This is a genomic window from Allobosea vaviloviae, from assembly GCF_001298265.1.
GTDB lineage: Bacteria > Pseudomonadota > Alphaproteobacteria > Rhizobiales > Beijerinckiaceae > Allobosea > Allobosea vaviloviae_B.
On the sequence record NZ_LGSZ01000078.1, the window covers coordinates 1 to 109,087 of the forward strand.

115 protein-coding genes, 1 tRNA gene and 1 pseudogene (1 of these 117 cut by a window edge) are annotated in these 109,087 nt (G+C 66.7%); 62 read left to right on the plus strand and 55 right to left on the minus strand.

Annotated elements, in window-relative coordinates; all coding sequences use genetic code 11:
* Window positions 1-195 precede the first annotated feature (195 nt).
* Window positions 196-1,446: an NAD(P)/FAD-dependent oxidoreductase gene (locus AE618_RS24000; protein WP_054211601.1), complete on the minus strand. Its 1,251-nt coding sequence runs from the start codon at window positions 1,444-1,446 to the stop codon at window positions 196-198.
* Window positions 1,447-1,705: 259 nt separating this feature from the next.
* On the opposite strand from AE618_RS24000, the gene AE618_RS24005 reads away from it, so the two are divergent.
* The 8 genes from AE618_RS24005 (at window position 1,706) to AE618_RS24035 (ending at window position 7,436) form a co-directional block, all read left to right on the plus strand.
* Entirely contained in the window at window positions 1,706-2,698 is a 993-nt protein-coding gene (locus AE618_RS24005; protein WP_054211602.1) for a hypothetical protein, read from the plus strand.
* Between the two features lie 47 nt (window positions 2,699-2,745).
* Complete coding sequence (locus AE618_RS24010; RefSeq protein WP_248311006.1) at window positions 2,746-3,423, plus strand: glutathione S-transferase family protein; 678 nt, start codon at window positions 2,746-2,748, stop codon at window positions 3,421-3,423.
* Window positions 3,424-3,504: 81 nt separating this feature from the next.
* Entirely contained in the window at window positions 3,505-4,188 is a 684-nt protein-coding gene (rpe, locus tag AE618_RS24015) for a ribulose-phosphate 3-epimerase (protein WP_054211603.1), read from the plus strand.
* Between the two features lie 153 nt (window positions 4,189-4,341).
* Complete coding sequence (gene purB, locus AE618_RS24020) at window positions 4,342-5,649, plus strand: adenylosuccinate lyase (protein ID WP_054211604.1); 1,308 nt, start codon at window positions 4,342-4,344, stop codon at window positions 5,647-5,649.
* A gap of 6 nt (window positions 5,650-5,655) precedes the next feature.
* A complete protein-coding gene (locus AE618_RS28245; RefSeq protein ID WP_210166471.1) occupies window positions 5,656-6,135 on the plus strand; it encodes a hypothetical protein in 480 nt (159 codons plus the stop codon).
* Between the two features lie 31 nt (window positions 6,136-6,166).
* The gene (locus tag AE618_RS24025; RefSeq protein ID WP_054211605.1) at window positions 6,167-6,445 is read left to right on the plus strand and encodes a type II toxin-antitoxin system Phd/YefM family antitoxin; all 279 of its coding nucleotides are present in this window, start codon (window positions 6,167-6,169) and stop codon (window positions 6,443-6,445) included.
* Window positions 6,446-6,453: 8 nt separating this feature from the next.
* On the plus strand, window positions 6,454-6,849 hold the full coding sequence (locus AE618_RS24030) for a type II toxin-antitoxin system VapC family toxin (protein WP_197280873.1): 396 nt from the start codon (window positions 6,454-6,456) through the stop codon (window positions 6,847-6,849).
* Between the two features lie 5 nt (window positions 6,850-6,854).
* Window positions 6,855-7,436, plus strand: coding sequence for an RBBP9/YdeN family alpha/beta hydrolase (locus tag AE618_RS24035; protein WP_054211607.1), 582 nt, complete (start codon window positions 6,855-6,857; stop codon window positions 7,434-7,436).
* A gap of 229 nt (window positions 7,437-7,665) precedes the next feature.
* Here the strand turns inward: AE618_RS24035 and AE618_RS24040 are convergent, their stop codons facing one another.
* The 10 genes and pseudogenes from AE618_RS24040 to AE618_RS24085 all read right to left on the minus strand — a co-directional run bounded on the left by AE618_RS24040 (window position 7,666) and on the right by AE618_RS24085 (window position 16,469).
* A complete protein-coding gene (locus AE618_RS24040; RefSeq protein WP_054211608.1) occupies window positions 7,666-8,781 on the minus strand; it encodes a branched-chain amino acid ABC transporter substrate-binding protein in 1,116 nt (371 codons plus the stop codon).
* 131 nt (window positions 8,782-8,912) lie between these two features.
* Window positions 8,913-9,287, minus strand: coding sequence for a DUF6867 family protein (locus tag AE618_RS24045; protein WP_054211609.1), 375 nt, complete (start codon window positions 9,285-9,287; stop codon window positions 8,913-8,915).
* 1 nt (window position 9,288) lies between these two features.
* Window positions 9,289-10,044 (minus strand): ABC transporter ATP-binding protein, encoded by a 756-nt coding sequence (locus AE618_RS24050; RefSeq protein WP_156330475.1) that lies wholly within the window; start codon window positions 10,042-10,044, stop codon window positions 9,289-9,291.
* A 56-nt stretch (window positions 10,045-10,100) separates the two neighbouring features.
* Window positions 10,101-10,910, minus strand: a pseudogene (locus AE618_RS24055) (ABC transporter ATP-binding protein); the annotation flags it as partial.
* A complete protein-coding gene (gene livM / locus AE618_RS24060; protein WP_054211742.1) occupies window positions 10,910-12,280 on the minus strand; it encodes a high-affinity branched-chain amino acid ABC transporter permease LivM in 1,371 nt (456 codons plus the stop codon). The gene livM and the pseudogene AE618_RS24055, both read right to left, overlap by 1 nt.
* Window positions 12,281-12,312: 32 nt before the next feature.
* Window positions 12,313-13,230, minus strand: coding sequence for a branched-chain amino acid ABC transporter permease (locus AE618_RS24065; protein ID WP_054211611.1), 918 nt, complete (start codon window positions 13,228-13,230; stop codon window positions 12,313-12,315).
* A gap of 265 nt (window positions 13,231-13,495) precedes the next feature.
* Window positions 13,496-13,849: a cupin domain-containing protein gene (locus tag AE618_RS24070; RefSeq protein ID WP_054211612.1), complete on the minus strand. Its 354-nt coding sequence runs from the start codon at window positions 13,847-13,849 to the stop codon at window positions 13,496-13,498.
* Between the two features lie 11 nt (window positions 13,850-13,860).
* On the minus strand, window positions 13,861-14,871 hold the full coding sequence (locus AE618_RS24075; RefSeq protein WP_054211613.1) for a 4-hydroxyproline epimerase: 1,011 nt from the start codon (window positions 14,869-14,871) through the stop codon (window positions 13,861-13,863).
* Between the two features lie 30 nt (window positions 14,872-14,901).
* Complete coding sequence (locus AE618_RS24080) at window positions 14,902-16,134, minus strand: NAD(P)/FAD-dependent oxidoreductase (RefSeq protein WP_054211614.1); 1,233 nt, start codon at window positions 16,132-16,134, stop codon at window positions 14,902-14,904.
* Window positions 16,131-16,469: a cupin domain-containing protein gene (locus AE618_RS24085; protein WP_054211615.1), complete on the minus strand. Its 339-nt coding sequence runs from the start codon at window positions 16,467-16,469 to the stop codon at window positions 16,131-16,133. The genes AE618_RS24080 and AE618_RS24085 overlap by 4 nt, the downstream gene beginning before the upstream one ends.
* Window positions 16,470-16,731: 262 nt before the next feature.
* Between AE618_RS24085 and AE618_RS24090 the strand changes: the two genes are divergently transcribed.
* On the plus strand, window positions 16,732-17,436 hold the full coding sequence (locus tag AE618_RS24090; RefSeq protein WP_054211616.1) for a GntR family transcriptional regulator: 705 nt from the start codon (window positions 16,732-16,734) through the stop codon (window positions 17,434-17,436).
* Window positions 17,437-17,611: 175 nt separating this feature from the next.
* Window positions 17,612-18,151 carry a flavin reductase gene (locus AE618_RS24095; protein ID WP_054211743.1) on the plus strand — a complete coding sequence of 180 codons (540 nt, stop codon included), beginning with the start codon at window positions 17,612-17,614 and terminating at the stop codon, window positions 18,149-18,151.
* A gap of 10 nt (window positions 18,152-18,161) precedes the next feature.
* Here the strand turns inward: AE618_RS24095 and pcaC are convergent, their stop codons facing one another.
* Genes pcaC through pcaB form a run of 5 tightly spaced genes read right to left on the minus strand, consistent with a single transcriptional unit; the run spans window position 18,162 to window position 22,463 of the window.
* Window positions 18,162-18,557 carry a 4-carboxymuconolactone decarboxylase gene (pcaC, locus tag AE618_RS24100; protein WP_054211617.1) on the minus strand — a complete coding sequence of 132 codons (396 nt, stop codon included), beginning with the start codon at window positions 18,555-18,557 and terminating at the stop codon, window positions 18,162-18,164.
* 10 nt (window positions 18,558-18,567) lie between these two features.
* Window positions 18,568-19,347 carry a 3-oxoadipate enol-lactonase gene (pcaD, locus tag AE618_RS24105; protein ID WP_156330470.1) on the minus strand — a complete coding sequence of 260 codons (780 nt, stop codon included), beginning with the start codon at window positions 19,345-19,347 and terminating at the stop codon, window positions 18,568-18,570.
* Between the two features lie 48 nt (window positions 19,348-19,395).
* The gene (locus tag AE618_RS24110) at window positions 19,396-19,824 is read right to left on the minus strand and encodes an aconitase X swivel domain-containing protein (RefSeq protein WP_054211619.1); all 429 of its coding nucleotides are present in this window, start codon (window positions 19,822-19,824) and stop codon (window positions 19,396-19,398) included.
* On the minus strand, window positions 19,815-21,074 hold the full coding sequence (locus AE618_RS24115) for an aconitase X (protein WP_082365540.1): 1,260 nt from the start codon (window positions 21,072-21,074) through the stop codon (window positions 19,815-19,817). The genes AE618_RS24110 and AE618_RS24115 overlap by 10 nt, the downstream gene beginning before the upstream one ends.
* Before the next feature lie 3 nt (window positions 21,075-21,077).
* On the minus strand, window positions 21,078-22,463 hold the full coding sequence (gene pcaB, locus AE618_RS24120) for a 3-carboxy-cis,cis-muconate cycloisomerase (RefSeq protein ID WP_054211620.1): 1,386 nt from the start codon (window positions 22,461-22,463) through the stop codon (window positions 21,078-21,080).
* Between the two features lie 170 nt (window positions 22,464-22,633).
* On the opposite strand from pcaB, the gene AE618_RS24125 reads away from it, so the two are divergent.
* Window positions 22,634-23,086, plus strand: coding sequence for a CoxG family protein (locus tag AE618_RS24125; protein WP_054211621.1), 453 nt, complete (start codon window positions 22,634-22,636; stop codon window positions 23,084-23,086).
* Window positions 23,087-23,090: 4 nt separating this feature from the next.
* On the opposite strand, the gene AE618_RS24130 is transcribed toward AE618_RS24125, so the two are convergent.
* The gene (locus AE618_RS24130; RefSeq protein WP_082365541.1) at window positions 23,091-24,449 is read right to left on the minus strand and encodes a methyl-accepting chemotaxis protein; all 1,359 of its coding nucleotides are present in this window, start codon (window positions 24,447-24,449) and stop codon (window positions 23,091-23,093) included.
* Window positions 24,450-24,758: 309 nt separating this feature from the next.
* Here AE618_RS24130 and AE618_RS24135 point away from each other — a divergent pair, with 309 nt between their 5' ends.
* The 4 genes from AE618_RS24135 to AE618_RS24150 all read left to right on the plus strand — a co-directional run bounded on the left by AE618_RS24135 (window position 24,759) and on the right by AE618_RS24150 (window position 29,686).
* The gene (locus tag AE618_RS24135) at window positions 24,759-25,271 is read left to right on the plus strand and encodes a (2Fe-2S)-binding protein (protein WP_054211623.1); all 513 of its coding nucleotides are present in this window, start codon (window positions 24,759-24,761) and stop codon (window positions 25,269-25,271) included.
* A gap of 84 nt (window positions 25,272-25,355) precedes the next feature.
* Window positions 25,356-27,719 carry a xanthine dehydrogenase family protein molybdopterin-binding subunit gene (locus AE618_RS24140; RefSeq protein ID WP_054211624.1) on the plus strand — a complete coding sequence of 788 codons (2,364 nt, stop codon included), beginning with the start codon at window positions 25,356-25,358 and terminating at the stop codon, window positions 27,717-27,719.
* Between the two features lie 128 nt (window positions 27,720-27,847).
* Complete coding sequence (locus AE618_RS24145) at window positions 27,848-28,651, plus strand: FAD binding domain-containing protein (RefSeq protein WP_054211625.1); 804 nt, start codon at window positions 27,848-27,850, stop codon at window positions 28,649-28,651.
* Window positions 28,652-28,771: 120 nt separating this feature from the next.
* Window positions 28,772-29,686: an AAA family ATPase gene (locus tag AE618_RS24150; protein ID WP_054211626.1), complete on the plus strand. Its 915-nt coding sequence runs from the start codon at window positions 28,772-28,774 to the stop codon at window positions 29,684-29,686.
* A 7-nt stretch (window positions 29,687-29,693) separates the two neighbouring features.
* Here the strand turns inward: AE618_RS24150 and AE618_RS24155 are convergent, their stop codons facing one another.
* Window positions 29,694-29,903 carry a hypothetical protein gene (locus AE618_RS24155; protein ID WP_054211627.1) on the minus strand — a complete coding sequence of 70 codons (210 nt, stop codon included), beginning with the start codon at window positions 29,901-29,903 and terminating at the stop codon, window positions 29,694-29,696.
* Window positions 29,881-30,171 carry a BrnT family toxin gene (locus AE618_RS24160; protein WP_054211628.1) on the minus strand — a complete coding sequence of 97 codons (291 nt, stop codon included), beginning with the start codon at window positions 30,169-30,171 and terminating at the stop codon, window positions 29,881-29,883. Before AE618_RS24160 ends, AE618_RS24155 begins: the two co-directional genes overlap by 23 nt.
* Before the next feature lie 71 nt (window positions 30,172-30,242).
* Between AE618_RS24160 and AE618_RS24165 the strand changes: the two genes are divergently transcribed.
* Together AE618_RS24165 and AE618_RS24170 are read left to right on the plus strand one after the other, a co-directional pair.
* On the plus strand, window positions 30,243-30,620 hold the full coding sequence (locus tag AE618_RS24165) for a nuclear transport factor 2 family protein (RefSeq protein ID WP_054211629.1): 378 nt from the start codon (window positions 30,243-30,245) through the stop codon (window positions 30,618-30,620).
* A 166-nt stretch (window positions 30,621-30,786) separates the two neighbouring features.
* A complete protein-coding gene (locus AE618_RS24170) occupies window positions 30,787-31,986 on the plus strand; it encodes a vWA domain-containing protein (RefSeq protein WP_054211630.1) in 1,200 nt (399 codons plus the stop codon).
* On the opposite strand, the gene AE618_RS24175 is transcribed toward AE618_RS24170, so the two are convergent.
* Window positions 31,983-32,651 carry an alpha/beta fold hydrolase gene (locus AE618_RS24175; protein ID WP_054211631.1) on the minus strand — a complete coding sequence of 223 codons (669 nt, stop codon included), beginning with the start codon at window positions 32,649-32,651 and terminating at the stop codon, window positions 31,983-31,985. The two genes, AE618_RS24170 and AE618_RS24175, sit on opposite strands and share 4 nt — an antisense overlap.
* Window positions 32,652-32,848: 197 nt before the next feature.
* On the opposite strand from AE618_RS24175, the gene AE618_RS24180 reads away from it, so the two are divergent.
* The 4 genes from AE618_RS24180 to AE618_RS24195 are packed head-to-tail and all read left to right on the plus strand — an operon-like array spanning window position 32,849 to window position 36,119.
* Complete coding sequence (locus AE618_RS24180; RefSeq protein WP_054211632.1) at window positions 32,849-33,172, plus strand: XdhC family protein; 324 nt, start codon at window positions 32,849-32,851, stop codon at window positions 33,170-33,172.
* Entirely contained in the window at window positions 33,172-33,801 is a 630-nt protein-coding gene (locus AE618_RS24185) for a LysE family translocator (protein ID WP_054211633.1), read from the plus strand. Before AE618_RS24180 ends, AE618_RS24185 begins: the two co-directional genes overlap by 1 nt.
* Window positions 33,802-33,805: 4 nt before the next feature.
* Window positions 33,806-34,498 (plus strand): XdhC family protein, encoded by a 693-nt coding sequence (locus AE618_RS24190; protein WP_054211634.1) that lies wholly within the window; start codon window positions 33,806-33,808, stop codon window positions 34,496-34,498.
* Between the two features lie 10 nt (window positions 34,499-34,508).
* Entirely contained in the window at window positions 34,509-36,119 is a 1,611-nt protein-coding gene (locus AE618_RS24195; RefSeq protein WP_054211635.1) for an NTP transferase domain-containing protein, read from the plus strand.
* Here the strand turns inward: AE618_RS24195 and AE618_RS27595 are convergent.
* Window positions 36,108-36,272 (minus strand): DUF2256 domain-containing protein, encoded by a 165-nt coding sequence (locus AE618_RS27595; RefSeq protein WP_082365542.1) that lies wholly within the window; start codon window positions 36,270-36,272, stop codon window positions 36,108-36,110. The genes AE618_RS24195 and AE618_RS27595 overlap by 12 nt on opposite strands.
* Window positions 36,273-36,348: 76 nt before the next feature.
* Between AE618_RS27595 and AE618_RS24200 the strand changes: the two genes are divergently transcribed.
* Entirely contained in the window at window positions 36,349-37,083 is a 735-nt protein-coding gene (locus AE618_RS24200; protein ID WP_054211636.1) for an SDR family NAD(P)-dependent oxidoreductase, read from the plus strand.
* Between the two features lie 30 nt (window positions 37,084-37,113).
* Here AE618_RS24200 and bcsS read toward each other — a convergent pair whose 3' ends face one another.
* Window positions 37,114-37,815: a cellulose biosynthesis protein BcsS gene (bcsS, locus tag AE618_RS24205; protein ID WP_054211637.1), complete on the minus strand. Its 702-nt coding sequence runs from the start codon at window positions 37,813-37,815 to the stop codon at window positions 37,114-37,116.
* A 216-nt stretch (window positions 37,816-38,031) separates the two neighbouring features.
* Between bcsS and AE618_RS24210 the strand changes: the two genes are divergently transcribed.
* Both AE618_RS24210 and AE618_RS24215 read left to right on the plus strand, forming a co-directional pair.
* Window positions 38,032-38,301, plus strand: a complete 270-nt coding sequence (locus AE618_RS24210; protein WP_054211638.1) for an usg protein — start codon at window positions 38,032-38,034, stop codon at window positions 38,299-38,301.
* Window positions 38,302-38,482: 181 nt separating this feature from the next.
* Window positions 38,483-39,049 carry an exopolysaccharide biosynthesis protein gene (locus AE618_RS24215; protein ID WP_054211639.1) on the plus strand — a complete coding sequence of 189 codons (567 nt, stop codon included), beginning with the start codon at window positions 38,483-38,485 and terminating at the stop codon, window positions 39,047-39,049.
* 31 nt (window positions 39,050-39,080) lie between these two features.
* On the opposite strand, the gene AE618_RS24220 is transcribed toward AE618_RS24215, so the two are convergent.
* From AE618_RS24220 to AE618_RS24245, 6 genes are all read right to left on the minus strand, one after another.
* The gene (locus AE618_RS24220; protein ID WP_197280876.1) at window positions 39,081-41,327 is read right to left on the minus strand and encodes a putative bifunctional diguanylate cyclase/phosphodiesterase; all 2,247 of its coding nucleotides are present in this window, start codon (window positions 41,325-41,327) and stop codon (window positions 39,081-39,083) included.
* A gap of 111 nt (window positions 41,328-41,438) precedes the next feature.
* Complete coding sequence (locus AE618_RS24225; protein WP_054211641.1) at window positions 41,439-42,188, minus strand: peptidase; 750 nt, start codon at window positions 42,186-42,188, stop codon at window positions 41,439-41,441.
* Window positions 42,189-42,303: 115 nt separating this feature from the next.
* Window positions 42,304-43,146, minus strand: a complete 843-nt coding sequence (locus tag AE618_RS24230; protein ID WP_054211642.1) for a transglutaminase family protein — start codon at window positions 43,144-43,146, stop codon at window positions 42,304-42,306.
* An 83-nt stretch (window positions 43,147-43,229) separates the two neighbouring features.
* On the minus strand, window positions 43,230-44,171 hold the full coding sequence (locus AE618_RS24235; protein ID WP_054211745.1) for an alpha-E domain-containing protein: 942 nt from the start codon (window positions 44,169-44,171) through the stop codon (window positions 43,230-43,232).
* 73 nt (window positions 44,172-44,244) lie between these two features.
* The gene (locus AE618_RS24240; RefSeq protein WP_248311007.1) at window positions 44,245-45,660 is read right to left on the minus strand and encodes a circularly permuted type 2 ATP-grasp protein; all 1,416 of its coding nucleotides are present in this window, start codon (window positions 45,658-45,660) and stop codon (window positions 44,245-44,247) included.
* 158 nt (window positions 45,661-45,818) lie between these two features.
* On the minus strand, window positions 45,819-47,018 hold the full coding sequence (locus tag AE618_RS24245) for a pyridoxal-phosphate-dependent aminotransferase family protein (RefSeq protein WP_054211644.1): 1,200 nt from the start codon (window positions 47,016-47,018) through the stop codon (window positions 45,819-45,821).
* A gap of 154 nt (window positions 47,019-47,172) precedes the next feature.
* Here AE618_RS24245 and AE618_RS24250 point away from each other — a divergent pair, with 154 nt between their 5' ends.
* From AE618_RS24250 to AE618_RS24270, 5 genes are all read left to right on the plus strand, one after another.
* A complete protein-coding gene (locus AE618_RS24250) occupies window positions 47,173-47,901 on the plus strand; it encodes a GntR family transcriptional regulator (protein ID WP_082365558.1) in 729 nt (242 codons plus the stop codon).
* 220 nt (window positions 47,902-48,121) lie between these two features.
* Complete coding sequence (locus tag AE618_RS24255; RefSeq protein ID WP_054211645.1) at window positions 48,122-49,105, plus strand: Bug family tripartite tricarboxylate transporter substrate binding protein; 984 nt, start codon at window positions 48,122-48,124, stop codon at window positions 49,103-49,105.
* Between the two features lie 161 nt (window positions 49,106-49,266).
* Window positions 49,267-49,767, plus strand: a complete 501-nt coding sequence (locus AE618_RS24260) for a tripartite tricarboxylate transporter TctB family protein (RefSeq protein ID WP_054211646.1) — start codon at window positions 49,267-49,269, stop codon at window positions 49,765-49,767.
* A gap of 9 nt (window positions 49,768-49,776) precedes the next feature.
* On the plus strand, window positions 49,777-51,303 hold the full coding sequence (locus AE618_RS24265) for a tripartite tricarboxylate transporter permease (RefSeq protein ID WP_054211647.1): 1,527 nt from the start codon (window positions 49,777-49,779) through the stop codon (window positions 51,301-51,303).
* Between the two features lie 4 nt (window positions 51,304-51,307).
* On the plus strand, window positions 51,308-54,274 hold the full coding sequence (locus AE618_RS24270) for an FAD-binding and (Fe-S)-binding domain-containing protein (RefSeq protein WP_054211648.1): 2,967 nt from the start codon (window positions 51,308-51,310) through the stop codon (window positions 54,272-54,274).
* Window positions 54,275-54,308: 34 nt separating this feature from the next.
* Here AE618_RS24270 and radC read toward each other — a convergent pair whose 3' ends face one another.
* Complete coding sequence (gene radC / locus AE618_RS24275) at window positions 54,309-55,058, minus strand: RadC family protein (protein ID WP_054211649.1); 750 nt, start codon at window positions 55,056-55,058, stop codon at window positions 54,309-54,311.
* Window positions 55,055-55,879 (minus strand): type I methionyl aminopeptidase, encoded by an 825-nt coding sequence (gene map, locus AE618_RS24280; protein WP_054211650.1) that lies wholly within the window; start codon window positions 55,877-55,879, stop codon window positions 55,055-55,057. Before map ends, radC begins: the two co-directional genes overlap by 4 nt.
* A 180-nt stretch (window positions 55,880-56,059) precedes the next feature.
* Between map and AE618_RS24285 the strand changes: the two genes are divergently transcribed.
* The 4 genes from AE618_RS24285 (at window position 56,060) to AE618_RS24300 (ending at window position 59,018) form a co-directional block, all read left to right on the plus strand.
* Complete coding sequence (locus AE618_RS24285) at window positions 56,060-56,908, plus strand: FkbM family methyltransferase (RefSeq protein ID WP_054211651.1); 849 nt, start codon at window positions 56,060-56,062, stop codon at window positions 56,906-56,908.
* Between the two features lie 136 nt (window positions 56,909-57,044).
* The gene (locus tag AE618_RS24290) at window positions 57,045-57,809 is read left to right on the plus strand and encodes a competence/damage-inducible protein A (protein WP_054211747.1); all 765 of its coding nucleotides are present in this window, start codon (window positions 57,045-57,047) and stop codon (window positions 57,807-57,809) included.
* 158 nt (window positions 57,810-57,967) lie between these two features.
* Window positions 57,968-58,477, plus strand: coding sequence for a xanthine phosphoribosyltransferase (gene gpt, locus AE618_RS24295; RefSeq protein WP_054211652.1), 510 nt, complete (start codon window positions 57,968-57,970; stop codon window positions 58,475-58,477).
* Between the two features lie 49 nt (window positions 58,478-58,526).
* Window positions 58,527-59,018, plus strand: a complete 492-nt coding sequence (locus AE618_RS24300) for a methyltransferase family protein (RefSeq protein WP_082365544.1) — start codon at window positions 58,527-58,529, stop codon at window positions 59,016-59,018.
* Window positions 59,019-59,030: 12 nt separating this feature from the next.
* Here AE618_RS24300 and AE618_RS24305 read toward each other — a convergent pair whose 3' ends face one another.
* Together AE618_RS24305 and AE618_RS24310 are read right to left on the minus strand one after the other, a co-directional pair.
* The gene (locus AE618_RS24305) at window positions 59,031-59,978 is read right to left on the minus strand and encodes a DMT family transporter (RefSeq protein WP_054211653.1); all 948 of its coding nucleotides are present in this window, start codon (window positions 59,976-59,978) and stop codon (window positions 59,031-59,033) included.
* Window positions 59,979-60,161: 183 nt separating this feature from the next.
* The gene (locus AE618_RS24310) at window positions 60,162-61,364 is read right to left on the minus strand and encodes a Zn-dependent hydrolase (RefSeq protein ID WP_054211654.1); all 1,203 of its coding nucleotides are present in this window, start codon (window positions 61,362-61,364) and stop codon (window positions 60,162-60,164) included.
* Window positions 61,365-61,568: 204 nt separating this feature from the next.
* Between AE618_RS24310 and AE618_RS24315 the strand changes: the two genes are divergently transcribed.
* Window positions 61,569-64,400, plus strand: a complete 2,832-nt coding sequence (locus tag AE618_RS24315) for a phosphoenolpyruvate carboxylase (protein WP_054211655.1) — start codon at window positions 61,569-61,571, stop codon at window positions 64,398-64,400.
* A gap of 42 nt (window positions 64,401-64,442) precedes the next feature.
* Here the strand turns inward: AE618_RS24315 and AE618_RS24320 are convergent, their stop codons facing one another.
* Window positions 64,443-65,621 carry an MFS transporter gene (locus AE618_RS24320; RefSeq protein ID WP_054211749.1) on the minus strand — a complete coding sequence of 393 codons (1,179 nt, stop codon included), beginning with the start codon at window positions 65,619-65,621 and terminating at the stop codon, window positions 64,443-64,445.
* Between the two features lie 202 nt (window positions 65,622-65,823).
* Between AE618_RS24320 and AE618_RS24325 the strand changes: the two genes are divergently transcribed.
* The 3 genes from AE618_RS24325 (at window position 65,824) to AE618_RS24335 (ending at window position 68,443) form a co-directional block, all read left to right on the plus strand.
* Window positions 65,824-67,404, plus strand: a complete 1,581-nt coding sequence (locus tag AE618_RS24325) for an AMP-binding protein (protein WP_054211656.1) — start codon at window positions 65,824-65,826, stop codon at window positions 67,402-67,404.
* 28 nt (window positions 67,405-67,432) lie between these two features.
* A complete protein-coding gene (locus AE618_RS24330; RefSeq protein WP_054211657.1) occupies window positions 67,433-68,089 on the plus strand; it encodes a DUF1190 domain-containing protein in 657 nt (218 codons plus the stop codon).
* A gap of 267 nt (window positions 68,090-68,356) precedes the next feature.
* Window positions 68,357-68,443 (plus strand) — tRNA-Leu (locus AE618_RS24335).
* A gap of 14 nt (window positions 68,444-68,457) precedes the next feature.
* Here AE618_RS24335 and AE618_RS24340 read toward each other — a convergent pair.
* On the minus strand, window positions 68,458-69,111 hold the full coding sequence (locus AE618_RS24340) for a DUF938 domain-containing protein (protein ID WP_054211658.1): 654 nt from the start codon (window positions 69,109-69,111) through the stop codon (window positions 68,458-68,460).
* Window positions 69,112-69,263: 152 nt separating this feature from the next.
* Here AE618_RS24340 and AE618_RS24345 point away from each other — a divergent pair, with 152 nt between their 5' ends.
* The 3 genes from AE618_RS24345 to chrA all read left to right on the plus strand — a co-directional run bounded on the left by AE618_RS24345 (window position 69,264) and on the right by chrA (window position 72,877).
* Entirely contained in the window at window positions 69,264-70,526 is a 1,263-nt protein-coding gene (locus AE618_RS24345; RefSeq protein ID WP_054211750.1) for a hemolysin family protein, read from the plus strand.
* Between the two features lie 127 nt (window positions 70,527-70,653).
* A complete protein-coding gene (locus AE618_RS24350; RefSeq protein WP_054211659.1) occupies window positions 70,654-71,472 on the plus strand; it encodes a chromate resistance protein ChrB domain-containing protein in 819 nt (272 codons plus the stop codon).
* Window positions 71,473-71,482: 10 nt separating this feature from the next.
* Window positions 71,483-72,877 carry a chromate efflux transporter gene (chrA, locus tag AE618_RS24355; protein WP_054211660.1) on the plus strand — a complete coding sequence of 465 codons (1,395 nt, stop codon included), beginning with the start codon at window positions 71,483-71,485 and terminating at the stop codon, window positions 72,875-72,877.
* A 9-nt stretch (window positions 72,878-72,886) separates the two neighbouring features.
* Here the strand turns inward: chrA and AE618_RS24360 are convergent, their stop codons facing one another.
* From AE618_RS24360 to AE618_RS24375, 4 genes are all read right to left on the minus strand, one after another.
* Window positions 72,887-73,204 carry a hypothetical protein gene (locus AE618_RS24360; protein WP_054211661.1) on the minus strand — a complete coding sequence of 106 codons (318 nt, stop codon included), beginning with the start codon at window positions 73,202-73,204 and terminating at the stop codon, window positions 72,887-72,889.
* A gap of 83 nt (window positions 73,205-73,287) precedes the next feature.
* Window positions 73,288-74,466 carry an FAD-dependent monooxygenase gene (locus AE618_RS24365; protein WP_248311008.1) on the minus strand — a complete coding sequence of 393 codons (1,179 nt, stop codon included), beginning with the start codon at window positions 74,464-74,466 and terminating at the stop codon, window positions 73,288-73,290.
* A 112-nt stretch (window positions 74,467-74,578) separates the two neighbouring features.
* Window positions 74,579-74,830 (minus strand): zinc-finger domain-containing protein, encoded by a 252-nt coding sequence (locus AE618_RS24370; protein ID WP_054211663.1) that lies wholly within the window; start codon window positions 74,828-74,830, stop codon window positions 74,579-74,581.
* A gap of 84 nt (window positions 74,831-74,914) precedes the next feature.
* The gene (locus AE618_RS24375; protein ID WP_197280877.1) at window positions 74,915-75,919 is read right to left on the minus strand and encodes a DUF1624 domain-containing protein; all 1,005 of its coding nucleotides are present in this window, start codon (window positions 75,917-75,919) and stop codon (window positions 74,915-74,917) included.
* Window positions 75,920-76,016: 97 nt separating this feature from the next.
* Here AE618_RS24375 and AE618_RS24380 point away from each other — a divergent pair, with 97 nt between their 5' ends.
* Both AE618_RS24380 and cysE read left to right on the plus strand, forming a co-directional pair.
* Window positions 76,017-76,784, plus strand: coding sequence for an alpha/beta fold hydrolase (locus tag AE618_RS24380; RefSeq protein ID WP_054211665.1), 768 nt, complete (start codon window positions 76,017-76,019; stop codon window positions 76,782-76,784).
* 189 nt (window positions 76,785-76,973) lie between these two features.
* Window positions 76,974-77,822, plus strand: a complete 849-nt coding sequence (cysE, locus tag AE618_RS24385; protein ID WP_054211666.1) for a serine O-acetyltransferase — start codon at window positions 76,974-76,976, stop codon at window positions 77,820-77,822.
* Window positions 77,823-77,830: 8 nt separating this feature from the next.
* Here cysE and AE618_RS24390 read toward each other — a convergent pair whose 3' ends face one another.
* Window positions 77,831-78,715: a LysR family transcriptional regulator gene (locus AE618_RS24390; protein ID WP_054211667.1), complete on the minus strand. Its 885-nt coding sequence runs from the start codon at window positions 78,713-78,715 to the stop codon at window positions 77,831-77,833.
* 128 nt (window positions 78,716-78,843) lie between these two features.
* Here AE618_RS24390 and glyA point away from each other — a divergent pair, with 128 nt between their 5' ends.
* The 4 genes from glyA to AE618_RS24410 all read left to right on the plus strand — a co-directional run bounded on the left by glyA (window position 78,844) and on the right by AE618_RS24410 (window position 82,923).
* A complete protein-coding gene (gene glyA / locus AE618_RS24395; protein WP_054211668.1) occupies window positions 78,844-80,166 on the plus strand; it encodes a serine hydroxymethyltransferase in 1,323 nt (440 codons plus the stop codon).
* A 100-nt stretch (window positions 80,167-80,266) separates the two neighbouring features.
* Entirely contained in the window at window positions 80,267-81,016 is a 750-nt protein-coding gene (locus tag AE618_RS24400) for an ABC transporter ATP-binding protein (RefSeq protein ID WP_054211669.1), read from the plus strand.
* 1 nt (window position 81,017) lies between these two features.
* Entirely contained in the window at window positions 81,018-82,550 is a 1,533-nt protein-coding gene (locus AE618_RS24405; protein WP_156330472.1) for a hypothetical protein, read from the plus strand.
* Between the two features lie 160 nt (window positions 82,551-82,710).
* Window positions 82,711-82,923, plus strand: a complete 213-nt coding sequence (locus AE618_RS24410; protein WP_054141925.1) for a DUF3126 family protein — start codon at window positions 82,711-82,713, stop codon at window positions 82,921-82,923.
* 168 nt (window positions 82,924-83,091) lie between these two features.
* On the opposite strand, the gene AE618_RS24415 is transcribed toward AE618_RS24410, so the two are convergent.
* Entirely contained in the window at window positions 83,092-83,874 is a 783-nt protein-coding gene (locus AE618_RS24415; protein WP_054211671.1) for a hypothetical protein, read from the minus strand.
* A gap of 181 nt (window positions 83,875-84,055) precedes the next feature.
* On the opposite strand from AE618_RS24415, the gene AE618_RS24420 reads away from it, so the two are divergent.
* Both AE618_RS24420 and AE618_RS24425 read left to right on the plus strand, forming a co-directional pair.
* On the plus strand, window positions 84,056-84,382 hold the full coding sequence (locus AE618_RS24420; protein WP_054211672.1) for a DUF6949 family protein: 327 nt from the start codon (window positions 84,056-84,058) through the stop codon (window positions 84,380-84,382).
* 59 nt (window positions 84,383-84,441) lie between these two features.
* Entirely contained in the window at window positions 84,442-84,972 is a 531-nt protein-coding gene (locus tag AE618_RS24425; RefSeq protein ID WP_054211673.1) for a gamma carbonic anhydrase family protein, read from the plus strand.
* 177 nt (window positions 84,973-85,149) lie between these two features.
* Here AE618_RS24425 and AE618_RS24430 read toward each other — a convergent pair whose 3' ends face one another.
* From AE618_RS24430 to AE618_RS28630, 4 genes are all read right to left on the minus strand, one after another.
* Window positions 85,150-85,785: a transglutaminase-like cysteine peptidase gene (locus AE618_RS24430; protein ID WP_054211674.1), complete on the minus strand. Its 636-nt coding sequence runs from the start codon at window positions 85,783-85,785 to the stop codon at window positions 85,150-85,152.
* Between the two features lie 260 nt (window positions 85,786-86,045).
* The gene (locus tag AE618_RS24435; RefSeq protein WP_054211675.1) at window positions 86,046-86,726 is read right to left on the minus strand and encodes an HAD-IA family hydrolase; all 681 of its coding nucleotides are present in this window, start codon (window positions 86,724-86,726) and stop codon (window positions 86,046-86,048) included.
* A 79-nt stretch (window positions 86,727-86,805) separates the two neighbouring features.
* Window positions 86,806-87,420 carry a PilZ domain-containing protein gene (locus AE618_RS24440; protein WP_054211676.1) on the minus strand — a complete coding sequence of 205 codons (615 nt, stop codon included), beginning with the start codon at window positions 87,418-87,420 and terminating at the stop codon, window positions 86,806-86,808.
* A 62-nt stretch (window positions 87,421-87,482) separates the two neighbouring features.
* A complete protein-coding gene (locus AE618_RS28630; RefSeq protein WP_054211677.1) occupies window positions 87,483-88,055 on the minus strand; it encodes a PAS domain-containing protein in 573 nt (190 codons plus the stop codon).
* 414 nt (window positions 88,056-88,469) lie between these two features.
* On the opposite strand from AE618_RS28630, the gene AE618_RS24450 reads away from it, so the two are divergent.
* Together AE618_RS24450 and AE618_RS24455 are read left to right on the plus strand one after the other, a co-directional pair.
* The gene (locus AE618_RS24450) at window positions 88,470-89,288 is read left to right on the plus strand and encodes a rhomboid family intramembrane serine protease (RefSeq protein WP_054211678.1); all 819 of its coding nucleotides are present in this window, start codon (window positions 88,470-88,472) and stop codon (window positions 89,286-89,288) included.
* A gap of 186 nt (window positions 89,289-89,474) precedes the next feature.
* Window positions 89,475-89,906 carry a CBS domain-containing protein gene (locus AE618_RS24455; RefSeq protein WP_054211751.1) on the plus strand — a complete coding sequence of 144 codons (432 nt, stop codon included), beginning with the start codon at window positions 89,475-89,477 and terminating at the stop codon, window positions 89,904-89,906.
* A gap of 24 nt (window positions 89,907-89,930) precedes the next feature.
* On the opposite strand, the gene AE618_RS24460 is transcribed toward AE618_RS24455, so the two are convergent.
* From AE618_RS24460 to AE618_RS24470, 3 genes are all read right to left on the minus strand, one after another.
* Complete coding sequence (locus AE618_RS24460) at window positions 89,931-90,902, minus strand: patatin-like phospholipase family protein (RefSeq protein ID WP_082365547.1); 972 nt, start codon at window positions 90,900-90,902, stop codon at window positions 89,931-89,933.
* A 236-nt stretch (window positions 90,903-91,138) separates the two neighbouring features.
* Window positions 91,139-91,543 (minus strand): phosphoribosyl-AMP cyclohydrolase, encoded by a 405-nt coding sequence (hisI, locus tag AE618_RS24465; protein ID WP_054211680.1) that lies wholly within the window; start codon window positions 91,541-91,543, stop codon window positions 91,139-91,141.
* A 78-nt stretch (window positions 91,544-91,621) separates the two neighbouring features.
* Complete coding sequence (locus AE618_RS24470; protein WP_054211681.1) at window positions 91,622-92,146, minus strand: TetR/AcrR family transcriptional regulator; 525 nt, start codon at window positions 92,144-92,146, stop codon at window positions 91,622-91,624.
* 106 nt (window positions 92,147-92,252) lie between these two features.
* On the opposite strand from AE618_RS24470, the gene AE618_RS24475 reads away from it, so the two are divergent.
* Window positions 92,253-93,020: an SDR family NAD(P)-dependent oxidoreductase gene (locus AE618_RS24475; RefSeq protein WP_054211682.1), complete on the plus strand. Its 768-nt coding sequence runs from the start codon at window positions 92,253-92,255 to the stop codon at window positions 93,018-93,020.
* A 42-nt stretch (window positions 93,021-93,062) separates the two neighbouring features.
* On the opposite strand, the gene folE is transcribed toward AE618_RS24475, so the two are convergent.
* Window positions 93,063-93,725 carry a GTP cyclohydrolase I FolE gene (folE, locus tag AE618_RS24480; protein ID WP_054211683.1) on the minus strand — a complete coding sequence of 221 codons (663 nt, stop codon included), beginning with the start codon at window positions 93,723-93,725 and terminating at the stop codon, window positions 93,063-93,065.
* A 184-nt stretch (window positions 93,726-93,909) separates the two neighbouring features.
* Here folE and AE618_RS24485 point away from each other — a divergent pair, with 184 nt between their 5' ends.
* Window positions 93,910-94,359, plus strand: coding sequence for an iron-sulfur cluster assembly scaffold protein (locus tag AE618_RS24485; RefSeq protein WP_054211684.1), 450 nt, complete (start codon window positions 93,910-93,912; stop codon window positions 94,357-94,359).
* Window positions 94,360-94,390: 31 nt separating this feature from the next.
* Here AE618_RS24485 and AE618_RS24490 read toward each other — a convergent pair whose 3' ends face one another.
* The gene (locus tag AE618_RS24490) at window positions 94,391-95,137 is read right to left on the minus strand and encodes a phosphatase PAP2 family protein (RefSeq protein ID WP_082365548.1); all 747 of its coding nucleotides are present in this window, start codon (window positions 95,135-95,137) and stop codon (window positions 94,391-94,393) included.
* A 34-nt stretch (window positions 95,138-95,171) separates the two neighbouring features.
* On the opposite strand from AE618_RS24490, the gene yidD reads away from it, so the two are divergent.
* Entirely contained in the window at window positions 95,172-95,522 is a 351-nt protein-coding gene (yidD, locus tag AE618_RS24495; RefSeq protein WP_054211752.1) for a membrane protein insertion efficiency factor YidD, read from the plus strand.
* On the opposite strand, the gene AE618_RS24500 is transcribed toward yidD, so the two are convergent.
* Window positions 95,519-95,758: a cysteine rich repeat-containing protein gene (locus AE618_RS24500; protein ID WP_054211686.1), complete on the minus strand. Its 240-nt coding sequence runs from the start codon at window positions 95,756-95,758 to the stop codon at window positions 95,519-95,521. The two genes, yidD and AE618_RS24500, sit on opposite strands and share 4 nt — an antisense overlap.
* 278 nt (window positions 95,759-96,036) lie before the next feature.
* Here AE618_RS24500 and thrS point away from each other — a divergent pair, with 278 nt between their 5' ends.
* From thrS to AE618_RS24525, 5 genes are all read left to right on the plus strand, one after another.
* Window positions 96,037-98,046, plus strand: a complete 2,010-nt coding sequence (thrS, locus tag AE618_RS24505; RefSeq protein WP_054211687.1) for a threonine--tRNA ligase — start codon at window positions 96,037-96,039, stop codon at window positions 98,044-98,046.
* A gap of 166 nt (window positions 98,047-98,212) precedes the next feature.
* Window positions 98,213-99,502, plus strand: coding sequence for a DUF2157 domain-containing protein (locus AE618_RS24510; RefSeq protein ID WP_054211688.1), 1,290 nt, complete (start codon window positions 98,213-98,215; stop codon window positions 99,500-99,502).
* Entirely contained in the window at window positions 99,502-100,107 is a 606-nt protein-coding gene (locus AE618_RS24515; protein WP_054211689.1) for a GDYXXLXY domain-containing protein, read from the plus strand. Before AE618_RS24510 ends, AE618_RS24515 begins: the two co-directional genes overlap by 1 nt.
* A 234-nt stretch (window positions 100,108-100,341) precedes the next feature.
* The gene (locus AE618_RS24520; protein ID WP_197280878.1) at window positions 100,342-101,550 is read left to right on the plus strand and encodes an OpgC family protein; all 1,209 of its coding nucleotides are present in this window, start codon (window positions 100,342-100,344) and stop codon (window positions 101,548-101,550) included.
* A gap of 38 nt (window positions 101,551-101,588) precedes the next feature.
* The gene (locus tag AE618_RS24525) at window positions 101,589-102,317 is read left to right on the plus strand and encodes an SGNH/GDSL hydrolase family protein (RefSeq protein WP_054211691.1); all 729 of its coding nucleotides are present in this window, start codon (window positions 101,589-101,591) and stop codon (window positions 102,315-102,317) included.
* Between the two features lie 46 nt (window positions 102,318-102,363).
* Here AE618_RS24525 and AE618_RS24530 read toward each other — a convergent pair whose 3' ends face one another.
* A complete protein-coding gene (locus tag AE618_RS24530; RefSeq protein ID WP_054211692.1) occupies window positions 102,364-103,290 on the minus strand; it encodes a hypothetical protein in 927 nt (308 codons plus the stop codon).
* A gap of 104 nt (window positions 103,291-103,394) precedes the next feature.
* On the opposite strand from AE618_RS24530, the gene AE618_RS24535 reads away from it, so the two are divergent.
* Complete coding sequence (locus AE618_RS24535; RefSeq protein WP_054211693.1) at window positions 103,395-103,961, plus strand: nitroreductase family protein; 567 nt, start codon at window positions 103,395-103,397, stop codon at window positions 103,959-103,961.
* A gap of 4 nt (window positions 103,962-103,965) precedes the next feature.
* Complete coding sequence (locus AE618_RS24540; RefSeq protein WP_054211694.1) at window positions 103,966-104,571, plus strand: flavin reductase family protein; 606 nt, start codon at window positions 103,966-103,968, stop codon at window positions 104,569-104,571.
* A 16-nt stretch (window positions 104,572-104,587) separates the two neighbouring features.
* On the opposite strand, the gene AE618_RS24545 is transcribed toward AE618_RS24540, so the two are convergent.
* The 3 genes from AE618_RS24545 to AE618_RS24555 are packed head-to-tail and all read right to left on the minus strand — an operon-like array spanning window position 104,588 to window position 106,198.
* Window positions 104,588-104,797, minus strand: a complete 210-nt coding sequence (locus AE618_RS24545; protein ID WP_054211695.1) for a heavy-metal-associated domain-containing protein — start codon at window positions 104,795-104,797, stop codon at window positions 104,588-104,590.
* 19 nt (window positions 104,798-104,816) lie between these two features.
* A complete protein-coding gene (locus AE618_RS24550; protein ID WP_054211696.1) occupies window positions 104,817-105,695 on the minus strand; it encodes an HpcH/HpaI aldolase/citrate lyase family protein in 879 nt (292 codons plus the stop codon).
* 5 nt (window positions 105,696-105,700) lie between these two features.
* Entirely contained in the window at window positions 105,701-106,198 is a 498-nt protein-coding gene (locus AE618_RS24555) for a MaoC family dehydratase (protein WP_054211697.1), read from the minus strand.
* 150 nt (window positions 106,199-106,348) lie between these two features.
* Between AE618_RS24555 and AE618_RS24560 the strand changes: the two genes are divergently transcribed.
* A complete protein-coding gene (locus AE618_RS24560) occupies window positions 106,349-107,428 on the plus strand; it encodes a hypothetical protein (protein ID WP_082365550.1) in 1,080 nt (359 codons plus the stop codon).
* Window positions 107,425-108,639 (plus strand): DUF2336 domain-containing protein, encoded by a 1,215-nt coding sequence (locus tag AE618_RS24565; RefSeq protein WP_054211698.1) that lies wholly within the window; start codon window positions 107,425-107,427, stop codon window positions 108,637-108,639. Before AE618_RS24560 ends, AE618_RS24565 begins: the two co-directional genes overlap by 4 nt.
* A gap of 46 nt (window positions 108,640-108,685) precedes the next feature.
* Here AE618_RS24565 and AE618_RS24570 read toward each other — a convergent pair whose 3' ends face one another.
* Window positions 108,686-109,087: the 3' portion of a DUF7684 family protein gene (locus tag AE618_RS24570; protein WP_054211699.1), read on the minus strand. 30 nt of this gene lie beyond the right edge of the window; the window shows 402 of its 432 coding nt (coding positions 31-432); its start codon lies beyond the right edge, outside the window — the gene reads right to left on this strand; it ends in the stop codon at window positions 108,686-108,688.

The window sequence follows — 109,087 nt, forward strand, 5'->3', positions numbered from 1 at the left end:
GTCAACTGTTCAGGATGGGTTTGCAACGCGGGCGGGAACCGAGCCGGAACACGGTGTTCGCCACCTGGGATCCAACGGCATCCCGCCCGCACCAAACATGCCACGGATCCAACACACAGGGATCCATGCCTGAACCGTTCCGGCATGGATCCCGGGTCTCCCTTCGGTCGCCCGGGATGACGGTGGAGGGTAGTCTCACCCGAACCGCGCCGGCGCAAACGGCGTCGGGTCGACGAAGACCTTCTGGCCCGTGACCATCTCGGCGATCATGCGGCCGGTGACGGCCGCCAGCGTCAGGCCGTGATGGGCGTGGCCGAAGGAGAACCACAGGCCCTTGTGCTTCGGTGCCGGGCCGATGATCGGCATCATGTCGGGCGTGCAGGGGCGGCGGCCGAGCCAGGGCTCCGGGTCGATCCGCTCGCCCAGCGGGAATAGCGTGCGCGCGATCGGCTCGGCCCGCGCGAGCTGGACGGGGGTCGGCGCGGCATCGCGGTCGGCGAATTCGGCGCCGGTCGTCAGGCGGATGCCCTGCTGCATCGGGGCCAGGAAGTACCCGCGCTCGGTGTCGAGTACCGGATGGTTGAGGACGGCGTTGCCCTGCGCCTTGTAATGCATGTGATAGCCGCGCTTGACCGCCAGCGGCAGCTTGTAGCCGAGCTTGCCTGTCAGCACGTCGGCCCAGGGGCCGAGCGCGACGACGGCATCCCTGGCCTGCGCCTTCGTGCCGTCCGCGAGCGTGACGCTCCATGCGTCCCCCTGCTGGACCAGGGTCGAGGCATCGCCAAGCGCGAGCTTGCCGCCGAGCTGCTCGAACAGCGCGACATAGGCCTTGGACAGGCCAAGCGGGTCGATCACCGTCACCGGATCGGTCCAGTGCAGCCCGCCGATCAGGCTGCCATGGTCAAGATGCGGCTCCTCGGCCTTCAGCGCGTCGATGTCCAGCGCCTTGTAATTCAGGCCGTAATCGCGGTTCCAGCGTGCGGCCTCGGCCAGACGCTCGTCCTGCTGGGCGGCAGTGCGGAAGACCTTCATCCAGCCCTTGCGGCGCAGCAGGCCGGTGGCGCCGGCTTCCGCCGCCAGCGCGTCGTGCTCGCTCACGCAATGCTCGATCAGGGTGGCGTATTTCCGGGCGATCGCCTCGTGCTGGGAGGCCCGCGAATGCATCCAGTAGGACCAGAGGAAGGGCGCGAGCTTGGGGATGGCGTTCCAGTGGTAATGCGCGTCGATGGTGTTGTTCATCGCGTAGCGGATGAGCGCACCGAAATCATGCGGGAAGCCGTAGGGGTAGACGCCCTCGCGCTGGATCAGCCCGGCATTGCCGTAGCTGGTCTCCTCGCCCGGGCCTCGCTTGTCCACGAGAAGCACCGAGCGGCCAGCCTTCTGCAGGTGCAGCGCCACCGAAATCCCGACGATACCCGCGCCGAGAACGATCGTATCCGTCGCCATCATCTGCTCCTGCCAGTGCCCAACACTGCAAAAATAGCCGTTTGCGCAGCGTTGTCAGCGTCGCGGCGCATGTTTGCGCCGTATCGGCTGAAGTTCCGCAAGATTTGCGCCAGTGGCCGCACAAGGCCTCGCGTCAGCAGGCAAAGAAGGCTCCCGACGCAATTTCCTGCCGACGCAGGGCGGGGCTGTGGACATGGCTGGTGACGCAAGGGGGGCGATCGGCCAGTGTCGGCCTCCTTTGGGACGAGTCGGGCCTTTCATGCTCATGCGCATTGCGGCGTCATTGGCCGCTTCACTGGCCTCAGGCCTTGCCCTGCTCGGGCGCTACGGCACGCAGGGTTTCGCGCTGTCGATCTTTCTCGGGCTGGCACTGCCGCAGTTCTCGGCGGCGGCTCGGCCCTTGCTGCCGGTGACGATCTTCTGCTTCACCACCATCGTCTTCATGCGGGCCGATATCGGCATCATCACCGGCCTGCTGCGCGCTCCGGGCAAGCTGATCCTGACCTGTCTGTGGCTGGTGGCAGCGCCCGTCGTGGTGGTCGGCGGCGCCTTCCTGATCGTCGGGCGAGACGCCATCGATCCCGGCCTGCTGCTCGGCCTCGCCATCCTGGCCGCGGCGCCGCCGATCATGTCCTCGCCGGCGGTCGCGATCATCTACGGCTTCGAGCCGTCGCTGATCATCGCCGCCGTCATCATCACCACGATCGCCAGTCCGGTGGTCGCGCCGATGCTGGTCGAACTCCTGGCCGGTTCGGCCGTGCCGCTTGACCGCTGGGCGCTGACCCTGAGGCTGCTGTTGTTCGTGGGCGGCGGCATGACGGCGGCAGCGGTCATCCGCTGGTGGCTCGGGGTGGCTCGGATCAGGGCCATGAAAGCCAATCTCGATGGCTTCGGCGTGCTGATGTATTTCACCTTCGCCATCGCGGCGATGGACGGCGTGACGCAGGCCGCCATCGCTGCCCCTCACCGGGTCGCAGGCTTCCTCACTTGCGCCTTCGCCGTCTCGATCATCGGGCTGGTCGTCAGTTATCTCGTCCTGCGCTTCCTGCGCCGATCAGAGCGCTTTATGGTCGGTTACGGCGCAGGGCAGCGCAATATGGGCATGATCGTCGCTGCGTTGGGGGCGGGTGTGCCGCCCTCGACCTTTCTGTTCTTCGCGCTGGCGCAATTCCCGATCTACCTGATGCCATGGCTGCTGCGCGGGCTGGCCGGGCGCATCCACCGCGAGGAGGCGGCTGCTGACGGCGCCTGACGGCGAGGCCTGCGAGATTGGCTTCGTCGTCATCGGAGCCTTCAGTCATGATCACCTTGTATTCCGGGCCGCTGAGCCTGTTCGCCCGCAAGGTCGAGATCGCGCTGCGGGAGAAGGGCCTGGCCTTCGAGCGCATCATGGTGCCGTTCAACCAGACGACCGGCTACGATCCGAAGCACCCGGAGGTGCTGGCGTTCAATCCCAAGGGGCAGGTCCCCGTGCTGAGTGATGACGGACTCGTGCTCTACGACTCCACGGTGATCATCGAATATCTCGACGAGGCCTATCCGCAGAACCCTCTCTACCCGGCGACGCCGGCCGATCGCGCTCGCTGCCGGCAGGACGAGCTCTTCGCCGATGAGATCCTGCTGCAGGCGCTGAAGCCGCTGATGCACCGAACCGGTCCGCGCGGCGTCGATCCGTCCAGGCGCGCGGCCGAAGATGCCGACGCGCTGATCGCCGAAGACGTGCTGGCCGGCCATCACGCCCGGCTGGAGGAGAAGCTGGGTGGCCGCGAGTTCTTCGGGCCGATGCTGTGCGCTGCTGATATCGCGCTGTTCATGGGACTCCTGTTCGGGCGGCGGCTCGGCGGGCCTTCGCTGGCGCCGTATCGCGATCTCTCAGGCTGGTTCCTGCGCCTGCTGGAGCGGCCTGCCTTCGCGATCGTGGCGGCGGAGATCGCCGAGGCGGACCGACGGCTCTCGGTTCCGTTGGCGATGCGCTGAGATCGTGTGGGACTTGCATCGTATGGGGCTTGCCGGAAAACCGCATTTCCCTTTGCCGGCCGATGCATTAAACCGCCCGGCATGAGCGCCCCCATCCGCATCGCCCCCTCGATCCTCTCGGCCGACTTTTCGAAGCTCGGCGAGGAGGTGCGCGCGATCGACGAGGCCGGTGCCGATTGGATCCATTGCGACGTGATGGACGGGCATTTCGTGCCCAACATCACCTTCGGCCCCGACGTGCTGAAGGCGATCCGGCCGCACACCAAGAAGCTCTTCGACGTGCATCTGATGATCGCGCCGGTCGACCCCTATATCGAAGCCTTCGCCAAGGCCGGCGCGGACCTGATCTCCTTCCATGTCGAGGCCGGCGCGCATCCGCATCGGACGCTGCAGGCGATCAAGGCGCAGGGCAAGAAGGCCGGCATCGTGCTCAACCCCGGCACGCCGGCCTGCATGGTCGAGCCGCTGCTCGACGATCTCGATCTGATCCTGCTGATGACGGTCAATCCAGGCTTCGGCGGGCAGAGCTTCATCCATTCGGTGGTCGAGAAGGTCGGGCAGGTGAGGGCGCTGATCGGCTCCCGGCCGATTTCGCTCGAGATCGATGGCGGCGTGACGCCAGAGACGGCGCCGCTGGTGGTCAAGGCGGGAGCCGATACGCTCGTCGCCGGCTCGGCCGTGTTCAAGGGCGGGCCGTCGGCCTATGCCGGCAATATCGCTGCGATCCGCAAGGCGGCCGAAGCCGCGCGCGGGGAGTGGGTTTGAGATTTAAACTGCGGCGTCATTCCGGGCGCAGCGAAGCGGAGACCCGGAATCCATGCCTGAGCGTCGGTTATCGAGGCTCAGGCATGGATCCCGGATCGGCGCCGCTACGCGGCTTGTCCAGGATGACGGCGCGCATCGTGTGAAAGACGTCAAATGATCCCGCGCTATTCCCGCCCCGAGATGGTCGCCATCTGGGAGCCGCAGACCCGGTTCAAGATCTGGTTCGAGATCGAGGCGCATGCCACCGACAAGCTGGCCGAGCTCGGCGTGGTGCCGAAGGAGGCCGCCGCAACGATCTGGGCCAAGGCGAAGGACGCGACCTTCGACGTCGCCCGCATCGACGAGATCGAGCGCGTCACCAAGCATGACGTCATCGCCTTCCTGACGCATCTGGCCGAGATCGTCGGGCCGGAGGCGCGCTTCGTCCACCAAGGCATGACCTCGTCTGATATCCTCGACACGACGCTGTCGGTGCAGCTCGCGCGCGCTACGGATATCCTCATTGCCGATGTCGATGCGCTGCTCGCCGCCATTAAACGCCGCGCCTTCGAGCACAAATTCACCCCGACGATCGGCCGCTCGCACGGAATCCATGCCGAGCCGGTGACCTTCGGGCTCAAGCTCGCCCAGGCCTATGCCGAGTTCGACCGCTGCCGCGCCCGGCTCGTGGCGGCCCGCGCCGAGATCGCGACCTGCGCGATTTCGGGGGCTGTGGGCACCTTCGCCAATATCGATCCGAGCGTGGAGGCCTATGTCGCGGAGAAAATGGGCCTTTCCGTCGAGCCGGTCTCGACGCAGGTCATCCCGCGCGACCGGCATGCGATGTATTTCGCGACGCTGGGCGTCGTCGCGTCATCCGTCGAGCGGCTGGCGACCGAGATCCGGCATCTGCAGCGTACCGAGGTCTATGAGGCGGAAGAGTTCTTCTCGGCCGGCCAGAAGGGCTCGTCGGCGATGCCGCACAAGCGCAATCCCGTGCTGACCGAGAACCTGACGGGCCTCGCCCGTCTCGTGCGCGGCATGGTCGTGCCGGCTCTGGAGAACGTCGCGCTCTGGCATGAGCGCGACATCTCGCACTCTTCGGTCGAGCGCATGATCGGCCCCGACGCCACGGTGACGCTCGATTTCGCCCTGGCTCGGCTGACCGGGGTCATCGACAAGCTGCTGATCTATCCGCAGAACATGCGCCGGAATCTCGACAAGCTCGGCGGCTTGCACAATTCGCAGCGCGTGCTGCTGGCGCTGACGCAGGCGGGAGCGAGCCGCGAGGAGAGCTATTCTCTGGTCCAGCGCAACGCGATGCGGACCTGGGAGCATGGCGAGGACTTCCTCACCAACCTCAAGAAGGACGCCGAGGTCACGGCCCGCCTGTCAGCCGCCGAGCTCGAGGCGATGTTCGACGAGGGCTACCATTTCAAGCATGTCGACACGATCTTCGCCCGGGTGTTCGGGGAGGGGTGAGCGCCAGTGGCAATTGACCCAACTGCGCAAAGCGCGGACCAGCTTGAGACATTGATCTTGCGCTATCAGGAGCGAGGTCTAACGGCATCTGCGGAATATGCGGCGTATGTCGAGGCCCATGCTCTCAAATCGACTCCGAAGCTAAAGTTGGACGTTACGATTTCGGCCATCCGCGCTGCAGCGCGAATGAAGCGCTTCATTGGCTATGGCGATCTGGCGGCTGCTAATGGTGTGGCTTGGTCAGTGGCACGCCGCCCAATGCCAAAGCATCTCGATAGTATTCTGTGGAAGTGCCACCATTTCGGATGGCCGCTGATCACAGCAATCGTTGTTAACAAACAGCATTTGCAAACCGGTGCCATGGAGCCGGAATCGCTAGCGGGCTTTTGTGAAGGAGTTCGCCGGCTGAGAGTGCCGATTACGGATCCGGCAACATTCTTGACCGCCGAACAAGCACGAACCTTTGAATGGGCATCGGCAACTTGAACCAACTGGTCAACCAGTTTAAATTCATATCATGATCACCGTCGGCGCTTTCGAAGCCAAGACCAAGTTTTCCGAGCTGCTCGACCGCGTCGCAGGCGGGGAGGAGGTCATCGTGACACGCCATGGCAAGACGGTGGCCCGCATCGTGCCCGAGGGCCTGCCCGATGCGGAGGCCGAGCGGAAGGCGCGCGAGGCGAAAGCGGCGGAGATCCTCGCCGACATCAAGCGGGTCCGCGAGATGCTCCGCGCGCAAGGCGTGCATTTCACGGTCGACGACATCATCTCTGCTCGCGACGAGGGGCGTCGATAGTGGCGGTCTTGGATGCGTCGATCGTCGTCGCCGCCTTTTCGCCGGACGAGGAAGATGCGCGGGCGATCGACGTCCTTGCGCCGCTGCTGGGCGGTGGAAGCCATGCGCCGGATCTCTGGGCCATCGAGATCGCCAATGTCTTGATGATGAAGACCCGACGCAATCTGCTCAACGCGGCTCAGGCGGACGCGGTGTGGTGCTCGATCCGCGGAATACCGCTCGAGCTTCATCGCGCGTCGATCGACGAGGTGGAGGAATCGGTCCGGCCTTTGGCGCGGCGCCATGGCCTCTCGGGCTACGATGCCTGCTATCTCAATCTCGCGCGAAAACTGGGCTCCCCGCTGGGGACGCTCGACCAAAAGCTTCGGATCGCCGCTCGCGCCGAAGGCCTCACGGTTCTCTGATCCCCATGAAAACCTCAGACACCGACATCCTGATCATTCCCGGCTGGTCCGGCTCCGGGCCTGACCATTGGCAGAGCCGCTGGGCGGCCAAGCTCTCGACGGCGCGCGTCGTCGAGCAGGAGGACTGGTACAAGCCCTCGCGCCATCTCTGGGCGGATCGCATCGTCCAGGCGGTGCGGGCGGCGACGCGGCCGGTCGTGCTGGTCGCGCATTCGGCCGGGGTCAGTGCGGTTGCGCATGCGGCCGAGCACCTGCATCCCGGCGAGGTCGCTGGGGCCTTCCTGGTCGCGCCGGCCTCAGAGAGGGCCAAGGCCGCGATCCCGGGCATGGGAGCGGATTTCATCCCCCATCGGCGCGAGGTTCTGCCGTTCCGCAGCGTTCTGATCGCCAGCACGGACGATCCCTACTGCACGCCCGACGAAGCGCGCGCGCTCGCCGAAGCCTGGGGCTCGGAGTTCGTCGATGCCGGCGAGAGCGGGCATCTCAACGCTGAGTCCGGCCATGGGCCCTGGCCCGACGGCCTGCTGCGATTCGCCGGCTTTCTCAGGAGCTTGACGGCGGTTCCGCAGAAACCGATTCAGGGTTGAGCCCCGGTTCGACCCGCGGGGTCATCCCGGACAAGCGGCGACGCCGCGCCGATCCGGGATCCATGCCTGAACCGTTCCGGCATGGATCCCGGGTCTTCGCTGCGCTGCGCCCGGGATGACGACGCGTTTCAGGTAGAGATAGCCCTAGAGGGCTCCCCCCAAAACAAAACCGCCCCGGCTTTCACCGGGGCGGTCTCATTTCATGCGCTGACGCGATCAGTGATCGAGATCAATTCTCGATATAGGTGATCTTGCCGTCGGCGCCCTTCTTCCAGGTGTACATCGTGTAGTCGGGACGGGTGATGTCGCCCTTCTTGTCGAAGGCGATGTCGCCGATCACGGTCTTGACGGCTGCGCCGCCCTTGAGTGCGTCAGCGATCTTCTTGGGGTCGACCGAATTGGCGCGCTTGGCGCCTTCGGCCATGATCTGCACGGCTGCGTAGCTGTACAGGGTGTAGGCCTCGGGCTTGAAGTTCTTGGCTTCGAACTTCTTGACGATGGCAGCGGCTTCCGGACGCTTCTGCGGGTCCGGCGGGAAGGTCATCAGCGTGCCTTCGACGCCGGGGCCGCCGATCGTGGCGAACTCGTCGGTGGTGATGCCGTCGCCGGAGATCAGCACGGACTTGACGCCCTGGTCGCGCATCTGGCGCACGATCAGGCCGCCTTCCGTGTGCAGGCCGCCCCAGTAGACGAAGTCCGCGCCGACCGACTTGATCTTCGAGATCAGCGCCGAGAAGTCCTTCTCGCCGGCGTTGACGCCTTCATAGAGCACGTCCTTGATGCCGGCCTTGGTCAGGCCCTTGCGGGTCTCGTCGGCGAGGCCCTGGCCGTAGGTCGTCTTGTCGTGGATGACCGCGATCTTCTTGTCCTTGAAGTTCTTGGCGATGTAGGCCGCCGCGACTTCGCCCTGCTGGTCGTCACGACCGCAGGTCCGGAAGGTGTTCCAGAGGCCGCGCTCGGTGATCTTCGGGTTAGTGGCCGAAGGCGAGATCATCAGGATGCCGTTCTCGGCATAGACTTCCGAGGCCGGCATGGTGACGCCGGAGTTGAAGTGGCCGACCACCCATTTGACGCCGTCGCCGACGAACTTGTTGGCAACCGAGACGCCCTGCTTGGGATCGGAGACATCGTCGCCGACGGAGACGACGATCTTCTGGCCGAGCACGCCGCCGGCGGCGTTGATGTCCTCGACGGCCTGTTCCGTTCCGTTCTTCAGCTGGGCGCCGAAGGCGGCGTTGGGGCCGGTGATCGGGCCGCCGACGCCGAGCTTGATCTGTGCGTTGGCCACGCCCGAGAAGGCGAGGACCGCGCCGAGCGCGATGCCGCTCAACAGCAGTTTCTTCATGAGATGAGACTCCCCTGCATTGTCACTATGAACGGGCTGGATGGTCCGCCCGTCTCGGCGCGTGGTGCCACCGTGAAACGCAGTCTTGCGCGTTTTCAGGCGTCTGTCACGCGTCAAGAGCGTTGCCGTTTTCAGGCGATTTCGGGTTTGGAAACGGGCGTTTGGCGCGGTTTCCAGCTAAAGGGCCCGCTGCGCTCGTAGAGCCAGCGATACTGCGTCGTCATCTGCCTGGCGCGGTTGTAGCGCCAGCCGGCGAAGCCGAAGCCCATCAGCACGACCGTGTCGACGATGTAGTAGTGCAGCGTCAGCAGCGTCGCCTCGAACAGGGCGAAATGGATGAAGCGGACGACGAGCCCGAGCACCAGGATATAAAGCACGAGCTGGACATTGGGCTTCCAGGTCATCGCCACGGCGCGGCCGGTCATCCAGGCGAGCCAGCCGCCCATCGCCACCGTCACCAGCAGGAACAGCCAGACCGTCGGTTCTTCATAGAGGATGCCCTGCATGTCAGTGCTTCCCGCCTTCGAGATAGGCCGCCTGCACCTGGGGATTGGACAGGAGTTCCTGGCCGGAGCCGCTCATGGTGATCAGGCCGTTGACCATGACATAGCCACGATGGGCAAGCTTGAGCGCATGGAAGGCGTTCTGCTCGACCAGGAACACGGTCAGCCCCTGCGTCCGGTTCAGTTCGCGGATCGCCTCGAAGATCTGCTTGACGATCAGCGGTGCGAGGCCAAGCGACGGTTCGTCGAGCAGCAGCAGCTTGGGGCGCGCCATGAGGGCGCGCGCGATCGCTACCATCTGCTGCTCGCCGCCCGATAGCGTGCCGCCGCGCTGCTGCAGCCGCTCCCTGATGCGCGGGAAAAGCGTGCAGATCTTTTCCAGATCCTCGTCGAAATGGGCGAGGTTGCGGACGGCCGCGCCCATCTGCAGGTTCTCGAACACGGTCATGCGCGGGAAGATGCGTCTTCCTTCGGGGGACTGCGCGATGCCGAGGCGAGCGATCAGATGGCTCGGCATCTTCGTGATGTCGCGGCCCTCATAGGTGATCGTGCCCTCGCGTGCCTGCGGATTGCCGAAGATCGTCATCATCAGGGTGGATTTGCCGGCGCCGTTGGCGCCGATCATGGTGACGATCTCGCCTTCTCGGACGTCGAGATCGACCCCCTTCAGCGCGATGATCTTGCCGTAATAGGTTTTGACGCCGCGAACGGCGAGGAGCGGCTGCGCCTCTGTACGCGGCTCAACCTGGGCTTGCGGCACGGTTGCGATATCTGGACTGGCCCCGGTCACGCGATTCCGACCTCCGCTTCGACGGCCGCGACTTCGTCGTCGTCGACCCCGAGATAGGCAGCGATCACCTTCGGATCGGCCTGGACCTGCGCCGGCGTGCCGTCGGCGATCTTGGTGCCGTAGTCGAGCACGACGACATGGTCGGAAATTTCCATCACCACCGACATGTCATGCTCGATCAGGAGCAGGGCCGTGCCGATGTCCTTGCGGATCGACAGCAGCAGCGTGTTGAGGTCGTGGCTCTCGCGTGGGTTGAGCCCGGCGGCCGGCTCGTCCAGGCAAAGCAGCACGGGATCGGTGCACATGGCGCGCGCGATCTCGAGGCGGCGCTGGTCGCCATAGGGCAGGTCGGCAGCGGGGTCGTCGGCGCGGTCGATCAGATCGATCTTCTCCAGCCAGAACGTGGCCTTCTCGATGGCCTCCTTCTCGCGGGCCTTGTAGCCGCCGATGCCGAGCACGCCCAGGAAGGTGTAGCCCGAGGCGATCATCAGCGGGTTGTGCTGGGCGACCAGCAGGTTCTCCAGCACGGTCATGCCGCCAAAGAGCCGGATGTTCTGGAAGGTGCGGGCGACCTTGGCTTTCCAGCTGATCTGGAAATCGGGCATGCGCTCGAGCAGGAAGCTCGCGCCCGAATCCTGGGTGAGGGTCATCATGCCCTCGGTCGGCTTGTAGAAGCCGGTGATGCAGTTGAACACCGTGGTCTTGCCGGCGCCGTTGGGGCCGATCAGCGCCGTGATATCGCCCTTGCGGGCCTCGAAGGAGAGGTCGTTGACGGCGGTGAGCCCGCCGAAGCGCATCGTCAGATGCTCGACCTGGAGGAGGGGAGCGGTCTTCATCAGCCGTGACCCTCCTGAACCATATCGGCGGAGATCGTCTTCTTTTCCTTCAAGAAGGCCGTTGGTTCGCGCGTCGAGATCAGGCCGCGCGGCTTCCAGATCATGATGACGACCATGGCGAGGCCGAAGATCAGCATGCGGTATTTCGTCGGGTCGAAGTCGTTGCCGAAGATGGCTTTCAGCCATTCCAGCTCGCGCAGCAATTCCGTGCCGCCGATCATCGCGATCGCGGCGATGGCGCAGCCCCAGAGCGAGCCCATGCCGCCGAGCACGACGATGGCGAGGATGATCGCCGACTCCATGAAGACGAAGGATTCGGGCGAGATGAACCCCTGCCGCGCCGAGAAGAAGGCGCCGGCGAAGCCGCCGAACATCGCGCCGATCGAGAAGGCGGTCAGCTTGGTCGAGGTGGTGTTGATGCCGAGCGAGCGGCAGGCGATCTCGTCCTCGCGCAGCGCCTCCCAGGCCCGGCCCACGGGCAGCCGCCTGAGCCGGAGCGTCACGAAGGCGGTCAGCAATGCCAGGCACAGGATCAGGTAGTAAAGGAAGATCGTGCGGTAGAGCGGCGAGAATTCGAGCCCGAAGCGGGCCGCGAAGCCCTCGTCGCTGGCGTTGAAGGGGATGCCGAAGAAGCTCGGGCGCGGGATGCCGGAGATGCCGGCATAGCCGCCCGAGAAATCGACCCAGTTGATCAGCACCAGCCGAATGATCTCGCCGAAGGCCAGCGTCACGATCGCCAGATAATCGCCGCGCAGCCGCAGGACGGGGAAGCCGAGCAGCATGCCCCAGAAGGCAGCCAGGATTCCCGACATCGGCAGCAGGATCCAGAAGGACAGCCCGAAATTCTTGGCCAGCAGCGCATAGGAATAGGCGCCCACCGCATAGAAGGCGACGTAGCCGAGGTCGAGCAGTCCGGCGAGGCCGACGACGATATTCAGACCCCAGCCGAGCATGACGTAGATCAGGATCTGGACGCCGAAATTGTCGATCCATTTCAGCGCACCGCCCCAGCCTGCCAGATTGATCGCGATGATCGGGAAGGTGACGAGGAAGCCCAGCCCGAACAGCGAGAAGATCCGGGAGTTGCGCTGGAAGAAGGCGAACGTGCCTTGCGGCAGGAAACGCACGAGGGATTTGCGCTCGGACGCGCCCTGCTGGCGCAGCACGATGAGCAGGCGGCCGACGAAGACGATCACGACTGCCCAGGCAACGGCATCCCAGCGCGGATCGAGCACCAGGACATTGTCCCTGTTCTGGCGCGTGCCCCAGGCGATGATCGGGATGCACAGGCCGAAGGTGACAAGCGCGGCAAAGCCGGCCTCCTTCACTGCGGCCTTGAGATCACGCTGGGATGCTGCCGGTGCCGCAATTGCGGTCTTGGTGGTGGGTGTGGCCATGCGCTTCAGACCTTCTCGACTTCAGGACGGCCGAGAATGCCCGAGGGCATGAAGACGAGGACGATCGCCAGGATGCAGAAAGCGGCGACATCCTTGTAGTCGATGGTGAAATAGGCCGACCACATCACCTCGATCAGCCCGATCAGCAGCCCGCCGATGACGGCGCCGGGCAGCGAGCCGATGCCGCCGAGCACGGCCGCCGTGAAGGCCTTCACGCCGGGGATGAAGCCATCATTGAAGGAGACCACGCCGTAGAGGACGAGGTACATCACGCCGGCCACCGCCGCGAGCGCGGCGCCCATGACGAAGGTGATCGAGATCGTGCGGTCGACGTCGATGCCCAGGAGAGCCGCCATCTTGCGGTCCTGCTCGCAGGCGCGCTGGGCGCGGCCGAGGGGTGTCTTCTGCACGATGTACCAGAAGGCGGCGAGCAGCACGGCCGTCGTCACGATGATGACGATCTGCTTGTAGGAGATCTGGACGGAGTAGGTCGCGCTCTCGATCAGCGTGATCGACTTGTTCAGCATCGGCGGCGTCGACTTGTTGCGCGGGCCCTGCACGACCTGGACGAAGTTCATCAGGAAGATCGACATGCCGATCGCCGAGATCAGCGGGGCAAGGCGGAAGGAGCCGCGCAGCGGCCGGTAGGCGACGCGCTCGATCGCCCAGTTCCAGAGCGAGGTGAAGAACATCGCCAGCGCCAGCACCACGATCAGCGCGACCACGATCAGCGCGGCCCCGAACCAGGAGGCGATCAGCATGAAGAAGATCAGCGCGATGAAGGCAGAGAGCATGAAAACGTCGCCATGGGCGAAATTGACCATGCCGATGATGCCGAAAACCATCGTATAGCCGATGGCGATGAGGCCGTAGATCGACCCCAAGGTCAGCCCGTTGATGAGCTGCTGCAGAAACACTTCCATGGACGACGCAGACCCCTCGAACACGCTCCCGTTCTGTCCGCCGGCATGACGCCGACGCATGCGAGATGCGATCACCGTGCAGAGCTACCAATGCCCGACGGTTTCGACAATCGCGCCGGGCCATAAAACTGTCAAAAGCAATCTGCAGCGAATTGCCTTTCAATTGGGCAGCCCGATCTGCCGCGTCGCAGCGATTTCGCGCAAGATGATTGTGTTTGGAGCAGGCCTCTTTCCAGGCGATATGCCCGGTCGCGACCAGCGCGGGTCAGATCGCGATCTTCGGCGCCGCCGTCGCGGTATCGCCGGTATTGGGTGTTCCTGCCGGTTCGATCAGGAGGAGGTGGGTCTCCTCCTCGGCGACCGGGCAGTGTTCCACGCCCTTGGGCACGACGAAGAGCTCGCCGGGGCCGAGCACGACATCCCCGTCGCGCAATCTGATGCGCAGCCGCCCCTTGAGAACGAAGAAAAAGTCGTCGCTGTCGGGATGGGCGTGCCAGACGAATTCGCCCTCCACCTTCACGACCATGACGTCATGGCCGTTGAAGCTGGCGACGATCTTCGGCGACCACCGCTCCTCGAAGGTGGCGAGCTTGCTCTCAAGCGAGATAGCGCCTGCCATGGCGACGGCCCTCAGGCCTTGTCCGTCACCAGGAAGCCGTGGGCGAGCGGGTCGCGGTCGTCGATGAAGATCGTGTTGTATCCGGTCATGCGGGCCCAGCCCTCGATCGAGGGGATGATACCCTCGAAAGGTCCGACCTGGGCCGTGGCCTCGACCCGGCCGCGGAACATCGTGCCGATTATGCTCTCATGCACGAAATCGTCGCCGACCTGGAGCTTTCCCTGTGCCGCCCACTGCGCCATGCGCGAGGAGGTGCCGGTGCCGCAGGGCGAGCGGTCGATCGCCTTGTCGCCATAGAACACGGCGTTGCGGGCGTGGGCCTCCGGCCTGGTCGGCGCGCCGGTCCAGAGAATGTGGGAGAGCCCGTTGATCGCCGGGTTTTCGGGATGGATGAACTCGTATTTCGCGTTCAGCGCCGCGCGCAGTCTTGGGCTCCAGCGCTGGATGTCGGAGGGCTGGATGTCGGCGATGTCGGAGAAATTCTGCTGGGGATCGACGATCGCATAGAAATTGCCGCCATAGGCGACGTCCACCGTGATCTCGCCGAGCTCTCCGATCTCGGCGGTCAGGCCCGTGGCGTGGAGATAGGAGGCGATGTTGGTGATGCGGACATTGTCGACATAGTCGCCGTTGCGGGTATAGCGCGCGGTCACCAGGCCGGCCGGGGTGTCGATCTTCAGGACGCCTTCCTCGCGCGGGGTGACGAGGCCGCGCTCCAGCGCCATCGTCACCGTGCCGATGGTGCCGTGGCCGCACATCGGCAGGCAGCCCGAGGTCTCGATGAAGAGGAAGGCGATGTCGGCGTCGTCGCGCGTCGGCGGATAGAGGATCGACCCGGACATGACGTCATGGCCGCGCGGCTCGAACATCAGGCCGGTGCGGATCCAGTCGTACTCGCGGAGAAAGTGGGCCCGCTTCTCGACCATGTTGGCGCCCTTGAGCGGCGGCGCACCGCCTGCGACCATGCGCACCGGGTTGCCGCAGGTGTGGCCGTCGACGCAGAAGAACGTGTGTGTCGTCATGGTTTTGGCTCGGTCGGTTGTCAGATGGATTCAAAAGCGCCGCGGGCTGAACGGCGTCAGATCGATCGCCGGAGCGCGGCCGGCGACCAGAGCTGCGACCAGATCGGCCGTCACGGTCGATTGCGTCATGCCGTAATGGCCGTGGCCGAAGGCGTAGACGACATGCGGGTTTCGACTGGCTGCGCCGATGACCGGAAGCGAGTCGGGCATGGAGGGGCGGAAACCCATCCAGAGCGTGCCGCTGTCGAAGGCCGGCAGGCCTTCCACGAACCGGCTCGCCTTGTCGTAGAGGATTTTCGTGCGGGCATGGTTGGGGGCTGCCTCCAGCCCCCCGAATTCGACGGCGCCGCCGATGCGCAGTCCGCTTTCCAGCGGCGTCACGACGAAGCCATGGCCCTCGAAGCCGACTGGGCGCGTGGTCAGCCCGGTCACGCCCGGGAAGCTGACATTGTAGCCGCGTTCGGTGTCGAGCGGCACCGCGTCGCCGAGGCCCGAGGCGAGCGGCTTGGACCAGGCGCCGGCTGCGACCACCGCGCGATCGACGACGCGCTGAAAGCCGTCGCTGCCGATCAGGGCAGGGCGCTCTCCTGCTGAGATGCTGGTGATCGCGGCCTTCTCGAAGGTTGCGCCGCGGGCCAGCGCCGTCTCGAACATCGCCAGCGTCAACTGGAGGGGATCGCTGATATGGGCGGTGTCGGGGTGGAAGGCGGCGCCGACGAATTTGTCCTTCAGCGCGGGCTCGAACTGGCGCAGTTCGGCCGGGCCGACCATCTCGACCCTGATGCCGAATTCGGCCTGCCGCCTGGCGATCGCGTGTGCCTCCGCAAAGGCTCCGGCATCGGTGAAGGCATAGAGCCCGCCCTTGCGGTGGATATGGCTCTCGAGCCCGGCGCTCTTGGCCCTCGCGAGCCAGGCCGGCAAGGCGCGCTGCTGGAGCGCGCCGATGCCCTGGATCGAGCGCTCATAGGCCTCGGGCCGCGCCGCCAGCACGAAGCGCAGCAGCCAGGGCAGGAGCTTCGGAAAATAGGCCGGGCGAATCGCCAATGGGCCGAGGGGATCGAGCAGAAACTTCGGTACCTGCCGCAGGATTTTCGGGCTCGCGATCGGCAGGATGTCGGTGTGCGCGATCCAGCCGGCATTGCCGCGCGAGGGGCCGAAACCAGGCCCTTCCTTATCGAGGATCAGGACCTCATGGCCCTCGTCGAGCAACGCATGCGCGATGGCGCAGCCGACGATGCCCGCTCCGACGACGGCGACCTTCATGACGACACTTTCTCGAGGGCCAGTTCCTTGAGCGCGCCTGGCTGCTTGACCTCGATCTCGACGAAGGCGATCGGGTGATCGGAGCCGTTCATGACGTCGTGCTCGATGCCGGCGGGGCGCATATAAGCCTGCCCTTGCGCCAGCGGCACGTCGCTCGTCTTCGTGCCGTCATGGATGCGCAGCGTGCCGGCGACCAGCATCACGACGAAATAGGGCCAGCCATGGCTGTGCCAACCGGTCACGGCGCCGGGTTCAAAATCCCAGCGGGTGATGCGGATCGTATCATCGTCCTGCTGGACGGTCGGGATGGCGGGAACCGAACAGGTGAAGGCCATCGCAGGCTCCGGTCAGACGAGGACGCGTGCTGAGCGCCGCACAGCCGCTGGCGCAGTCACGGTGTTCTGCATCAGCGTTGCCGCCGCGTCGAGGCTTGCGTGAGCGAAGAGCCCATCCGGCACGCTCATGGCGGATTGCTCCTTGCGCATCGGCCCGTTTCGCTTGCAGATTGCAGAAATGGCGTCCCATCGCGACACTCAGGATTGATATATCAATGCCTTTCGATGCGTCAATCCAGGTTCGCCGGCGGGGAGGGGGCACATGAACTTGCGGCCGGCCACCGATTCCGGTCCCTATGACGAAAGTGCCCTGCCGTCGCAGCCGCAGGGCGCTCCCAGCCTGACCGAGATCGCCTATCGCAGGCTCGAAGAGGCGATCGTGACGCTGTCGCTGCGGCCCGGCGCCGTGCTGACAGAGGCGCAGATGATCGAGATGGTCGGCGTCGGGCGGACGCCGGTGCGCGAGGCGCTGATCCGCTTGGCGCAGCAGGGGATGGTGGAGGTCCTGCCGCGCAAGGGCGTTGTCGTGGCTGGAATCAACGCCATCGACATCATGTCTGCGCTCGACGCGCGCGAGGTTCTTGAGCGTCTGATCGCTTCGGACGCCGCCAGAAGAGCCAGTCCGCGCGAGCGGATCGCCATTGTCGACAAGGCCCGAGCGATGCGTGCCGCCGCCGTGGATGGCGATGCCAACGCCTATATGCGGCTCGACAAGGAACTCGATGCCACTGTGGCGGCCGCCGCGCGCAGTCCCTATGCGACACGGGCGGTCGAGCCGCTGCAGGCTCTGATCCGGCGCGCCTGGTATCATTTCGAGCGGCAGGACGACCTTCTGCCTGCCGCGGGCCACCATGTCGCGTTCGCGCAGGCGCTGGCGACGGCCGATCCTGCGGCGGCGATGGCGGCGAGCGATGCTTTGATGCTTCATTTGCGCAACGGCCTGCTGGCGACGCTGGATCGCGAGTGAGACGGGCATCGCCGCTGGCGTCTCGATTGATATATGTCGGCGCTTCTTCGGTTGTAGAACGCATCTTAGCCATCTTGGACGGGATATTGGCCGGGCGCGCTGGCGATTCTGGCCTTTCGGGGCGAAAACCTCTAGATGAGCGCCAACCCCGCCCTTGCTGGCCAGCCGGACCGCGATGACAAAACCCCTTCGACCCGTGCAGTCGGCTGCCCCAGAGGCACCGCTCTTTCGCGAGGCGATGGCGCATGTCGCCAGCGCCGTGCACGTCGTGACCACGCTCGGCCCGCAGGGGCGTGTCGGCCTGACTGCGACGGCCGTCGCTTCGGTTTCGGATGCCCCGCCGACGGTCCTGGTCTGCATCGCGCGTCCCAGCCGCACGCTGGCCGTGATCGAGGCGAGCGGCGTCTTCTGTGTCAACACGCTGCCGGGCGACGGCGCGGACCTGGCCGAGATCTTCGCCAGCCGCCGGGGTATCGAGGGGGAGGCGCGCTTCACCGGGCGTGATTGGGGAACGCTCGCGACGGGCGCGCCCGTGCTGCGGGAGGCAATCGCCGCTTTCGACTGCCGGCTGACGGCGGTCCACGATGTCGCCAGCCACCGTATCCTGATCGGCGAGGTCGTCGGGCTTGCCGGCGCGGGGACTGCCGCTGCCGGTCCGGAGCCAGTGGAAACGAGCAGCCTGATCTATCGGAAGCGGCGGTTCCAGTCGGTCTAGCCGGCGTGGCTCAGCCCTTCGCCGCTTCCGCCTCCATCTCCGCGAAGACGCTGGCGGCCTCCTTGAAGGCGTGGTTGGCAGCCGGGACGCCGGCATAGATCGCCGTCTGCAGCAGCACCTCCTTGATCTCGTCGCGAGTCAGGCCGTTGTTGATCGCGCCCCGGACATGAATGCGGAACTCGCCCCAGGCGCCGAGCGAGGCCGCGATCGCCAGCACGATGATCGAGCGCTCGCGGCCCACCAGTCCCGGCCGGTTCCAGACGTCGTTCCAGGCGGTGCGGGTGATGAACTCTTGCCACTCGGCATTGAAGTCGGTGAGGCCGGCGCTCGCCTTGTCGACATAGGCCGGGCCGAGCACGGCGCGGCGGGTCTTCATGCCCTCGTCGTAGCGGGTCTTGTCGTCCATGGCGGTCTCCTCAGGCGGTCAAAAACGCGAGAACGGCCCTGGTGAAGGCTTCCGGCTGTTCGAGATTGGAGAGATGGGCTGCATCAAGCTCGACCGTGCGCGAACCGGGAATGGCCTCAGCTATCAGATGCCCGGCGGCCGGCGGCGTTGCTGGATCGACCTTGCCAATGATCACCAGCACCGGATTGGCGATGCCGCGGATGGCCTCGCGCTGGTCCATATCGCGGATCGCGGCGCAGCAGGTGGCGTAGCCGATCGCCGGCGTCGTGGTCAGCATCTGGCTGACCTTCGCAACTGTGGCCGCGTCGGTTTGACGGAAGGCGGGGCTGAACCAGCGTTCCAGCGTGCCCGGGACGATCGCCTCCATGCCCTGGCTGCGTACGGTCTTGATCCGGCCGTCCCAGAGTTCGGGCGGGCCCATATGGGCGGCCGTGTTGGCGAACACGAGGCGGCCCACCCGGTCACGCGCATGGGTCGCGAGCCATTGCCCCACCATGCCGCCCTTCGAGACGCCGCACCAATGCGCCGTCTCGATGCCGAAATGATCGAGGATGGCCAGGGCGTCCCGGCCGAGCTGGTCGATTCCGAAGGTCCTGTCGGTCGCAACCGAGAGCCCGTGCCCCCGCGAATCATAGCGCAGGACGCGGAAATGCTTCGACCAGTCCGCGATCTGCGGCTCCCACATCCCGAGATCGGTGCCGAGCGAGTTCGACAACATCAGCACGGGGGCGTCAGCGGGCCCGTCGAAACGGATGTTGAAGGGCTCCCCGGCAATGATTTCGATCGGCATCGGCGTCTTCTCCGTCATTTCGTTCGTCGCGCTGTCAGCGCTGTAATCTCAGTGCGCTGTGATCAGGCCTTCGGGCGACAGCAGAAGCCGACGGCCCGACAGCGCCGCCTGTTCCGCTGCGGGCAGACGGAAAGCAGGCGGCGTCGGCCAACCCATCTCGCGGGCAACCACCAGCCCTAGCAGCAGGATCGCGTCCGGCGCGTCCATCAGCAGTGCTGCGGGCGCCTTGCCGGCATGCACCAGTTCGAGCAGCACCGCAGATGCCGAGGATGAGCCGATCGTTCCCGGCAGCGCCAGCACGGTGCCGGTAATGTCCTCACCGAGCTGCGGATGGCGCGCATCGATGATGGTGCCAGAGCGGGGATCGACCCCGCCCCAGAAGCTGATCGGTGCCGTCAGTGCCAGGCAGAGGCCCGAGGCCGGCCCACCCGGCATCAGGATCTCGGCGTTCAGGACCGGGCCTTCACTCACGACCATGCCTGGCGCTCCCTGACGAGGCGGCCGGCGACCGCGCTCTCGACGCATTCGCCGAGCGAACCATATGTGACGGCATAGCCGGTGGTGCCCGGCGCATAATGGGCGAACTTGCCGGAGTTGGTCATCAGCACGGCGCCTTCGATCTCGGGCAGGATCGGCGTGACGACGACGCAGGTATCGACGACGAAGATCACCCCGGCCTGCTCCAGCGCGGTGCGACGACCTTGCGCCTCCAGCGGGCGCAGCACATGGCGGCCTGTATTGGCGTAGAGCGGTGCCTTCAGCTTGCGGCCGGCGAGGCGCCGTTCGACCTCGTCGATCTCGGCCGGAGAGAGATGTGGCGAGCCGATGGCGACGGCGTCGATGCGATCGGTTTTTCCGGCGGTGGAGAGGCCCGATAGCGCCTGCTGCACGAAGGCTGGCGTCAGCGTCAGGGTTTCACGAGGCGGCTCGCCTGCGAGCACGGTCGCGGCGTCCGGCGCCTCCGGTGTGACGCCCGCGACATGGAACAGGCCGACGCCGCCGGCCGAGGCCGACGCCGCGCCCAGAGCCTTGAGCCGATCTTCCGTCGTGCAACCTTGCAGACCCTCGATCACGGCGACGGCCGTGCCGGCAGCACGGCCGAGGATCGTGCCCAGCACGGGATAGAACACGTCGGAAGCACGCAGGTCCCGGCTCAGGCCGCTCGCATCGATCAATAGCGTCGCAACGCGATTTTCCGGCCGGTGCAGCCCGTAATCGGGGGCGACGCCCGCGATGGCGCAGGCGATGTCGAGGAAATCGCCATAGCGGTTGGTGCGGGCACCGAGCACCGAATTGCAGAAGACCACGGCGTTGGATTCGCCCCAGGCGACGTCCGTGCCTTGTGCCGGCCTGTGTCCGGCCTGATAGGGCGCACAGGTCCAGGAGGGCTCGCAGCCCATCGTCTCATAGGCGCGCATCATCCGGGCGGCCATGTCGCGCTGATGCGGTGGCAGGCGGATCGCGGCGCAGCCGGCCGGTGACAGCGAGCCGACATTGAGCGTCGCGCGGACACCGACGCGGGCACCGCCCTCGACCAGCTTTTCGGCGAAGAGCGTGCCGGAATCGCCGTGATAGAGGGCCCCGTCGATATGGGCGGAGGCGACGGGGATCAGCCGCGGCGCGCCCATCAATCGCGCGGCCTCGGTGACGATGCGCATCGCCATGGCGGCGCCGGCGCCGGCAGAGCCGGAGGCGATGGCGCGCTGGTCGGCAGTGAGCTCAAGCATCGGTCATGCCGAATCCTTTGGCCGTGCGGTCTCGCGAGGATGCTCGCAGCGCAGGAGCACGCGGTCGATGATCGCGTCCGACGCCCCGCGATACGTCGACGGGTCGAAAAGGTGGTCCAGTGTGCTGTCGTCGAGATGGTCGGTGACTGCTGCGAGGTTCCCCAGCACCTCGCGCAGATGCCGGTCCTCGGTCAGGCAGACGCGGCTCGCCTCCTCCAGAAGGTGATGGGCCTGCGCCTTGCCCAACGCATCGGCGAGGGCGACCGAGACGCGTTCCGACATCACGAGGCCATGGGTCAGGTCGATATTGGCGCGCATGCGCTCGGGGAAGACCTGAAGGCCTTCCATGAGGGTCACGGTTTGCGCGAGCGCGGCCCCGGCGACGCGGAAAAGCTCGGGCAGCGTCGGCCATTCGGCGTGCCAACCGCCGAGCGCGCGTTCGTGCTCGTGGGGCATGGCGGTCAGCATTGTGCCGACGAGGCCCGGGGCCCGTTGCGCGGCGGCGAGGATCAGCGTGCAAAGCACGGGATTGCGCTTGTGGGGCATCGCCGAGGAGCCGCCCTTGCCGGGCGCCTCCGGCTCGGCCAGTTCGCCGATCTCGGTCTGGGCCATGAGCGAGACATCGCGTGCGATCTTGCCGAGATTACCGGTGAGGATGCCGAGTTCCGCCGCCAGCCGGGCGTTGCGATGGCGCTGCGCATGCCAGGGGATGAGGGAGGACGGCGCGCCCAGCGTCACGTCCACGAATTGATTCTGGACCCGCTCTGCGTCGTCGCCCAGCGCGGCCAGCGTGCCGGCGGCTCCGGAAAATTGCACGACCGGCGCCTCGAGAATGTCGTGCAGGATGCGCCGGCTTTCCAGCACAGGATCGAGCCAGAGCGCTGCCTTGACCCCGAAACTGATCGGGATCGCCTGCTGAAGGAAGGTCCTGCCGATCACGGGTGTCGCGCGATGCGCTTCCAGAAGCGGGCGCATGGCTTGAACCAGCCTGCCGAGCCGCAGGTCGATGAGCTTCAGCCCACGGCCGATCATATGGACGTAAGCGCAATCGATCACGTCCTGGCTGGTCGCGCCGTAATGCACCCATTTGGCCGGTTCGGGGGATGCCACGGCCACGCGTGCGGTTAGCGCTTTCACGAGCGGGATCGCGGGATTCCCGGCAAGCGTCGCCGCCCGGCCGAGTTCGGCGATGTCATAGAGGTCGGGGTCGCACTGCCCTGCGACCGCTGCAGCCGTTCCGGCCGGGGCGAGACCCTCGACCTCCAGCGCATGCGCGAGCAGCGCTTCGAAGCCGAGCATTCCGTGCAAGAGCGCCTTGTCGCTCATCGCCGAAGACATTTCGGAATCGGCGAACAGCTCGCCGAACAGGCCGGGCGCATCCGACATCATCGGTAGCGTTGCGTCATATGGCGGCTGGGGCGGGTCGTCACGCTGCGTCCTCTTGTGCCGATCGGCGCTTTCCGCTCATGGATAGGCGCGACGGCCTTGGATAGACCCGAGGCGGGGCCTGCTGCAACAGCAGCGGGGACGTTCCGATAAGCATCGAGGGGAGTAGCGCCATGGCGATGACGATGAATGGCGAGGTAACGCTGCCTGCCAGCCTAGATGCGGTCTGGGCCGCGCTCAACGATCCGGAGGTGCTGAAGGCCTGTATTCCAGGCTGCGAGCAGCTCAACAAGGACGACGAGACGCATTTCTCGGCGGTGGTGAAGGTCAAGCTCGGGCCCGTGAAGGCGAGCTTCAAGGGCAAGGTCGAACTGGTCGACCTCGATCCGCCCAACGGCTACCGCATCCAGGGCGAGGGCGAGGGCGGCATCGCCGGCTTCGCCAAAGGCGGAGCGAAGGTCGCACTGAGCGACGCCGGCGAGGGCCAGACGTTGCTGCGCTACGATGTCGAGGCGCAGGTCGGCGGCAAGCTGATGCAGCTCGGCTCGCGGCTGATCGATTCGGTGTCGAAAAAGCTCGCCGACGAGTTCTTCGCCAATTTCGCCAAGGCGGTCAGCGCAGGCTGAGCCGTCAGGACGCTTCGCGCATCGCCTTCAGCGTGGCGGCCACCGTGGCTTCCGCCGTGCCGACCTGCAGGGCAATGTCGTCGGCCGCCGCATGCGCCCGCTCCATCGCTCTCGCCGTGATGTCGAGGCTGCGGCTGACGGCGTTGGCACGCTCGATCGCGGTGTCGGAACTCTGCGCGACGGCGGCCGCGTCCCGTGCGATCGCGGAGGTGACGTCGCTCTGCTGCGAGACTGCGCCCGAGATCGCCTCCGAATCGAGCTTGATCTCGTCGATCGTGCGGGTGATCGAGCGCACATGGAGGCCGCAGGCCTCCGCGCTCTCGGTCAGTTCCGCGATCTGGCCGGCGATGTCACTGGTGGCGCTTGCGGTCTGAGTGGCGAGCGATTTGACTTCGGCGGCAACGACGGCAAAGCCGCGCCCCGCCTCGCCGGCGCGCGCCGCCTCGATCGTCGCGTTCAAGGCGAGGAGATTGGTCTGCGCCGCGATGTCGGCGATCATGCCGACGACGGCGCCGATGCTCGCCGTCGCGTTCTGGAGGCGCGTCACCACCTGGTTCATCTGCTCGGCGTCGGACACCGCCCGATGGGCGACGAACAGGCTGGTTTCGGCCCGCTGCCCGATCTCCGCGACGTTGGCTGACATTTGCTCGGTCGCTGCTGCCGTCTGCATGGATCTCTCGCGGACCAGTATCGAGGCGTCCGCGACCTCGCCCAAGGCGCTCTTGATGAAGTCCGTCGCGCGGGCCGTTTCCTCCGCCGTCGAGACGAATTGCGCGGCTGCCGCTGCGATGCTGCGCTCCAGTTCGCCCATCTGGTGCCCGAGCGTTTGTGTGGCGTCGTTGAGAACGCGAGCACGACGGCCGGCCTGATGGTCCAGGATCTGTTCGGAAATGCTCACCGCCGTGTTGACGTCGAAGACGAGGATGCGCTCGACGAGGAAAAGCTCCGCCGCCAAGCGACGCGGTTGGAAAAGCTGGCGTTGCGGGCGCATCCGAGCCAGCCGCTGGATCAGTGCAACGGCGAGCGACACGCGCGGCTTGGGGCCCACTCCGGCGCGCAGTTCGATGCGGCACAGCGCTTCGGCGGAGGCGATGTACTCGGCGTCGAAAGCGCCGGCGAAGACGAGCCGGGCATGGCGCTTCTCAAGGGCGCGCAACTCGCCGCTCACATCTGCGAGCGTCGCCGCCAGGGCCGGATTGATGACCAGGGCGCGGTCGTAGTCGTCATCGACGAGGCCGTCGATCAGAGCGTCCGCGAGCTCGCCATAGTGCGCGAGCGTCGCACGCTGCTCCGCTCCCCAGCCGATGGCGCGCAAGCGGCTCTGAATCTGATCGGCCGTCGAAAGCGGAGGGCAATCTGACACGGGAAACGTCCTGTTTTCTATACGACGGTACCTGCGATCCTCTTAAAAATGCGACAATAAGCCAGGATTCTCGCACGTGGAAGTTGTGGTTTCCCGTTGTGATAGCGACATTTAGGAAATGGGCGATTTTCTTGCGGAATCCGGGCCCTTCGCAGGACACAGCCCGCTTGACCGCGCGATTTCGCGGGTCCACATTCGATTTATAGCCGTTCCAAGGAGCAGCGCTGCCCCTCTTGCGGGGCGCCACTCGCGGCACGGCGACCGGGATTTCACCAGCCGGGCGGTAGACCCGGACCAAGGAGGAAGACAATGGCCACCCTCTCCATGACGGTGAACGGCAAAACCGTCACCGCATCGATCGATCCGCGCACGCTGCTGGTGCAATTCCTGCGCGAGAATCTGCGCCTGACCGGTACCCATGTCGGTTGCGACACCAGCCAGTGCGGCGCCTGCGTCGTGCATGTCGATGGCAAGGCGGTGAAAGCCTGCACGATCCTGGCGGTCTCGCTCGAAGGCGCGTCGGTGACGACGATCGAGGGTCTGGCGACGGACGGGGCGTTGCATCCGATGCAGGAGGCCTTTCGCGAGCACCACGGGCTGCAATGCGGCTTCTGTACGCCAGGCATGATCATGTCCGCCGTCGACATGGTGAACCGGCGCGGGAATCATCTCGACGAGAAGACGATCCGCGAGGATCTCGACGGCAATATCTGCCGCTGCACCGGCTACCACAACATCGTGAAGGCCGTTGCTGCAGGCGCCGAGGCGATGGCGGGGCAGGGAATGGATCGGAAGGAGCCGCCGCGCCAGGCTGCCGAGTGAAACGCCGCAGTCCGCGCATCCGCGCGAATCGTCTGTTGGAATCGTGACGTGCCCACCAGAGGCGCGCTGAGGAGGGGAAACATCATGTCCGCGACCGGAATAGGCGCCTCAGTCAGGCGCAAGGAAGACCACCGATTCATCACCGGCCAAGGCCGCTATACCGACGACATCAACCGGCCCGGCCAGGCCCATGCCTATTTCCTGCGATCGCCCCACGCCCATGCCGAGATTCGGTCGATCGATGTCGCTGCTGCAGCCGGCATGCCGGGTGTGCTCGGCATCTATACGGGCGATGATCTCGCCGCCGACAAGGTCGGTGGGCTGATTTGCGGCTGGATGATCCACAACAAGGACGGCTCGCCAATGCGGGCCGGCGCGCACCCGGCACTGGCGCAAGGCAAGGTCCGCTATGTCGGCGACCATGTCTGCGTGATCGTGGCCGAGACGCTGGCGCAGGCGCGCGACGCATCCGAGGCGATCGTCGTCGATTACGCCGTGCTGCCGGCTGTGGTCGATACGGGCAGTGCGGCCGGCGCGAAGTCGGTCGTCCATGCCGAGGCGCCCGACAACACCGTGTTCAACTGGCATCTCGGCAACAAGGCGGAGACTGAAGCGGCCTTCAAGGCGGCCAAGCACGTCACCAAACTCGACATCGTGAACAACCGCCTGGTGCCCAACCCGATGGAGCCGCGTGCTGCCGTCGGCGACTATGACGACGGGGAAGGCATCTTCACGCTCTACACGACCAGCCAGAACCCGCATGTCGCGCGGCTCGTGCTCTCGGCCTTCATCGGCATCGCGCCGGAGAACAAGCTACGGGTTGTGGCGCCCGATGTCGGCGGCGGCTTCGGCTCGAAGATCTTCATCTATGCCGAGGAGACCGTCTGCGTCTGGGCGGCGAAGAAGGTCGGCCGGCCGGTGAAGTGGAATTCCGACCGCACCGAGGCCTTCCTGTCGGACGCGCATGGCCGCGACCACGTCACCCACGCCGAACTTGCAACCGATGCCGACGGCAAGATCACGGCGCTGCGGGTTCACACCACCGCCAATCTCGGCGCCTATCTCTCGACCTTCTCCTCCTCGGTGCCGACCTATCTCTACGCGCCGCTTTTGTCTGGCTCCTACGACATCCCGGCGATCTATGCCGAGGTCGATGCCGTCTACACCAACACGGCACCCGTCGATGCCTATCGCGGGGCAGGGCGACCTGAGGCGACCTTCGTGGTCGAGCGTCTGATCGAGGTCGCCTCGCGCGAACTCGGCAAGGATCCGGCGAAATTCCGGATGCAGAACTACGTCAAGAAGTTCCCGCACCAGACGCCGGTGATCATGATGTACGACGCCGGCAACTACGGCGCCTCGCTGAAGAAGGCGCTGGAGATCATCGACTACAAGGGCATCGGCAAGCGCAAACGGGATTCCGCCCGCAACGGCAAGCTGCGGGGCATCGGCTTCTCCTCCTATATCGAGGCCTGCGGCATCGCCCCCTCGGCGGCGGTCGGTTCGCTCGGCGCCGGCGTCGGCCTGTGGGAATCGGCCGAGGTGCGGGTCAATCCGGTCGGTACGGTCGAGGTCCTGACCGGTTCGCACAGCCACGGCCAGGGCCATGAGACGACCTTCGCCCAGCTCGTTTCCGACAAGCTCGGCATCCCCATCGAGAACGTCTCGATCATCCATGGCGACACCGACAAGGTGCAGATGGGCATGGGCACCTATGGCTCGCGCTCGGGTGCGGTCGGCATGTCGGCCATCTTCAAGGCGGTCGACAAGGTCATCGCCAAGGGCAAGAAGGTCGCCGCCTATGTGCTGGAGGCCGATGAGGCCGATATCGACTTCGCCGACGGGCATTTCAGCGTCAAAGGCACGGATCGGAAGCTCGATTTCGGCTCCTGTGCGCTGCAGGCCTATATCGCGCACAAGTTCAACGGTCAGGACCTGGAGCCCGGGCTGAAGGAGGGTGCGTTCTACGACCCGACCAACTTCACCTTCCCGGCCGGCGTCCATATCTGCGAGGTCGAGATCGATCCGCAGACAGGCGTGACCAAGATCGAGCGCTGGGCGGCGGTGGACGATTTCGGCAATGTGATCAACCCGATGATCGTCGAGGGCCAGGTCCATGGCGGCATCGCACAGGGCGTGGGCCAGGCGCTGCTGGAAGGGGCGAAGTACAACAGCGACGGCCAGCTCGTGACCGCGAGCTTCATGGATTACTGCATGCCGCGCGCCGACGATCTGCCGTCCTTCGAGGTCGGTATGACCGTCACCGCCTGCCCGTCGAATCCGCTGGGGATCAAGGGCTGCGGAGAGGCGGGCGCGATCGCCGCACCTCCCGCCGTCATCAACGCCATCACTGACGCGCTCGGCCATGAGGACATCGCCATGCCGGCGACGCCGCAAGCCGTCTGGCGCGCGGCGCAGAAGAGCATCACGAGAATGGCTGCCGAGTAATTGAAACGCGTCATGGCCGGGCTTGACCCGGCCATCTCTCTCCGGTGAGGCTCGGAAGCGCTTTCCTGGATGAGATGCTCGGGTCGAGCCCGAGCATGACGGTTGTTGGAAACGAGCGGAGATCCATCATGTACGCCTTCACCTATCACCGCCCGGCCTCCTCGCGTCAGGCCGCCGGCCTCCTCGCCAAGAAGGAGGACGCCAAGATCCTCGCCGGCGGGCACACCCTGCTGCCGACGATGAAGCAGCGTCTGGCCTCGCCGACCGCGCTCATCGATCTCGGCGCCTGCGGCGACCTCAAGGGCATCGTTCGCAAGGGGCGCACCATCGTTATCGGCGCGATGTCGACCCATGCCGAGGTCGCGGAATCGGCGATCGTGCAGGAGGCCATTCCGGGCCTGGCCTATCTCGCCTCGCATATCGGTGATCCGCATGTGCGCCACCGCGGCACGATCGGCGGCTCGGTCGCCAACAACGATCCGGCGGCGGATTATCCCGCAGCCTGCCTGGCGCTGGGCGCGACGATCGTCACCAACAAGCGCAAGATCGAGGCCGACGATTTCTTCACGGGCCTCTACGAGACGGCTCTGGAAGAGGGCGAGATCATCACCAAGGTGGTGTTCCCCGTCGTCTCCAAGGCGGGCTACGCCAAGTTCCGCAATCCAGCCTCGCGCTATGCGCTGGTCGGGGTTTTCGTCGCCAAGCGCGGCAGCGACATCCGCGTCGCGGTGACCGGCGCGGGCGAAGGCGGCGTCTTCCGCTGGCCGGACGCGGAGGCCGCGCTCAAGGCCCGCTTCGCGCCGAAGTCGCTCGATGGGTTGAAGCATCCGGCCGAGGGCATCAATGGCGACATGCATGCCGACCCGGAATACCGCGCCCATCTGATCGGCGTGATGACCAGGCAGGCGGTGGCGCAGGCGACGGGCAAGTAGGCTCGGAGATCGGCCTCGCCACGTCATGGCCCTGGCTTGACCCGGGCATCTCGGGCAAGACTAGCTAACGCTCATTCCCACGAGATGCTCGGGTCAAGCCCGAGCATGACGCGAGTTGTCATGCCCTCTGCCCTGCCAATCTCCATCGACGCGACGCTCGCCCTCCTGCAAGGCCGGGGCTACGTCGCCGACCGCTCGCTGGCGACGGTGCTGTTCCTGGCGCTGCGGATGAAGCGGCCGCTGCTGCTAGAGGGCGAGGCCGGCACCGGCAAGACCGAGATCGCCAAGGTTCTCTCGGCCGCGCTCGGGCGCAAGCTGATCCGGCTGCAATGCTATGAAGGGCTGGATCTGGCGTCGGCCGTCTATGAGTGGAACTATGCCGGCCAGATGATGGCGATCCGTCTGGCCGAGGCCGGCGGCGCGAGCGGCGACCGCGAGCGGCTCGAAGGCGACATCTTCTCGGAGAAGTACCTGATCAAGCGGCCGCTGCTGCAGGCGCTGGAGCCGCAGGAGGGCGGGGCACCGATCCTGCTGATCGACGAACTCGACCGCACCGACGAGGCCTTCGAGGCCTTCCTTCTTGAGGTGCTGGCGGATTCGCAGGTGACGATCCCCGAGCTCGGCACGATCAGGGCCGCCGAGCCTCCGATCGTGATCCTGACCTCGAACCGCACCCGCGAGATCCACGACGCGCTGAAGCGGCGCTGCCTCTATCACTGGGTCGGCTATCCCGACGCGGCTCGCGAGCTCGCTATCCTGAAGGCGCGGGCGCCGCATGCTCCGGCAAAGCTCGCGAAACAGGTCGTGAGTTTCGTGCAGGCGATCCGCAAGGAGGAGCTGTTCAAGGCGCCGGGCGTGGCCGAGACGCTGGATTGGGCGACCGCGCTGGTCGAACTCGACGCGGTGGCGCTCGATCCGGCCCTGGTGTCGGATACGCTCGGCGCGCTGCTGAAATACCAGGACGACATCCAGGCGATGCAGGGCTCCAAGGTGAAGGAACTGCTGGATCAGGCGAAGGCCGAGTCAGGTCGGTAGTCCCGTGTCAGCCGGCCTTCTTCGCGCGCTTGCGCGCTGGGTCGAGATAGGGATTGCGAACCGCGTTGGCCCAGAATTTTTCGTCGAGCGGCGGAATGTCAGAATAGTCGATCTCGCTGTCGGGCTTTTTCAGAAGCGCCTCGATCTCGGCCTGCTGCTCGGGGGTGAGAGCGGGCGGATTGGAGAGATCGACTTCATAAGTGACCATCTTGCTCATAACGTCTCATCTCCTTTCTGTCGGCGGGGCGGGCTGAAATGATGCGGACGACTTCAATCGGGCCGTCATATCGATCGGTATGGATGACAACCAACAAGAGGCTGGTGCCGATCATGCCGATCGTGTTCCAACGATGCTCGCCGCCTTCGACCCCGCCATACTCTGTCAGCGCGAGGGGGTCTGCGAAGACGCGCGCCGCGGTCTCGAAACCTATGCCATGCTTACGAAGGTTGCTGGCCGCCTTTGCCGGGTCCCATTCGAAGCGCACGCAACACCATCTCGTGTCCGAAGCTTAACATCGATGGCAATCAACCGCCAAACTCAGTGGGAGGCAAGACCATGTACAACGATCTCAGGGCCATCGAGGCCGTCACTTGGACCTACCTCAACGGCCTCTATGAGGGCGACGTCGCCAAGCTCGAGCACGCCTTCCACCCGACCTCGGCGCTGACCACCGCGCAGGAGGACGGCACGATCAAGATCGTGCCGCGTGACGAATGGCTCAAGGCAGTGCGTGAGCGGCCCTCGCCGAAGGCCGCCGGCATGGTGCGCGGCGACCATATCCTGACCATCGACATGGTCGGGCCGACGCTGGCGCTGGTGAAGGTGAAGTGCCAGATGCCGCCGCGCTACTTCACGGATCTGCTGTCGTTCCTGAAGGTCGATAGCAAATGGCAGATCGTGCAGAAGGTATTCATGACCGAGACGGCGGCGTGAGCACGCCTCCCTCCGATCGAAGGGCGCAGGGAACCCTTCTCCCGGTTGGGAGAAGGGCAGGGATGAGGGACCGCCGCATTTCGCTGGAGCACCGGCAGGCCCTCATCCGGCGCTCCACGCCACCTTCTCCCATCCGGGAGAAGGGAAGAGGGCGCCGAGGCCAGTCATGACCGGGAAGCTTCCGGAAAACATCGCCTATTTTGCCCGTGCCCTGCGCATTGCGGGCCTGCGCGTCGGTCCCGGCGCCGTGGTCGAGGCGGTCGAGGCGCTGGCCGATGGCGCGCTCGGCGAGCGCGAGGATATGTACTGGGCACTGCACGCGATCTTCGTGAAGCGGCACGAGGACAGCGTCGTCTACGATCAGGCCTTCCGGCTGTTCTGGCGCCGGCGCAACCTGATCGAGAAGATCATGGCGCAGATGTCGCCGGTCTCGCCCGGGGCCGACAGCGCCCCGCAGAAGGAGGAGGCCGGCGCGCTGCGCGTGGCAGAGGCCTTTGCGCCGCCAAGGCGCGAGGAGGATGCGCCGGTCGAGCTGACGGAACTGACCGCGCAACTGACCGTGTCGGATCGCGAGATGCTGAAGTCGCGCGATTTCGCCCAGATGAGCGCAGCCGAGATCGCGCGCGCCAAGCGGCTCGTCGCGAGCCTCAGCCTGCCTGACGATCTCGTCGCGACGCGGCGTTTCCGGCCGGCCCATCGCGGAGCCCGGATCGATCCGCGGCGGACCTTTCGCCAATCGCTGCGGGGAGGGGGAGGCGCGATCGACCTCGCCTTCCGCGAGCGGGCGCAGATTCATCCGCCGATCGTGGCGCTCGTCGATATCTCCGGCTCGATGGCGGAGTATTCGCGGATCTTCCTGCATTTCCTGCATGCCGTCACCGAGAAGCGGCGGCGGGTGCATTCCTTCGTCTTCGGCACGCGGCTGACCAACATCACCCGCTCCTTGCGGGCACGCGATCCCGACGAGGCGCTGGCGCTGGCAGGCAAGGCCGCGCCCGATTGGGAGGGCGGCACGCGCATCTCCACGGCGCTGCATACGTTCAACCGGGTCTGGTCGCGGCGCGTGCTCGGTGGCGGCGCCATCGTGCTGCTTTTTACCGACGGGCTGGAGCGCCATCTCGACGGCGAACTCGCCTTCGAGATGGACCGTCTGCACCGCTCCTGCCGGCAACTGATCTGGCTGAACCCGCTCCTGCGCTTCGAGCAGTTCGAGGCGCGCGCCAGCGGCATCCGCACGATGCTACCGCATGTCGATTCGTTCCGGCCGATCCACAACCTTGCGGCGATGGCCGATCTCTGCGCGGCGCTGGCACCCAGCGACAACCGGGCGAGCGATCCGCGGCTGTGGCTGAAGAAAGCGGGCTAGGCTGGCGGCTTCGCGTGCTGGAACCGGCCCTGCTTCAGGAAATGCCGGACCTGCGCGATCGCCTCGCGGTTCTCCATGATCAGCGTGTGCGTGCCGTGAAGGGTGATGTGGTCCGCCATCCCGGCGACGCGGGTGCGTTCGACCGTGACGCGTCCATCATTGGCGCCCGGCAGGAGAAGCCAGCCCAGCGGGTCCAGAGAACGGTCGCCCGCGATGACGCCAAGCGGAAAATCGACCGTGCCGAGGACCTGGCACAGCGCATCGGGCCTTGCCGTGATCAACTCGGCGCCTGCCGGCCCGAAGAAGGCGCGATAGAGCCGGTTGTTGGCAAGCAGGTCGGCGATCTCGCTGCCTTCGTTGGGCGGCGCCAGCATCACGACATGGCCGAGGCGCTCCGGGCGATGGCGGGCGATATAGGCGCGGGCGACGAGGCCGCCCATCGAGTGAGTGACGAAATGCAGCCGGCCGTCCAACGTCGCCTGGAAGCGCGCGATCGGTTCCCGCATGAAGGCGACGATGTCTTCGATGCAGTTCTTGCGGGCAGGATAGTCGAGATTGAGAGTATGGTAGCCGTCGGCGGCCAGTGTGCGCTCGAGCGTCGCGAGCGAGGTCGCGTGCCGTGCGATGCCGTGCAGAAGAACGATGCCGTCCTGGTTTTTCGTCATATCGTGTCTTGCCCCCGGCGAGCGATAGCGAGATCGTCCTTGCCGGTCGAGACGCCAGCGTCGGCTTTCGACCTGCGCATGCTCGAAACCTGCGGCGGCCATGCTTAACTAGGCGCATCGCGGCGGGTGTCCGCAGCTTATGATGCGGCATGGGCGAAATCGGGCGTCAGCGCACCGGCTAACGAGGATCGAAGGTCATGATCTCCACTGACACCGATATCCTCTCCATCGCTGAAGCCTGGGCGAAGTCCGGACGTTCGGTCGCGCTCGCCACGGTGATCGAGACCTGGGGCTCGGCGCCGCGCCCGGTCGGCTCGCATCTCGTCATCGACGGGGATGGCAATTTCCAGGGCTCGGTGTCCGGCGGTTGCGTCGAGGGCGCGGTCGTCGAGGAGGCCGTCGATGTGATTGCCGACGGCGCGGCGCGCACGCTCGAATTCGGTGTCGCCGACGAGACGGCCTGGAAGGTCGGGCTGTCCTGTGGGGGGCGGATCCGGGTTTATGTCGAAAAGGTGAACTGATGGCCTCCTGGGAAACGCTGCTGGCCTTCGCGACGCTGACCCTCGTCGTCGCCTATTTTCCTGGGCCGGCCCTGCTCTACACCGCCGCACAGACGATCGCGCATGGCCGCAAGGCCGGCTTCATGGCGATGCTTGGCATCCATCTCGGCTGCTACCTGCATGTCTTCGCGGCCGCCTTCGGACTTTCGGCCGTCTTCACGCATGTGCCGGAGCTCTACGTCGCCGTGAAGCTCGCGGGCGCGGCCTATCTGATCTGGCTCGGCATCGGCATGATCCGCGCGAAGCTCGCGGCAGGCGAGGTGAACGTCGCTCCCGCGAAGACCGTCCGGCGCGCGCTGATCGATTCCTTCCTCGTCGAGGTGTTGAACCCCAAGGTGGCGCTGTTCTTCATCGCGCTCCTGCCGCAGTTCGTCGATCCGGCCGGATCTCTACCGGTCTGGGCGCAGTTCCTGATCCTGGGCACGATCGTCAACATCGCCTTCTCCTCGGCGGATCTGTTGACGGTTCTCGGCGCCTCGTTCGTGGTCAGGACGATGAAGCGGACGCAAGGCGGCTTCGCCGTCGGGCGCTGGCTCGGTGGCTCGCTGATGATCGGGCTTGGCGTCAAGCTCGCGACCGACAAGGGTTGAGGCGATGGATCTCTCCATTCTGGCTGCGCTCAACGCCGAGCGCGCGGCGCGGCGCGCGACCGTGCTCGTGACGGATGTCGCCGAGGGCACACAGCGGCTGGTCAAGGCCGCCGAGATCGCCTCCGATCCGCTGGCCGAGCTGCTCGACAAGCAGTTGCGCATGGCCAAGAGCGCGATGGTCGAGGTCGATGGGAAGCCCATCTTCCTGACCGTTCAGGCGCCGCATCCGCGCGTCGTCGTCACCGGGGCGGTGCATATCTCGCAGGCGATGGCGCCGATGACGAAGTTGCTCGATCTCGACATGATCGTGATCGATCCGCGCACCGCCTTCGCCACGCCGGAGCGCTTTCCCGATGTGACGCTGCTGACGCAATGGCCCGACGAGGCGATCGCGACGCTGGGCCTCGACGCCTACACCGCCTTCGTCGCGCTGACGCATGACCCCAAGATCGACGATCCCGGCCTCGAAGCCGCGCTGCGCTCGGAGTGCTTCTATGTCGGGGCGCTGGGCAGCCGGAAGACGCATGGCCGTCGCGTCGAGCGCCTGGCCGCGGCCGGCTTCGACGCCACTGCCGCGGCACGAATCCATGCGCCGATCGGGCTCGATATCGGCGCGGTCTCGCCGGCCGAGATCGCGCTTGCGATCCTGGGCGAGATCGTTTCGACGCTGCGCGGTCCGCGCCGCACCTCTGCCTGAGGCTGCGGCTGTGAAATTCGGACCCGTTCCCTTGGCTGAGGCTGCCGGCTCGATCGCCGCGCATACAATCCGGGCCGGCGAGACCATCGTCAAGAAGGGCGCGGCGATCACTGCGGCGGCTGCCTCCGCGCTGGCGGGCGCCGGCGTCACCGAGGTCGTCGCGGTGCGCTTCGAGCCCGGCGACATCGACGAGAATGCGGCCGCGACGCGGCTGGCCGAAGCGCTGGCCGGGCGCGGCGTGGTGACGGAGGCGGCCTTCACCGGCCGGGTCAATCTTTTCGCACAGGCCGCAGGGGTGCTCACCATCGACGCGGCTGCGATCGACGCGCTCAACCGCGTCGACGAGGCGATCACGGTGGCGACCTTGCCGCCGATGAAGGCGGTGGTCGCCGGCGAGATGATCGGCACCGTCAAGATCATCCCCTATGGCCTGCCGGCCGTGCTGGTGGAGCAGGCGCTGTCGGGGCTGGGTGGGTTGCAGCCGGTTTCGGTGTCACCCTATCGGCCGCTTCGCGTCGCGGTGATCTCGACGCTGCTGCCGGGTCTCAAACCCTCCGTCGTGGACAAGACGTTGCGGGTGATGGCGGAGCGGCTCGCGCCTGCCGCCGCGACACTTTCTACCGATCGCCGGGTGCCGCATGAGGCGGCGCCGCTCGCGCGGGCGATCGCAACAGAGGCAGCCGGGCCGGCCGACATCATCGTCGTCTTCGGCGCCTCGGCGATCACCGACCGGCGCGACGTGATCCCGCAGGCGCTGCTGGAGGCGGGCGGGCGGATCGAGCATCTGGGCATGCCAGTCGATCCCGGCAATCTGCTCCTCATCGGCGATCTCGCCGGAAAGCCGGTGATCGGCGCGCCGGGCTGCGCGCGCTCGCCCAAGGAAAACGGCTTCGACTGGGTTCTGCAGCGCTGCCTTGCCGGCATTCCGGTGAGGCGTTCGGATATCCAGGCGATGGGTGTCGGCGGGCTCCTGATGGAGATCGTCTCGCGGCCGCAGCCGCGCGCACCAGCGTTGCTCGATGTCGCGCCTGTCGCCGGCATCGTGCTGGCGGCGGGCCGCTCGACCCGCATGGGACAGGCCAACAAGCTGCTCCAGAGCGTGCGTGGCAAGCCGATGCTGCGTCATGCGGTGGAGGCGCAGCTCGCCTCGCGGGCGCGGCCGGTGATCGTTGTGACGGGACATCAGCATGAGGAGGTCTCGGCTGCGCTGACCGGGCTCGATGTCAGTCTGGTCCACAACCCCGATTTCGCCAGCGGTCTCGCCAGTTCGGTCAAGGCCGGGCTTGCCGCGCTGCCGGATACCGCTCCCGGTGTCGTGGTCTCGCTCGGCGACATGCCCAATGTCACGGCCGGCGTGATCGACCGCCTCGCGCAGGTTTTTGCCGACAGCGGCGAGGCTCTCGCGGTGGTGCCGACGCTGCTCGGCCAGCGCGGCAACCCAGTGCTGCTGGCGCGCGCGCTGTTTGCGGCGGTCGGGACACTGGACGGAGACCAGGGCGCGCGGCGTCTGCTCGATGCGGCCGGGGACGCGATCGTCGAGGGGCCGCTGGACGATCCGGCGATCGCGCTCGATGTCGATACGCCCGAGGCGCTGGCAGGGCTGCAAGGGTCAAGGGAGTAGAGGACGGGCGGTGCGCGCTTCGCTCCTGCAGCGCTGCGAGCAGAACTTCACCTCGTCCCAGACACGCTCCCACTTCTTGCGCCAGGTGAAGGGCCTGCCGCAGACCCGGCAGGTTTTCTCAGGCAGGTCCGATTTCCTGACGTGCTTCGCCATCGAAGTTGCGCCTCGTTGTGGTCCGTCTTGGTATGCGTTGACGTATACGCTGGGCGGAAGCATTCGGAGCAGCCTCATGAGCGACACCATCCTGATCTATGGCGGCAGCGGCGGGATCGGCTCGGCCATCGCGCGTTGCGTGAAGGCGAGGGGGCTCGGTGTTCATCTCGTCGGGCGCGACCTCACCAAGCTGGAGGCGGTCGCCGCCGAGATCGGTGCCGGCTTCACGGTCGGCGATGTCACCGAGGCGGATGTCTTCACCGAGGCGACGCAGGCTGCGTCGCAGGGCGGTGCCCTCAAGGGTCTCGTCTATGCCGTCGGAACGATCAACCTGAAGCCTGTCGCGCGCCTGTCGGAGGAGGATTTCCTCAGGGATTTCAGGATCAACGCGCTGGGGGCTGCGAAAGCGATTCAGGTGGCGCTGCCCCATCTCAAGCAGGCTGAAGGGACGGCTGGGATCGTCTTGTTCTCGACGGTCGCGGTGGCGCAAGGTTTTGCGGCGCATGCATCGGTTGCCATGGCCAAGGGCGCGATCGAGGGGCTGACGCTGTCGCTCGCCGCCGAGCTCGCGCCGCGCATCAGAGTGAACTGCATCGCGCCGTCCCTGACCAAAACCCCGCTCGCCGCGTCGCTGACGGGCAATGAGGCGATGGCGAAGGCGATCGCCGATCTGCATCCTTTGCAGCGGCTGGGCGAGCCTCAGGATATCGCGCCGCTCGCGAGCCTGCTCGCGTCGGACGATGCGAGCTGGATCACCGGGCAGATTATCGGCGTCGACGGTGGCCGCTCGACGCTACGAACCAAAGGGTAGCGGCTGAGGGCAAGGCACCGCCTCGGCTGCTCAGCTCTGCCAATGGAGGCCCAGCGTCGCATAAGCGTCTGCGGGCCGGTCACTCGTCTTCTGGATGCCGCCGGACAGCCGCCAGGTGAGGCCAAAGAGCCGCAAGCCCGTCAGGTGCAGGCCGAAGCGGAGCTTGTGGTAGTCGTGTGAGCGATAGGCCTCGAACTCCGGACCGATATGGGCGCCGTCGCTTTGGAAGCTGGCGAGACGAAAGGCTTGTGGAAGCAGCCAGCCTGCCGCGACGCGGCCCCAGAGCCGGCCGTCCAGTGTCGAGGCATAGGCGCTGGCCTGAAGCATCGTGCCCTCGCTGGGCGTCATCCAGAGGTCGCCGTGGAGGCGTGCGCCGTAGCTCCCGGTCGTGACCGTCCCTCGCGGCTCCTCGCGCTGCTCGCCCTCGTAGTCGGAGCCAGCGTAGAGCGACAGGAATGTGTCCCCGATGCGCCATTCATAGCCGATCAGGGCCTGCGCCTCGCTCTTGTAGGCGATGCCCCGGGGGCGCTGGCGCCGTGCCTGCTCCTGCGCCCCGCCGATCTTGAGCATCGTGCGGAAGCCGCTGCTCGACAGTCCGCTCCAGAGCGCCGTCTTCATCCCGGCCGAAACGAAGCCTTTCGTCGGCCCGGCTTCGAGCGAGCCAAACAGCACGCTCGACCAGGGTGAGCGCTCCTCGGCCTGCTCATCATCGGCGATGGCGGGCGTTGCCAACAGTACCGCGACAACGGCAGCCAGCCTCGCGGCTCCAGCGCTCGCACACCCGTACGCCACCCCACGCCTCCCTGCGCCGGATCCAACAAACCCGGAGCTGGCCCAATTGCAGCAGGCCGGCAGGAGGCTTGCAAGCTTTTGTTAACCAAGCAGGCGCAGCCTCGTCCTTGGAACTGGCTAAGCTTTCATCGTGTGCCGACGAGGGGAGAAGGGCAGATGACGTCGACGGATTTCATGAGGCAATTGGCCGGCTACGGCCTGACCACGGCGACGATCCTGTATCGCATGCCGGATCACCAGAGCGTCCTGCAAACCTATATCTGGCAGAACTATGATCTCGCACCGCGCTTCCCGGCGCTGCACGACTTCCTCGCGTTCTGGAAGCGGGAACTCGAAGGGCCGCTGCATTCGGTGACGGTTGCGCATTCGCGTCTGATCCGGCCAGCCGAGATCGTCAACGTCAACGGCGTGCTGACGCTGCACTGAGCCCGGCAGCCCGGCATACGTCCGCGTCCGGGTCGTCGCGAGTGCCCGTGTCTCCGTTTTTGTGTGATGCGTTCCGCGCCAACCCTGCTTGTTGCACGGACACGGCGCGTGCTAGGCCGCTGCTCCTGTCACGGCCCGGCCTGAACCCTTGTCATCACCCCTGCGCACCTCCGGACTCCTGATGGCGCTCGCTGCTCTGCCTGGAGAGCGTATCGCAGTCGGGTCGATCGTCGCTGCGCTCAAGGATCGGGCCTATGCGCTGCTCGTGGTGCTGCTCGGCCTGCCGAATTGCCTGCCGATGCCGCCGCCGATTCCGCTGGTCTGCGGCCTCGTACTGGCCTTCGTCGCGACGCAGATGCTGGCGGGGCGGGTGACCCCGTGGCTGCCCACGACGCTGCTGGCACGCAGCATCGGCAAGCCCGAGCTGACACGGGCCGTCGGACGGGCGATGCCGGCGCTGATTTGGCTGGAACGCTTCTCGCGGCCACGGCTGACCATGCTGGGTGGCGCCTACGCGATTCCGGTCCTGGGACTGCTGATCCTGGTCCTGGCGCTCGGGCTCGTGGTGGCGGCGCCGTTCATCGGGCAGATCCCGCTGGGACTCGCCGTCTGCCTCGTCGGCCTCGGGCTGGTCGAGCGTGACGGTGTGCTGATCATCGTGGGCACGGTCTTCGGCGCCTTTGGCCTGGCGCTCAGCGCCGGCTTCGCCTACGCCATCTTCAGCGGCATCCACGAACTCTTCTTCTGAACCCGGTCGCGCTCACGCGGCGTTTCCGCCGTCAGGCCGCCGCGAGAATCTCGGCGAAGGGCTTCTCCAGCGCCAGAAGGCGGTCGATCTCGTCGGCGGGAACGCCCTTGGAGAACAGGAAGCCCTGCAGCTCATGGCAACCGATCGCCTGCAGGAAGCGATGCTGCTCGGCCGTCTCGACACCCTCCGCGCAGACCCGAAGGCCGAGCGCCCGACCGAGATGGGCGATGGAGTGGACCAGGATCGCGGATTCTCCCGTCGTCTCCATGTACTCGAGGAAGGAGCGGTCGATCTTGATCTTGTCGAAGGCGAAGCGGCGCAGATAGATCAGGCTCGAATAGCCCGTACCAAAATCGTCCAGCGCCAGCCCGACGCCGTGAGCGCGCAGATCCATCATCGCGATTTCGGCGGCATCGGCGTCATCGACGACCACACCCTCGGTCAGTTCGAGTTCGAGCTGCGTCGGGTTGAAGCCGGTTTCGTCGATGATCCGGATGACGTTGGCGACGAAATCCTTGTGGCGGAACTGGATCGGGGAGACGTTCACGGCGAGCCGGATGCCTTCCCAGCGCTTGGCCTCGATGCACGCACGGCGCAGCACCCACTCGCTCAGGGGCACGATCAGTCCGCGCTCCTCGGCGATGCCGATGAACTCGGCAGGCGGGACCATGCCGTGGATCGGATGGTTCCAGCGCACCAGCGCCTCGACGCCGACGATCGTCGACCCGTCGACCGAGACCTGGGGCTGGTAGTGCAGCACGAGCTCGTCATCGGCGATGGCGCGGCGGAGATCCTCCTCGACCATGCGCTTGAGGGCCAGCGAGCGGTTCATCTGCGCTTCGAAGAAGGAGAAGCGGTTGCGGCCGCTGTTCTTCGATTGATAGAGCGCGGTATCGGCCAGCCTCAGCAGCGCCTCGCGGTCCGTCGCGTCCTGCGGTGCCAGAGCGATGCCGATCGAGCAGCCGATGGTCGTGGCGACACCCATGATGACGAAGGGCTCGGTCAGGCTCGCCAGGATGCGCTCGCCGAGCGCGGCGCAGCCGGCGGGGAAACGCCCATGGGTCTGGATGATGCCGAATTCGTCGCCGCCGATGCGGGCGACAGTGTCGCCGCCGCGGACGAGCTTCGATAGCCTTTGTGCAACCTGGCGGATCAACTCGTCGCCGGCGGTATGCCCATAGGTGTCGTTGACCGCCTTGAAGCGGTCGAGGTCGATCAGCATCACGGCAAGACCGGACCCGTTGCCGGACTTGCCGGCGCGTCCGAGCAGCGCCAGTTCCTGGTCGAGCCTGATGTCGAAGGTCCGCCTGTTGGGCAGGAGAGACAGTTCATCCTGTCCAGCGAGGCGCTGAATCTGACTTTCCCGGATGGCGATCTGGTGCGCCGCGCCACGCAGGCGATGGATCACGAAGGCGAAGATGGCGCAAAACAACGAACCGACGCCAGCCAGCGCCCAGATGAACTTGCGCAGCATGGCGTCGCCAGGCCGGTCGGGCGACCAGCTGAACCAGGCCTTGACCGACCCATCCGGAGCAGGGATGGCTCGCCTCGAGAGCGGGTCGCCGGGCATGTCGCGCACGATCCGGATGTCAGCGACGCGGTAGCGCCGGGCCAGGTCGCCAAGCAGCGAGTCGGTAACGCGCCGGTAGCCGACGATCTTGATCGGCCCACTCAGTTGCGAGATGAGCGAGCCGCGCCGCGGGGTCATGTCGATCACCACGACCCCGATGGTCTCGAAACCGTCATGCGTCAACGACCAGGCGGCGGATCCGGGCGCTCCGTGCCGATCGGGCAGTCTGTGCATCGGCGGATCGCCGGCATGCGGCGTTCCAGGCAGGGTCGGGCTGAAGTGCTTCAGCGCGTCGTAGCCGGCCTGACCGGCCGGGCTGCCGCCCTCGATGCCCGCAAAGACCAGGCCCGAGGACGAGACGATGTAGGCTCCGTCGAATTCGAGAAAGCGATTGCCGATCTGCGCCAGCGCCGTCTGCAGCGTCATCAGCGGGTCGGGGCCCGCCAGCGAGATCTGGAGGTCTCCCGTCGCCGCCAAGGTCTGAAAGCGCAATTCACGCAGGCGCACCTGGCTCTCGATAGCCGCCTCGATGCGATCTCGCTGACGCTCGGCCTCGATCCGGTTGGCATCGCCGGTGATCGCCACGATGACCGCCACCGAGGCCGCCATGACCATCAGAAACGCACAGCCCAGGGTCGCGACGGTGCTCTTCAGCATCCGCGCGGATGCGTCCGCGTTGGTCAACTTCGCGACGAAGTGCGACGGCATCAGCTGTCCCGGGGCGGCCACATTGAACCGGACCATCGCAGGGGAATCTTGATATCCCGTTGACGCATCTACGCATCAAGGGCTTTTCTCATCTGAGTCGGGGGCGCCTCGTCAGGGGCTCTTGGGCTCGTAGGGTGGCCTTGGAATCGCGGTGTGGGCCGCCCGTAAAGCGGCCGACCAGCGCTCGCGCAGATCGTGGAAATAGGGCTCGCCGGCTTCGATGCGGCGGTTAAGTTCGGGCGCGTCGGCATCGCGCCGCATCACGATCAGATCGATCGGCAGGCCGACGCCTAGATTGGAGCGCATGGTCGAGTCCATCGAGATCAGGCCGACCTTGAGTGCGTCGTAGAGATGGGTCTTGTGGGTGATCGCCCGATCGAGGATCGGCTTGCCGTATTTGTGCTCGCCGATCTGGAGGAAGGGCGCATCCATGCCGCATTCGATGAAGTTGCCGGCGCCGTAGACCATGAACAGCCGCATCGGCTGGCCCTTGATCTGGCCGCCGAACAGCATCGAGACGTCGAATTTGACGCCGGCGTCCTTCAGCGCGGGACCGTCTTCCGATCTGACATGGCGGATTGCGCGCCCGACCAGTTGCGCGGCGCGGAACATCGAGGTCGCGCCCTGCAAGGTGTCGCTCTCGCCGGTCTCGGGATTGGGCAGGCCTTCATGCAGCAGGCTGACCACGGACTGCGTCACCGAGAGGTTGCCCGCCGTCATCAGCCCGAAGGTCCGGTCGCCCGGCCAGGAGAAGACGTGCAGCTTGCGGAAGGTCGAGATGTCGTCGAGCCCGGCATTGGTGCGGGTGTCGGCGATCATGACGAGCCCGTCCTGCACGAGGATTCCGGCGCAATAGGTCAAGGGGCTGATCCTGGTTTGGCTTGTTCTGGCTGGGTTGTTCACGAACGGCATGTCGTCGCATATCGACCGCCTCGCCGCCAGTCGCCCAGTGCGATCCAGGCCGAACGACCTCGCGTCACTGGTTGGAGAGGCGTCCTCCTGCCTCGCGGGCGCTGACGGTCACGGCCAGCGCCTCGCCATCGCCGCCCTTGCGCGCTCCGCGCACCGGTGCCGCGTCGGCATAGTCGAGCCCGGCCGCGATGCGGACATGGGTGTCTATCGGGCACAGCCCGTTGGCCGCGTCGAAACCGATCCAGCCATAGTCGTCCAGATGCACCTCGGCCCAGGCATGGGCGCCGCTGGCATGGGGCAGGGTGCTTTGCGGCAGGCTGTCGGACTGCGCGACATAGCCCGAGACATAGCGGGCGGGCATGCCGAGATGGCGGGCGCAGGCCATGAAGACATGGGCGATGTCCTGGGGGATGCCCTCGCGCGCCGCGAACGCCGCCGCAGCGCCGAGGCCTGTGCGTTGCCCGGCTTCGACGCAGGTCGTCTGATCGTGGAGCGCATCCATCAGCGCGTGCATCTTGGACAGCGGCGTGTCGGCGGCGCGCGTCGCTTCGCTCGCGAAGCTGCGCAGGGCTTCGTCGGGGGTCGTCAGGAGGGTGTCGCGGCGGAAGACCTCGATGGGCACGCGCTCGATCATTCCGCGCACGACCCCGGCGAGATCGGTGGTTTCGATCAGCCCGTCGATCCGGATCGCCATTTCCGCGATCGGCCCGTCGGCGGAAAAGGTATGGACGATGTTGCCGAAAGGATCCTGCGTCGCGCGCAGGCGGCCGTCTATAGTGGGCTCGATGCGCCAGGACATGACGTGCTGGCCGTCATGGTCGCGCGGCGTCAGCCGCAGGATCTGCGTGATATGCCGGGCGGGCTCGGCATAGGCGTAGGCGATCGAGTGGGAGATCCTGATCCGCATGGCAATCGCAGTTGAGGACGGGAGGCAGCTTTTCGACGTTTCTTAACCGCCGCTGCTGCCGGAGGCGAGGCCGCGGCGGCCCTTCATTGCAGATACTGCTCGATGATGGTGCCGCCGAGGCGGTTGTTCTCGGTGATGAAGTCCGAAATGAACTCGTGCAGCCCGTGCTGGAAGATGTCTTCGATCGCGGTGCTCGAAAGATTCGCCAGCGTTTTCCGAGCCTGCCGCTGGGCGGGGCCCTGCCGGCCATAGGAATCGCCGAGCAGATCGAGGAAGCGCGAGATGTTCTCGTAGCAGGCGGCAAGCGAGCGCGGCATCCTTCGGTTCAGGATCAGGAGATCGGCGATCAGCAGCGGCTTCACCGCCTCGCGATAGACCCAGTGATAGGCGGTGAGCGCCGAGACCTCGCGCAGCACCGTGGTCCACTGGAAATAGTCCAAGGAGCCACCGACCTGCTCGTTGGCCGGCAGCAGCACATGGTATTTCACGTCGAGGATGCGGGCGGTGTTGTCGGCGCGCTCGACATAGACGCCGAGCCGGGAGAACCAATAGCCGTCGTCGCGCAGCATGGTGCGGTAGGCCGAGCCGTCGAAGACCAGCGAGACGTTCTTCACCCAGTCGAGGAAGCGGGCGAATTCCTCGCGGTCCATCCGCTTCTTCTCGAAGCGCTGCAGTTCGAGCCAGGCGCCGTTGAGTGCGTCCCACATCTCCGATGTCAGCGCGGTGCGGACGCCGCGCGCATTCGACCGGGCCAGCGCCAGGCAGTTGCGGATCGAGGAGGGGTTGTCGGGGTTGAAGGTGAGGAAGTCGCAGACATTGCGCTCATTGGCCTCGCCATAGGCCTTGGCGAAGGTCTCGTCGCAGCCGGCGGTGGCGACCGCGCTCTGCCATTCCGTGCCGGCGCCGCCATAGGAGGAGGGCAGATTGCTCAGCCGCATCGTGGCGTCGAGAATCCGGGCGAGATACTCCGCCCGTTCGACATAGCGGGAGACCCAGTAGAGGGCGTCGGCAGTGCGCGAGAGCATCGTCAGATCGGGCCTTTTGGCGACGAGGCGGGACGGATCGGGTGAACGTTGCAACAGGGAGCCTCCGCCGAGATCAGGCATCGAGCACCCAGGTGTCCTTGGTGCCGCCGCCCTGGCTGGAATTGACGACGAGGGAGCCTTCCTTGAGGGCCACACGGGTCAGGCCGCCGGGCACGCAGGAGATGCCGTTGGCGCCCGAGAGCACATAGGGCCTCAGATCGACATGGCGCGGGGCCACGCCCGAGGCGACGAAGGTCGGGCAGGTCGAGAGCGCCAGCGTCGGCTGGGCGATGAAGCCCTCAGGCGCTGCCTTGAGCTTGCGCCGGAAGGTCTCTATCTGCGCCTTGTTGGCGTGGGGGCCAACCAGCATGCCGTAGCCGCCGGAGCCGTTGACCTCCTTGACGACGAGCTTCTCCAGATTGTCGAGCACATAGGCGTTGGCCTCCGGCTCGCGGCAGCGATAGGTCGGAACGTTCTTCAGGATCGGCTCCTCGCCGGTGAAGAACTTCACGATCTCGGGCATGTAGCTGTAGACCGCCTTGTCGTCGGCGACGCCGGTGCCGACCGCATTGGCGAGCGTGACGTTGCCGGCCTTGTAGGCGCCGATCAGCCCGGGGACGCCCAGCACCGAATCGCTGCGGAAGACGAGCGGGTCTATGAAGTCGTCATCGATACGCCGGTAGATGACGTCGACGCGCTTGGGCCCTTGCGTCGTGCGCATGTAGACGACGTCGTCCTTGACCAGCAGGTCGGACCCTTCGACCAGCTCGACGCCGAGCTTGTCGGCCAGGAAGGAGTGTTCGTAGAAGGCCGAATTGAACTGGCCGGGCGTCAGCAGGCAGATATTGGGGTCTGACGGCGCGCTGCGCGGCGCGACCGAGCGCAAGGTCGCCAGAAGCTGGTCGGGATAGTTGTCGACCGGTGCGACGCGGTGCGTGGCGAACAGTTCCGGGAAAAGCCGCAGCATCACCTCCCGGTTCTCCATCATGTAGGAGACGCCGGACGGCGTGCGGGCATTGTCCTCCAGCACATAGAAGGTGTCGGCATCGACGCGCACGATGTCGATGCCGGCGATATGGCAGTAGATGCCGTGCGGCACCTGGAAATCGACCATTTCGAGCTGGTAGCAGGCGTTGCGATAGACCAGATCGGCCGGGATGATGCCGGCCTTGATGCATTCCTTGGGCCCGTAGACGTCGGCCAGGAACATGTTGATCGCGGTGACGCGCTGGCGAAGCCCCGCTTCGAGCTTGGTCCACTCCGGCTTGGTCAGGACGCGGGGGATGATGTCGAAGGGGATCAGCCGCTCGGTCGATTCCTCGTCGCCATAGACGGCGAAGGTGATGCCGATGCGGCGGAAGAACAGCTCCGCCTGGCTGCGCCTGAGAGCCAGCATCTCGGGAGGCGCGTCCTTCAGCCAGCGGTCAAGCGCCTCATAGGCTGGCCTCAGTTCGGCTCCCGAGCCGGTCATCTCATCGAACGCGACCATGCAGACTTCTTTCCCCATTTTCAGCAGCCTATGCGCATTCGCAGGCGTTCGGAAAGAGGGTCGATGGTCAGGGGCGCGCCGTGATCTGCCTAATCCGCAGGCAGAGCCGCCCGCTCCGGCTCGGCTAATGGTCGTATGGTCGGCAGGGGCGCTGTGGCTCAGGCCACAGCGGCGATGTTGCCAGCGGGCCTGCCGGACTCCGACAGATCGCTCATCGCCGCCATGACGCCGCCGCTGCGATGCGGGACGCCTGCGGCGGCGAGGCCCATTTCGACGCCCGAGAGGGCGCCGAGCAGCATCAGTTCATTGCACTCGCCGAGATGCCCGATGCGGAAGACCTTGCCGGCGACCTTCCCCAGTCCCGAGCCGAGCGAGATGTTGTATTTTTCCAGCGCGACCTTGCGGTATCTGTCCGCGTCGTGGCTCGGCGGCATCATCACCGCGGTCAGCACCGGCGACTGCTCGGCCGGGTTTTCGCAGAGCACCTCCAGCCCCCAGGCTTTGACGGCGGCACGGGTCGCGGAGGCCAGGCGCTGGTGGCGGGCGAAGACGGCTGGCAAGCCCTCCTCATGCAGCATCGCGATGGCTTCCTTCAGGCCGTACAGCAGGTTCGTCGCCGGCGTGTAGGGGAAGAAGCCGCCGGCATTGATCTTCACCATCTCCTGCCAGTCCCAATAGGAGCGCGGCAGGGTGTTGGCCCGCGAGGCGGCCATGGCCTTTTCGGAGACCGCGTTGAAGCTCAGGCCCGGCGGCAGCATCAGCCCCTTCTGGGAGCCCGAGACGGTGACGTCGACCTGCCATTCGTCGTGCCGGTAATCGACCGAGGCGAGCGAGGAGATGGTGTCGACCATGAACAGGGCGGGGTGGCCGGCTGCATCGATCGCCTTGCGGATCTCGGCGATGCGGCTGGTCGAGCCGGTCGAGGTCTCGTTATGGACGACCATCACCGCCTTGATGGTGTGCGCCTTGTCCTCGACGAGCCTGGCCTCGATTGCCGCCGGGTCGGCGCCACGACGCCAGTCACCGGGGATGAAGTCGACGGTGATGCCGAAACGCGCCGCGATCTGGCGCCAGAGCGTGGCGAAATGGCCGGTTTCCGCCATCAGCACCGTGTCGCCGGGAGACAGCGTGTTGACGATGGCCGCCTCCCAGGCGCCGGTGCCGGAGGCGGGGTAGATCACGACCGGCTGGCTGGTCTTGAAGATCGTCTTGCAGCCTTCTAGCACCTGCTTGCCCAGCGTCGCGAATTCGGCGCTGCGGTGATCGATGATCGGCATCGCGATGGCGCGCAGGATGCGGTCTGGAATCGGGCTCGGGCCGGGGATGTGCAGAAAATGGCGGCCCTGCTGCGTTGCCATGGCGTCGTCTCCCTGGGCGCGACGCATTGTGTCCGTGCCGGTCGCGTGATGTCGATCTTTTTGCATTCATTTTTTGGGAATGCAACTGTATAGGGGAATGCAGAAATGACGCGGGCGACCTCGACAGAGCGAGCCCTTTACGTAGCGAATGACGATGACAAGCATGAGCCCGGACCTGCAGGACATCGACGTGCCGGCCCTTACGCCCGCCATGGCGCTGGCTGGTGACACGGTGCGCCCGAGCGGTTCCCTGCATGACGAATTGCTGGTCGGGCTGCGCGACTACATCGTCGAGGGCCACCTTGCCGATGGCGCGCGCATCCCCGAGCGGCAGCTCTGCGAGCGCTTCGGCATCTCGCGCACGCCCTTGCGCGAGGCGCTCAAGGTGCTCGCCGCCGAGGGGTTGATCGAGCTGTTGCCCAATCGCGGTGCTCGGGTTCGGCAACTCGATGCCGAGGAGCTGCGCGAGCTGTTCGATGTGATGGGCGGTCTCGAAGCCCTGGCGGGGCGCCTCGCCTGCGAGCACATTTCAGACGCCGAAGTGGCCGAGATCGAGCGTGTCCACCATGATATGTACCGGTTTTACCTGCGGCGCGAGATGCATGGCTATTTCCAATGCAACCAGGCGATCCACCGCATGATCGTCGAGGCGGCGGGTAATGCCGCGCTCAGCGCGACCTATGCCAGCTTCGCCGGGCGCATCCGCCGCGTCCGCTACTCCGCCAACCTCGCCAAGGAGCGCGACCGCTGGGGCGAGGCGATGCGGGAGCATGAGCTCATCCTGGACGCGCTGCGCCGTCGCGCCGGGAGCGAGCTCAGCGATATCCTGTTCCTGCATCTGCGCAACAAGCGCAGGGCAGCGCAGGCCGAGACGCTGGCCTGACCACGTTGCGCTGACGAGCGGCGGTCCCGAGCGGGCGCAACTGTTCAGGCACGCGCCATTCGCCATGTTTTGTCGACATGGCGATTGCAGCAGAGATCGCCATGCCGTGCATTCGCAGTCAAATGCCTGCATTGTAATTTTCAGATTGAATGCAAAATTTATTGGTTCTAGGCTCCTAGCCACGACGCCATCAGAGCGCGACCAAGGGAGGTTAGACACCATGAAGCAGCATTGGCTTGCCGCGTCCGCCTGTCTTCTCACAGGTGCGACGCCCGTTTTCGCCTGGGAGCCGACCAAGGCGATCGAGATCGTGGTGCCTTTCGCCGCTGGCGGCGCCTCGGACCAGATGGCCCGAACCATCCAGGGCATCATCCAGAAGAACAATTTCAGCAGCCAGCCGGTCATCGTCGTCAACAAGCCGGCCGCCGGTGGCGCCGAAGGCATGCTCGACATCCAGAAATCGGCCGGCGATCCGCACAAGCTGATCACCACCTCGAGCGGCGTCTTCATGACGCCGATGGCGACCAAGCTGCCGCTCAACTGGACCGAATACACGCCCGTCGCAATGATGGCGCAGGACTCGTTCGTGCTCTGGGTCAACGCCAAGGCGCCTTACCAGACCGCCGGCGACTTCATGGCGGCCGCCAAGGCGGCGTCGCTGCCGCTGAAGCTGGGCGGCACCTCGTCCAAGCGCGAAGACAATCTGATCGTCTTCGCGATGGAAAAGGCCGGCGGCGTCAAATTCGCCTACATCCCCCATGCCAGCGGCGGCCAGGCCTCGACCCAGCTTTCGGGCGGCCACATCGAGGCCAGCACCAACAATCCGGCCGAGGACGTCGCCAACTGGCGCGGCGGCGCGACCAGGCCGCTCTGCGTCTTCTCCGACCAGAAGATGGCCTATACGACGCCCGTTGCGGACGGCAAATCCTGGGCCGACATCCCGACCTGTCCGTCGCAGGGGCTCAACGTCACCTACCAGATGCTGCGCGGCATGTTCATGCCCGGCAAGGTCACAAAGGAGCAGCAGGCCTATTACGTCGAGCTGTTCAAGAAGGTCGCCGGCACCGCCGAATGGAAGGACTACCTCGCACGCGGCGCGCTGGTGCCCGACTATCGCGACGGAGACGCCTTCGTGCAGTTCCTCAAGGCCGACGAGGAGAAGCACGCCAAGCTGATGAGCGACGCTGGTTTCATGGCGAAGTGAGACGACGAGGCGTGCCTGCGCGCGCCAGCAAGTCGTCAGGGCCGGTCATCCCGGCCGGAGCTTGGCGAAGAGCCGGGACCCATTCCGGAACGGCTCAGGCATGGATCCCGGATCGGCGCCGCGGCGCGGCTTGTCCGGGATGACGTCGCGGGAGCGAACGAATGACATCACCAGCCGAAACTGAAGCCCCACGCGGCCTGGCCCGCCGCCCTGTCGAACGGATCGTGGCGCTGGTGCTGATCGCGCTCGCGGCCATCGTGCTCTACGATTCCTATGGCCGCGGCGCCGGCTGGGACAACGGGCCGGAGAACGGCTTCTTCCCGGCCCGCGTCGGCTGGATTTTTCTCGCCGCCTCGCTCTTCATCCTCGTGCAGTCGCTCCGCTCTCCGCAGGACGGGGTCTTCGTCACCTATGAGCAGCTCGGGCAGGTGACTCGCGTGCTCGGTCCGCTGATCCTGTTCGTGGCGCTGATCCAGCCGCTCGGACTTTACGTTGCATCGAGCGTCTTCATCCTCGTCTTCATGAGTATCGTCGCGACCTCGCGCTGGTGGTCGATCGTGCTGACGGCGATCCTGGTGCCGCTGGCGTGCTTCTGGGTGTTCGAGCTGCAGTTCCGCGTGCCGCTGCCCAAGGGCCCCCTCGAAACCGCTCTCGGCTATTGAGGTCTGACGATGGATGATTTCGCCTCGCTGATGGCGGGTTTCCAGGTCGCCCTGTCCTGGCACAATATCGGGTTCATGGCGGTCGGGGTGGTGCTCGGCATCGTTGTCGGCGTTCTGCCTGGCCTCGGCGGCCCCAATGGCGTCGCCATCCTGCTGCCGCTGACCTTCGGCATGGACCCGACCTCGGCGATCATCCTGCTCTCCTCGATCTATTGGGGAGCCCTGTTCGGCGGCGCGATCACTTCGATCCTGTTCAATATTCCCGGCGAAGCCTGGTCGGTGGCGACGACCTTCGACGGTTACCCGATGGCGGTGCAGGGCAAGGCGGCGGAGGCCCTGACGGCCGCCTTCACGGCGTCCTTCATCGGCGCGCTCTCGGGCGTGATCCTGATCACCTTCGTCGCCCCGCTGGTTGCGTCCTTTGCGCTGCGGTTCGGCCCGGCCGAATTCTTTGCCGTGTTCCTGCTGACCTTCTGCTCCTTCGTCGGCATGGGCCGCGAGAACCGTGCGAAGATCCTGGCATCGCTGTGCATCGGCTTCCTGCTCGCGGCGGTGGGCCTCGATTCGATCTCGGGAGATCTGCGCATGACCTTCGGCTCGATCGAGCTGATGCGCGGTTTCGATTTCCTCGTCGTGGTCATCGGCCTGTTCGGAGTCAGCGAAATCCTGCTCACGGTCGAGGAGGGGCTGGTCTTCAAGGGCAAGCAGGCCAAGATCGATCTCAAGGTGGTCTTTCGCACCTGGGCCAGCCTGCCGCGCTACTGGGCGACGCTGCTGCGCTCGGCGGCCGTGGGCATGTGGATGGGCGTGACGCCGGGCGGCGCCATCGCCGCCTCCTTCATGGGCTACGGCCTCGCCAAGCGCTTTTCGCGAAATCCCGGAAGCTTCGGCAAGGGCAATATCGAGGGCGTGCTGGCGCCCGAAACCGCCGCGCACGCGGCCGGCACCGCCGCGCTCCTGCCGATGCTGGCGCTCGGCATTCCCGGCTCGGCCACCGCTGCGGTCCTGCTCGGGGGGCTGCTGGTCTGGGGCCTGCAGCCCGGGCCGCTGCTCTTCGTCGAGCAGAAGGATTTCGTCTGGGGTCTCATCGCCTCGATGTATCTCGGCAACCTCGCCGGGCTCATCATCGTGCTCGCCACGGTTCCCCTGTTTGCGGCGATCATGCGGGTGCCGTTCTCCTATGTCGCGCCGGTGATCCTGATCGTCTGCGCGATCGGAGCCTATACGATCTCGAATTCGACCTTCGACATCTGGCTGATGCTGGGCTTCGGCATCATCGGCTATGTCTTCAAGAAGCTCGACTATCCGCTTGCCCCGCTGGTTCTGGCGCTGGTGCTTGGCGACCGGGCGGAGGAGGCGTTCCGCCAGGCGCTGCTCGGTTCGGGCGGCAGCCTCAACGTCTTTGCCGCCAACGGCCTCGTCGGTACGCTGGTCGTGCTCGCCATGCTGCTGTTGCTGTGGGGGCCGGTGATGGACCTGATCGGCGCTGCGCGGGGCAAGGGGCGGCAGCCTGAGAAGCCGGCCGAGGTCGGCTGAAGCGATGAATCAGGCTTCGCTTCCAAGGCCCCATGCCCGCAATCTCGGGCTGGAACGGCGCCTCGAACGGACGCTGGAAGGTGAGGTGCGCTTCGATGCCTTCACGCGCGGACGCTATGCCACCGATGCCTCGATCTACCAGATCGTTCCGCAGGGCGTCGTCTTCCCAAAACATGAGGCCGATATCGCGGCCAGCCTCCAGATCGCCGCCGAGCATGGCTTAGCCGTGATCGCGCGCGGCGGCGGCACCTCGCAGAACGGGCAGCCGATCGGCGATGCGCTGATCCTCGATATGAGCCGGCATTTTAATGCGATCCGCGACTACGACCCGGCGGCACGGACGATCTCGGTCGCGCCCGGCCTCGTGCTGGAACAGCTCAACGCGCATCTGAAAAAGGACGGTCTGTTCTTCCCCGTGGAGCCCTCGACGGCGAGCCGCTGCACCATCGGCGGCATGGCCGGCAACAACTCCTCGGGCGCGCGTTCGCTGCGCTACGGCAAGATGGTCGACAATGTCGTGGCGATGCGGGCGCTGTTTCATGACGGCGAGGCCTTCGCGCTCGGCGAGGCGGGCGTCGGCGACAACAGCTCGGTGCGGGCCCGCGATCTGATGACGCGCATGCTCGCGCTGGCAAATGGCCACCGCGACGCGATCGAGGCAATCTTCCCGAAGGTCCAGCGGCGCGTCGGCGGCTACAATCTCGATGAGCTGCTGCCGGCGAGGCCCAACCTCTCGCATCTGCTGGTCGGTTCGGAGGGCACGCTTGCGATCACCACCGAGGCGACGCTCAAGCTCTCGCCCCTGCCGACGCATCGCGTCATGGGCGTCTGCCATTTCCCGAGCTTCCGCGCGGCCATGGAGACGACCCGGCATATCGTGGCGCTCGGCCCGGTGGCGGTCGAGCTTGTCGACAACAATGTGCTGGTGCTCGGCGCCGATATTCCGCTCTTTGTGCGGACGCTCGCCGACATCACCAGGGGGCAGCCCAACTGCCTGCTGCTGGTCGAGTTCGCCGGCGATGATCTGGCTGAGCTCAAGCGCGAGCTGCGACGGCTGGACCAGTGCATGGCCGATCACGGCTTTGCAGATGCCGTGGTCGAGGTCGTCGAGCCCGCCCGCCAAAAGCCGGTCTGGGAGGTGCGCGAGGCCTGCCTCAACATCATGATGTCGATGAAGGGTGACGGGAAACCGGTCTCCTTCATCGAGGATTGCGCCGTCCCGCTCGACCATCTCGCCGATTATACCGACGCGATCACCGCGCTGTTTGCCCGCCATGGCACACGCGGCACCTGGTATGCGCATGCTTCCGTCGGCTGCCTGCATGTCCGGCCGATCCTCAACATGAAGGACGAGGCCGGGGTCAAGGCGATGCGCGGCATTGCCGAGGAGGCCTGCGAACTGGTGCGCCGGTTCAAGGGCTCCTATTCCGGCGAGCATGGCGACGGCATCTCGCGCTCGGAATTTGTCGAGCCGATGTTCGGCGGGCCGCTGACGCGCGCGTTTGAAGCGGTGAAGGATGGCTTCGATCCCGACAACCGGCTGAATCCGGGCAAGATCGTCCGGCCGCTGCGCATGGACGACCGCTCCCTGATGCGGTTCCCGCCCGGCTACGCCACACCGATCCCGGCCCGGACCGCGCTCGACTGGTCCGATTGGGGCGGGCTCGGCGGTGCCGTCGAGATGTGCAACAACAACGGCACCTGCCGGAAGCTGTCGGGCGGGACGATGTGCCCATCCTACCGCGCCACCAAGGACGAGACCCATGTGACGCGCGGGCGGGCCAACACGCTGCGGCTCGCGATTTCCGGGCAGCTCGGACCGGATGCCTTCACCTCGCCGGAGATGAAGCAGACGCTCGATCTCTGCGTCTCTTGCAAGGGCTGCAAGCGCGACTGCCCGACCGGCGTCGACATGGCGCGCATGAAGATCGAGTTCCTGAGCCATTACCATGGCAAGCACGGCCTGCCGCTGAAGGAGCGTCTGATCGCCTGGCTGCCGCGCTATGCGCCCTGGGCGGCCAGGCTCGCGCCGTTGATGAATCTGCGCGACCGCGTCCCGCTGCTGGCGCGGCTGAGCGAAAGCTGGCTCGGCTTCAGCGCCCGCCGGAGCCTGCCGCTCTGGCGCAAGCCCTGGTCGCAGACCGGCAAACCCGCTGCAGCGGTGGATGTGCTGGGCGACGGGCGCGACATCGTGCTCTTTGGCGACACCTTCAACCGCTATTTCGAACGCGAGAATCTCGAAGCCACTGAGCGGGTGCTCGCGGCGGGCGGATACCGCGTCCACAAGGTCGAGCCCAAGGATGGTGGGCGACCATTGTGCTGCGGTCGCACCTTCCTCTCGGCCGGGTTCGTCGATGAGGCCCGGGTGGAAGCCAGGCGGACGCTCGATGCGCTGGCTCCCTTCGTCGCGAGGGGCGCGCGCATCGTCGGGCTCGAACCCTCCTGCCTGCTCACCTTCCGCGACGAGTTCGGCGCCATCCTGCCGAAGGACGAGGTCGAGCCGATGGCGAAGGCGGCCTTCCTGCTGGAGGAGTTGCTGGCCGCCGATCTCAAGGCAGGCACGACCAACCTGCCGATGCGGGATCAGGGTGGCCGTGTCGCGCATCTGCATGGCCATTGCCACCAGAAGGCTTTTGCCGCGATGGGGTCCGTCGAGGCGACCTTGCGCGCCATTCCCGGCCTCGATGTCCGCCCGATCGAATCGAGCTGCTGCGGCATGTCGGGTGCCTTCGGCTATGGCGCGGCGACGATCGACGTGTCTTTCGCGATGGCGGAGCTTTCGCTGCTGCCGGCCGTGCGTCAGGCGGGCGCAGGCGATCTCATCGTGGCCGACGGGACCAGCTGTCGCCACCAGATCCACGACGGCGCGGCGCGCGAGGCGCTGCACGTCGCGCGCGTGCTCGACATGGCGCTTGAGGCCCCCCCGGGTCCGGCGAGCGCTGCGCCATATGGCCTGTCGCGATCGAACTGAGGTGGCTGCATGGCGATGGCAATACGCCGCCGGTTCAGATCAGCCCGAGCCCCCTGAAACTCGCATGGCCGTCGCGGCCGACGATGACGTGGTCATGGATCGCGATGCCCAGAGGCTTCGCGATATCGACGAGGTCGCGGGTCATCTTCACGTCGGCGCCCGATGGCGTCGGGTCACCGGAGGGGTGGTTGTGGACCAGGATCACGGCCGAAGCCGAGAGTTCCAGCGCGCGCCGCATCACCTCGCGGGGATAGACGGGCGTGTGATCGACAGTGCCGGTCTGCTGGACCTCGTCGGCGATGACGGCGTTCTTCTTGTCGAGGAAGAGGATGCGGAACTGCTCACGCTCGGCGAAGGCCATCGCGGTCCGGCAATAGTCGAGCACGGCCGACCAGGAGGAGAGCACGGTGCGCTTGGCCACCGCGCCCTTGGCCATGCGACGCAGCGCCGCCTCGACGATCTTGAGGTCGAGCGCAACACCCTCGCCGACGCCCTTGACCTCGGTCAGCCGCGAGGCCGGCGCGCCCAGCACCTCGGCGAAGGAGCCGAAGCGCGCGATCAGCGCTTTGGCGAGCGGCTTGACGTCGCGCTGCGGGATCGAGCGGAACAGCAGCAGTTCCAGCAGTTCATAGTCCGGCAGTGCGTCTGCGCCGGCCTCCTGGAAGCGGCTGCGCAGGCGGTCGCGATGACCATGGTAATGCGGCGCGTCGGCTGGAACGGCGGATGCTGCGGGTAGGGCGGGCGGCGCGGAGCGGCCCGAACCTTGGCCCGCGCCTGTCGTCATTGATGGGCGAGGGGGTTGTCGTGTCCAGTCGGCGACAGCGTGAAGATCTCGCAGCCGGTGTCGGTGACGCCGATCGTGTGCTCGAACTGGGCCGAGAGCGAGCGGTCGCGCGTCACGGCCGTCCAGCCGTCGGAGAGCACCTTCACGCCGGGCTTGCCGAGATTGATCATCGGCTCGATCGTGAAGATCATGCCGGGCTTCAGCTGCGGGCCTTCGCCGGGCGAGCCGTAATGCAGGATGTTCGGCGAATCGTGGAAGAGTTGGCCGACGCCATGGCCGCAGAAATCGCGCACCACCGAGCAGCGCTCGCCCTCGGCATAGCGCTGGATGGCAAAGCCGATATCGCCCGTCGTGCCGCCCGGGCGTACGGCCTTGATGCCGCGCAGCAGGCTTTCATAGGTGATCTCGATCAGCCGCTCGGCTTTGCGCGCGATGTCGCCGACGCCGTACATCCGGCTCGAATCGCCATGCCAGCCATTCACGATCAGCGTGTAGTCGATGTTCATGACGTCGCCCTCGCGCAGGGGCTTGTCATCGGGGATGCCATGGCAGACGACATGGTTGATCGAGGTGCAGATCGACTTGGTGTAGCCACGATAGAAGAGCGTCGCTGGATAGGCGCCGTTGTCCATGGCGAACTGGAAGGCGAGATCGTCGAGGCGCTGCGTGGTGACGCCCGGCTTCACATAGCCGCCGAGCATGTCGAGCCCCTCCGCCGTCAGGCGGCCGGCCTTGTGCATGGCCGCGAAGGCCTCGGGACCATGGAGCTTGATGGCGGGCTCGCGCATGCGCGAGCGGCCGATCGTTTCATCGAATGTCATCGGGTTTTGTCGAGTACCAGTTTCGCCGCGCAACGCGTTACCGACCATATCTATTGGGTTTGGCGGGAGGTGCAAGGCGTGCTGCAAGCGCAGACCGGTCGGGGACTGCTAAACCTCGCCCGATCCGATCTGTTCCTCCGGCTGGCGCGCGGAGGCGACCGGGTGTATCAGGCTGCCGCAATGGCCATCATCGAACAGTCTCAGGGCGAGGACCAGCCTTACGGCGCCTTCGCGCCGCGGCGCGGTCTCTCGCGCATCATCGCCTGGACGCGCTGCGCGTCCGACAGCTTTCTGGGGCGCAAGCTCGCCTATGCGCTGCGCCGGCTCGGCCTGCGCTCGCTGGCCGGTCGCCCCGTCGACATCGAGGCGCTGGGCGCGAAGATGCGCCTCTATCCGGACGGCAATGTTTGCGAGAAGCGCGTCCTCTTCACGCCGCAATATTTCGATCCGCTGGAGCGCGGCCTGCTCGCAGAGCGCCTGCGCGACGGTTTCCGCTTTGTCGATATCGGTGCCAATATCGGCGCCTATTCGCTGTTCGTGGCCGCCAAGGCGGGGCCGAGCGCGCGCATCCTGGCTGTCGAGCCGCAGCCGGAGGTGTTCGCACGGCTGGCCTTCAACATCGCCCAGAACCCGTTCGGCACGGTCAAGGCCGTCGCCTGCGCGCTGGCCGACAAGCCGGGCGAGCTGACCCTCTTCATCGATCCGACCAATCGTGGCGAATCGAGCGTGCGAATCCTGCGGTCCAGCGCCGGCAGCACGATCCGGGTGCCGGCGATGACGCTGCTCTCGCTCGTCCAGAACGAGGGCTATGACCGGCTGGACGCGATCAAGCTCGATGTCGAGGGCGCCGAAGATCTGATCCTCGAGCCCTTCCTGCGCGATGCGCCGCAAAGCCTATGGCCGGGCTTCATCATCATCGAGGATTCGCGGCAGCGCTGGCAAAGCGACCTCGCCGCGTTGCTGAAGCAAAGCGGTTACAGCCTGCTGGCCCAGACCCGCCTGAACCTCGTCTACGAGCGCAAGGCGTAGCCACCGACGTCGCCCGCGGCCCGGGGCATGACGGGCGCGCCCTTCAGGGCGCTTGAGCCCGCGCCGGCAAACCCCTAGCTCTAGGATATGTGTGGCGCCCCGGATGAAGGCGCGCCGCCGGAGCCAGGAGACGGCCATGACTGCGAGCGACACCTCATCTTCTCCGGCGCTCGTCACGGCCGCGATCCTCGTCATCGGCGACGAGATCCTGTCCGGGCGGACCAAGGACAAGAATATCGGCTATATCGCTGAATACCTGACCAATATCGGCATCGAGCTGCGGGAAGTGCGCATCGTGCCCGACGTCCAGGAGGAGATCGTCTCCGCCCTGAACGCATTGCGGTCGCGCCAGACTTATGTCTTCACGACGGGCGGCATTGGCCCGACCCATGACGACATCACCGCCGACTCGGTTGCGGCCGCCTTCGGCGTGTCGATCGACCATGATCCCCGCGCCATCGCGATGCTGTCCGAGCGCTTTCCCGCCGACCAGCTCAACGAGGCACGGCTGCGGATGGCGCGTATCCCGGCCGGCGCCAACCTGATCGCCAATTCCGTCTCGAAGGCGCCCGGCTTCAACATCGGCAATGTCTATGTGATGGCGGGCGTGCCCTCGATCATGCAGGCGATGCTCGACGCCCTGGCGCCGACCCTGAAGACCGGCGTAAAGATCCTGTCCGACACCGTCCGCGCCGGCCTGCGCGAGGGCGACATCGGCACGGCGCTGGCCGAGGTCGCCAAGGCGCACCCGGATGTCTCGATCGGCTCCTACCCCTTCTTTTCCGATGAGGGGCCGGACACGAATGTCGTCGTGCGCTCGCGGGATGCGCAGAAACTGGCCGAGGCGATGGCCGCGGTGAAAACGATGCTCGCGGCCGAACAGGCGCGACTGGGCGTCTGAGGCTCGCGGCCGCGCACGGCTTCGGTACACTGATCTGCCACATGCGTCTCCAGTTCTGGGGACGGTTGTGGCCTACCCTCTTGCCAGCGGCGTGCCGATAGGGTTTCGGACGGGGCAGGGCGCAATGTGGCGCCGTGATCACCCCGGAGCCTCGTGCCATGGCCGAACCGACCTCCAACAAGGCCTTCCCGGTTTCCTGGGACCAGTTCCACCGCGATGCCCGGGCGCTCGCCTGGCGGCTGGCCGAGAAAGGGCCGTTCGAGGCGATCGTCTGCATCACGCGCGGCGGGCTCGTCCCGGCCGCGATCATTTGCCGGGAACTCGGCCTGCGCCTCATCGAGACGGTCTGCGTCGCGAGCTATCACGACTACAAGAACCAGACCGAGCTCAAGGTGCTCAAGGATGTCGCGCCCTCGATCAAGGCGATCGGCGACGGACAGGGCAAGGGCGTGCTCGTCGTCGACGACCTGACCGACACCGGCAAGACTGCGCGCGTGGTGCGCGGGATGCTGCCCAACGCCCATTTCGCTACGGTCTATGCCAAGCCTGCCGGCGTGCCGACGGTCGACACCTTCGTGACCGAGGTCAGCCAGGACACCTGGATCTATTTTCCCTGGGATATGGGGCTGGCCTATGTCGAGCCGATCGCCAAGGATCACAAGGGCTGAGGGGCACAAGGGGCCTGTCATCAGCCGGGATGGTCTGGAGGAGGTTACGATGATGGACAGGACGGACCGGCCGAACAGCTTTCCCTGGCCGCCGGTCCTCTATGGGGTGGCCATCCTGTGCGCCATCGCGCTTCAGCAGGTCGTTCCGCTGTCCCATGGCATGGATGTGGCCCGGATCGGGGGAGCGCTTCACGTCGTGGGGTGGATCCTCCTTCTGGTCGGTGCAGGCTTCGATATTTCCGCCATGGTGACGATGGCGCGCGCGCGCGCCAACATCCTGCCGCATCGCGCCGCGACGTCTCTGGTCGAGAGCGGTCCCTTCGCGATCAGCCGCAACCCGATCTATCTCGGCAATACGGTGATGATGGTCGGCGCCGGTCTTGCCTTCGGCAATCTCTGGCTGATCGTGACGGGGCTTTTCGCGGCCCTCGTCGTGCTCAAACTCGCCATCGAGCGCGAGGAACGCCATCTGGAGGCCCTGTTCGGGCCGGCTTGGCTCGCTTATCGCAGCCGTGTCCGCCGCTGGATCGGTCGGCACTGAGAGCGCCTGTCCTCAGCGCGCCCGCAACGCCACGCTCATCCCCGCGATCACCAGCAGCATGCCCGCCACCTCGATCAGCGACGGGTACTCGCCCAGCAGCGCCGCGCCGGCCAGCGCGGTGACGACCGGGTTCAGCGGCAGGAACAGGGTCGCCCGCGCCGCGCCCAGCAGCTCCACCGATTTGGTGTAGAGAAACAGCGCGCCGACGCCGACCAGCGCCCCCTGATAGACGGCCTGCAGCGCGATCGCGCTCCAGACGACCTCACTGATCCGCATCGGCATGGTCAGCGCGAAGACCGGCAGGACGAGCAGCGAGAGCAGGCAGGTTGCGATCGTGACGTCGATGGCATCAGTGCCCCAGCGTCGCGCCAAGAGCCCGAACACCGACCACATCACCGCATTGGCGACGAAGAACAGATCGCCGATCCAGGCCCGCTCGCCAGCGCCCGACGCGCCCAAGGCTGCCCCGCCCAAGGCCTGCGAGCCGAAGGCGGCGATGCCGGCGAGAACGAAGGCAAGCCCGATCATGCGCAGGATGCCCGGACGCTCGCCGAGCACCGCAAAGGCCAGCGCTACGGTCATGACGGGAATCAGGCCCGGCACGATCACCGAGGCATGCAAGGCGGGCGCAAAGGCGGCTCCGCCGACCAGCACCAGCGCATAAGGCGCGCCGGCAAGCGCCGTCAGGATCGCGGCGCGCCGCCAGCCAAGCCTGCCGACGGGGAAGGGCCGCATCCGCCGCAGCGCGAGCGGCAGCAACAGGAGCGAGGCGACGGCGAAACGCAAGATCGTGACGTCGGCTGCGGTCAGGCCATCCGCCACGGACTGGCGCGAGACGACCGCCTGCACGCCCCAGATCAGGCTGGTCAGCAATCCGCAGGCGATGCCGAGCCAGAGCCTCCGCCTTGCAGTGGCCGCCGTCGAGGGCAGGTCGACGGCAGGGGAGGCTCGCTCTGTCACGGCGGGCTTTCAAACGGCGACGGATCAGGGCGCCGGCCCTGCGCCCGAGCGCAAACCATGCTCCGGGCGCCGGTTCCGGCGGGTTCGCCGCCGCTATGGCGCGCGCGGTGGTGCAAGGGCAAGGGGGGCGGGCGCCTTGACGGGTCTTCCCTCACAGCATGCCGTAAGAAGGCCGGGGCTCGGCTAGCTTGCGAGGAAGCGCTGGGCTGCGCGGTGCAGGACCTGCATTCCGAGGGTCAGGTCCGCGTCCTTCGTATCCTCGCTCCAATGGTGCGAGATGCCGCCGATGGAGGGAACGAAGAGCATTGCGGCGGGCATGCGCCGCGCGATGACCTGGGCATCATGACCGGCACCGGAGGGCATCGTCTGCCAGGCCGCAGGGGCGAGTTCGGCGGCGGCGTCCGACAAGGCCTGCATCATCGCGGGATCGCAGAGCGCCGGAATGGCCTTCGACACCGGCTCGAGCGTGACGGTGCAGCGCTCGCGTCGGTTGGCCTCCTGCACCAGCGCGCGCAAGCCTGCTTCCAGCCGCTCAAGCACAGGCACAGAGACGTCGCGGAACTGGAACAGGACCTCCGCGCGGCCGGGAATGATGTTGGGCGCTCCCGGGTCGAGACGGATTCGTCCTGTCGTCCAGGTCGTGCGTTGCCCGCAGATGCGCGGGAACTCGGCATCGATCGCCGCCAGCAGGCGGATGGCGCTCAAGCCAGCGTCCCTGCGTTCGGCCATGGTGGTACCGCCGGCATGGTCCTGCTGGCCCTCGACGACGATCCGCCATTGCCAGATCGCGACGATGCCGGTGACCACGCCAATCTGCAGGCCGGCGGCTTCGAGCTGCGTGCCCTGTTCGATATGCATCTCGAAATAGCCCTTGTGGCGGCCGGGCTCGAGCTGCCGGCGCGGCAGTCCCTCAAGACCCGCCGCGCGCAGGGCATCGCGCATCGGGGTCCCGTCGGTGCGGTTGGTGGCGCGGTCGATATCGTCCTCGCCGAGCTCGCCGATGATCGAGCGGCTGCCGGGAAAGCCGATGTTGAAATGGCCCTCCTCATCGGCGAACGCACAGACATCGACCGGCAGGCCGGCGCGGGCGAGCGCCAGGCCGGCGACGACGCCCAGCGCGCCGTCGAGCCACCCGGCCTCGTTCTGCGATTCGATATGGCTGCCGGCGAGGAGATGGGGGCCTTGCCCGCGATGGCGGCCATAGACATTGCCGATACCGTCGATCGCGGCGTCGAGCCCGCATTCGGTCAGCTTCGCGACGAGCCAGCGGCGAGACTCCATGTCCTCAGGCGAATAAGTCGGCCGATGAACGCCGGTCCGGAAGGCGCCGATCCGGCGCAACTCGTAAAGGTCCCGCAGAAATGCGGCGGTATCGACGGGAGGCATGGCTGGCGCGCTTTCGAGGCTGACGCGGGAGGCCGGCGTCGGGTGTGACGGACTGTTGGCCGCATCCCATTGGAGCAAGAGACGTGCCGCATCGGCAAAGAACCTGTCCGATGGCGAGGCACAAGCCCTATGCCGCGGCGGACGGGCGCGCACCTCGCCTATCGGTCCGAAACTTGCCTCGTGTCGGACAGGGAGGCGAAGGTCATGGACGATAGGGCAGGGGATGCGATGTCGGGCGAAGTGGCGGTGGGGCTCGCGGCCAAGCTCCAGGCCGAGATCGCGCAGGCGCGCAGCGATTCGCGCGAGGACCCGTTCGGCAATCCGGTGCTGCGGGTGACGCTCTGGCTGACGCGCCGGATGGATCGCGGCGAGCTTCCGGTCGAGGTGGCGCAGGACCTCGTCAGGCTGCTCGGCCGCGAGGCGATGCGGCAAAGAGCCCGCCGTGTCGCGGCCTATGTCGGCCTGGACGGAGTTGGCGAGCAGGCTTTCGCCACGCTGGCCGAAGGGCTGGCGGATGCCGTCCAGGCGCAGGCCGACCCCTTCGAGTGCTTCAAGGTCGATGTCGAGCGTGTGCGCTTCGCGGCCGTCTTCACAGCCCATCCAACCTTCGGCATGAGCCGCAAGGTTGCGCATGCGCTGGCAGACCTCGCTTCCGGCGGCCACGCCGGCGACAGCGTGATCGACGATTCCCAGTTGTCCTTCCGACCCGATGGCAAGATCACCCTGCAGGACGAGTTCGAGCAGGCGCGCTACGCGGTGCGCCATGCCCGCGACGCGATCGACGCGCTCAATGCAGCCGTGCTGCGCGTCGCCCGCGAACGCTGGCCGGAGCGCTGGGCGCAGCTCGCGCCGCGGCCGGTGATCCTGGGCTCCTGGGTCGGCTGCGACACCGACGGGCGCACCGATATCGGCTGGTGGGACACGCTGCGCTACCGGCTGGAATCGAAGCAGGGGCAGTTCTCCCGCATCCTCGAGAAGCTGCCCGAGAATGCGGCGACCGTAGGCGTGCGCGACCTCGTCGGCCAAGCGCTGGCGGCGGTCGACCGGCAGCTCGCGCTGGCCCCGCCGATCACCTCGCAGCCGACGCTGCAGGCCTTGCAGGCCTTCGCGCTGGCGCTGGTTCATGAGCGCGAGATGGCGCTGCCCGAGGCCTCGCGCCTGATCGCGGCGCTGGACGAGGCCATCGCGCTATCGGCCGACGACGAGACGACGATGGCGCTCTGCCTGGTCAAGGCGGGCTGCGTCGCCCATGGCGTCTCGATCGCGCTGCCGCATTTCCGGCTCAACGCCTCGCAGCTCCACAATGCGATGCGCGCGGTCATTCCGCTCGACGAGGAGCCGACGCAACCGGCTCAGCGGCGGGCCTTCCTGACGGCGGTCAATGCGGCGCTCGCCAAGGTCGAGCCGATCGCGATCGATTTCGGCGCGCTGGCGGCCGAGCGTGCCTCGGCGACGCGCATGCTGATGACGATCGCGCAGATCGTGAAGCATGTCGACGGCACCAAGGCGGTGCGCTTCCTCGTGGCCGAGACGGAGACCGGCTACACGCTGCTCTGCGCGCTCTGGCTCGCCAGCCGCTTCGGCATTGCCGACCGGGTCGAGATCTCGCCGCTGTTCGAGACCGCCGACGCTCTGGAGCAGGGGCCGCGCATCATCGACGAGGCACTGCGCAGCCCGCATTTCCGTAGCTATCTCAAGCGCCAGGGGCGGTTCAGCGTCCAGTTCGGCTATTCGGATTCCGGGCGCTATATCGGCCAGGTCGCCGCGACCTTCTGGATCGAGCGGCTGCGTGTGCGCATCTGCGACCTCCTGGTCCGCTACGACCTCGCCGATGTCGAACTGGTGATCTTCGACACCCATGGCGAATCCGCCGGTCGCGGCGCCCATCCCGGCAGTCTCGCCGACCGGCTGGCCTATCTCGAACCCGCCTGGGCGCGTCAGGCCTTCGCCAAGGCCGGCGTGAAGACGGTGCGCGAGACCAGCTTCCAGGGCAGCGACGGCTATATGCTGTTCGGCACGCCGAAGCTGGCCGCGGCGACGGTCGGGCGCATTGCGGAAGCCGTGCTGGCCACCGCCGACCAGCCGGTGCCAGACCCGATCTATGACGAGCCGGACTTCGCGACCGAGTTCTTCCAGACGGTGCGCGAAGAGATGACGACGCTCGTCGACGATCCCGGCTATGCCGCGCTGATCGGCACCTTCGGGCCCTCGCTGCTCGACAAGACCGGCTCGCGCCCCGCCGCGCGCCAGAGCGATGCGGGCGGGCCGACGCGCATCCGCCATCCGCGCGAGCTGCGCGCCATCCCCAACAACGCGATCCTGCAGCAGCTCGGCTGGCTCGCCAACAGCGTCCACGGCATCGGCCAGGCGGCGTCGCGCGCGCCGGACCTGTTCAACGCGATGCGCGAGCGCTCCGACCGCTTCGACCGGGCCTATCGCCTTGCCGAGCACGCGATGGCGGCGAGCGATCTCGACGTGCTGCGGGCCTATCTCGATTCGCTCGACCCCGGCAGCTGGTTCGACCGGGCGCGGCGGACGGTCAAGGAAGGTCGCCGCGACGAACTGCTGGCGGTCGGCGAGGCGCTGTCGCGGCTCGAACTGGCGCCGGCATTGCGGCGGCTGTTCTGGCGGCTCTCGTCGGATGCCTTGAAGCTGCGGGTCGCGACGAAAGCCACGCCGGAGATGCCGGCCAGTCTGGTGGCGCTGCATGCGCTGCGGCTGGCGGCGATGCACAGCATCTGGCTGCTCGCCAGCCATATCCCGGATTTCCGGCCGCATGCAGGGATGACCCGCGAGACGCTGATGGAGCGGCTGCTGCGGCTCGACGTGCCGGCGTCGCTGTCGCTGCTGGCGGACATCTTCCCGCTCAAGCCCGACCCGACGATCGGGCTCGATTTCGGCGAACCGCCCGGCCCGCGCGAGGGCGGAACCTATGAAGCCCTGCATCGCGACGTGATCGCGCCGATGCAGGCCCTGTTCGAGCTGCTGCGCGAGATTTCGGGCGCGATCCAGCACGAGATCGGGGCGTTTGGCTGATCGCGTTGGGCGCGGCTCTGCGGCGGAGTTGAGCCTGCTCGCTCAGGCCCTTGCGGGCTTGGTCCCGATGACTGCGAAGGAGACGGCCGCCAGCGCCAGCGCCGCCAGGCTGCCGAGCGAGAACAGCGACGAATAGGCGAGGCCGGCGCGGTCGAGCAGCGGGCCGCCGCCGAACGCCGCCATGCCATAGCCGATCTGGTAGAAGGCGATCAGGGCGCCGAGCGTCGCGGCCGGGTCGCCCGGAAGCTCCTTTCCGGCGAAACTCAGCGCCAAGGGTAGGATGGCCGAGCAGGCCAGGCCGGCGAGCGCGAAGGCGGCAATGCCCGCCCCTGCAGCCTGCACCTGCGCCACGATCTGGAAGGCGACCGCCAGCAGGAGCGGCAGCGCGACCAGAGCGACCGCCACCGGCAGACGGCGTGCCAGCATGGCGAAGCCGATGCGGCCGAGCGTTAGCATGATCCAGAAGGCGGTGAGCGCGAAGGAGGCGTTCTCGGCCGAGACCTGGCGCTGGTTGGTGAGATAGAGCGTCGCCCAGTTGCCGCTCAGGCTCTCGACGATGCCGTACAGCAGGACCAGCGCGGCATAGACCCAGAAGCGGGCCGGCCAGCCCTGGCCGTGGCGCGCGTCGTCGATGGCGGCGTCGAGGCGGGTGCGCAGCGTCGTGACCAGGAGCGCGGCCAGGCTCAACGTCATCAGTGCCGGCAGCGCCCACCAGGCGGCGATCCGCGTGAACAGCGCGATCAGCAGCGGCGCCAGCGCGGTGCCCAGCCCGATCAGCGCATTCAGGGCCAGCACATTGCCGTCCTGCCGCGCCGGCTCGGAGAGGCGCTGGACGAGCGTGTTGATCGTCATGGCCGTTGCACCGAAGCCGAGGCCGAGCAGTGCGGTCGCGCAGAGCAGGACGACGAACGCCGCCGGCGAGCCCATCAGCAGCGACCCCACGGTCAACAGCGCCATCGAGCCGAGATTGGCGGCAAGGCCGAGCTGGAGCACGCGGCCAAGCCCGAGCCGGCGCGACAGGGTCGATCCAAAGGCGGAGGCCAGGATCGCCAGCACGACCTGCGGAATGAACATCGCGCCATATTGCGTGCTCGAGAGCGCAAAGCCGGAGGGGCTGACGAGGATCGCGCTCGCAGCCGGAAAGGAGATCAGCGCCAGTCCCTGCACGACGCCGATGCCATAGAGCAGGCCGATTTCGGAGGAACGGGCGGCTTTCGGCATGGCTGAGGCGACCTGGCGCAAGGGGCTGATCGTGGTCGCTTAACCCAGGGGAATTGGCAAGAGCCATAGCGGCTCGTGGACGATTCTCGGCCTCTGAATTGCTGTCCCAAAAGCGCCTTCTCCAACGGCTTTTCATTGCAACGTCGCCCGATCTGCTTAAGTCAGAAGCCAAGAGGAACGCCAACCGGGAGCCGAGCCAAGCATGGCCGACGCCGATCGACACCTGCCCGTCTTCGATGAAGCGGGCGCGCGCATCACCCTGTTTCGGGCCCTGCTGCAGGCGGTCTCGCGCCATGGCAAGGCGCGGATCGCGCTGGAGGACCCCGAGCGCAAGCCGCTGAGCTATGGCAATCTCGTGCTGGGCGCGCTGGTGCTCGGCCGCAAGCTCGCCGGGCTGACGAAAGCCGGGGAGCATGTCGGCATGCTGCTGCCGAACGTGCAGGCCATGGCGGTGACGCTGATGGGGCTCTCTGCCTATGGGCGTGTGCCGGCGCTTCTGAACTTCACCGCAGGCGTCAAGAATCTGCGCGCGGCCGGTGAACTCGCCGAGCTCAGGACGATCGTGACCTCGCGCCGCTTCGTCGACCAGGCCAAGCTCGACGAAGAGCTGGCGGTGCTGGGGGAAGGCCGGCGGATCGTCTATCTGGAGGATATCCGCAAGGAGATCACCAGCCTCGACAAGGCGATCGGCGTGCTGGCGAGCCTCGTGCCCGGCCTGGCGCACCGTCCCCATGAGGCCGCGCCGGACGATCCCGCCGTCGTGCTGTTCACCTCCGGCACCGAAGGCAAGCCCAAGGGCGTCGTGCTGAGCCACGCCAATCTCGTCTCGAATGCGCGCCAGATCTTCGCGCTCGCCGCCGGCTTCCTGTCCGAGCGCGACATCGTCATGAACCCGCTGCCGGCCTTCCATTCCTTCGGGCTGACGGCGGGCATGCTGATGCCGCTGCTCTCGGGCATGAAGGTCGTGCTCTATCCGAGCCCGCTGCACTACAAGCAGGTGCCCAAGCTGATCGGCGAGACCGGCTGCACCTTCCTGTTCGCGACCGACACCTTCCTGCAAGGCTATGCGCGCGCGGCAGATCCAGACGACCTCAAGAGCGTGCGCTATGTCGTGGCCGGAGCCGAGCGCGTGAAGCCGGATACGCGCCGGATGTGGGAGCCCTATGGCACCACGATCCTGGAGGGCTATGGCTGCACGGAATGCTCTCCGGTTCTCGCCTGCAACACGCCCGTGGCCATGCGCGACGGCAGCGTCGGGCGGCTCCTGCCCGGCATCGAGGCGCGGCTCGAGCCGGTCGAGGGCATCACCGAGGGGGGCAAGCTCTGCGTGCGCGGACCCAACATCATGGCCGGCTATCTCAGCACCGAGGCGCCTGGCAAGCTCTTGCCGCCGCAGGGCGGCTGGCACGACACCGGCGACATCGTCACGCTCGACGACGGCTTCGTCGTCATCAAGGGCCGGGCCAAGCGCTTCGCCAAGCTCGGCGGCGAGATGGTCTCGCTGGCGGCGGTCGAATCGATGATCTCCGGCTTATGGCCCGACCAGAACCATGTCGTCGTGGCGCTGCCGGATGCGCGCAAGGGCGAGCAGCTCGTGCTCGTCACCGAAAAGCCGAATGCCGAGCGTGGCGCGCTGCAGGAAACTGCGAAGGCGCAGGGCTTCCCGGAATTGTGGGTGCCGCGCGCTATCCTGGTAACGAACTCGATTCCGGTGCTCGGCAACGGCAAGATCGATTATGCCGCGACGACGGAACTCGCCGCATCGCGTCGCTCGCTTTTGTAAAGCCACAATTGTGATGATGTTGCACCGCATGATCATCGCCTCGGCCTCTTCGCTCCTGTCGACCCTGCGCCTGGCCGCGCTCGCGCCGATGCTGTCGCTCGCCGCGCCGGCCGATCTTTCGGCGCAGACGCCGGGCGCCGTCTATGAGCGGCGCCACGAATGCATCCAGGCGGCGGTGCTGAGCGCGGAGCAGTGCGAGTTCGCCTATCGCAACGCGCGGGCCGAATTCGAGCAGAAGGCGCCGCGCTATGCCTCGCGCGTCCTGTGCGAGCGCAGTCACAAGCGCTGCGGCGCGCAGATGGTCTCGAACGCCGGCTGGGACTCCTTCGGCAAGGGCGGCGCGACCTATGTGCCGCGCTTCACCGGCGTCCGCATCACCGGCGAGGGCACTGCCCGCCGCGCCTGGCCGGTGATCGAGGGCGCAGGGCGCATCCCCTTCGCCGGGCGCCCCGTGACCGAATTGCAGGACAAGGTGGCCGGCCGCCAGGGCACAGTCGGGCTCGCCGCCTCGCGCGGCGGGCATGGCCATGCCGCGCAACAGAGCAGCGGCCCCTATGTGAAGCGCGGCGACCGCGACGACACGGTGCGCGTGCCGATGCAGCAGAAGGCCATCGGCTCGGACGTGGCGCCGGGCCTCTATGTCGATCCCGACGGCGTCGAATGGTACAAGCCGGCCCGGCGCTGACGGGCTTTCGCCGGCACTTGCCACACGCGTTTTGGGCGGACGCGTCTTCTCCCTCCCCCCGCTTGGGGTGGGGAGGGCCGGGGTGGGGGGCAGTGCCGCTCGGCGAGACGATCAAGGAGAGCGCTCCGGCTTTGCGGCCCCCCCATCCCTAACCCTTCCCCACCGCAAGCGGGGGGCAGGGAACCAGCCCAGCCTCGCAGGGATTCGTCCCGCTTGCCCCGCCACGCTTGCGTGTAGAGGCTGTGCCCGCTACCGCTCTCAGCCCAAGCGGACGTGGCGAAACTGGTAGACGCAAGAGACTTAAAATCTCTCAGCCGCAAGGCTATGCGGGTTCGATCCCCGCCGTCCGCACCAAACCGTTCAACGCTCTATCGCTTCCTGAACACCACGCTGAGATTGTTCGCCGGCATCTCGATCACATCCGGCTCGTCGAAGCCCGCCTCAGCCGCCAGCGCCGCCACCTCGTCCAGCTCGCGCAGGCCCCATGCCGCATTGCGTTCGCGCAGGCTGGCATCGAAGGCGGCGTTGCCGGGCTCCAGCGGACGGCCTGCGCGCTTGAACGGGCCGTAGAGGATCAGGGGCGCGCCTGACGTCAGCAGCAGGCCTGCATGGCGGATCAGGCCCTGTGTCGCTGCCCAGGGCGCGATGTGGATCATGTTGATGCAGAGGATCGCCTCGGCGGCCTCCCGTGGCCAGGTCTCGGCCATCGCATCGATCAGCAGCGGCGGCCGGACATTGCCGGCGCCGGAGCTTTGCGTCCAGGCGGCGATGCTGGTCAGCGCTTCCGGCGACGGATCGCTCGGCTGGAAGACGAGATAAGGCAGCGCTTGCGCGAAGTGGATCGCATGCTCGCCGGAGCCGCTGGCGATCTCCAGGACCAGTCCCTGCCGGGGCAGGATTCCGCGCAGCACATCCAGGATCGCATCGCGGTTGCGCTGGGTCGCGGGCGCAAACAGGCGTTGATCGTTCGCCTGGGTCCATTCCGGGCCGGGTGTCCAAAGCGTGCTCGTTGCGTTCGTCATCGCTGCTCCAGCCGTCCCGTTCCTGGCGTCCCGTCAAGGAATCTTCGCTCGCCCCATCGCCAGCGGACTGCGATACGCTATAAGGACATTCGAAGCGGGCCGCCGACAAGCGCGGCCACGCATGGCACGGACTGGTTTTGTTAACCGAGATACTGATCGTCGTGGCCCTGACCGTGATCAACGGTCTCCTTGCCATGTCTGAACTCGCCGTCGTCTCGTCCCGCCCGGCCCGACTCAAGGTTCTCAGCGACCAAGGCAACAAGGGCGCGACCACCGCGCTGCGACTTGCGGAAAACCCCGGACGCTTCCTGTCCACGGTCCAGATCGGCATCACGCTGGTCGGTGTGCTGTCGGGCGCCTTTTCGGGCGCCACGCTGGGCGCGCGTCTGTCTGAATGGCTGGCGACGCAGGGGCTCACGCCTGCGATGTCCGATGGCTTCGGTGTCGGCATCGTCGTGGTCGGCATCACCTATCTCTCGCTGATCCTGGGCGAGCTCGTGCCCAAGCAGATCGCGCTGCGCGATCCCGAGCGGGTCGCTGCGCGCGTTGCGCCGGCGATGCTGCTGATCGCGAAGGTCGGCGCGCCGCTGGTCTTCCTGCTCGATCTGTCCGGCCGCGCCGTGCTGAGCCTGCTCGGCCAGAAGGGCGAGTCGGAGGAGCGGGTCACGGAAGAGGAGGTCCGCACCATCATCGCCGAGGCCGAGACCGCCGGCGTGCTGGAGCGCGACGAGCGCGAGATGATCTCGGGCGTGATGCGGCTCGCCGACCGCTCGGCGCGGGCGCTGATGACGCCGCGCCGCGAGGTCGAGGTCATCGACCTCGCCGACAGCGCCGACGAGATCCGGGCCCAGCTGCGGGCGACGCGGCGCTCGCGCCTGCCGGTGCAGGAGGGCGAGGCGGATTCGATCATCGGCGTCGTCGTGGTCAAGGACCTGATCGACTTCCTCTCGGATGGCGGCACGCATGATCTGCGCGGGCTGGTCAACGAGGCGCCGGTGGTGATGGACACGGCCGGCGCACTGCAGGTGCTGCGTGAAATCCGCTCCTCGCGGGTCCACATGGCGCTGGTCTTCGACGAGTACGGGCATTTCGAGGGCATCATCACGCCTGGCGACGTGCTCGAGGCGATCATCGGCGCCTTCCAGGAGGAGGAAGAAGACGAGCCGCCGATCGTGACGCGCGCCGACGGTTCCTGGCTGGTCGCCGGCTGGATGCAGGTCGACGAGTTCTCGCACGAGCTCGGCATCCACATTCCCCGCGATGCCGACTTCCAAACGGTCGCCGGCTTCATCCTGGCAGAACTCAACCACCTGCCCAATGTCGGCGAGGTCTTCGAGAAGGGGCACTGGCGCTTCGAGGTCGTCGATCTCGACGGCCGCCGGATCGACAAGATCCTGGTCAGCCGGATCGACTGATGCGCCCGCGTTGACGGCACTACGGACGGCGTGATCTAACCCTGCGCAAGGGGTTCCATCGCGACGACCCCGTGAGGCTCCGGCCCAAGGCTCGCGTCCATATTCCTCGGTTTCAGGATGGACGCCCATGTCTTCCAACATCTCGATCAGCGCTGCCCAATTGTCCCGGCTCGTCGGCCTGCCCGATGCGCCTGTCATCATCGATGTCCGCATTCCCGAGGATATCGCCGCCGATCCGCGGCTTCTGCCGAACGCCGATCAGCGTTCGCACAAGGATGTCGCCGATTGGGCCGGCGCCTATGCCGGCCGGCGCGTCGTCGTGTCGTGCCAGCGCGGCCTGAAGCTCAGCGAAGGCGTTGCCGCCTGGCTGCGCCACCACGGCGTCGCGGCCGAGAACCTGGCGGGCGGCTTCGAAGCGTGGCGCGCTGTGGGAGGCCTGCTGGTCTCCAGTGAAAGGCTGCCGCCGCGGGACGCCAAGGGCCGCACGCTCTGGGTCACGCGGACCCGGCCGAAGGTCGACCGGATCGCCTGCCCCTGGCTGATCCGGCGCTTCGTCGATCGCGAGGCTGTGTTCCTGTTCGTGTCTCCGTCCGAGGTCGCGGATGTGGCGGACCGCTTCGGCGCGACGCCATTCGACATCGACGGGGTGTTCTGGAGTCATCGCGGCGAGCGCTGCACCTTCGACGTGATGATCGAGGAGTTCGGGCTTGCAAGTCCGGCGCTCGACCGGCTGGCGGGAATCGTGCGTGCCGCCGATACCGCGGCGCTCGACAGCGCGCCTCAGGCTGCGGGATTGCTGGCGGCCTCGCTGGGGCTGTCGCGGATGTTCAGGGATGATGTCGCGCAGCTGAACGCCGGCATGCTGCTCTATGACGCGTTCTATCGCTGGTGCAGGGATGCGAGCGAGGAAACCCATAACTGGCCCGTCGGGCCGGCGACGTCATAGGGTTGCTGCCATGACCACCGTGACGACTGACAGGGACATCGATGCCCCAGCCGCCATGCCGACGCTGTCGGAGGCGACCCGCGTCTGGGCGCGCATCGGCCTGCTCTCTTTTGGGGGGCCGGCCGGACAGATCGCGCTGATGCACAAGGAGCTGGTCGAGGAGCGGCGCTGGATCGGCGAGGAGCGTTTCCTGCATGCGCTGAACTACTGCATGCTGCTGCCCGGCCCCGAGGCGCAGCAGCTCGCGGTCTATATCGGCTGGCTGATGCACCGCACGCTCGGCGGGCTGATCGCCGGGCTGCTCTTCATCCTGCCGGGCGCGGCGGTGATGCTGGGCCTGAGCATCCTCTATGTGCTCTATCGCGATGTGCCCGTCGTTGATGGCCTGTTCTTCGGTGTGAAGGCAGCGGTGCTCGCGGTGGTGATCGAGGCGGGCCTGCGGATCAGCCGGCGGGCGCTGAAGAACGGTGCGATGGTTGCGGTTGCGGTCGCCGCCTTCGTCGCGATCTTCCTGTTCAAGGCGCCGTTTCCGGCGATCATCCTGGTCGCGGGCCTGATCGGTTGGGCCGGCCACCGTGTGTGGCCGAGGCTGTTTGGACCGCAGGCCGGTCACGGCAAGGCGGGGCCGGCGGTGACGGGCATCGTCGATGGTCTGTTCGCGCGCGGCGAACTCGGCCATGTCCGGCCTTCGACGGCCAAGGCGCTGCGGACGCTCGCGGTCTGGCTGCCGCTTTGGCTCGGACCCGTGCTGCTGCTGCGGCTCTGGACCGGCAGCGGCAGCGTCTGGACGCAGCTCGGCAGCTTCTTCAGCACCATGGCGGTGGTGACCTTCGGCGGCGCCTATGCGGTGCTGGCCTATGTCGCGCAGGCGGCTGTCGAGACCCATGGCTGGCTGCTGGCGGGCGAGATGATCGATGGCTTGGGCCTCGCCGAAACGACTCCGGGACCGCTGATCCTGGTGCTGCAGTTCGTCGGCTTCCTGGCCGGGTTTCGTGCGCCGGGAGACCTGCCGCCCTTGCTCGCAGGCGGTCTCGGCGCGCTGCTCACGCTGTGGGTGACGTTTGCGCCGTGCTTCCTGTGGATCTTCCTCGGCGCGCCTTATGTCGAGGCGCTGCGCTGCAACAAGGGGCTTTCGGCCGCGCTCGGTGCGATCACGGCGGCTGTCGTCGGCGTGATCATGAACCTGGCGCTGTGGTTTGGCCTGCATGTGCTGTTTGCGCAGGTGAGGGCGGTCGACATCCTCGGCCTGTCGCCGGACTGGCCGGTTCTCGCCTCGCTCGACTGGCGGGCGGCGCTGCTCTCTGCCGGCGCGATGGTCGCGATGCTGCGCTTCAAGATCGGGATGATCCCGACGCTCGCAGCCTGCGCGGCAGCCGGCGTCGTCCTGACGCGGCTGGCGCCCTGAGCCGCGCGATCAGCGGCGCGGCGGCTCGCCGGGCTCGATCACCCTGTATTCGGCGTCGATGATCTCGGCAGGGCCGGTCTGGCGCCCCTGCTGCGGGAACGGGCCGGGATCGCCGAAGCCAGCGGCCTTCAAGCGGCTGCGCAGCCGCCAGACCGCGATCGTGCCGACGATGGCGACGACCGGAATCAGGATCAAGGCGAGGCTGGCGGCGACCAGGAACAGCACCACGCCGACGACGAGGCTCGCTGCCATCGCCAGCCAGGCGGCCCAGCGCGGCATGCGGGCGGTGCGGCCGCCGAGCTGCTCGTAGAGATTGACGCGGATCATGTCGCTTTCGTCCGTTTGAGGAAACCGGAATCTAGGGACGAAATGCGGCGAAGACGAGATCACCCAACGTCAGTTTTGCGCGCTCATTCGTCGTGCCAATCGTAGAGCCAGCCATAGCGCGCGCGCAGCCCGTCAGGGCCCAGGCGCCGTAGCGCGAGGTCGCGCCCGATGCTCCAGGGCCAGCCGAGATGATAGGTCCGGCCATTGCTCCGGCTGGCATCCTGGACGCGCGCGGCGCGGGCCGCTCGCGCTGTCGCGTAAGCCGCCATCGCCGCCGGCACGCCGCGTCCGCCGTCGGTCTCCAGGGCGTTCGCCAACAGGCGGGCTAGCACCGCAGCATCCTCGATCGCCAGCGAGGCGCCCTGCGCGAGGAAGGGCAGGACGGGATGGGCGGCGTCGCCCAGAAGCGCGATCCGCCCCTTCGCCATGGCGGCGGGCCTGCGGTCGAACAGCGACCAGACCTGCCAGTCCCGGGCCGAGGCGATGAGTTCGCGCAGGGCCTGCGAGCCGCCCGCGACATGATCGGTCAGGACGGCGACGTCGCCGTCGCGTGACCAGCCCTCGCGAGCGTCCTTGGTCTGCCTGACCACGACGACATTGGTCTCGCGGCCGGCTGCCACAGGGTAATGCACCGTATGCCTGCCGGCGCCGAGATGGAGGTTGACGCGGGGCTTGTCGGTCTTCGTGCCCGGTGCGAGCGCGCGCCAGGCCTCGTAGCCGGTAAAAAGCGGGGGGGACGTATCGCCGGTGAGGTCGCGCACCCGCGACCACAGCCCGTCGGCGCCGATCAGTCCGAGCCCGTGGAAGCTTTCCCACTGGCCGTTCTGGCCGGTGAGGGTGGTCGAGACGCCATCCTCCTCCTGGGTGATCTCCTGCACGCCGCGACCGACCACGAGGCGGATATTGGGCATCGAGCGCGCGGCATCGAGCAGCACGGTGTGGAGGTCGTTGCGCTTCAGCATCCGGAACGGCGTCGGCAGCCGTGCCGGATCGGACGGCATCTCCAGCAGTTCGCGGCCGTCGGCCCAGCGCCGGATGATCAATCCGTGCGAGCTGACGCTGACGCGCTTCAGCGGCAAGGTCAGGTCGAGGCCGTCCAGTACGCGGCCGGAGTTCGGCGAAATCTGCAGGCCGGCGCCGAGTTCGCCGAAGCCGGTGCGCTTTTCGATGACGGTGACGGAGATGCCGCGACGGGCCAGGGACAGGGCCATGGTCAGCCCGCCGATTCCGGCGCCGGCGATCAGGAAATGAGGAGCAGACACAAGCACAGGGCCTTCGCAGTCGAATCAGGGCAGGCGCGGGTGCCCCTCAGAACCCGCGCTGGAGGTGGTGTCAGGCTGGCGTCTCGCACTGCCTGTATCAGGCAGACATCTTTCAGGCAGCTTTGGCCGCCTCGTGATGCGCGCAGTCCGGCGGCGAGCAGGCGCCGGCCTTCAGCGAGGCGTCGTATTTGAACAGCGTCGAGCAATAGGGGCAGACGATTTCGTGGTCGGCGCCCATGTCGAGATAGACATGGGGATGGTCGAAGGGCGGCTTGGCTCCGATGCACATGAACTCATGCGCGCCGACATGAATGACGGCCACGCCAGCGTCGTTGTGGAAATGCGGAATGCCGTGATCGGCCATGATCGTCGCTCAGCCTTGAGAGGTGTTGCCTGATGTCGGCGCAAACTACCGCGCTGCGGGGCCGCGCGCCAGTGCGCGATTGTCTCAGCGGGGTGCGAGCGGGCGCAGGCAGGACCGCGCCAGCGCCGAGATGCGCTCGCCGTCCGCCGTATCGGTCGTGTTGCCGATGACCTTTTGCCAAAGATCCTCGCGCTTCAGCGAATCGACCGTGCAGGCGCAGAGGCGCTCGCAGGCGTCGGCGCTCAGGCTTCCCTGCGCGCAGTTGCGCTGGCAGGCGAGCATGAAGGGCCGCTCCGGCGAAGCCGGCGGTGGCGGCACGACCTGCAAGGCGAGCATCAGGGCGCCGATGAAGACGGGCTGGTGGACGAGATAGACCAGGAGGCTGTGCCGTCCGCCCCAGACGACGAGCCGGGCCGGCGCGGCATCGGGGCGCCAGCGGCCGATGCGGGAGGCCTCCAGCGCCGGCAGCCCCAGGCGCGCCATGATGATGCCGCCGAGCACGCAGCCGAACCAGGGGAAGACCGGGACGAAATCGGCCGTCGCGATCGGCACCTGCGAGAAGCCGAGCCAGGCGAGCAGGGGCTCGTCGAGAACCGGGTGGGCGACCAGAAAGGGCAGGGCGAAGACGATGACGGCCGTCCCCGCGACAGCCATTACCGGCAGGCGCAGGAAAGGCAGCGCCAGCACGCTGGCCAGCGCGACCTGGTGCAGGATGCCGAAGAAGATGAAGCTCTGGCGCATGAACACGAATGTGCCCAGCGTTACCAGCGCGGCCGCTGCGACGACCATGGCCAGGCGCTTCAGATAGGCCCGGTGGTTCAGCCCGTGGCGTGTCGCCAGAACGAGGCTAATACCGACCAGCGTCAGGAAGGAGCCGGCGATCAGGCGCGCGAACCAGCGCCAGCCGGGCTCGGAGGGGACATGCGTCTCGATCAGCCCGAAATAGGAGAGGTCGTAGGCGAAGTGGAAGACGAACATCGCCAGGAGAGCGATACCGCGCGCCAGATCGACGACGTCGAGACGCGAGCGCGGCGGCGGCGGCGGCGGTGCGATGGGGGGCGGTGCGTCAGGGGACGTGATCTCGGTCATGGCCGTCTTCATAGGCAGCTCGCATCGAGGCCGCTACCCAAAGCGCGTTTGGCATGCCAAGTGAAGGGCCTCGCTATCGCTGATCACGACGGTTGCCATGCAGAGCTTTTCATCCGACGGCGTTGAACTCGCCTTCATCGATCTCGCCCCGACGGGCGATACGCCCAAATACGAGACGGTCGTGCTCGTCCACGGCTTCGGCTCCAGCCACATGGTCAACTGGGTCAACACGCAGTGGACGAAGACGCTGACCCATGCCGGCTACCGCGTCGTCGCGCTCGACAATCGCGGCCATGGCCAGAGCGAGAAGCTCTACGACCCAGCCGCCTATTCATCCCAGATCATGGCCGAGGATGTGCGCCGGCTGATGGACCATCTCGATATCCCGCGCGCGGCCGTGATGGGCTATTCGATGGGCGCGCGGATTTCGGCGCATCTGGCGCTGGCCCATCCGCAACGGCTGACGGCACTGCTGCTCGGCGGGCTCGGCATCCATCTGGTCGAGGGCGTCGGCCTGCCGCTCGGCATTGCCGATGCGATGGAGGCGCCCTCGCTCGACGACCTGACCGATCCGATGCAGCGGATGTTCCGGGCCTTCGCCGATGCGACCAAGAGCGATCTCAGGGCGCTGGCCGCCTGCATCAGGGGCTCGCGCCAGACGCTGAGTGCAGCCGAGGTCGGGCACATCACTGTCCCGACGCTCGTCAGCGTCGGCACCAAGGACGACGTCGCGGGCTCCGGGCCTGAGCTGGCGAGGTTGATTCCAAGCGCGGAGGCCTTTGATGTCGAGGGCCGCGACCACAATCTCGCTGTCGGCGACAAGAGCCACAAGCAGGCTGTTCTCGACTTTCTGTCGCGTTTGTGAGAATGAAGCTGCCGTTCGGAAGCATCATGGAAAAGCGGGCGACGCCAATGTGTTGTCGACGGCAGCTCAGAGACTGAATCCACCGCTTGCCACGCTGATTCATGTCGGCCCCGCAATCACCTTTGGCGCGCTCGTGCCAACAGGTGATAGAGTTTGCATCGCCGAACGCGCTTTTTCCGGAGATCAACCATGTCGTCAGGGCGCTCCACTGCGGAAGTCCGCGATCTCGCCACCGGCCTCGACCGGCTCGATCCGGTCTGGTCGAGGCTCCGGCGCGAGGCCGAGGCTGCGGTCGCAGCCGAGCCGGCGCTGGGCAGTCTGATCGTCGCCTCCATCCTGAACCAGCCGAGCTTCGAGGCGGCCGTCAGCCATCGCGTCGCAGCCCGGCTCGGCCATCCCGCCGTCGCCGCCGATCTGATCGAGCAGGCCTTTGCCGAGGCGTTGGCGGCCGACGAGACAGTCGGCCAGGGCATGCGCGCCGACGTTCTGGCCGTGCTCGACCGCGACCCCGCCTGCTACCGCGTGCTGGAGCCGGTGCTGTTCTTCAAGGGCTTCCATGCCTTGCAGTCGCACAGGCTGGCGCATTGGTTGTGGCAGCGCGACCGGCGGGACTTCGCGCTCTACCTCCAGAGCCGCGCTTCCGAGGTGTTCCAGACCGACATCAACCCGGCGGCGAAGATCGGCAAGGGCATCTTCCTCGACCACGCCACCGGCCTCGTCGTCGGCGAGACGGCGGTGATCGAGGACGACGTCTCGATGCTGCACAGCGTGACGCTGGGCGGCACGGGAAAACAGGGCGGCGACCGCCACCCCAAGATCCGCAAGGGCGTGCTGATCGGTGCCGGCGCCAAGATCCTCGGCAATATCGAGGTCGGGCAATGCAGTCGGGTCGCGGCCGGATCGGTCGTGCTTGCGGCCGTGCCGCGCAACAAGACTGTGGCGGGCGTGCCGGCCAAGGTCGTCGGCGAGGCCGGCTGTGCCGAGCCCTCGCGCTCGATGGACCAGATCCTCGGCGGCGACTGCGGATCCCATATCTGAGTTTCAGGTCAAGCCATCAGCCAGGCCGCGATCTCGGCCTGCATCGGATGGGCGCGCTCGGCCGGCGCCAGGATGAGCGTCAACCGGTCGCGCAGTGGCATGGCCAGCGGGAAGGGTGCAATAAGCCGCCCGTCCGCGAGGTGGCGACCGATCAGGCTGGCGCGGCCCATCAACACGCCCGAGCCCGAGAGAGCGGCATCCAGCGCGAGGCTGTAGAGCGAGAAGCTCGGGCCGCGTGCCGGATCGATTGCGGCCGAGCCGCCAGCGAAAGCGAGCCAACGCCCCCAGTCGCCGCGCCAGACCGCGTCGTGCAGCAGCGTCTGGCCAGCGAGATCGGCGAGACTGCCGATGTTCTTAGCCAGAGAGGGCGCGCAGACCGGCAGGATGGCATCGGGCTCCGGCGCCCTCAGCGTGTCCGGCGCTGCCTCTGCGTCGCGATAGAAGATCGCGAGGTCGTGCGGCTCGCGGCGCGGATCGGGCGGCTGCTCCATCGCCGAGATCGAAATCTGCAGCTCCGGCCAGGCACGCCGCATCTCAGTCAGGCGCGGCGACAGCCAAAGCTGCGCGATGCAGGGCAAGGCGGCGATCGTGAGCGCACGGCCGCCATGGCTGTCTCGCAGGCCCTGCACCGCCTGCGCCAGCGTATCGAAGCCGCGCGTCAGTCTCGGCAGCGCCTCGCGCGCCGCCTCCGTCGGCTCGACGCCCTGGGCCAGCCGACGGAAGACGGGAAAGCCGAGCCAGACCTCGAGCTGGCGGATCTGCTGCGTGACCGCGCCGGCGGTGACGCCGAGCTCTTCGGCCGCCTTGATGAAGCTGCCGCAGCGCGTCGCCGCCTCGAAAGCGCGCAGTGCGTTGAGCGAGGGCAGCCGCGGCCGCGGTGGCTTGACGGGCATCGATCGGGTCCGGGCGGAGGCTGAGATTTCCTCTGCCTGGCGGCGACGATAACTCGTTTGCACGACCCCGCGCAAACCGTTCTTATTGCCGGGAGTTTCCTTGTGGTTCGCACGGGCGGAGAACGGCGATGACGGCACTGGGCAGGCGCGACTGGGTTCCCGCCGCGAGCGAGGATTATGTGCTGGAGGTCGCTTCGACTGTCGGGGCTCAGTCGCTCGATGCCATCGAGGGGCGGATCGCGGCGTTGACGCAGGAAAACCGCAACATCCACGAGCGCGACTGCTTCAACCTCAACCCCGCGACCAATGTGATGAACCCGCGCGCGGAAGCCGCGCTGGCCTCGGGCCTCGGCGCCCGGCCTTCGCTCGGCTATCCCGGCGACAAATACGAGATGGGGCTGGAGGCGATCGAGCAGATCGAGATCATCGCCGCCGAACTCGCGGCGCAGGTCTTTGGCGCCAAGTACGCCGAGATCCGGGTGCCCTCGGGCGCCATCGCCAATCTCTACGCCTTTATGCTCGCGGCGAAGCCTGGCGACTGCATCATCGCGCCGCCGCCGGCGATCGGCGGCCATGTCACTCATCACGGCGCCGGTGCGGCCGGGCTCTACGGCATCGTCACCCATCCCGCGCCGGTCGATCCGGTCAACTACACCGTCGATGTGGCCAGGCTGCGCGAGGATGCGCTGCGGCTGAAGCCCAAGATGATCACCATCGGCTCGAGCCTGAACCTGTTTCCCCATCCGATCCGCGAGATCCGCGCCATTGCCGACGAGATCGGCGCGCTGGTGCTGTTCGACGCGGCGCATATGTCGGGAATGATCGCCGGGCATGGCTGGCAGCAGCCGCTGGAGGAGGGCGCCCATCTGATGACGATGAGCACCTACAAGAGCCTGGGCGGGCCGCCATCGGGGCTGATCGTCACCAATGACGCCGGCCTCGCCAAGCGCCTCGACGAGATCGCCTATCCCGGCCTGACCGCGAATTTCGACGCGGCGAAATCGGCCTCGCTGGCGATCACGTTGCTGGATTGGAAGGAGCATGGCCGCGCTTACGCGCAGATGATGGCGGCGACCGCCAAGGCTCTGGGCGAAGCGCTGATGGAGCGCCAGGTGCCGGTCTTCGCCCGGGATCGCGGCATCACGACCTCGCATCAGTTCGCGATCGAGGCTCACGCCTATGGCGGCGGCCAGGCGGCGGCCAAGAAGCTGCGGGCGATCAACATCCTGAGCTGCGGCATCGGCCTGCCGCTGGCGGAGGTGCCGGGAGACGTCAACGGATTGCGGCTGGGCACGCCGGAGATCGTGCGCTTCGGCATGACGCTGGCCGACATGCCCGAACTCGCCGGCTACATCGCCGAGGGGCTGAACGGCTCGCGCCCGGCCGAGGCGGTGGCGAAGGATGTCACGGCGTTCCGGGGGAAGTTCCGGGAGCTGCATTTCATGCGGTGAGGGGGGCGGGGGCGATTTCTCGGCGACGCCTGCAATGTCAGCTTAACCTGAACGTCACCAGCGATGCCGCATAACGCCCCATACTGATGGGAGCGTTCGAATGAGTGGCCATGATGCGCTGGTTGTCCGCGGTCTGGTGAAGCGCTTTGGCGGCTTCACAGCGGTCAACGGCCTTGATCTCAGTATACGGCGCGGCGAGCTCTACGCATTGCTGGGTCCCAACGGGGCGGGCAAGACCACCTCGCTCAGGATCGTCGCGGGGCTGCTCTCCCCGGATGCGGGCGAGATCAGCATTTGCGGGATCAACCGCCTGCGCGATCCGGTTGCGGCAAAACGTGTGGTGGCGTGGCTCCCCGATGAACCGATGGTTTATGACAAGCTCACGCCCGTCGAGTATCTCGATTTCGTTGCCGGCCTTTGGCAGGTTGAGGCAACGGTCGGAAAGCGGCGCCGCGACGCCCTGCTTGAGACCCTCGACCTGACCCGCGTGGCCGATCAGCGCTGCGAGGGCTTTTCCAAGGGTATGCGACAGAAGGTTGCTCTGGCTGGCGCGTTGATTCACGAACCCGCGTTGCTGATCCTTGACGAGCCGTTGACGGGCCTCGATGCGTCGATGGCGCGGCACGTCAAGGAACTGCTTCAGGAACGGGTCGCAAACGGTGTGACGGTGATCCTCACCACGCATATCCTCGAAGTCGCTGAACGGCTCAGTGACCGCATCGGCATCATTCGCAATGGCAGGCTGGTCTGCGAAGGCACGATGGCGCAACTGCGCGAGGGGGGCGCCTCCGAAGGCTCTACCCTGGAAGATGTCTTCCTCGATGTCGTCGCGCGCGAAGAGGCCGCCTGAGATGGCAGCCCTTGTGTCCGGTCCAACCCGCGCCGTGCTGGCGCTCGAAGCCCGTCTGGCATTGCGGGGCATTGCCGACATGGCAGGCCCGAAAACGGCCATGCGTCCCTGGCGCATTGCGGGCGTGCTGGCTTTGGTCTGCACGATCATTTTCGGCGTGTCGCAGCTTCTGCTGATGACGGCCGGCGAACTGGACCCTGCCGATCCGCGCCTTCAGATCACGTTGACGATCAATCTCGCCTTCCTGTTCGTGCTGATGATCTCGGCCGCGCTCGATTCCGCCGCCTATGCGCTTTACGCACGCGGCGATTATGACCTGATGTTCTCCGCGCCCCTGCCTCCGCAAACCGTGCTGCTGGTCCGGGCTCTCAACGTCTTTGGTTTCACGCTTGCAAAAGCCGGTCTATATGGCGCGCCGATGCTGATCCTGCTGGCGGTGCAGCGCGGACCTCATTGGCTGGCTGGCCTGCCGCTGATCCTGGCCCTGGCGCTCGGCGCGACGGCCATCGCGATCGGACTGGCCATGGGCCTGGTTCGCCTGATCGGCATCCGGAGCACGCGCGTCGCGGCGCAGGTGGCGGCCGCGCTGGCCGGTCTGCTGGTGCTTGTGATGGTGCAGTGGGATGCCATCTTTGGGCCCGGTCCAAAGGCCGCCCTCGTCGCGGACTATGTGGCCAACCCTCAGTCCCTTGTTTGGCAAGTGGCGATGCTGCCTGCCCGCGCCGTGACCGGCAATGTCGTGGCCCTCGTGGCTGTGGTTGCCTGTGCCGCGCTGATGGCCGTGCTGATGTTCACCGGCCTTGCCGAGAGCTTTGTGCGCAACGCGGTCCTCGCGGCAGGATCGGCGTCCGCGGCTCCACCCCGCGCCAGGCGCAGTCGCGCATCCTTCGGAGCATCACCGGTGGCGGCGCTGATGCTCAAGGAACGGCGCATCATTCTGCGTGATCCGTGGCTGTTGTCTCAAATCCTGATGCAATGCATTTTTCTGATCCCGATCGCCTTCGTGACCGTCTATCGGGTCGCGAGCGGGGCTGACGATGCCTCGGCGCTCGTGCCGGTTCTGATCGTTCTGTGTGGCCAGATTGCCGGTGGCCTGACCTGGATCGCGATGTCGGCCGACGAAGCAGCCGAACTGGCCTTGACCGCACCGCTGGACCCCCGCTTGCGCGCGCGCGCCCGTTTCGGCGCCATAACCTGGCTCACCGTCATCTTCGCCGCTCCGCCATTGATGCTCTTGCTGCTGGTCGATGCCCGGGCCGGTCTGGTCAGCCTGCTCGGCGTTGCCTGCGCCATCGCCTGCGGCATCCTCGTCAACACCTGGCATCAGCCGAGGCTGGCGAGGACCGGCATGATCAGGCGGCGCATGAAGAGTCCCATCTTCGTGACGCTCATGGAGCTTCTGGCCTTGACGATGGTCGCGGTCGGACTCTGGCCCTTGCTGGCTGGCGACTACCTGGCCGCGATGCGGGGCGCGCTCCTGGCCCTGGCAACGATGGGCGTGCTGTATGCGGCGCGCCCACGCACAGCAGCCTGAACAGGGGACAGTCAGGACTTGCGCGTTGCGGGCGGCGGGTTGACCATTGAGCCCCCATGGCACCGCGCCTCGTCCGGCAAAGGGAGAGCGAGCGGCTTCGCGGCTTGCCCTCCCGGCGCCGGCATGGCATCGGTCCCGCCAACCGATGAGGACCGACATCATGGACAAGACCGAACTCGCCAAGCTCGAAGGCTATCTGCGGCGCACCTTCAACAATCATGGCATCAGCGTGCGCGCGCGGATGAAGAAGAACGATTCGGCCGAGGTCTATCTCGCCGACGAGTTCATCGGCATCATCCATGTCGACGACGAGGACGGTGACCGCTCGTTCAATTTCACCATGGCGATCCTCGACGTCGATCTCGAAGACTGACGGGATTTCGCGAGGGCGGCCGTCTGACGCGACCGCCTGCGCTTCCGGTGCTCACGGACGCAAGTCCGCTCCGCTCCGGTTCTCGCCGGTCACGCCAGCCGACTCTCCCTGGCGAAATCCCGGCGGAGCGCAATCCGGGAGCGCGGGGACGCCGCTTGGCAGCCCGCCTCAGCGCATCATGCCGTCGATGGTGTGGCGGACGCCGCCGAGCATCGCTTCCCAATCGGCGATGATGCTGCGCGGGAAGCGGATGTTCACATCCATGCCGCGATGCTTGAACGTCACACGGCAGGGCTCGTCCAGATCCGGATGGCCCGGATTCGACTTGCCCGCTTCGACCGGGCAGCGTGCCGCGAAGCCGCGGCCGTCGGGCACCGAGACATAGAGTTCGTCGCCCTCATAGGGCGAGCCCTTGCGGAAGCCGCGCACCACGAGCCCGCCGGGATTCGACCAGACGGTCGGCGTCAGGAAACGTGCGTAGACCGAGAGTTGTGTCTGCGGCTCGTTGACCTTGTCCTGGGGGGTCAGCGTGACCAGCAGGCGCTGGCGGTTCTGGATGAACGGGCCGGTCTGGGCCGGGCCGAGGCTCGGCCAGTCGAGCCGCAAGCGGACCATGCCGACCAACCGGCTCGAATCGCCCGGCTCAGAGCCGGTCAGGTTCTGCGGCACCATCAGCGCGATCGCGCCGATCCGGGCCGGCTGGACGATCGATTCGCGTTCCTCGTCGCGATGCGTGAGATGCAGCGCGAGGCTGGTCGCGAGCGCGCCCGCCAGCATGATCGCCAAGGCGGCCTTGACCAGGGCCCCGTCGGCGCGAGGCAGAGGCGGCGGCGGGCGCTTCAGCCGGGAGCGGACCATGCTCGTCAGGCCGATGCTCGAAGGCGCCGTCGGTCCTTGCTGGGCGTAAGCGGCCTGCTCGGCGGCCGCGTCCTGGGGATGATATGCCGTCACGGGCGTCGCCTTCGGGAGATTGCGTCACCACTCAAGCATCCGCGCGTTAACGCGCCGTAAACCATGCCGGCCCGGCGCGATTGCCGCCCGACCGGGCGTTAACCATTGCTCAAGCCTTTCCTTCACACTTCGTAAACCATGCTGCAGGGTCCGGCGGTCGCGTCCGTGGGAGCCAGCGCCGTTGTCGATCCAACCTGCCGCGTCTGAGGCGCTCCAATCGCTGTTCATCGGCTTCGCCTTCGCGGGTCTGCTCGCGAGCGCCTTCGAGCTGTTCACGGCAAAGCGCGCCGATTTCCGGCTGCTGCAGTCGGGCGGGCTGTCTGCGGTGGCGAGCGTGCCCGTCGTGGTGTTCAGCGCGCCGTTCCTGATCGTGCGCAACACGGTGCGCGGCCGGCGCATCGAGGGCAGGCCGTTCATCTTCGTGATGCTGGCCAGCATGATCGCCTCGGTCTGGAGCATGGCCTGCGGCCGGATCGTGCTCGACCTGCTGCACATGCTCGGCACTTGACGCCGGGCTTGCGAGCCGGTCACTCCTGAGGTGTCACGCGCCTTCCAAGGATACCCGGCATGCCGCTCTATTCCCTCGACGGGCTGAAGCCCGAAACGCCGGCTGCCGGGGACTGGTGGCTGGCTCCCGATGCCCATCTGATCGGCAGGATCCGCATCGGCGCGGATGTCGGCATCTGGTTCGGCAGCGTTCTGCGCGGCGACAACGAGTGGATCGAGATCCGCGCCGGCAGCAACATCCAGGAAGGCTGCGTCCTGCACACCGATATGGGCTTCCCGATGGTGGTCGGAGAGGGCTGCACGGTTGGCCACCGTGCCATCCTGCATGGCTGCACGGTCGGCTACAACAGCCTGATCGGGATGGGCGCGACTGTGCTCAACGGCGCCAGGATCGGCCGCAACAGCCTCGTCGGCGCCAATGCGCTGGTAACAGAAGGCAAGGAATTTCCCGACAATTCGCTGATCGTCGGCTCGCCGGCCCGAGCGATCCGCACGCTCGACGAGGCGGCCGCTGCCGGCATCGCAGCCACGGCACGCGGTTACGTCGCGCGCTGGAAGCAGTTTGCCACCGGTCTGGTCAGACTCGACTGAACAGCGATCCTTCAAACCAGCGGGCCGGCCCCCTGGGGAAGGGGGCCGGCCCTGTGGCGAAACCCGGCCTGGGGACGGGTGGGTGGGGACGTGACCAAGTCTCGCCGTCCATCCGGAGAGGGCACCACCCGCTCCTGATCGTGTGGCGACCGCCTAGAGCGGTCACGATCGGTGACCTCAGCGAACCGAGGCGACCGTCGACGTCTGGGCGCCGCCGAGCGAGGTCCAGCCGGTGCGAACCTGCGATTCGCGCTTGACGTAGACGTAGCCTGTCTGGCTCCAGGGCAGGACCGCGTTGCGCTTGTTGTCGAGGATGAAGTCACCGCGATCGGTGCGGACCATCAGCACGGCGTGGCCGGCATTCTCCTCGTCGATGACGACCGTCATCAGCATGGCGCGGCGCGGCACGCCGGTCTCGGCCAGGCGCTTGCGCTTGAGCAGCGCGAAGTCCTCGCAATCGCCCTTGCCGTCCTCGGGCAGATCCCAGCGGTCGACGACGCCCCAGTGATCCTCGTCGGTGACGGCTTCGATCTCGCGGTTGGCGCGGCCGTTGATCGCGACGATGGCCTTCCAAAGCTTCGGCGTCATCTCGACGCGCTCGGGCTCGCTGACATCGACGCGACATTCGGCCGGGCTACGCTTGCACAGATCGCTCCAGGCATAAGGCGCGCGGGCGTCGCCCGAGGCATTGGCCGGCGCGCTGGCGACCGGAACGCCGGCGATGCCCTGCTGGGCCTGCACGGTGGATGCGCCGCCGGCAAGCAGCAGGAGTGCCAGAGCCGGAACCATGAAACTGCGGTGGTGTTGAAGCATGTCGTCCCCTTCCTTGTCCCTGGGGTGGACGATGCAGCCGGCGCATGGATTTGCTTTGAAATGAAAGCGAACAATTTGATGGAATTCGCCAGACGATACTGGCAACACATCTCAGTATAAATCGACGGGAAATGCGATCGTAACAAATGGGAGCGCTGGAGACAGAGTCCTTTAACCAAGACCTTGCCGTGGCCAGCGACAGGATTGATCAAAGGTTACTGGTTGCGTCGGTCGTTGTGACCGGCGGCACGGGCCTGGGGTCAGCGCGCGACGGCCTCGGTTCCGGGCTGGACTGTGGCGCCCAGCAGATGGGCGCCGATATCGGCCGGTTGGGAGAACATGAAGGCCGGATGAAGTATCTGCAGCGCATCGGCGCTGGTAAAACCCCAGGCGACGGCCCCGAACGCCATGCCGGCCTCGCTCGCGGCCTCGAAATCCCGAATTTCATCGCCGATGCAGAGGCAGTCCTCGTGCTCGATGCCGGCCCGCTTTGCGAGCTGCCGGAACTTCGTTGCCTTGCCGAACAGGCCGGCGCCGCAGGCGAAATGCGTGAACTGCGCCGCGATCTCGCTGCCGAGAGCCTGCCGCACATTGCTTTCCGTGTTGGAGCTGACGATCGCGAGCAGGAAGCCATGCTGCCGGAGTTCGCGCAGCATGTCCTCGATGCCGGGGAAGAGGGTGACGCGATCGCTGTCCTGCGCTGCCAGTCGGCGCATGTGCCTGGCGATGAAGGGCAGTTTCCAGCGCGCCACGCGAAGATGCGAGATGAGGTGTCGCGCGCTTTGACCGCGCAGGGTCTCGACCTCGTCCTCGGCGACACGCCGGAATCGGTATCGGTCGGCGATGCCGTTCAGCACGTTGGCGAACCAAGGAAAGGTGTCGGCCAGCGTCCCGTCGAAGTCGAAGATGATCAGGCGATAAGGAATGACAGAAGCTCGCAGCGCCGTGGAACGCTGTCAGCTATGGCGGGCGCGGCCGTGTCGCGCAAGCATGGCGACCCGGCGACACCGAGGCGGAGCCTCAGAGTTCCAGTTTGTCGTCGAGCAGATCGGCCGAAAGCGGGAAGCGGAATTCCGCGGCAAAACCGCCGTCGAAGCGACGCACGATCTTGGCCGCCGTCGAGCCGATCCGGATCGGCGTGTTCATCGGCAGGTCGAGATCGGTGGTGAAGGCGGCCCCCGAGAGCGAGATGTCGATGATGCGCACGACATGCTCGGTGCCGTCATCCATCGTTACCACGGCGCGCGGGTTGCGCGGGGTGATGCGCTCGTGACGACGATCCTCGGGGAGGCCGAGTTCCTCGCGGTTGGCGAGCCAGGTCAACTGGGCGGTGAATTTCTCGCGCTTGCGGCTGGTCGCGGTGATGGTCATCGCGAAGCCTTCCATCGTCGTGCGCACGCAGGTGCCTTCGATGCGGCCGAGATGTTCGAGATAGACGATGACGCGATCGCCCGGATTGGCGCGGGCAGGGGCTGCGACATGCAGGCCGCCGGGCGAAATATCGATGGTCTGGCAGGGGTATTCCATGCGGTTGGGCAGCATGTAGCGGCCCAGCAGGACAACCTTCATACGATGGTGCCGCCTGCGCTCGACAGTGCGTGCAGCCGTCCGGGGCGGTTGTAGAGCGCTCAACATCGAGGGTCAGCCTGATTTCGGGCCGATCCTATAGGCGCGTTGGTTAACGCGCGGTTAGCCTTTCAGGCGCGTCCTCCCGGCAGCACCATAAATCTCGGAGGGCTGTGCCGCATCGGCGGCGCGGCCTGCGGGCGGTGGGTGATGCTGGGCCAGAGCATGCGCAGCGAGATCATCCGCATCGAATCGAGCGTGTCGAGGCCGAGCCATTCGGGGGCTGTCGCCGCCGACAGGGCGCCGAGCATGCGCGCATGGGTCCGGCCGCGGTAGCGCAGCGGCAGCAACAGCAATTCGAGATAGATCGGAGCGCCTGTGCGTGTTTCGCCGGCAAGACCGGCCACCGCGCCGGCGGTCTCGTCCATCACGGTTTGAGTCAGGCGCCGCATGTCGCCTTGCGATTCGACATCGGGCCATAGAGCCGTGAAGGCGCGGCCGCGCAGTTCATGGCCGAGCAGGGCGCACAGGCGGGTGCCAGCAAGCCTGAAGACAGGTCCGATCGGCTCGTTTTCCAGAACGAAGGTGTCGGCCAGCGCGTGGCGCAGAGCCCCGGGCTCGATCTCGCCGCGTTCGGGCGCTGCCCGCTCGCCGCGAAGTGAGTCCCAGTACTCGAAAACCAAGCGCGTGCTCGTATTCTTCATTCCGATACCCAATGCTGCCAGCCGTGGCCTCCATCCCGCCATACGTCCCGCGATGGCGCAGAAGCGTCTGGAGGAGGGACGATGCAGTCCTTCTGGCAGCGAAGGACGCAGGTGGCATGCCGTCTTGCCATGCGCGCGAGCCGCTGTTCGGGTAAACGGTGCGTTAAGGTTAACGAGATGTTGAGATTGTGGATAACTGGTTAAAATGCTTATTAAATTGACTGACTTTCGCGGGCCTTCACGCCCGCATTCGGAGGGGCCGGCGGGGATGTGACCGTGGCGCTCGGGTCGCGTATCGAGTGTCCGCACAGCCGGAAAAGGGGAGCGCCACGCGGCTGCTCCCCTTTTTTTGTCTGTCGAGGCCCGGCTGCGTCGCTTGCCAGCGGCGGTGGCTTCGGCAAGGGTTGAAATTGCATGTCCGATACCCCTCCCAGCCAGCTCCCGCCGCCGCGGGAACCCGCCGTCAACCTGCCGTCGGCGGTCGTTTGGCTGATCGTCGCACTCGGGCTGATCCAGGGCGGCCGTTCCCTGCTCTCGGCTTATGACGACTATGTCTTGATGTCGTGGTTCGCCTTCGTGCCGGCGCGCATCAGCCTCTGGCTCGCGCCCGATCGCGTCGACGACGTCGTGAGCGCCATGACGATGTCGGTGCCGGGGCAGGATCTGGCGGACCGGCTCCAACTCGTCCGACTGCTGCTGGCCGATGGCGGTCCCAGGCTCTGGACGCTGCTGACCTATGGGCTGCTGCATGGGTCCTGGCTGCATCTGGTGACGAACCTGGTCTGGCTCGCCGCTTTCGGCAGTCCGGTCGCGCGCCGGCTTGGCAGCGGACGATTCCTCAGCCTGATGGCGCTTTCGACCATCGGCGGCGCACTGCTGCACTGGTTCTCGCGGGAGCTCGACGTGCTGCCGCTGGTCGGCGCGTCGGCGGCGGTGTCGGGCGCGACGGCGGCGGCCATCCGCTTCGTCTTCGCACCGGGCCTGCGTTTCGGCTCGCTGGCCGACGACGCCGTCGTGCGCGCCATCCCTGCCGAGCCGACGGGGCAGCTCTGGCGCAATTCCCGCGCCATGCTGTTCATCGGCATCTGGTTTGCGACCAACATCCTGTTCGGCGCCGGTCTGGTGCCGATCCTTGGTGAGGAGACCAGTATCGCCTGGGAGGCCCATATCGGTGGGTTCCTCGTTGGGCTGTTGATTTTCCCGCTGTTCGACAAGGGCGTTGTCCGCCGCTGAAGGCCCGTTGGTTGCGCCACGCGCCTCGAGCGACATGCCTTGCCTGTGCCTCGGTCTTCGCCCACACTCCGCCTATTCGCAGCGTTCCCGAGGCCTTCCCCGGCGCGTGAGTTCCGTCGGCGGCAGCAGGGACCAGGACGATCTCGCGTGCCGGACAACGGCGCCATCGCCAAGGAGGACGAAGCCATGAACGTCGAGCAGCTTTTGGGTGGCAAGGGCCGCGAGGTCATCTCGGTGCAGCCGCATCGCACGCTGGGCGAGGCGGTCCGAACGCTCAGCGAGCGGCGCATCGGAGCCGTGGTGGTGATGGGCGCCGATGGCGCTCTGGTCGGCATTCTGTCCGAGCGCGACATCATCAGGGCGCTGGGCGAGAGCGGGGCGGCGGCGCTTGAGAGCCCGGTTTCGCGCGTGATGACCGCCAAGGTGGTGACCTGCCGCTCCCAGACCAGCGTCGACGAGTTGATGGAGATCATGACGTCGGGACGCTTCCGCCATGTCCCGGTCGTCGAGAACGGCCATGTCATCGGCATCATCTCGATCGGCGACGTGGTGAAGTATCGCGTCGCGGCGATCGAGGCCGAGAGCCGCGCGATGCGCGACTATATCGCGATGGCCTGACGTAAGCGGGGCCAGCAGGCCATCTCAGACGGAGAGGCGGCTGCCGGCGATCGCCGCCTCGATGTCGTCGAGCGAGCGGCGCGTCGCCTGGCGGCCGAATTCGATCGTCTCCTGCGCACGGTGGAAGTCGAACAGCCCCATGCGGCCCAGCTTGGGGCCGATCATGACGTCGGGCGGGTCGCCCGCAAGGCGCGAGCGCGAGATTCGGTCCTGGGTGATGTTGAAGGCGTCGATCATGACGCCCGCGAGGCCCGGTCGGTCCTCGCTCTGCCGGCCGACGAGGCCACGGACGCGCCGCGCCGCGCCGGTGATGCCGCCGAGCCAGCGCGAGGTGGGCCGCACATCGAGTTCGGGCAGGATTTCGGGATCGGGCTCGGCGGCATGGTTGTGGATCGTCGTGCCGCGGCCGGCGAGGTCGCTGTTCAGGTTGACGCAGATCACGACATCGGCGCCCAGCGCGCGGGCTGCCGTGACCGGCACGGGATTGACCAGAGCGCCGTCCATCAGCCAGCGCCCGCCAAGCTTGACCGGATCGAAGACGCCCGGCAGCGCATAGGAGGCGCTGAGCGCCTCGACCAGCGGGCCATGCGTCAGCCAGATCTCGTGGCCGGTTCCGAGTTCGGTGGCGATCGCGACGAAGCGCGTCGGCAGCGCCTCGATGCGCAGGCCGGTCAGGTCCCGGTCCAGAAGCCGCTTCAGGCGGTTGCCGCCGATCAGGCCGGCTCCGCCGATGTGGAAATCCATCAGGCCGACGACGCGGCGCTTGGTCAGGCCGGTGGCGAATTCGGCGAGCTGGTCCAGCTTGCCTGCCGCATAGCAGCCGCCGACGACAGCACCGATCGAGGTTCCGGCGATGACGTCGGGCTTGAAGCCGGCTTCGGTCAGGACCTCGAGCACGCCGATATGGGCCCAGCCGCGCGCGGCGCCGCCACCCAGTGCCAGTCCGATCTTCGGTCGGCCGTCGCGAACGGGCGCTGCGACGCTCACATCGTTCATCGGCGTTTCACCTCCGCCACCTCCGGCAGCACCAAGCCCCAAGACGCATCGCGCGACCTCGTTCCATAACGTAGGCCCGTCCCTCCGGGGGAGGGCGAAGGATCGCAGGACTCAATGAGGAAACCGTCACCGCCGGAGCAAACCCTGCGCATACCGGCGGCTCTTGACGAAACGATGAAAGCGCGACGAAACAGCGCCGACGGCGTCCGCCGAGCCTCAGTTCGAGAGGACATGCCTCAGTCACAGACGAGCGGTTCGGATGCTCCCTCGCGCAGCGGTTTGACCCGGTAAAAGCAGGAACGGCGTCCGGTGTGGCAGCAGCCGCCGTCGCCTGCGACCTTGACCTTCAGCCAGAGCGCGTCCTGGTCGCAATCGACCCGCATCTCGACGATGGTCTGGATCTGGCCGGAGGTCGCCCCCTTGTGCCAGAGCTCGCCGCGGGAGCGCGACCAGTACCAGGCCTCGCCGGTCTCGATCGAACGGGCCAGCGCCTGCGCGTTCATGTGTGCCACCATCAGCAGTTCGCCGGTGTCCGCATCGGTGGTGACGCAGGTCACGAGCCCGCTGGCGTCGAAGCGCGGAGCGAGCGTGGTGCCCTCCTCGAGGGCCGACTTGGTTTCGAGGACCGGGAAAGCAATCATCGGTGTCTCATTCGGCAGGTGTTGCGTGTCGTCATGTGGTGGTGGTGGTTGGGGAGGCCAGGACATGGGCGCCATGGCTCAGGCTGCCGTCTCGCTGAGCGCGTCCTCGAACAGGCTCGGACTGTTCAGCGTCCGCGCCAGAATGAGTGCTCCTTCGAGACGGGCCAGCAAGGCCGCCGGGTTCTGGCTGCCTCGTGACGCCCTGGGCGCCACATCGAGATAATCCAGGATCATCTGGAAAAACGCGGACACGGCCGTGGCGACCTGCGCTGGCAAAGCGTCGCGTTGCGCACCGAACATCCCGCATAGACACATCCGGTCCTCGACCAGCACGGCATCGCGAAACAGGGCCGTGACGCGCTCCAGTCCTTCGCCGGGCGCCAGGATCCGGGGATCTCCCAGCCGGTCAGCCGCCCGCACGGTATAGCGTCGAGCCAAGGCCTCGCAGAGGTCGCCCTTGGTCGGGAAATGGTAATGCACACTCGAGCTTTTGATGCCGACGTCTTCCGCAACGTCGCGAAAGCTGAAACCGTGGTAGCCGGCCATCCGCGCCCGCTTTTCGGCAGCGTCCAGAATCTGCTCGCGCGCGGGTGCTTCGATCATATCGGCCTCTCTATCGACTGATAGATAAGGCTTGACGGGCGCAATCTCAACTCTCTAGGTTCCGACATCTATCTATCGATAGATAGAATCATTAAAGGAGTTCATCATGGGACGTTCGTTGAGCCTGATCGTCGGCGGGTCTTCCGGAATGGGCCTCGCAACGGCAACGCTGCTTGCCTCCGAAGGCAGGACCATCGCCCTCGTCGGCCGTGATCCCGCCAAGCTCGCAAGCGCACGGAAGCAAATCGAGAAAGACAGCGGTGGCGACGTCGAAACGATCGAAGCCGACCTTTACGATACCGGTGCAGTCGATGGATTGATCCGCCGGATCGATGGCGACGGACGCCATATCGATCAGCTGGTCAATGCTGCCGGCTATTTCTTCCCGAAGCCGTTCCTGGAGCATACGGGAGCGGATTTTGACCGCTATCACGCGCTCAACCGGGCGACCTTTTTCGTGACGCAGGCGGTTGCCCGCAATATGGCGTCTCACGGTGGCGGTGCGATCGTCACGATTGGCTCGATGTGGGCGCGACAGGCCGTCAAGGCCACGCCGTCCTCCGCCTATTCGATGGCGAAAGCGGGCCTCCACGCCCTGACGCAGCATCTCGCGATGGAACTAGCGGGCCTGAACATCCGTGTGAACGCCGTATCGCCGGCGGTCGTCGTCACGCCAATCTACGGTGCGTTCATCGAGCCCGAAGCGATCGAGGCGACGCTGACGGGCGGCTTCGATGCGTTCCATCCGATTGGCCGGGTCGGTCGGGCGGCCGACGTCGCCGCCCATATCGCATTTCTGCTGTCGGAGCGGGCCGGCTGGACGACAGGCGCGATCCACGACGTCGATGGCGGCGTGATGGCTGGCCGCAACTAGGGGCGGCATGGCGGGCGCGCGGTGTTGCCGCGCGTCCGCTCGTCAGAGACCCGCGGACTTCACCATGGTGAAGAACCGCACCTGCTCGGCCGGCTCCCTGAAAAGCCCGGTGTATTGCGTCGTCATCGTCGAGGAGCCCTGCTTCTGCACGCCGCGCATCGACATGCACATATGCTCGGCCTCGATCAGGACGGCGACGCCACGCGGCTTGAGCACCCGCTCGAGGGTCTGGGTGATCTGGGCCGTCATCGTCTCCTGCGTCTGCAGGCGCCGCGCGTAGACATCGACGATGCGGGCAAGCTTTGAGAGGCCGACGACGCCTTCGGACGGATAATAGCCGATATGCGCCTTGCCGACGAAGGGCACCATATGGTGCTCGCAATGCGACGAGAACGGGATGTCGCGCACAAGCACCATGTCGCGGTAGCCCTCGACCTCCTCGAAGACGCGATCGAGGATTTCATCCGCATCCTCCTGGTAGCCTTTGTAGAATTCCTTGTAAGCCTTGGCGACGCGCCGCGGCGTCTCGACCAGCCCCTCTCGCGACGGATCGTCGCCAGCCCACAGGATGAGCGTGCGCACAGCCTCCTCGGCTTGCTCCTGCGTCGGCTGCTTGATGAGAAACTTGTCTGCGGAGGGGCCCAAGGCCTGCTCGACGGACAAGGGCTGAACCACGGGGTTCATGGACTTAACCACAGGGTTCATGTGGCGCCTCTCGTTACGGTGACGCATCATACGCGGGCCGGGCCGATCTGGACCACTTCGCGCGGACGCTGCGACAAGTCTGCCTCCAAGGCCGCGATGGTCGGGTATGGTCTCCCGCCCGTCGGCCTGCCATCCTATATGGGTGTCGAGTACCGGTCACGCCAAGGCCCGGTGGAGAACTGAGATGCTGAGCGACGTCTACAACAAGCGGATCCTTGAACTGGCGGCCAATATTCCGTTGCTGGATCGACTGCCTGCTCCCGATGCCACGGCCAAGGCCCATTCGCGACTCTGCGGCTCGACGGTGACAGTCGATGTCAGCATGGACGGCGATGTCGTCACCGGCTTCGGCCATGACGTGAAGGCCTGCGCGCTGGGCCAGGCCTCGTCCTCGATCATGGCGCGCCATGTCGTCGGCTCGACCGCCGAGGAGCTGCGCGCCGTGCGCGAGCAGGCGCGCGCCATCCTGAAGGACAATGCCGAGCCGCCCGAGGGCAAATGGGCCGATCTCTCCGTGCTCGTGCCGGTGCGCGACTACAAGGCGCGCCATGCCTCTACGATGCTGACCTTCGACGCGGTCGTCGACGCGATCGGGCAGATCGAGCAGAAGCGCGGCCAGCAGGCAGTGGCGTGAGCGACGTGCGCGCCCTCGACCCGGGCGCGGTCTATTTCAGGCCGAGCGCCAGCCGGATCTCGGCTCTGGTCTCGTCGAAGCGCGAGCGGAAGGCGCGCTCCGCGAGGAGCGCCTTGGCGACGGCGCGCCCGGCCTTGTCGCCAGCCACGAGATCGCTGCGGTAATGGAAGCCGCAGACCAGGCGGCTCTCGCCGTAGTCGGTCACCCGTTCCTCGAACTTCGCGGCGAGTTCCGGCGCGGCCTGGGTCAAAAGCTCGGCGTAAAGCGCGGCCGTCGCCGCATGGGTGGAGGGGAAAGACGAGCCTTCGGGGCGCCCGCCCGGGCACGGCTTGACGCGGACCTTGTTCCAGACCGTGAAGGGACGCTGACGGTTCGTCAGGCGGCGCACGGAGAGCAGGACGATGCCGAGTTCGACCTGCGCCTCGCGGAACAGCAGGCGCACCTCGCGATGCTGATTGCCGGCGAACGGGATATCGGCGCCTTCGAGGAAGCGGGCGAGCGTCTGGTACTGGTCGGCTATGGCGGCCTTCTCGCGCTCCGGCGTGCGGCCGAGCGTGATCTGCAGCACCTCGTCGAATTCGCGCTTCTGCTCGGGGGCATTCATCGCGGGCGGCAGCCCGATGATGCGGGCGATATCGACCTTGCCGGGCTCGAGCCAGAGCAGGTTGGCGCGCTGCTGGGCCTGAGCGGGCGCGGCGGCGATGAGAAGGCCTGCCGCAACCCAGGCGATGGCGGCGGTCGCGCGGAATGGAACGGAACGCATAACGGAACGCGGCATGGCGAATCTCAGCTCTGAGGACGAGCGCGATGAAATGGCATCGCAGCCGGGCTTGTCACGTCTTTTCGCGCAAGCGGCGCGTTTAAAGCGGGCACCGCGGCGCGGCGCGCACTGGGCGATCCGCGGCTATCAGCTCAGCCTGTCGATGCTGGTGGGCCGGCACTGCCGGCATTGGCCGAGCTGTTCGAGCTATACCGACGAGGCGATCCAGCGTTTCGGCCTGTGGCGCGGCGGCTGGATCGGCGTAGCGCGAATCTGCCGCTGCACGCCGCTGGGGACGAGCGGCATCGACCTCGTCTGCGAGGAACTGCCACCGGACTCCGCCTGGTATCGGCCGTGGCGCTACGGGCGATGGCGCGGGGTCAATGCGCCGGAGCAGCCTTAGTTGACCGCTTTGGCCTTTATCAACGCCGTGCGGCAGCCCTCGGACAGCTTGCCCAGGTTGTCCTTGAAGCAGGCCGCGATCCGGCCGCCGCCGGGCTGGACGCCAGGGCAGTGGGCCGCGACGTCCTTGGCGCAAGCTTCACGCAGCGCGGCGGCGCGATCCTGGGCAAGCGCGGGTTGGGCGGCGCCGGCAAGGGCGAGGGACACGGCCAGGGTGTTCGTGAGAACGCGGATCATGCAAAGGGCTCCTGCGGTTGAAACGTGGCGGCGATCGGTATCATGCCGCTGATGACTTGCCGCGCGATGAGGAAAACATGACGAAACCGACAGGTTCGATTGTCCCGTGCGGCGAGGCGATTGCCTGCGGGCCTGCGCTCGTATAGGCGGGGCGTTCTCGGCGGTGTCCTCACCCGGATACGGACATCTCCGCGCAAGCTCAGCCGAGTATTGCCCAACCCAGTATCCGGCCTTGACTTACGGGGTTCGTATCCCCGAGTGAGCAGGAGCGACGATCGATGACGATCTCCCTGACATTCCCTGATGGCGCAAAGCGCGAATTTCCCTCCGGCATCACCGGAAAGGCGATCGCCGGCGGCATTTCGCCCTCTCTCCTGAAACGCACCGTCGCGATGGCGCTCGATGGCGTGGTCGTCGATCTCGGCGATCCGATCGGCCGGGACTCGAAGATCGAGTTCCTGACCCGGGACGACCCGCGCGCGCTGGAACTGATCCGGCACGACTGCGCCCACGTTCTCGCCGAGGCCGTGCAGGCGCTCTATCCCGGCACGCAGGTGACGATCGGCCCGGTGATCGAGGGCGGGTTCTTCTACGATTTCGCGCGCAACGAGCCGTTCACACCCGATGACTTCGCGCCGATCGAGGCGAAGATGCGCGAGATCATCGCGAAGGACGCGCCCTTCACCAAGGAAGAGTGGAGCCGCGAGAGGGCCAAGGATTTCTTCGCTGGGAAGGGCGAGGCCTACAAGGTCGAGCTCGTCGATGCGATCCCGGCTGACCAGACACTGAAGATGTACAAGCAGGGCGAGTGGATCGACCTCTGCCGTGGCCCGCACATGACCTCGGTCGGCAAGGTCGGCACCGCCTTCAAGCTGATGAAGGTGGCCGGCGCCTATTGGCGCGGCGACAGCAACAACGCGATGCTGACGCGCCTCTACGGTACGGCCTTCGCCAAGCAGGAGGATCTCGACGCCCATCTCAAGCAGATCGAGGAGGCCGAAAAGCGCGACCATCGCAAGATCGGCCGCGAGATGAACCTGTTCCACTTCCAGGAGGAGGGGCCGGGCGTCGTGTTCTGGCACTCCAAGGGTTGGCGGCTGTTCCAGGAGATCCTGACCTATATGCGGCGCCGGCTGGCGGCCGATTATGAAGAGGTCAACGCGCCGCAGGTGCTCGACAAGTCGCTCTGGGAGACCTCGGGCCACTGGGGCTGGTACCAGGACAACATGTTCGCGGTGAAGTCGGCGAGCGCGTTCGAGAACCCCAACGATCCCAACCGGGACCAGAAGGTGTTCGCGCTGAAGCCGATGAACTGCCCCGGCCATGTGCAAATCTTCAAGCACGGCCTGAAGAGCTATCGCGATCTGCCGATCCGGCTCGCCGAGTTCGGCAATGTCCATCGCTACGAGCCGTCGGGTGCGCTGCACGGGCTGATGCGCGTGCGCGGCTTCACGCAGGACGACGCCCACATCTTCTGCACGGAAGAGCAGCTCGCCGCCGAGTGCCTGAAGATCAACGAGCTGATCCTCTCCGTCTACGAGGATTTCGGCTTCACCGACGATCTGGTCATCAAGCTCTCGACCCGGCCGGAGAAGCGCGTCGGTTCCGACGAGGTCTGGGATCATGCCGAGGCGGTGATGACCAAGGTCCTCGAGACGATCGCGACGCAGTCCGGCAACCGCATCAAGACCGAGATCAATCCGGGCGAGGGGGCCTTCTACGGGCCGAAGTTCGAATATGTGCTGCGCGATGCCATCGGCCGCGACTGGCAGTGCGGCACGACGCAGGTCGATTTCAACCTGCCCGAGCGCTTCGGGGCCTTCTATATCGGCTCGGACGGCGAGAAGAAACAGCCCGTCATGGTCCACCGCGCGATCTGCGGCTCGCTGGAGCGGTTCACCGGCATCCTGATCGAGCACCATGCCGGGCATTTCCCGCTCTGGCTTGCGCCAGAGCAGATCGTCGTGTCGCCGATCACCTCCGAGGCCGATTCCTACGCCGAGCAGGTCACGATCGCCTGCATGAATGCCGGCCTGCGGGCGCGGGCTGATCTTCGCAACGAGAAGATCAGCTACAAGGTGCGCGAGCATTCGCTGGCCAAGGTCCCGGTGATCCTGGCGGTGGGCAAGCGCGAGGCCGAGGAGCGCACCGTCACCGTGCGCCGGCTCGGCAGCCAGGCGCAGACGGTGATGTCGCTCGACGCCATGATCTCGGCGCTGACCGAGGAGGCGACGCCTCCGGACGTGAAGCGCGTCAAGGCGGCTAGGGCGGCGAAGGCTGCGGGCTGATATGGCGTCATTCTCGGGCGGCGCGCAGCGCCGACCCGAGAATCTCTCGCCAGAGAGGGGCTGATACAAGATTGTCCTGCACGAGATGCTCGGGTCGAGCCCGAGCATGACGCGCATGTGATCCGCCCCTCGCCAGACGTTACCCTCCCATGCCAGATTGCCGCCCATGTTGACGGGGTCCTATCGCAAGCGGCTCGATGCCGATCTCACCCGCTGGACGGCGGAGGGGCTGCTCGGGGCGGATGCCGCCAGCGCCATCCGCCGCTCGGTCGCGACGGAGGGCGGTTTCCGGCTGCCGGCATTGCTCGGGCTGTTCGGCGGTCTGCTGATCGCTTCCAGTGTCGCGGCTTTCGTCGCTGCGAACTGGGAGGCGATTCCGCGGCTGGTCAAGCTCGCGATGATCGTCATCAGCGTGGTCGCGGCGCTGGGCATCGCCGCGAGGCTGGAGCGAAAGGGTTCGCCATCGGGGTCCGATGCGGCTGCCACCTGTGGTGTCCTGATCTTTGGAGCCGGCATCGCGCTGATCGGCCAGATGTACCATCTGCCGGCGGACTGGCCGGCTGGCGCGCTTCTGGTCGCGCTCGGGGCGCTCGTCGTCGCCTTTCTGCTGCGCTCGAACGGGGCGCTCGCCGTTGCCTTGGTGGCGCTCTGTGCCTGGAGCGGCGGGCGTTGGCAGGAAAGCCAGGGCGCGTCACTGCATGTCGCCTTCTTCCTGATCTATTTGCCGGCGTTCTGGCTCGCTCTGTCGCGCCACAACCGGCTGGTGCATCACCTCGCCGTGCTGGCGCTGGGCCTGTGGCTCGCCTTGGTGCCGGGCGACTGGATCAATGGGCGCTTCGACTACGGCCTGCTTGCCTATGGGCTTGCGGTCTCAGCGGCTTACGTCGCGCTCGGTGGCTGGGCGCTCGATCGCGGCGGGCCGGCGCTGCTGACCTGCTGCTTGCCCTGGGGGCTGCTCGGCCTGCTGATCGTGCTCGATGTCGAACTGATCCGCATTCTCGACGCGCGTGAATCGCGGGCGGGAACGGCGATCTGGCTGAACTACGTCGCCTATGCCGTGGCCGTCGCCGTCATCCTGGGCTTTGCCGCACTGGCGCGCGAGAAGCGCTTCGCCTGGCCGCTCGCGGTCGGGCTTGTCCTCGGTTTACTGGTTCCGCCGGTGTTCTGGAGCGGCGGTGTCGTCGGCCTGCCGGGCAAGGTCGTCGTCGCCAGCCTGGTCCTGTCGGTGGCGATCGCGCTTGTCGTCGCCGGTGTCACCGGAGGCGTGCGGCGCCTGACGCTGGCGGGCTCCGGCCTGTTCGGCATCGCCATCCTGATTCTGCTCTGGCAGACCATCGGCACGCTGCTCGACCAGTCGCTGTTCTTCCTCATCGCGGGGGCCGTGCTGCTGGCCCTTGCGAGCGGGGCGCGGCGGCTTTTCGCGCGCTTGTCGCGGCCGGCTGGGGAGGTCGCGTGATGCGGATGCCATCTGCCGACACCCTCATCGCTCGCGTGCCGCTGTTCTGGCGGGCGCTCGCGGCCATGCTGCTTCTGAGCGGTGGGCTGCTCGCTTTGGTCGAGAGCCGCGCGAGCATCCTGCGCAGTGGCACCGAGGTGCGGCTGAAAACCGTGCCGGTCGATCCGCGCGATCTGTTTCGCGGCGATTATGTCGTGCTGGCCTATCCGATCAGCACCGTCGATGGCGGAGCCGGTGTGAGCTATCGCCGTGGCGACCAAGTTTACGTCACCTTGGCGCCAGACGCGGAGGGCTTCGCGCGGGCGACCCGTGTCGACAAGGCGCGGCCTTCCACCGGCAGCGTCATGATCGCCGGTCGCGTCCTGTCGACGGGCGCCTGCGCTTTGAACGACGCGGGCGTGGCCGATTGCGCCTCCGGCAGCCGGCGCTTGCGCATCGCCTATGGCCTGGAGAGCTATTTCGTCCCGCAGGGCGAGGGGCGGGCGATCGAAACCACGCCCCGCGCGCGCATCGAGGTGGTGGCTGCCATTTCCGCCGGAGGAGAGGCCGCGATCAAGCGTCTGCTGATCGACGGCAAGCTCGTCTATGCCGAGCCGCCCTATTAGGCGCGCCTTTCCGTCAAGTCTTCTCCCTCCCCGAATTCCCGCCGCGCTCGCGCAAGCGGATCGTTGCGTGCGAGCGCAACACAGGCTTGTGAAGCGAATTTAGGTGACCGTTAACCTCACCGTCTTTATGAACGCCAGATGAACGGATGCGTTGGCAAACGTTCATGTTCGGGAACTTGCCCCCTCATCGCATGTTTCGTCGGTCGACCCGTTCCCCTTGCCCGGATGCCGTTGGTGACGCAGGTACGATCCCTTTCCCGCTTCCTGTTCCTGGGCCGTGCCCCGGACGGCGCGGCGCCCGTGGTGCAGCGGGATGCGCGCATCGACGTCATCCGCGGGTTGGCGCTGCTCGTCATCTTTATCAACCACATGCCCGGCAATGTGGTCGCCGGCTACATGCCCCATAATTTCGGCTTTTCGGATGGGGCCGACGCCTTCGTACTGCTCGCCGGCATTTCTGCGACGCTGGCCTATGGCGGCTTGATCGAGCGGCGCGGGCTGATCGTCGGAGCGGCCCGGCTGGCTGCGCGGATATGGACGCTCTACATCGCCCATATCGCGATGTTCATCATCGTTTGCGGCGTGGTGGCTGCTGCGGTGACGCGGACGCAGAACCCGCTCTATGTCGAGGCGATCAACATCCAGCCGGTCTTCAGCGATACGTTCGAGGCGCTCGTGGATGCGCTGACCCTGCGCTACCAGCCGTCCTATCTCGACATCCTGCCGCTCTATATCGTGCTGCTGGCGCTGTTCCCGGCGATCTATTTCGCGGTGCGGATCAGCCCGGCGGGCGCGCTGCTGGTGTCGCTGTCGATCTGGCAGGCGGCCATCTGGTCGGGCGTGAACCTTCCAAACGTGCATGCCGCCGGCTGGTTCTTCAATCCCTTCGCCTGGCAGGTCATCTTCACGCTCGGCATCATTATCGGGCGCGCCGCGCAGCGCGGCGTGGTGGCGCCGCGTCTGCCCTGGCTCGATGTCGCTGCGATCGGCTTCCTCGTCTTTGCCTTCGTTGCGAAGACCGCCTCGGGCAATCCCGTCGGGATCGCGCTGCTGAACGACTGGTTCGACTCCGTACAGCTCGGCTCGGACAAGACGAACCTGGCCTGGAGCCGGCTGCTGCATGTGGTGGCGCTGAGCTGGCTGGCGATGCGCTGGCTGCCTTCGGGGGCGGAGCTGCTGCATCATTCCATCGGGCGCATGCTGGCGATCGTCGGGCGTCATTCGCTGGCCGTGTTCAGCACCGGGACGGTGCTGGCGATCGCCGGCCAGATCGTCCTGGCCGAGACGGGCTTCGCGCTGGGCCCTCAGTTGCTGGTTTGCCTGATCGGCGTTATGTTGCTGATCGGGCTTGGGATATTCCTGACGTGGTATCAGTCGATCACGCTTTCCGGCGGGACGGTGTCCGCCGAGCCCTCGCGGCGGGGTTCGGTGCAGTCGCACTGAGCGTTCTCGCATGGACGGGTGCAGCGGCGGCTGGCCCAATGGCGCTCGCCGCGGCGGCCGATCTGCGCTGCCGCTCCGGCTCGGCCCAATCTCCCTTCCAGCCGGCCCTGCCTGCGGCCACGGCGGCCCTGCGCGAGACCGGCAAGCTCACCATCGTCGCCATCGGTTCCTCGACCACCGCCGGCTCCGGTGCCAGCGCCGAGGACAAGAGCTACCCCGCCGTGTTGCTCGAGGAGTTGCGACGGCGCCTGCCGAATGCCGAGGTTCGTGTCGTCAACAAGGGCGTCGGCGGCCAGTCGGCCTATGACATGCTGTTGCGCATGGACACCGATGTCATCGAGGAGAAGCCCTCGATCGTGATCTGGCAGACGGTGGTCAACGAGGCGATCAGCCATATCGGCGAGGACAAGCTCGCGAAGATCCTGCGCAAGGGCATCCAGAAGGTCCAGGCGGCGGGGATCGACATGGTGATGATGGATCTGCAATGGCTGCCGCGAGCAGGGCGCTATCCGCAATATGATGCCTACCGTGCCTTGCTGAAGAAGACCGCCGATGAACATGGTGCAGCGGTCTTCCCGCGCTACGGCATGATGCGGGATTGGTCGCGCTCGAAGCGCTTTACGCCCGAGGAACTCGTCGGGATGGACGGGATGCACATGGTCGATGCCGGCTATCGCTGTCTCGCCATCCGCATCGCCGACGGCATCGCCGGCGCCCTGACGGGAAACAAGCCGGACATGGCCGAAGGCATGAAATCGACGAACTGAGGCGACGAGCCGGGCTGTGGCCTGCGTCAGCCCTCGTCACTCAGCCCTATTTGGCCAGCACCTCGATGTCGCGGTCGAGCCCCGATTCGACCTTGAAGTCGCGCGAATGGACCTGTCCCTCCTGCCGCGCGATCAGGACATAGTCGCCCTCGGCCAGGATCACCTGCGGGAAGGCGCCGATCGCCTCGCGGATGACGTCGCCACCGGGCGTCAGCACGCTGAAGGCGGTTCCGGCGAAGGCCTCGCCGCCAGGTGACGCTACGAGCTTCAGGGTGACCCGGGCGGCGCGGTGATGCAGCGTCGCATCCGTGACCTTGCCGGACTCGACCTTCACGTCGGCGCGCTGGATCGCGTTGGAATCGCCATAGGTCGAGACGACGTGGTAGGTGCCCTCGGGCAGGCGGATGAGCTCTCCCGCCTTGGCTTTGTCGACGACGAGGCGGCCTTCCGAATTGCCCTGCAAGGGCACGAAGACCGAAAAGCTGAGCTGCGCCGGGGCGATCGGCGCATCGCCGATCGAGCCCGCCAGCGAAAGCCCGCCGGCACTGATCGCAACCTGGTCGCGCAGGCCTTGCGGGCCGAGCGTGACGCGTTTGGTGCCGCTGGCGAAACCATAGGCGGCATGCAGGAGGTAAGTGCCGGGCTCCAGCGAGAAGACCGGCTCGGCATCGGTCGAGCGCGCGACGATGCGCGGCGGCGTGCCGTCGGCCGTTTCGCTGAGGATGCGCCAGACCAGGCCGGAGCGGATCGGGCGGCGATCGCCGGCGAACTGCGCCGCCAGCGCCAGCGACGCCAAAGGCGCCGTCTGGGATTGGGCGGGCTGAATCGGCTTAGGGTCGGGAATGGCCGCAGGGGCCTGAATCGCCGGCTCCGCCTGCTGCGCGACAGCCAGAGCCGGTGCGAGGACGAGCGCGGCCGCCAGCAGGCTGGCCGCAAGCCGGCGCCGTCCCTGGAAACCGTCGAATTCAAGCATGCTCGCAGCCCTCGGTACCGTTGCGTTCACGTCTCAGCAGCTTCGCTTGTCCTCATCATGGCGAGGCACTAGGTCTGAGCCGGTTCCTCGCATCCGGATGCTTCATGACCGATACGCTCTCTCTGCTCAAGCTGCGCCGGTCCGTGCCGCCGCAGTTCCTGACCGCGCCCGGGCCCGACGCCGACCAGCTCGACGCGCTTCTGACGATCGCGGCTCGCGTCCCCGACCATGGCAAGCTGGTGCCCTGGCGCTTCATCGTGTTCTCGGGCGAGGGACGCGCCAAGGCCGCCGGTGTGGTGGCCCAGGCCTTCGCGAAGCGTCATCCCGATGCCCGGCCCGAACAGATCGAATTCGAGCGCAACCGCCTGCAGGCGCCGGTGATCGTCGCCGTGATCTCGCGCGCCGCGCCGCATGTGAAGATTCCGGAATGGGAGCAGGAGCTTTCGGCCGGCGCGGTCTGCATGAACCTGCTGATCGCGGCTCAGGCGATGGGCTTCGGCGGCTCCTGGCTGACGAACTGGTTCTCCTTCGACCGCGACGTGCTCGATGCCTTCGGGCTGTCCGGCAGCGAGCGCGTGGCCGGCTTCATCCATCTTGGCACGCCGAGCTCGGTCCCGCCCGACCGCGACCGTCCGGTTCTCGCCGACATCGTCACCACCTACGGGGCCTGAAGCCATGATCTACTCACCGGCGCTGCAGGATCACGGCCTCGGCCACGACCCGTTCAAGGCGATCGTGACGCCACGCCCGATCGGCTGGATCACGGCGATGAGCGCCAAGGGCGAGGTCAATCTCTCGCCCTACAGCTTCTTCAACGCCGTCTCGACGCGGCCGCATATCGTGATGTTCTCCTCCGAGGGCAAGAAGGACGCCGTCGCCTTCGTCGAGGAGACCGGCGAGTTCACCTGCTCGCTGGTGACCAAGGCGCTGTTGCAGCAGATGAACCAGACCTCGGCGCCCTTGCCGCGCGGCACCAGCGAATACGGCCATGCCGGGCTCGAGATGGCGGCCTCGACATTCGTGAGGCCGCCGCGCGTCGCCGCGAGCCCGGCCGCGCTCGAATGCAAGCTGCTCTCGGTGCAGCAGCTCGTCGATCTCGATGGCAACACATCCGATCGCTGGATGGTGCTGGGTCAGGTCGTCGGGATCTTCATGGACGACGCCTTCATCAAGGACGGCCGCTTCGACACCGTCGCGGCGCATCCGGTCGCGCGCTGCGGCTATGCCGACTACGCCGAGGTCGACCATCTGTTCTCGATCCAGCGCCCGCCGGGCGGGTAAGGGCGCCCTCATACGGTCAGGTCGCGGCAGCCTTGACGCGATAGTCGCCGAGCGGGGCGAGCGCCGCATTGATGGCGGCCGCATCGAGTGCTGCGCCTTCCGGCAGGGTCAGCTGTGGCGGATCGAGCGTCACGGACGTGCCCGGGGCGAGCTTCTCGGCGGCTTGCTGGACCCGCGAAAGGCAGCCGCCGCAATGCATCCCCGAAACCTCGAAAACCTGAGTCATTGGAATCGTCTCCAGCGGTTCATTCAGCCAGTTTATCAGCGCGCGCCTTGACACGCTGCGCCCTGATCAAATGGGGACGATCCAGCATTTCGCCAGCGAGCCCGATCACGCCGACGCCAGGGTTGGCTGCAAACAGCGCGATGATCGCCTCGGCGCGAGCCAGCGCTTCGGGTGAGGGTGCGAAGATCTCGTTGATCGGCGCGACCTGATCGGGGTGGATGGCCATCTTTCCGGTGAAGCCGTCGCGTCTGGCGGCGACACATTCGGCGCGGAAGCCTTCCGCATCGCGGAAAGCCGTGAAGACAGTGTCGATCGCGTCGACCTGGGCTGCGGCCGCGGCAAACAGCGTCAATGAGCGGGCGAGCCGGTAGGGATCGGTATAGGCGCCGTCCTCCAGCCGATTGGTCTCGGCGCCGAGATCGGCCGACAGGTCCTCCGCGCCCCAGGTCAAGGCCGCCAGGCGGTGTGTCGCGCCCGCATAGGTGCCCAGGCCGAAGATGCCCTTGCCGGTCTCGGTGGCGATCGGGATGATCCGGGTCTGGCCGTCGGGCAGGTCGCACTCGGCCTCGCGCACGGCAATCTTGGCACCGAGATGGCTGACGTCGATGCCGCCTTCCGATTTCGGCAGCATGATCGCATCCGGTGCGCCGGGCATGACGGCATCGAGATCGGCGTCGGTCAGCCCGGTCGAGAGCGCGTTGACGCGCACGATCAGGCGGGGCCGCCGGGGCAGGGCACGCGCCGCATCGAGGAAAGCGCGGGTGACCTCGCGGGCATTCGGCTTGGCGTCGAGCGCAACGGAATCCTCGAGATCGAGGATCAAGGCATCGGCGCCGCTGTCGAGGCCCTTCTGCTGCTTGCGGGAGCTGTCGCCGGGAACGAAGAGGAGCGAGCGCATGCGCGTCAGACCGGGACGGTGGCGGGCGCAGGATGCCGGCGCATGAAGGCCTGGCGCCTGCACTGCGCGACCAGCGTGCCGTCCTGCTTGTAGGCCTTGTGCTCGAACTCGACGATGCCGGCATCGGGCCGCGAGCGCGATTCGCGCTTGGCGACGATCTCGGTGGTGCAGCTGACCGTGTCGCCCTCGAAGAGCGGCGCCGGGAAGACGACGTCGGTCATGCCGAGATTGCCGATCGTCGTGCCCACCGTGGTGTCGTTGACGGAGATGCCGATCATCAGCCCAAGCGTGAACAGCGAGTTCATCAGCGGCTGGCCCCATTCGGTCTCGGTCGCGCAGAAATGTGCATCGATATGAAGGGGTTGCGGGTTGAGGGTCATGTTGGAGAACAGCATGTTGTCCATCTGCGTCACCGTGCGCGTCAGCCTGTGCTCGATGATGGCGCCGATCTCGAAATCCTCGAAATAGATTCCGCCGCGCTTGTGACGCTTCAGCTCTGGCATCGACAGTCTCCCTGATCCTGTCAGGGCAACGCAGCCGCCCTGGCGATTCCTCGCGATTAACCGTTCGCTTACCATAATCGGGCCACTCTCCCCAAAGCGCCGCAACGTCATGCGGCGGGCCGCCGGCGGCGGGTTCGCCCGAGTAACGCGATGTTCCTGTTTTCCACCCCGCAGACGCGAGAAGCCCAGCCGGCCAGCCCGGTCGTCAGCGCGATCCGCGACGGCGCGGCGAAGACCGGCGCCGGCTTCGATTATCTGCTGAAGACCGCCCAGCGCGAATCGTCGCTCGAGCCGGACGCCAAAGCGAAGACCTCCAGCGCGACCGGCCTGTTCCAGTTCATCGAGCAGACCTGGCTCTCGATGGTGAAGCAGGAGGGGCCCAAGCAGGGCCTTTCCAACTATGCCGACGCAATCACCGAAAGCGGGGGCGGGCGCCTGACGGTCTCGGACCCGGCCGCTCGCGAAAAGATCCTCGACCTGCGCAAGGATCCGCAGGTCGCGGCCGTGATGGCGGGGGCCTTCACCCAGAAGAACCGCGAGCAGCTTGCCGGCGCTCTCGGCCGCCAGCCTCATGCCGGCGAACTCTATATGGCCCATGTGCTCGGCGCGCGCGGTGCCTCCGACCTGATCCGTGCCGCGGCCAACGATCCGACGCGCAGCGCAGCCAAGGATTTTCCGGAGGCCGCGGCGGCCAATCGCGGCATCTTCTTCGACAAGACCGGCCGGGCGCGCAGCGCGCAGGAGGTCTATGGCGTGCTCGCGGCGAGCCACGCCAATACCCAGCTTGCCGCGTCCGCCACCATCACGCAGACGACCACGGCGCAGGCCGACGACAAGCCCGCCGAGATCGCCGCCGCTCTTCAGCCCGGACGGGCCAAAGGGTTGATCGGACTGTTCTCGACAGAAGGCTCGCGCGCGCCGGTCTCGAAGGCCGTTGCCAATCTCTGGACGAGCCCGCGCGCGGACGGCACCCGCACGGCCTCGCTCGACGCGGCCGAGCGCTATTTCCCGCGCCAGACGAAATCCGACGCGACCGCCGTGGCACCGACGGTGGCGGATGCTACGGCGGCGAATACATCCGCTGCGAAGGCTGTCGCCGCTCCGCTGCCGCCGGCGCGCCCGGTCGAACTGACCCAGCCCGCCGCCGCCGTTCAGGCGCGTGCCGCGACGCGGACGCGCCGCGCACCGCTCGACCTGTCCTCCTTCATGATCCAGCGGAGCGGCACATGATCGTTCGCCGTTTCCTGCTTTGGGCCCGCACGGCCAATGCCGAGGCGCGTGCCGATGGCGCGGCCGCACTGGCGGGTGCCTATCTGCGCTCCAGCATGGCCGAGGAGGACCGCGCCGAGGCCGAGACCGCGCTGATGTCGCTGATCGATGATCCTTCGCCGCGGGTGCGCCGGGCGATCGCCGAGGAAATGGCGTCGTCGCCGCGCGCCCCGCGCAATCTCGTGCTCGGACTGATCGCCGATCAGAGCGATGTCGCAGCCCTGGTGCTGGCCCATTCCCCGGTCCTGACGGAGGCCGATCTCGTCGATGCCGCCGCGATCGGCGACATGCTGGCCCAGCGCGCCGTCGCGCTGCGCCAGGCTCTGCCGGCGAGCGTCTGTGCCGCCCTGGCGGAGGTCGGCTGCGAGGGGGCGCTGGTCCCCCTGGCCGGCACCCGCACCGCCGATATCCCGGAGTTCTCGCTGGAGCGCATGGTCGAGCGGGCCGGCGAGAGCGGCGCGCTGCGCGAGGCCTTGCTGGCGCGCTCCGATTTGCCTGCCGGCCTCAGGCAGGCGATCGCCGCCAAGGTTTCGGACGCGCTGGCGAGCTTCGTCACCGGTTGCGGCTGGCTGACGCCCGAGCGCAGCGCGAGGCTCGCGCGCGAATCGACCGAGCGCGTCGCCGTGGCGTTGGCTGCCGGCGGCGAGGAGAGCGATGCGCCGGCCATCGTCGATGTGCTTCGGCTCAACGGGCGGCTGACGCCTGGCCTGATGCTGCGCTCGCTTTTGTCAGGCGAGCCCGCTCTGGCGGAAGCCGCCTTCGTGGCGCTCTCGGCCTTGCCGGCCGCGCGTGTCGCCGCGCTGCTGCGAGACCGTCGCGGCGCCGGCCTCAAGGCGCTCTATCGCAAGGCGGGGCTCCCGGTCTCGCTTCAGCCTGCTTTCACGGCCGCGATCGCAACGCTCAATGCGCGGGGCTTCGATGCCCGCGGAACCGGGCGCGGCATCGACCGCACCCTGCTGCGCGAGGTGCTGATCGCCTGCGAAATGCGGGACGATCCGGAGGGCGGCGCGCTGATGGCGCTGCTGCGCCGGATGGATGCCGAGGCTGCCCGCGAAGAGGCCAAGGCGCTGGCGGATTCGCTCGCCGACGACGCCGCGCTGGCCTATCTGGTCGAAGCCGATCCCGCGCTTCTTGTCGAGCTCGAGATCGGGGATATCAGGCAGGCGGCTTGAGTCTTGTCGGCCCCCGACCCCGTTGCAAACGTAAAGTGATAACGTCTCAAATCTTAGCGTGGGCGGCTTGATCGTACTCGGCTAAAAGTTGCCTACGACGGTCGCCTTGCGCGATATCGACAATGAGTGTTCGCTTGAGTTTGACATCGGGGTGATGTGCGTTGTGAGCGGCGAACCAGAATGCTTCCGACAGCGGCTCGCTGTCGTGCCAAGTCGTCATAACGAATTTGTCGTCCGGTACGTCGCCGTAGTCGAACTCCGCAAGGTTCGCGTGATCGACGCTGTCGTCCCAGAGGCTACAATCCGGCCCCCAAGCCATCATGTAGAGGCAACCGCTTCTGACCAGCCACGCGCTTACAAGGTGGCGCCATTCGCTTGTTACGGCCTGGTCGATCACGACCACGGCTTTAAACGGCCCAACTCCCAATTCTGGCGGTGTCTGGCCGGG

Bases quoted from the DNA above. Each gene is read 5' to 3' on its own strand.
- AE618_RS24455 (WP_054211751.1), top strand. From the start codon at position 89,475: ATGAACGTCGAGCAGCTTTTGGGTGGCAAGGGCCGCGAGGTCATCTCG.
- AE618_RS24450 (WP_054211678.1), top strand. From the start codon at position 88,470: ATGTCCGATACCCCTCCCAGCCAGCTCCCGCCGCCGCGGGAACCCGCC.
- AE618_RS24440 (WP_054211676.1), bottom strand. From the start codon at position 87,420: ATGTTGAGCGCTCTACAACCGCCCCGGACGGCTGCACGCACTGTCGAG.
- AE618_RS24095 (WP_054211743.1), top strand. From the start codon at position 17,612: ATGACAAAACCCCTTCGACCCGTGCAGTCGGCTGCCCCAGAGGCACCG.
- AE618_RS28630 (WP_054211677.1), bottom strand. From the start codon at position 88,055: ATGAAGAATACGAGCACGCGCTTGGTTTTCGAGTACTGGGACTCACTT.
- AE618_RS24310 (WP_054211654.1), bottom strand. From the start codon at position 61,364: ATGCCTCCCGTCGATACCGCCGCATTTCTGCGGGACCTTTACGAGTTG.
- AE618_RS24155 (WP_054211627.1), bottom strand. From the start codon at position 29,903: ATGAGCAAGATGGTCACTTATGAAGTCGATCTCTCCAATCCGCCCGCT.
- AE618_RS24300 (WP_082365544.1), top strand. From the start codon at position 58,527: ATGATGGACAGGACGGACCGGCCGAACAGCTTTCCCTGGCCGCCGGTC.
- AE618_RS24075 (WP_054211613.1), bottom strand. From the start codon at position 14,871: ATGACGACACACACGTTCTTCTGCGTCGACGGCCACACCTGCGGCAAC.
- AE618_RS24145 (WP_054211625.1), top strand. From the start codon at position 27,848: ATGTACGCCTTCACCTATCACCGCCCGGCCTCCTCGCGTCAGGCCGCC.
- AE618_RS24065 (WP_054211611.1), bottom strand. From the start codon at position 13,230: ATGGAAGTGTTTCTGCAGCAGCTCATCAACGGGCTGACCTTGGGGTCG.
- AE618_RS24330 (WP_054211657.1), top strand. From the start codon at position 67,433: ATGATCATCGCCTCGGCCTCTTCGCTCCTGTCGACCCTGCGCCTGGCC.
- AE618_RS24535 (WP_054211693.1), top strand. From the start codon at position 103,395: ATGACCGATACGCTCTCTCTGCTCAAGCTGCGCCGGTCCGTGCCGCCG.
- AE618_RS24545 (WP_054211695.1), bottom strand. From the start codon at position 104,797: ATGACTCAGGTTTTCGAGGTTTCGGGGATGCATTGCGGCGGCTGCCTT.
- AE618_RS24350 (WP_054211659.1), top strand. From the start codon at position 70,654: ATGTCTTCCAACATCTCGATCAGCGCTGCCCAATTGTCCCGGCTCGTC.
- AE618_RS24500 (WP_054211686.1), bottom strand. From the start codon at position 95,758: ATGATCCGCGTTCTCACGAACACCCTGGCCGTGTCCCTCGCCCTTGCC.
- AE618_RS24245 (WP_054211644.1), bottom strand. From the start codon at position 47,018: ATGGCAACGCAGCAGGGCCGCCATTTTCTGCACATCCCCGGCCCGAGC.
- AE618_RS24240 (WP_248311007.1), bottom strand. From the start codon at position 45,660: ATGGTCGCGTTCGATGAGATGACCGGCTCGGGAGCCGAACTGAGGCCA.
- gpt (WP_054211652.1), top strand. From the start codon at position 57,968: ATGGCCGAACCGACCTCCAACAAGGCCTTCCCGGTTTCCTGGGACCAG.
- AE618_RS24525 (WP_054211691.1), top strand. From the start codon at position 101,589: ATGGCGCTCGCCGCGGCGGCCGATCTGCGCTGCCGCTCCGGCTCGGCC.
- AE618_RS24485 (WP_054211684.1), top strand. From the start codon at position 93,910: ATGCTGAGCGACGTCTACAACAAGCGGATCCTTGAACTGGCGGCCAAT.
- AE618_RS24005 (WP_054211602.1), top strand. From the start codon at position 1,706: ATGCTCATGCGCATTGCGGCGTCATTGGCCGCTTCACTGGCCTCAGGC.
- AE618_RS24460 (WP_082365547.1), bottom strand. From the start codon at position 90,902: ATGAACGATGTGAGCGTCGCAGCGCCCGTTCGCGACGGCCGACCGAAG.
- AE618_RS24380 (WP_054211665.1), top strand. From the start codon at position 76,017: ATGCAGAGCTTTTCATCCGACGGCGTTGAACTCGCCTTCATCGATCTC.
- AE618_RS24200 (WP_054211636.1), top strand. From the start codon at position 36,349: ATGAGCGACACCATCCTGATCTATGGCGGCAGCGGCGGGATCGGCTCG.
- yidD (WP_054211752.1), top strand. From the start codon at position 95,172: ATGGCATCGCAGCCGGGCTTGTCACGTCTTTTCGCGCAAGCGGCGCGT.
- AE618_RS24185 (WP_054211633.1), top strand. From the start codon at position 33,172: ATGGCCTCCTGGGAAACGCTGCTGGCCTTCGCGACGCTGACCCTCGTC.
- AE618_RS24175 (WP_054211631.1), bottom strand. From the start codon at position 32,651: ATGACGAAAAACCAGGACGGCATCGTTCTTCTGCACGGCATCGCACGG.
- AE618_RS24555 (WP_054211697.1), bottom strand. From the start codon at position 106,198: ATGCCAGAGCTGAAGCGTCACAAGCGCGGCGGAATCTATTTCGAGGAT.
- AE618_RS24510 (WP_054211688.1), top strand. From the start codon at position 98,213: ATGTTGACGGGGTCCTATCGCAAGCGGCTCGATGCCGATCTCACCCGC.
- AE618_RS24405 (WP_156330472.1), top strand. From the start codon at position 81,018: ATGGCAGCCCTTGTGTCCGGTCCAACCCGCGCCGTGCTGGCGCTCGAA.
- AE618_RS24190 (WP_054211634.1), top strand. From the start codon at position 33,806: ATGGATCTCTCCATTCTGGCTGCGCTCAACGCCGAGCGCGCGGCGCGG.
- AE618_RS24125 (WP_054211621.1), top strand. From the start codon at position 22,634: ATGGCGATGACGATGAATGGCGAGGTAACGCTGCCTGCCAGCCTAGAT.
- AE618_RS24140 (WP_054211624.1), top strand. From the start codon at position 25,356: ATGTCCGCGACCGGAATAGGCGCCTCAGTCAGGCGCAAGGAAGACCAC.
- AE618_RS24560 (WP_082365550.1), top strand. From the start codon at position 106,349: ATGTTCCTGTTTTCCACCCCGCAGACGCGAGAAGCCCAGCCGGCCAGC.
- AE618_RS24255 (WP_054211645.1), top strand. From the start codon at position 48,122: ATGAAGCAGCATTGGCTTGCCGCGTCCGCCTGTCTTCTCACAGGTGCG.
- AE618_RS24090 (WP_054211616.1), top strand. From the start codon at position 16,732: ATGAACTTGCGGCCGGCCACCGATTCCGGTCCCTATGACGAAAGTGCC.
- AE618_RS24360 (WP_054211661.1), bottom strand. From the start codon at position 73,204: ATGATCCGCGTCAATCTCTACGAGCAGCTCGGCGGCCGCACCGCCCGC.
- AE618_RS24265 (WP_054211647.1), top strand. From the start codon at position 49,777: ATGGATGATTTCGCCTCGCTGATGGCGGGTTTCCAGGTCGCCCTGTCC.
- glyA (WP_054211668.1), top strand. From the start codon at position 78,844: ATGACGGCACTGGGCAGGCGCGACTGGGTTCCCGCCGCGAGCGAGGAT.
- AE618_RS24550 (WP_054211696.1), bottom strand. From the start codon at position 105,695: ATGCGCTCGCTCCTCTTCGTTCCCGGCGACAGCTCCCGCAAGCAGCAG.
- pcaC (WP_054211617.1), bottom strand. From the start codon at position 18,557: ATGGACGACAAGACCCGCTACGACGAGGGCATGAAGACCCGCCGCGCC.
- AE618_RS24070 (WP_054211612.1), bottom strand. From the start codon at position 13,849: ATGGCAGGCGCTATCTCGCTTGAGAGCAAGCTCGCCACCTTCGAGGAG.
- AE618_RS24540 (WP_054211694.1), top strand. From the start codon at position 103,966: ATGATCTACTCACCGGCGCTGCAGGATCACGGCCTCGGCCACGACCCG.
- AE618_RS24115 (WP_082365540.1), bottom strand. From the start codon at position 21,074: ATGCTTGAGCTCACTGCCGACCAGCGCGCCATCGCCTCCGGCTCTGCC.
- cysE (WP_054211666.1), top strand. From the start codon at position 76,974: ATGTCGTCAGGGCGCTCCACTGCGGAAGTCCGCGATCTCGCCACCGGC.
- AE618_RS24110 (WP_054211619.1), bottom strand. From the start codon at position 19,824: ATGGTCGTGAGTGAAGGCCCGGTCCTGAACGCCGAGATCCTGATGCCG.
- AE618_RS27595 (WP_082365542.1), bottom strand. From the start codon at position 36,272: ATGGCGAAGCACGTCAGGAAATCGGACCTGCCTGAGAAAACCTGCCGG.
- AE618_RS24235 (WP_054211745.1), bottom strand. From the start codon at position 44,171: ATGCTCTCGCGCACTGCCGACGCCCTCTACTGGGTCTCCCGCTATGTC.
- AE618_RS24375 (WP_197280877.1), bottom strand. From the start codon at position 75,919: ATGACCGAGATCACGTCCCCTGACGCACCGCCCCCCATCGCACCGCCG.
- AE618_RS24085 (WP_054211615.1), bottom strand. From the start codon at position 16,469: ATGGCCTTCACCTGTTCGGTTCCCGCCATCCCGACCGTCCAGCAGGAC.
- AE618_RS24250 (WP_082365558.1), top strand. From the start codon at position 47,173: ATGACAAGCATGAGCCCGGACCTGCAGGACATCGACGTGCCGGCCCTT.
- AE618_RS24080 (WP_054211614.1), bottom strand. From the start codon at position 16,134: ATGAAGGTCGCCGTCGTCGGAGCGGGCATCGTCGGCTGCGCCATCGCG.
- AE618_RS24515 (WP_054211689.1), top strand. From the start codon at position 99,502: ATGCGGATGCCATCTGCCGACACCCTCATCGCTCGCGTGCCGCTGTTC.
- thrS (WP_054211687.1), top strand. From the start codon at position 96,037: ATGACGATCTCCCTGACATTCCCTGATGGCGCAAAGCGCGAATTTCCC.
- radC (WP_054211649.1), bottom strand. From the start codon at position 55,058: ATGACGACAGGCGCGGGCCAAGGTTCGGGCCGCTCCGCGCCGCCCGCC.
- folE (WP_054211683.1), bottom strand. From the start codon at position 93,725: ATGAACCCTGTGGTTAAGTCCATGAACCCCGTGGTTCAGCCCTTGTCC.
- AE618_RS24035 (WP_054211607.1), top strand. From the start codon at position 6,855: ATGAAAACCTCAGACACCGACATCCTGATCATTCCCGGCTGGTCCGGC.
- AE618_RS24165 (WP_054211629.1), top strand. From the start codon at position 30,243: ATGTACAACGATCTCAGGGCCATCGAGGCCGTCACTTGGACCTACCTC.
- AE618_RS24180 (WP_054211632.1), top strand. From the start codon at position 32,849: ATGATCTCCACTGACACCGATATCCTCTCCATCGCTGAAGCCTGGGCG.
- AE618_RS24325 (WP_054211656.1), top strand. From the start codon at position 65,824: ATGGCCGACGCCGATCGACACCTGCCCGTCTTCGATGAAGCGGGCGCG.
- AE618_RS24260 (WP_054211646.1), top strand. From the start codon at position 49,267: ATGACATCACCAGCCGAAACTGAAGCCCCACGCGGCCTGGCCCGCCGC.
- AE618_RS24390 (WP_054211667.1), bottom strand. From the start codon at position 78,715: ATGCCCGTCAAGCCACCGCGGCCGCGGCTGCCCTCGCTCAACGCACTG.
- chrA (WP_054211660.1), top strand. From the start codon at position 71,483: ATGACCACCGTGACGACTGACAGGGACATCGATGCCCCAGCCGCCATG.
- AE618_RS24425 (WP_054211673.1), top strand. From the start codon at position 84,442: ATGCCGCTCTATTCCCTCGACGGGCTGAAGCCCGAAACGCCGGCTGCC.
- map (WP_054211650.1), bottom strand. From the start codon at position 55,879: ATGACATTCGATGAAACGATCGGCCGCTCGCGCATGCGCGAGCCCGCC.
- purB (WP_054211604.1), top strand. From the start codon at position 4,342: ATGATCCCGCGCTATTCCCGCCCCGAGATGGTCGCCATCTGGGAGCCG.
- AE618_RS24025 (WP_054211605.1), top strand. From the start codon at position 6,167: ATGATCACCGTCGGCGCTTTCGAAGCCAAGACCAAGTTTTCCGAGCTG.
- AE618_RS24270 (WP_054211648.1), top strand. From the start codon at position 51,308: ATGAATCAGGCTTCGCTTCCAAGGCCCCATGCCCGCAATCTCGGGCTG.
- AE618_RS24370 (WP_054211663.1), bottom strand. From the start codon at position 74,830: ATGGCCGATCACGGCATTCCGCATTTCCACAACGACGCTGGCGTGGCC.
- AE618_RS24470 (WP_054211681.1), bottom strand. From the start codon at position 92,146: ATGATCGAAGCACCCGCGCGCGAGCAGATTCTGGACGCTGCCGAAAAG.
- AE618_RS24000 (WP_054211601.1), bottom strand. From the start codon at position 1,446: ATGGCGACGGATACGATCGTTCTCGGCGCGGGTATCGTCGGGATTTCG.
- AE618_RS24135 (WP_054211623.1), top strand. From the start codon at position 24,759: ATGGCCACCCTCTCCATGACGGTGAACGGCAAAACCGTCACCGCATCG.
- AE618_RS24475 (WP_054211682.1), top strand. From the start codon at position 92,253: ATGGGACGTTCGTTGAGCCTGATCGTCGGCGGGTCTTCCGGAATGGGC.
- AE618_RS24150 (WP_054211626.1), top strand. From the start codon at position 28,772: ATGCCCTCTGCCCTGCCAATCTCCATCGACGCGACGCTCGCCCTCCTG.
- AE618_RS24010 (WP_248311006.1), top strand. From the start codon at position 2,746: ATGATCACCTTGTATTCCGGGCCGCTGAGCCTGTTCGCCCGCAAGGTC.
- AE618_RS24040 (WP_054211608.1), bottom strand. From the start codon at position 8,781: ATGAAGAAACTGCTGTTGAGCGGCATCGCGCTCGGCGCGGTCCTCGCC.
- AE618_RS24210 (WP_054211638.1), top strand. From the start codon at position 38,032: ATGACGTCGACGGATTTCATGAGGCAATTGGCCGGCTACGGCCTGACC.
- AE618_RS24315 (WP_054211655.1), top strand. From the start codon at position 61,569: ATGGACGATAGGGCAGGGGATGCGATGTCGGGCGAAGTGGCGGTGGGG.
- AE618_RS24285 (WP_054211651.1), top strand. From the start codon at position 56,060: ATGGCCATCATCGAACAGTCTCAGGGCGAGGACCAGCCTTACGGCGCC.
- AE618_RS24490 (WP_082365548.1), bottom strand. From the start codon at position 95,137: ATGCCGCGTTCCGTTATGCGTTCCGTTCCATTCCGCGCGACCGCCGCC.
- pcaB (WP_054211620.1), bottom strand. From the start codon at position 22,463: ATGATGTCGGATGCGCCCGGCCTGTTCGGCGAGCTGTTCGCCGATTCC.
- AE618_RS24230 (WP_054211642.1), bottom strand. From the start codon at position 43,146: ATGCGGATCAGGATCTCCCACTCGATCGCCTACGCCTATGCCGAGCCC.
- pcaD (WP_156330470.1), bottom strand. From the start codon at position 19,347: ATGCCGATCGAAATCATTGCCGGGGAGCCCTTCAACATCCGTTTCGAC.
- AE618_RS24320 (WP_054211749.1), bottom strand. From the start codon at position 65,621: ATGCCGAAAGCCGCCCGTTCCTCCGAAATCGGCCTGCTCTATGGCATC.
- AE618_RS24410 (WP_054141925.1), top strand. From the start codon at position 82,711: ATGGACAAGACCGAACTCGCCAAGCTCGAAGGCTATCTGCGGCGCACC.
- rpe (WP_054211603.1), top strand. From the start codon at position 3,505: ATGAGCGCCCCCATCCGCATCGCCCCCTCGATCCTCTCGGCCGACTTT.
- AE618_RS24290 (WP_054211747.1), top strand. From the start codon at position 57,045: ATGACTGCGAGCGACACCTCATCTTCTCCGGCGCTCGTCACGGCCGCG.
- AE618_RS24340 (WP_054211658.1), bottom strand. From the start codon at position 69,111: ATGACGAACGCAACGAGCACGCTTTGGACACCCGGCCCGGAATGGACC.
- AE618_RS24170 (WP_054211630.1), top strand. From the start codon at position 30,787: ATGACCGGGAAGCTTCCGGAAAACATCGCCTATTTTGCCCGTGCCCTG.
- AE618_RS24220 (WP_197280876.1), bottom strand. From the start codon at position 41,327: ATGCCGTCGCACTTCGTCGCGAAGTTGACCAACGCGGACGCATCCGCG.
- AE618_RS24530 (WP_054211692.1), bottom strand. From the start codon at position 103,290: ATGCTTGAATTCGACGGTTTCCAGGGACGGCGCCGGCTTGCGGCCAGC.
- AE618_RS24215 (WP_054211639.1), top strand. From the start codon at position 38,483: ATGGCGCTCGCTGCTCTGCCTGGAGAGCGTATCGCAGTCGGGTCGATC.
- hisI (WP_054211680.1), bottom strand. From the start codon at position 91,543: ATGATTGCTTTCCCGGTCCTCGAAACCAAGTCGGCCCTCGAGGAGGGC.
- AE618_RS24565 (WP_054211698.1), top strand. From the start codon at position 107,425: ATGATCGTTCGCCGTTTCCTGCTTTGGGCCCGCACGGCCAATGCCGAG.
- AE618_RS24045 (WP_054211609.1), bottom strand. From the start codon at position 9,287: ATGCAGGGCATCCTCTATGAAGAACCGACGGTCTGGCTGTTCCTGCTG.
- AE618_RS24430 (WP_054211674.1), bottom strand. From the start codon at position 85,785: ATGCTTCAACACCACCGCAGTTTCATGGTTCCGGCTCTGGCACTCCTG.
- AE618_RS24400 (WP_054211669.1), top strand. From the start codon at position 80,267: ATGAGTGGCCATGATGCGCTGGTTGTCCGCGGTCTGGTGAAGCGCTTT.